The following is a 106912-nucleotide window of genomic DNA, read 5'->3' as shown; positions in this document are numbered from 1 at the left end:
CCAGAACAACAACCAGAACAACAACCAGAACAACAACCAGAACAACAACCAGAACAACAACCAGAACAACAACCAGAGCAACAACCAGAACAACAACCAGAACAACAACCGTCCTAAGCCTTCCCAAGCGGCCGAAACTCCGGCTTCGCGAACCGGTCCGGAATCTTCCGAATAATTCAGAGTACCAGACAAAAGCAAAACCCTCTGTTCCACCTTATTTAGGCATAAGGTGGAACAGAGGGTTTTTATGTGTGTGCCCTTTTCGCAGAGAGCTTGACTGGAAAAATCAGTTTGCTTTGTTCGCTTTTTGTGCCAGGCGGACCAGCATGTGAGCGAGCATATGACGCTCTTCGTCACGGCCTACATTCCAGAGCTCTCTCAGCAGATTTTCCTCCGCATTGCGGGGCTCTTCGTGGGCGGCCAGGTAGCCTGCTACTTTCTCGGCCGTTTTGGCGAGCTGCTCTTCACCCAGACCGAGGCTTTCACCCAGGTGGACGCGGCTTCCGAGGTAAGATTTGAACTCCTCGAAGTTTTTCAGAATCTGATCTTTCTCACCCGAATCCATGCGATTCATGACATCATTTACTTTCCCTGTATCCAAAGTTCCGTTTTTGTCGACCATGTGATTTTGTTCTGTCATCGTTAACGCCTCCTTGTATAAGGTTCGTATAATGTTACAAGACATCCTTACCCTCAGGTTTTCAGGTTGAATCGGTTCGAACATTTTTTCCGGGCGCATATCGCATTGGCTTACCGTTGGGCATTCTTGTGGTTAAGAACAGCGGTATCAATCATCGCCCCAGGTATATACCCGGCTTTGAGCATTCTCCTTGCTTTTTTATATAGTTCTCGTAAATGCCGGTTTATGAAAAAGCGAAGGATGAGCATGGTATTCTTCGTCTTTTTTTATTACCCATAAAAAGAAGATCAAGATCACTGAAGAAATCAAACCTTTAATCTCGTGTCCCTTCGCTATAACCGCCTCACGCTCATCGGCCTCCTCGAAATGATCCATGCCGCTGCCAGTAACGCAAGAGCAACTAAAATCCCTGATTCTCCCGTCCAGAGGAGGACATTCTCGCCTTTGGAGAATAAATCGAAGACATTTTGGATCACGGCATTCCAGGAGGCGTGCAGGAAGAACGCAGGCCATATACTGCCCGTTGTTAGCCGCAGACGCCCGATAATGTAACCGAAGGAGGTGACCGAAATCATAAATAAAAAAGCGGAGAGAGCAAGGTAGGGACCGGAATAATAATTCCCGGCAATCATCAAGGGCAGATGCCATAATCCCCAGATGATCCCGCTGGTCAGCATCGGGTAGGGAACGCGGGCGTCGATCAGCCTAGTGAGCATATAGCCCCGCCAGCCAAGCTCCTCACCGACACTGCCGATGAGGCCGGCGATTGTGCCGACAACCATATGCGCGAGCAACATTCCCAGAAATATAACGATAGGTGGAGCTTTTATGTACGTATCGGGTGTGACGAATTGGACCAGTCCCGTAATCCAGGCAGTTCCGTACGCAAACAGGCCAATGACTACAGGAAACAGCAGTATAGAAGGCAAAGTCTTCCATGTCTTCCGTCCTCCGACCCGCAGGGAAATATCCGCTATGCCTTCACGCAGCAGCAAACGGGTGAAAATGGAGGACAAGCCCGGCGTCCACATCAGGAACAGGACAAAGATCGGGGATTTCATAGTCAACACATAGCCTAGCATGGAAAGAGGGATGAGCATGGCGAAGAAAACAAGAAGTCCCTTCCTGGCAAAACGAATACGTTCCTTCTCCCCATCTGATCCTCTGACGGACGTGCTGCCAAAGCTAGTTTTCATGATTGCAGCCCCCTTTTCAAGGTATGTATAACCATTTAGAAGTATAGCAATCACTCCGCCTTGATCATAACGAGCTCAAGTCCAGTTTTTTCCTAGGCTGCAGCCTAGTACGAATGAGAGTACAGCTTGGACGGCTCACGTTAACGTAATCAACCATTTTGCCGAGCGGCGGAGAGATTCGAGAATACCCGGATGGAGTGATACGTCCATGCTGCAGCTCCTTTGCCGGCTCCTTAGGCGAGGCCGGCCGGAGCGACACAATAGCACAAAAAAACGGGACGTTCCGGCAGCGTAAACTTGCCGGGAACGTCCCGTTCGCTATTTGCGGGAGCCGATCTGGGGCACCCGGGAAAAACATTATTGAAATTCGTGGCCGATGAACGCTTCGCGGACCCGGTTCCAGAACGGGAACGGGCGGTAGCGGGCGAATTTCACCTTCAGGTTCGGGCTCACCCGGCACCGGATCGATTCCACATCGCTGCGCTGCACATATTGATAATCGAACGCCAGGTAAACCGGATGCTTCGATTTGGGGTAAATGTCGCAGTGGTGATGCATCGGAAGCAGCATCGGCGAGCCGAGCGTCCGGTAGACGCGGTTGTTGATAGACGCAATCTCGGCAATCTGGATCGCGGCCAGAGACGGATGCACGATGGCGCCGCCCAGACTTTTGTTGTAAGCGGTGCTGCCGGAAGGGGTGGACACGCAAATGCCGTCACCGCGGAACATCTCGAACATTTCATCGTTGATGTCGACTTGGGCGACAAGGGTGTTCTCGATTCCTTTTAACGTGAATTCATTTAAAGCCAGACGCTGCTCTACACCTTGGGAAGAATGAATTTCAATTTCCAGAATAGGGTATTGAACAATGCGCATGTCCTGATTGATTTCTCCGTTATGCATAAGCTCTACCAGGTAATCGAGTTGGTCGGGTTTCCAGTCGGCAAAGAAACCGAGATGCCCGGTATGAATGCCCACAAAAGAAATACGGTCCAGTTTATCCGCAAATTGGTGGAAGGCGATCAGCATAGTGCCGTCCCCGCCTATGGATACAACAACCTCGGGTTCCTGCTCGTCGAGCTCCATGCCGTATTGTCCGGCCAATTCGTGAAAACGGCGGGCCAGACCGGCGGATACATCATCCTGACGCTGCACTAAGAAATATTTCAACACGGTTCCTCCTAAGAAGATGTTTGTTCGCAATAGGTATCAATGAGATTCAATGACGAAAGGGGAACGTCATGAAATTCAATGCCGACGCGATAAGAATCGCTGCTGAAGGGCGTGCTGCTCCGAACTTCGCCTGTCAGGAGAAGCGGAGCTTCAACTTCAGGCAAATGGAAAGATAATTCCAACATTAGGGATTCGATCATTCTGTGCGAAGTGATCATAGAAGTGCCGCTTCGGCTGATTTCCAGTAGCTGCCCTATAAAGGCGGGCGTGTCCTCGGCGGAATTCTGCCGGGTTCCGATCACACGACAAGTGGCGTTCGTGTGCGGAGGCAGAGGCTTCCTGATGTGTCTGCGGTTTTGATAGGAGTACAGCTCCTGCGGAGAGACGAGCTTCAGCACGCAAGAGGAGACTTCCGGGTCAAGCTGTACAAGATCGACAAAAGAATAATAATTGATCCCCTGATCCTGGAAGGAGAATTCGATAAAAGAAATCTGCTCCAGCTTATCAAGCGGATTGGCGGAATCAAAATATACATGCACCGAAAAAAAGTCCAAACCGGCTTCGCGCAAAAACACGCGGGTTTCCAAGCAAAAGGGCTGACCATCGGCGTTTTCTCCGACAATGATCAGCTTGCACTCCGTATTCGGTACGAGAATATGTTGGGTCAGCGCATACGTCCAATTCATCATTATCACCATGGTTCCATGCGGCGGCATCCAGATTAGGTACACTCATTCATAACGAACCTTCTTTTCTCATAATAATCAATTACGGCGGATAACACAATGCTTAGACTCTGTAAAGCTTTACAGGAAAGAGCAGGGGCGGGGAAGCTTGTTTGCCCGGATGCCCAGTCTTCGCCGTTTCCGAGTCGAAGGCTGGGGGTTCTTACGATGCGGCAAGGCTTCCGGAGCCGCGGCTGACGGTTCACTTTTTGTATGGCCGCTTCATAAGATGAATTGACAGAATATTCTTTCAAACGGTTCGTTTCAGGAAGGAGTGAAGAAGATAAAGCGAGAATAAAATAAACAGGGAACCGGCGAAGACAACGAACGCGAGCGGGAAAAGCGTCAGCCATCCGCTACCGCCGTCCGTTCCGAATTTTCCGGCAGGCAGGGCGTTCTCCAGAAGAACTCCGATGGGCCTCATCGGTTTCCACAGCACAAACACAAGCAGCGAAGCGAGTAAACTATGCAGAATGCGGGCCGTCAAAAATGGCGCATAACGCATGTTCGTCTGGCTCAGGACGCTCACGATCTGGGCATGAACGGATAGCCCTCCCCAGGAAAGAATAAAGGCGGCCGCGGCTGTCTTGAATACGAGCAGGGTCGAATCGTCCATGCCGCCTGCCGCTTTGGCGCCGAGTGTAACTTCGAACGTGCCTCCGATCAGCGCATCCGAGAGGGCCGGAGGGAGCTGAAGCAAGTTCAGGAACATGCGCAGCAGGCCGGAGAGCATGTGAATGACACCGCTCATGGTCAGCATTTCAAGCACAACGGAGAAAAAGACCACGAGGCTGCCCAGCAGAAAAATCAGGTTCAGCGAATTCCGAACCCCTTGGGCCAGCAAAGTGCCGAAAGGCCGTCCGTCTTCCAGCCGTGCCTTGTGCATCGCTTTGAAGGCGCGGGCCCAGACGGACGAACGATTGCCTGCGGCAGCACGCGGAGCGGGCGATGAAGGAGCTCCTCTTCCATGAAACCTCATCAGAAAGCCGACAAGCAGGGCGCCCCCGTAATGGGCGGCCGCGAGTACGGCGGCGAGGGACGCGTCATGGAAGAAACCGACGCAGACGGCTCCGATGAGGAAGATGGGATCGGAGCTTGTCGTGAAGGCGACAAGGCGCTCGCCTTCCTCCCGGTTGACGAGCCTGTCCTTCCAGAGCTGCGAAGTCAGCTTCGCTCCGACCGGATACCCGGAGGCGAAGCCCATGGCCACCACGAATCCGCCGATTCCGGGTATACGAAAAACGGGACGCATCATCGGATCGAAGATCATGCCGAAAAAGTGGACGATTCCGAATCCGAGAAGCACCTCGGAAATAACGAAGAAAGGGAATAAGGCCGGAAAGAGCACGCCCCACCAGATGGCGACGCCGTGAACCGCGGCCGCGAGACTTTCGCGGGGATAGGCGACCATAAGCGCAGCGATGCCGATGATCAGTACACACAAAGGAATAAGGGCAAAGACGGAACGCCTTGACATGGGGTTTGTACACCTCCTCCCTAACGTATATGTGCGGAGGGAGAGAAACATGCTTTCTGTAAGCGTATACTTAGTTTTTCGAAAACACTGGAAGTTGAACTTAAGTATGGTACAATGGTACTAAACCTGGTTTTTCATCCTGTAACCGTGGGAGTGAAACTTATGGCTGGAGTAATTTCTGGACTGCTGGTATGCTTTTTTGTTTACGTGATAAGGGAAGCCCTTATAAATGCGGCGGAAGACGATCTGGAAGGATATTGAGCCGAGCAGTCAGGTCTGTTTAGCGCCGGTGTCCTCAGGTTGTTCCGTGCCGACGATTTTAGTTGCCAAAGGATGACCTCAGCATGAATATCGATGATTCAACGACAACGCTGTACGAGCGCATGGGCGGGGAGCCTGTCCTTCGCAGGCTGGTGGAAGCCTTCTATCCGAAGGTACAGGAGAATCCGCTGCTCGGTCCTCTATTCCCGGAGGATATCCGTCCGGTGATGGAGAAACAGATTCAGTTTCTCACCCAATTTTTCGGAGGGCCCATGCTTTATACGATGGAGCACGGACATCCGATGATGCGGGCGCGCCATATGCCTTTTCCCGTTACGAGAGAAAGGGCGGATGCCTGGCTGTCCTGCATGCGCGAGGCTGCCCGGGAAATCGGTCTTCCCGATGATTTGGCGGGGATTCTGCTTGCAAGATTGCAGGCGCCGGCTTATCATTTCGTGAATCAGGAGTAAGGGGAAGAACACGTCCGGCAGGAATGCTTCTCTAGTCCCCTAAAATTTCAAAACGCTTATTGAAACACGCATGCTGTCTTTCGCATGGTACTTCAATAAGCGTTTTGTTGTTCCAGGAGCGCAGGGTCCGGAGATTCGCTGCACAGGGTAATCCTGTTTTTACCCGTATTTTTGGAGATATACAGGGCACGGTCCGCTTCATCGATCAGCAGCTGCAGATCCGCAGCGGCATCCGCGGCGGCAGAAATGCCGATCGAAACGGTGACGGGCGTCGTTTCCGTATGCTCGAACGGATGAGCCGCAACGGCAAGCCGGATTTTCTCGGCATATTCCCGCAGCTTGACGGGATCGGTCTCCGTGCTCATCAGGATGAATTCTTCGCCCCCGTAACGGGCGATATAATCGTGCTCCGCGACCGCATTCTTGAGCAGGCGTCCCGTTTCCCGGAGAAGCTGATCCCCGTGAAGGTGGCCCCAGCAGTCGTTATACTGCTTGAAATTGTCGATGTCGATCATAAAAATGGAAACCGCACGAAAGCCGAGCGTACGACCCGCTATTTCAAAAAAGCTCCTCAGATTCGGGAGCCCCGTTAGCAGATCCTGGCTTGCCTTCATTTCGAGCTTGCGCTGGTTCAGCCACTTGGCGTTTTCGTCGTTGCTCATCCCGATTAGGAGGCAGACGGAGACAGCCGACACGGCGGACATAAACAGCAGCGGGTACGATTCGCTCAGCGCGTGTCCTCCCGTATGCACGGCCGCGTAAATGACGACCTGGGTGAGAAACAGGAGCACGCTGATTTTCAAACCGGCCCGGATCGGAATCGGCTTGCTGCCGGTTCTGAATTCCGAACGATGAAAGCCCGAACTGAGAACAGCCGGGATAATCAAGCTTTGCAATGTCTGCATCATCCACATGGAATCTTCCGCCGTCACAAAGGAATAGATCGTGGGGAGCAGGGTGGAGAAGAGGGCGTTGCCGAGCCCGTAGCGGAGCCCCGCCATGACGACGGGAAGGTAGCGCAGGTCTACGGCGCCCGTATCCAGCGAGAGCGGCTGCTGCATGAGCAGAATGCAGGCCAGGCCCGTCAGTACGGGTGAAGCTATTTTTTCGTAATTTTCAAAAAAATGCATGCGCTGAATTTTAAGCGCCAGATAGCTGAGGGTGACCAGGGTACAAGCAATGGTGAGGGCAACCAGATATTCACTCAAGCGGAACCACTCCTCGTTATTGCAATGGATGGCTCGTCTTACCGTTTTCTGAAAGGCCGGTCCGCAAGCAAATAATCCGTGTCCGTGTCCACCAGCGTCACTTTCTCACGGCAGCAGGGAAACACGAGAAGTCTTTTCTTGCCTTCATGGATCGGAAGTAAGTCTTTAGTCCTTAAAGGCAGGAGAACGTTAGATTGGCTGCAGAACGGGCATTCGGCTACATAAATATCTTTCAAAACGGTTTCATAAGGCCATGTATGACTAAAAGGAAGCATCATTTTACTTCGTTTCACTTTCGGAATCCGGCGCCGGATCCTTATCGGGCTTGGACGAAGCGAGCTCGGCCAGCTTTTGCAGCAGGATATGCTGGGGCATGTGCATCAGGTGCTCGAGCGGTACGCCCAGGTGCTTGGCAAGCTTCACCGCCGTGTCCGGAGAAATGTTCAAGGGTTTCATTAGACCTATCCTTTCTTCGGGAAAAATGGTTCTTTTTATCTATTGATAGCATATTTCTTAGGAAGAAGCAATTGCGTGAATAAACGGTCCCTCCTCCATACTGTATCCTATTGAGTGACCTCTCACAACAAGGCGGAAGACCCTTCTTTTGTTTGCAGGAAGTTTATGGTTTAATGTTACCGTAGGTCAATTTAGTCTTTACCCTCTAATCGGAAAGGTGGATTACACATGCATACACCGTTGAATCAGACCTGGGATCTGGACGTATTTTTCCCGGGCGGAAGCGAATCTCCCCAGTTTGCCTCGTTTCTGAACGACCTGGACGGCGATATCGCCGCATTCCGCGCCAGTCTCGAGAAAGCGTCGTCTCCTCAATCCGCCGGCGATTCGGCTGGCTTTAAGGCTCTAATAGATCAGTATCAGGGCATCTTAAAACGAATTCGTGAAGCGGATTCATTCGTAGGCTGCCTCGCGGCCGATAATCAGAAGGATAAGAAAGCCGTCCAGCTCGGCGGTAAAGTGAAAACGCTCTATGCCGATTTCCTGGCATCCCTGACCCGTCTGGACCCCGTTATCACGGGAACGCCGGATGACGTCTGGAGCGCTCTGCTTGAGCAGGAAGGACTCCGCGAGATCGCGTTTTCCCTGAACGAGCGCAGAACGCAGGCGAAAGAGAAGCTTCCGCCGGAGCAGGAAGCGCTGATCAGCGATTTGGCCGTTGACGGTTATCACGGCTGGAACGACCTGTACAATACGACGGTGAGCCAGTTCCGCATGGTGGTGGAAGAGAACGGCGAGCGCCAGGAGCTGTCCGCTGGCCAGGCTTTTAACCGCCTGCATACGCCGGAGCTTGCGAAGCGCACCGAGCTTTTCAGCCGGTGGGAGGAAGCATGGGCCGAGAAAGCCGACTTTGCGGCGGAAGCTCTTAACCATATCGCCGGCTTCAGGCTGCAGGTTTACAAACAGCGCGGCTGGGATTCCGTACATAAAGAACCGCTTGAAATCAACCGCATGAGCAAGCGGACGCTGGATGTGATGTGGGACGTCATTACCCGCAATAAGGGCGTGCTCGTCGATTATCTGAACCGCAAAGCACAGCTGCTGGGCCTTGAAAAGCTGGCGTGGGCGGATGTGGATGCGCCTCTGGAAGGCGGAACGAAGACAGTCGGCTACGACGAAGGCGCCAAGCTGATCGTCGACCAGTTCCGCGACTTCAGCCCGCGTCTGGCGGACTATGCCGCGCAGGCGTTCGAGAACCGCTGGATCGAAGCGGAAGACCGCGCAGGCAAGCGCCCGGGAGGTTTCTGTACGTCCTTCCCGCTGGCGAAGCAGACGCGCATTTTCATGACCTACAGCGGAACGCTGAACAACCTGTCCACGCTCGCTCACGAGCTCGGCCACGGCTTCCATCAGTATCTGATGGATGATATGCCGGCGCTGGCCCAGGAATACGCCATGAACGTGGCCGAGACGGCTTCCACATTCGCGGAGCTGATCGTCTCCGACGCGGCTGTAAAAGCGGCCGTCAGCGACGACGAGCGTATCGTCCTGCTGGAAGACAAAATTCAGCGCGCGGTCGCGTTCTTCATGAACATTCACGCCCGCTTTATTTTCGAGACCAATTTCTACGACGAGCGCCGCAAAGGCCTCGTAAGCGCAGACCGCCTCAGCGAGCTGATGGTCCAGGCGCAGAAAGAAGCGTTCAACGATTCGCTCAGCGCTTATCACCCTCATTTCTGGGCGGCGAAACTGCACTTCTACGCGACGGATGTGCCGTTCTACAACTTCCCGTATACGTTCGGTTTCCTGTTCAGCGCGGGCATTTATGCGCGTGCGCTCGAAGAAGGAACCGCGTTCGAGGACAAATACGCGGCGCTTCTCCGGGATACCGGCAGCATGACGGTCGAAGAGCTGGCTCATAAGCATCTCGGCGTCGATCTGACCCAGCCGGATTTCTGGCAGAGCGCGGTCGATACCGTTATCGAAGACGTGAACGAATTCATGCGCCTGACGGAAGGCAAAGTGAAGTAAAACCGTTTCTTGCAGCCAAAAGAACCTTCAAATCCACCATTCGTGGATTGAAGGTTCTTTTTACATGAACACCCGGCGGACCGGAAGTAAACGTTCTCAAAATTTAAAAATTTGAATTGTCTGCTCCAACTGTTTAACGGAACGCGTCATTTGCTCGCACCGGCTCACCATTTCGAGAACGCCGCTGATCTGCTCGTTCATCGAAGCGGACACTTCCTCCGTTCCCGCAGCGGACTGCTCGGTAATTGCGGAGATGTTCTCCATCGTTGCGGAAATTTGACGTGCGCCTGCCAGCATACTGTCACTCTCTCCGGCAAATTCTCCGATCCGGTCGGAAATAAAACGGACGGCGTTAAAAATATCGGAGAAAACGGCTTCGGTATCCTGGATCAGCTCCGTCTGTCTGCCGACGGCTTCCTCATTTACTTCGATATGAGACAGTGCCTGGCGAATGCCGGATTCGATGGCCGTGACCAGCCCGAACACTTCCCTCGTCTGGGTGGTCGCTTCTTCGGCCAGCTTCCTCACCTCCTGCGCAACTACGGCAAATCCCCGCCCTTGTTCCCCCGCTCTTGCCGCTTCTATGGACGCGTTCAGCGACAAGAGATTGGTTTGTTCGGCAATCTCCGAGATCGCCTTGGTGATTTTGGAGATTCCTGCCGTTTGTTCCGCAAGGGTGCGGATTGTGTCGGAAACGCGCGCGGTAGCTTCGACATTTCTTTTCATGCCCTGCCCCTGTATTTCGACAGCTTCACGGCCTTTGTCGACGAGCGACAGCATTTGCTCGGAACGGGCATTCATCGTTTGGGTCGACCCCGCAAAGTTCGAAACCTTCTGCTCGATATCTTTCGTAGATACGGAGATGGTGGAGACTTCTTCCGAAATCTGTCCGGCTCCCGAGGCGAGTTCCTGGGCGGAAACTGTCACCTGCTGAAGAACGTCCTTGAGCTGCAGGTTCTGGGAATAGATGCTTTGGCTCGTATCGGCAACTTGTCTCGTGATGGCGCCGGTTTCGCCCAAAATGCCGCGCAGCTTGTCGATCATGCTGTTGAAGGAACGTCCGAGATCGCCCAAGGCATCGTCTGTTGTCGCATCCACCTTGCGGGAGAAATCGCCTTTGGAGATGTTGAGAGCCGCGCGGGTAAGGTCCTCGACAGGTTCCGTAAGCGCTCTCTCAAACCAGCGGACGAAAGGGAAACTTGCCGCCAGCATAACCGCGAGAAAAATAAAGCCGATCCAGCGGTTGGAACCGGGAAGCAGGAGAAGGAGAAGCAGCGCCGCGGAATAAACGGCGATCAAGCCGTAACAGCCGGCCAGCAGCTTGCTTTTAAAGGAGAGAGACGACCAGTTCTTCATACATAACGCTCCTATAGACAGAATAAATTCAAAATGTAACATATTTCCTGCGGCCATTATATCATCGGGTTTTATAAGGGTCTATAGTTTTATTTGGTGTAAAATAAGTGAGTGAAAAGACCTAAAAAAGAAATAGGGACATAGGTCCAAAAATAAATTTCCGATTAATTTTTTGCAGGAAAGATCATATGAAATGTGACTTTTAGGCGGATTTTAGCGAGAAAAAAATTGAAAAAAATAAAAGTAATGTAAAATTATGTTGTATTAGATCTAAAGACACATTATACTGTGGCTACATGCCTAGAATATACAAATTCATACAATTTTCAGAGGGACATTAGGGGGAAAATCATGATTATTGAACCGATTTCATTGGTACGTCAAGTTGAAATTGTATTTACCGAGCTTCGGGAGGAATTGAGCGAGTTAAACTCGGGAACGGTCTTTTTGCAGATCCGCAACAATGCGGTCGGAAAGTTCGGCGTCCGGCATAATCCTCTCGAAGGAAGGGACGGGGTTGTGCAGAAGAGCGGGACGGGTCTGACGGAATCCCAGTGGCAGGCTTTCCGGAAGCTTGCGCTGGATTCTTTGAGGTACAAAGTGAATTGGACCCACGGGGAAATTACGTTTGATTTCACGGTAAAGAAAGAAACGCTGTATGCCAGCGTCATGTTCGAATCGAACTATAACATGTCCAGCCTCATCCGCGGATAAAGACGTTCAAAACAAGAAAAAAGGTGGCTGTTTCGGCCACCTTTTTTGGTCGTGCTTAAGTATGTTTGAATCAGACGATTAACGTCCCAATTTGCCTGCCAGCTGCTGCTCGGCGATTTGAACCAGTCTGCGAGTGATGTGTCCACCGATCGCGCCTGTGTCGCGAGTAGCCATGTAACCGTAGTAGCCGTCTTGAGGGATTTGAATACCAAGCTCTTGAGCGACTTCGTATTTCAGTTGGTCCAAAGCTTGGTTAGCTTGTGGAACAACCAGTGTGTTGCTGCTGCGGGATTGTCCTGTACCCATTTCATATCACCTCCTTCGGTAATGGGTAGTATGAACCGTTTTGTTAAAAATACTCATGCTGAAAAAAATATTTTACTTGTCGAGCATTGTCTGGATAGAGGTGTATAAATAGGTAGAAAAAGTCGAATGCGTCGAAAAAGTAAAAGAAAAGAGGTCTTTCCAAAGGGCGGCAGGGGGGCTTTATGAAGGGGCGGAACCCCGGCGTTTTGTGATAAACTATAGGCCGGGGATCGGACAAACATTCGCAAGCTTGTCCGGAACGTCCCCTTTGTATGGAAAGGAAGGGAAGTATGGCCGAGAAAAAGTTTTATGTGGTATGGGTGGGCAGAACCCCGGGAATTTATTCGACTTGGGCCCAGTGCAAGGAGCAGACCGATGCGTTCCCGCAGGCCAAATACAAGTCGTATCCCACGGAAGCCGAGGCGCGGGCCGCTTTCGAACGCGGCTGGCAGAAGTCGCTCGATTTCGGAGCGAAGAAAAAGTCCGCGGGAGCGGGAAGTTCCGGGAAATCCGAGGCGCCTCCCGAAGTGGACTATGACAGCATTTCCGTCGATGTGGGCTGTTCCGGTAATCCCGGAATCGTGGAATACAAAGGCGTGGATACGAAGACGGGCGAAGTGATTTTTTACAGGGGGCCGATTTCCAAAGGGACGAACAATATGGGGGAGTTTCTCGCCATTGTTCATGCTCTCGCCTATCTGAAAAAGCAGGGTAGCAGCAAAACCATTTATACGGATTCGATGACCGCCCTCAGCTGGCTCCGCAAAAAAGAGGTCGCTTCCAATCTGGTCAGGGATGCTTCGACGAAAGAAATATGGACCTTGGTAGACCGCGCGCTTGAGTGGATACGCACCAACACATACACCAATAAAATCGTGAAATGGGACACTAAGAAGTGGGGAGAAATCAAGGCCGATTTCGGCCGTAAATAAGTCAGGCTCTTAGTCCGGAATGTTTTCCGGGCTGAGAGCTTTTTTAGTTCGCGCGCAAGAAGGACGCCTCGGAGCCTGCGCAAGTGCGCCTAAAATTTTCGTTGACGAAAAGAAGGACGTACAGTATGATATGCCTTAATCCAACTGGAATACTTGGATTAAAGAGAACTTTTACACAGAAAATGAACAACGGGGGAGAGGGAACTATGAAAGGGATACGCAAAGTTGTCCATGTTTTCACTATGATGATTCTGATCGTCGGTCTGGTGGCGGCATGCGGCAAAGCAAACACGGAGACAACTACGGGATCGGCTGCGCAGACACCTGGCGCTTCGCCGGCTGGCGGTGATAAAGCTAATGCCTTGGCAGGCAAGAAAGTCGCGCTGATTATGCGTCAGAATCTGGGCACCTTCTCGGCTCAATACGTGGAAGGCGTGAAGGAGCAGGTTACCAAGCTTGGCGGTACGGTAACGGTGATTCCCGCGGACGGCGATCTGACGAAAATGGCTTCCAACCTCGATGCGGCCGTCAACCAGAAATTCGATGGTATTCTGCTCGACCACGGAACACCGGATGCCCTTCAGAACGGCATCAATAAAGCCGTGGAGAAGAAGATTCCGATCGTCGCATTTGATTCCAACGTCAAAGGACCCGGCATCGTGGCACTGGAGCAGAACGACCAGAAGCTGGCCGAACTGACGCTGGAGCAGCTCGGTAAAGATGCCGGCGGCAAGGGCAACATCGTCAAGGTGTGGGTGGCAGGTTTCCCCCCGATGGAGAGCCGCCAGATTGCCTACAAAGCTTTTATGGATAAGAACAAAGATATTAAAGAGATCTCGACGTTCGGCAACGCGCAGAACCCGGCTTTGGATACGCAGGCGCAAATGGAAGCGATCTTGAAAAAGTATCCGAACAAAGGCGATATTACGGCCGTATGGGCGGCTTGGGACGAGTTCGCCAAAGGCGCAACGCGCGCCATTCAGCAGGCGGGCCGCACGGAAATTAAAGTATACGGCATCGACATGAGCGACGAGGATCTTCAGCTCATTCAGGATGCGAACAGCTCCTGGGTAGCTTCGGCCGCTGTCGATCCGAAAGATATCGGACGCATTCAGGTCCGCTACCTGTATCAGAAGCTTCACGGGGATCAGACTCCGGAGAAAGTGGTCCTGGAGCCGGTATTCGTCTCCCGCGACCAACTGCCGAAAGACAAGAAAGTTACGACGGCGGAACTCAGCCAGTATGTGCAAGGCTGGGGCAACAGCCAGCAAGGTTACACCGATTGGCTTAAGGAAGCCGAGAAACAGTCGGGCAAATAAGAAGAACACGCGAAATCCCATCGGGTTGTTGACGATGGGATTTTGAAAGTTCGGGGAGGAGTACGGTTCATCATGACGACGACTTCACTATCCGTGCTGCGGATGAACGGCATAACGAAAACATTTCCGGGCGTAAAAGCGTTGTCGGAAGTGGATTTTGAAGTGAAAGGCGGCGAAATTCACGGACTTCTGGGGGCCAACGGGGCGGGAAAAAGCACGCTCATGAAGATCCTGTCCGGCGCGTATACCGCGGACGGGGGAACGATCGAAATCGACGGAAAGCCCGTGCCGATTTCTTCGCCCAAGGATGCGATGCGGCAGGGGATCTTCTGCGTGTATCAGGAAGTCGACACCGCGCTCGTCCCGGAGCTAACGGTGGCGGAGAACGTGCTGCTGGACAGCGTTGCGCACGGGAGCGCCTGGCTTCGCTGGAGCACACTGAACCGGGAAGCGGGGAGAATCCTCGATTCGATAGGCTCGGACATCCCGGTGAAGCTGAAGGTATCGCAGCTGACCATCGCGCAGAAGCAGCTCGTGCTGATCGCACGGGCGGTGGCTCATGCGGCGAAGTGCGTCATTTTCGACGAGCCGACGGCTCCCCTCAGCCTCGAAGAATCGGAGCAGCTATTCGCGATTATGGAACGGCTGAAGGCCAACGGCGTCGGATGCGTATTTATTTCGCACCGGCTTGCGGAAGTGACCCGGCTGTGCGACCGGATCACGGTCATGCGGGACGGAAGCCGCGTGCTGACGAAGGCCGCCCAGAGTACCAGCCACGGCGAAATCATTGAAACGATGCTCGGCAAGACGTTCGCCGAGGAGTTTCCCAAGCTGCCGGCGGACCTGGGCGGGACGGTGCTGGAGGTCCGGGGGCTGCGCCGCGGGACGAAGGTGCGCGGGGTCGATTTCACGCTTCGCGAGGGCGAAATCCTCGGCATCGTGGGCCTGGTCGGCGCCGGCAAAACCGAGCTGAGCCGGCTGCTCTTCGGAGCCGACCGCGCCGACGGCGGCGATGTCCTGCTGCGCGGCAAACGGCTGCGGCTCCATGAGCCGGAGGATGCCGTACGCGCAGGCGTGGTGCTTGTGCCGGAGGAGCGGCGCAAGCAGGGCGTGCTTGTGGAGGAATCGGTCCAGCGCAACTTGTCGCTGCCGATTCTCCGGAGACTGAGCGCCGGCGGATTCATCCGCAGGCGCGAGGAGCGAGGCCACGCCGAGCGGCTGATCGGCCGGCTCGGGGTGAAGCCGCCGCAGCCGGAGCGGCCTGTGAAGCACCTGAGCGGCGGCAACCAGCAGAAGGTGGCCGTAGGCAAGTGGCTGCCGACGGACGCTTCGGTGTACATGTTCGACGAGCCGACGAAGGGCGTGGATGTCGGCGCGAAGAGCGACATTTTCCGGCTGATCGGACAGTTGGCGCAGGAAGGCAAGGGCGTTATCTACCTGTCCTGCGAAATCGCCGAAATTCTGGGGATCGCCGACCGGATTCTCGTGATGAGCTACGGCCGGATCACAGGCGAACTCAGCCGCGAGGAAGCCACGGCGGAAGCCATTTTATCTTATGCCAGCGCAGGGGAGGCCGAACACGTTGAAAGATAAAGCACTGGACGTTTCGTTCCGCTACGGGACACTTGTCGTCATCGCCGCGGTTTTTGTCTTTTTTTCCATTACGAACCCGAACTTCTTAAGTTATGATAATATTTTTGATATTTTGCGTTCCATTTCTATCGTTACGTTTGTGGCGATCGGCGTCACGCTGTCGCAGATTGTCGACGGATTCGACTTGTCTGTCGGCTCTACCGTTTCCATTACGACCGTCGTGGCCGCTTCGCTGATGGTCTGGTACGAGCAGCCCCTGATTGTGGTTTTGCTGGTGCCCCTGGCGATCGGCATCGGAATCGGCCTGCTCAACGCCTTCCTTATTGTGAAGGTGCGCATTCCCGACTTGCTTGCCACACTGACGGTGATGTATATCATCGCAGGGGTGCACAAGACGTACACCAAAGGGTTTTCGGTCTACAACAACATGCCGATGCCCGACGGAACGACGGCAAAGGGTATAGTGACGGAAAGCTTTAAATGGCTGGGCCAGGGAAAAATTATCGGCCTGCCGGTTCCCGTCGTCCTGATGATTATCGCGGTAGCGGCCGTCCATATTTTCCTCACGTACACGCGCTGGGGCCGTCAGCTCTATATTACGGGAGGCAACCGCGAAGCCGCCCGGTTGTCCGGAATCGGCGTAAACCGGGTGCGGACGGCCGCCTACGTGCTCTCGGGTCTTTTCGCCGCGATAGGGGGAATCCTGTATGCGGCCCGGATCGGTTCGGGCCAGATCGACGCGGGGGCTCCGCTGCTTATGGAAGCGGTGGCGGCCGTGTTCGTGGGGTATTCCGTCCTGGGCGCGGGCAAGCCCAATGTAATCGGCACTTTCTTCGGAGCGGTGCTGATCGGCATCCTGCTCAACGGCCTGACGATGCTGAACGTGCCGTACTACTCGTTCGATATCATCAAGGGGGGCGTGCTTCTTGCGGCGCTTGCCGTTACGTTCGTTCACTTGAATCGCCGGCGTCAATAGGGCCGGCACGAACAAGAGACCTTGAAGGAAATCCTTCAAGGTCTTTTTTTGAAAATAAAGCGGCTCTTCCGAACCCCATCGTCAGGAAGATTTTAGTTGACGGTGGACAGATTGAGCGTATAATTTTTTCTTGTATCGACATTCAGGAAAGCCGGAGTTACTTTAACGAAAAAAGTAGTCCCGGACGCGCCGCCGTTCAGCGTAACCGATCCGTTGCCGCTTGCGGAGGACTGGTAAACAGGCACACCCAGCGGGGACAGTGTATATAACGTAATGAGGTAAGGATAGCCGGAAGGAGACGTTAGCGTGACTTTGTGTACGCTGCCGGCCGGAACTTGGTCGGACCACCAGTCTCTGTCGAGCGATCCGCTCAGTTTGCCGTAGTTGTCTCCTTGGGACAAAACATTGGCGGTTGTGTAAGTATCGTTAGGCTCGGTTTCGGTGTTAGCGTAAGCGGAAGAGGCTCCTAAGGTCAGCAGGAAAAGAAGCGTGAGGACGATAATTTTTTTCATGAACGACACCTCCAGGTTATAATAAATGATAGGTTGGCCAACCTATCTTAAAAAATAACATATATAGGCAAAAATGTAAATTTAGTATTTGTAAAATACCCGTTTCTCATTGCCTCGAGGTTAAGCTCTACAAGCATAAAAAAACAGCCAGTCCCGTTTATCAAAAGGGAGGCTGCTTTTACAACTTTCGGATTCTATCAAACTTTCACTTCCCGGAGGTTTAGAAAAACCGATTGTTAGACAGGATGTATAAAGAGAGAACGTCATACCCGTTTTCCGTTCGTCGCGGTGCAAACAAGCCGACTAGAGCCTCATGTACAGCAGCCAACTCAAACTTCCGGCAACCGCGCCTGTCGCCACAGCGATCCAGAACCAGCCGTTGTGCAGCATTTGCCGCACAAATGCAGGAAGTTTCCGCATAAAACCGCCTCCTTTTTCATACTTTTTATCATAATCGCAAGGGCAGGACCGTGCGGTCCACAAATTTTGCTGAAAATTATGAAATACCGGAACCATCCCCCCGTCTTTTCGTTATATAGTAGAGAGAGTTAGAGCGGGCGGAAAGGCCCCCGAGTTTTGAGAGGATAGGAGCACACCATATGTTTACCAAACAATATTTTCAAAGCAAAGGTTTCCGGAGAATTTTGATCTTCGCCCTGCTTGCCCTTATTCTTTATGCTATGCAGAGCATGATCAATCTCATTCTGCTTACGTTCATCTTCGCTTTTCTGATGGACCGTATGCAGTCGTTCGTTTCATCCAGGCTGAACCGGTATATGAGAGTGGACCGGCGCTGGATCGTTGCGATTCTGTACGTGGTTATTCTGGCGCTGCTGGGGATCGGGATGTACAGGTATTTGCCTGTCGTGGCCGTCCAGGTATCGCAGGTCGTCAGGCAGTTGTATGAATTTTATACGCAGCCGCAGGACAATGAAGTGCTCAGCTATATCATCAACCTGATTAAACCTTACATTGAACAGACCGAGCTCTCGAAGTATATGAATCAGGGATTCGGCTTTGTGTTCAAATCGGTGACCGACATCAGCAAAGTGCTTGTGCAGGTGTTCATCGCCCTGCTCCTCAGCCTGTTTTTCCTGCTCGAGAAGCCGAGAATCATCCGTTTTACCGCGAAGTTCAAAGACAGCAAAATCTCGGCGTTTTACGAAGAAGTGGCCTATTTCGGCAGCCGTTTTGTCCACTCTTTCGGTAAAGTGCTGGAAGCTCAGTTCCTCATCGCGCTCGTAAACGGCGTTTTGTCCGTCATCGCGCTGTGGATTCTCGGTTTTCCTCAGCTGTTCGGCCTCGGCCTGATGATTTTCCTGCTGGGCCTCGTCCCCGTGGCGGGCGTCATCATATCCCTGATTCCGCTCTGTACGATTGCTTACAGCATAGACGGGATCATGATGGTGGTATATGTGCTTGTTCTGGTCGCGGTTCTCCACGCCCTGGAAGCTTATATGCTGAATCCGAAGCTGATGTCCGCCAAAACGAACCTGCCCGTGTTTTACACCTTCATCGTCCTCATCTTCTCCGAGCATTTTATGGGCGTATGGGGACTGATTATCGGGATTCCGATCTTTATGTTCCTGCTGGACGTACTGGATGTGACCCGGGAAAAAGAACCCGTTGCTTAAACCCAAAAGAGCAAGCGTCCCTTAAAGGGATGTCTTGCTCTTTTGAATTATGCTGCCGCCAACCGGTCAGCCGTCAAACTCGATGTGATTCCTAAGCTCCGTCGGGCCCATTCGTTCCGGTTTATTCGACCCCCGAATCGGATCCGCCTGATCGTGTTTTGAACCGGAGGAGCGCAGCTGACGAAAACGGGTGTTGAAAAAGTGAGTCGTCTATGATATAATATGTAATTGTATTGTTAAACCCTCTTTTTTAGTTCCTCTTTTATGAATAACATTCCTCCACCGAATCAAATTCCAACAACCCTAAGAATTTGTTTACCGTGTTACTTGATTCACACTGGCGCGGTCATCGGAGCCGCAAGGATGAAAGAGAGGCAGGGCTTTCATTGTTTTAGGAACACTAATTGGTCATTTCTTTATTCAGAGATCATTAGGAACTAGAAAACAAGGCCGTTTCTTCGAGCCTTCTATACGAGCATACTCACGACATTTTCTATAGAAACGGCAATGGGTTTCTTTCCGCCATAGTAGCCATGGCACAAGGAAGAAGCAGATGGACACATAACCGCTACAGGCAGTAAAACGAACATACGAAAAACCCGTCAGCATGGCTGGCGGGTTTTTTCGGTTTCCGGTTGTTTTTGCGGTGCTCTTTTTTATCTCAGCAGTCGCTCTCAAATGAATTTGAAACGGCGTTTCAACAGGAAACGAAGAACGAAGTAAACGATCGCTCCGCCAAGAAGGAAAGCAAGGCCATAGGCATATAAGGACGCGCCGTTTTGCTGGTATTGATAATAGGGGGCCGTGAAATCTTTGCCGACCATCCCGGCAAAGCAAGCTCCGCAAATTACGGCTCCCCACAAAAAGTAAGGTTCCAGAAAGGGAAAAAGAATCGCTTTGCCGTTGTTTTCCGGTTTGTTTTTCGAATAAGCGTACAGCCCGGCTCCGAGGAAAATCAAGATGTAAAACGTGCATATCACGAACAGATAAAGCGAAGTCGGTGAATAACTGCCGTCCGTAACGAGAACCTGAGGGCTTAAATAATGCCAATAGTATCTAATAACCGGGTTTAATAGCTCTCTGTATCCGGGCCAATAAACGGATAAGAAAGAACTTAACATGCTCTTTAGGCCCATCGGAAGTACGCCGGCAACCAGGGACAGAAGAATTTGAGCCAAAGCCCCGCCCGTGAACGTTCCTGCAAACAGGACAAGGGTATACCAAGCGGTTAATATAAGGGTCGAACGAAAAACTTCACTCACGTGGACGGACAGAGTGAAATAGTCATGGTAAGGCGACAAGAGAATCACGCTTACATCCAGTGCGTTCGTAAACAGAACCGATCCGAGGATAAAAAGGACGCCCAGCAGCCATTTGTTTAAGTAAATTTGAGTGCGTTTGAACGGGAGCGAGAAGGTGAAATCCTGGTGAAGGCCGCGCCGCTCCATGCCGATAAGCAGGACTGCGACTCCCAGCGCCAGAACGGCAAGCGCAATCCGGTAGTGGGTAAATTCAGAACCAAAAAAATATATCGAGGCGGTATCCGAGCCCTTATTGTTAAATAGCAGCTTCCATTTAATGTTCCCTGGATTAAAAATCAATTCGTTCATCCGGTTGAAAACCTGAAACAGAAACCCCGCCGCAGGCATAAGCCACAGGAGCAGCTTGGCTTGCTTGTAGTCTTTTTTCCACAGCGCTTTAGACAGCATGTTCGTCATCCTCTCCCAGACGGTACTCAAATACATCCTCCAATTGGATGGAAAGCCGGTCGACCAGCAGAGGGTTCAGGTGTTGGAGGTGTCGGAGAGTTTGCCCGGAATCATCCTGGAGCAGGAGGAGCGTATAAACGCGGCCCACATGGCTCACGACTCTCACCTGAGGCAGATTCAGGAAATCCCCGGGAGGCTCTCCATTGAATACGACCTGCAGCTTATGCAGGGCTCCTTTGGTTTCCTCCAAAGAGGAGGCGGACTCGAGCTTTCCTTCCCGGATCATGATGACCGTGTCCGCGATTCGCTCCAGTTCCAGAAGCTGATGGGATGAAATGAGAACGGACGTGTTCCCGCTCGCGACTTCTTCGACCAGGAAGGAAAGAACTTGCTTGCGGACGATTGAATCCAAGCCGTTCATGGGTTCATCGAGGAGAATAAGGCTGGCTTTCGATGAAAAAGCGAGAAGCAGGCCTATAAGCGCCTTCATGCCTTTGGAGAAGGTGCGGATTTTTTTGTGCTCCGGAAGCTGAAATCTGCGAAGCTGGTCCGCAAAATAAGCCGGATCGAAGTCGGGATAGGCGAGACGATAAAGATCCGCGCATTCCTTGGCCGTGTAGCCTCCCAGCATATCAAGGGAATCCGGGACATATACGATATTCCGTTTGGCATCGGGATGCTCGTGAATCGAACGGCCTTCCCAATGGACTTCTCCGTGGTCCGGGTCCAGAATACCGGCAAGGGTTCGGAGCAAGGTGGTTTTGCCGGCCCCGTTGCGGCCGACTAGCGCGGCGATGGAGCCTTGGCCGAGCCGGAATCGAACATCTTCGAGGACCGGACGTCCGTCGATGCGTTTGCTGAGTGCTTCCACGTTTAGCATAAGGGATACTCCTTTACTCCTTGATTTCTTTGTAAAATTGTTCGGTCCAGTCTTTAACCTGATCGGCCCTGATTCCCAGATAAGCGGCTTCGACAAGAAGCTGGCGGAAAGTGGAGCGGAACTTCTCAAGACGCTCTTTTTCCATGCCCGGTGAAGACGGCTTGGCGACAAAGGTGCCTTTACCGCGCAGCGTTTCGATGATGCCCTGGCGTTCCAGTTCCTGGTAAGCCTTGCCGACCGTATTCGGATTGACGAGGACCGCGGCGGAGAGTTCCCGGACAGAGGGCAGACGGTCTCCCTGCTGCAGCGCCCCTTTGAGTATGAGTTCTTTCATTCCTTGTATGATTTGTTCGTATATGGGAAGTTCGCTTCGCTCGTTGATTTTGATCATCGAAGGAGGCACCCCTTTCTTGGCGGTAAGTAGGATGAAGAACGCGTGATGTCGTTAAGCAAGGTAAATTCTAAAGTGTACTATTTATCATAGTACACTTAGTACAATAAAGAAAATGAAGAGGTTTTGTCAACCCGGATTTTTCCGGAGCTTTAACGGTGCTGAAGAAGAAAAATTGGCGTTTTTGGCCTTCCGGCCGGAGACATGTTAAGATCATGTACAAACGAAACCGGAGAAAGGAAAAGGAAACACGATGGACCTTAATCCGAAGATGACTCGCAGAGCCTTTCTGGCAAAAGGCAAATTTCTGATAGGCGCTTTGTTGGCAGCCCCTTTTGTTTCCTACGGATATGCACGGTTTGCCGAACCGCACTGGATCCGCACCAAGCATGTCCGGTTGGAGCTGGAACGGCTGCCGCAGGCGTTCGATGGCGTACGTGTCGTCCAGTTCAGCGATGTTCACGTCGGACCCTATCTGGCGCCCGGAGATCTGCCGCAGCTTGTGGACATGATCAACGCGCTGAAGCCGGATTTGCTGTGCTTCACCGGCGATTTGTATGATTACCGCGTGTACGACGGTTCCTTAGTCAGTCAGGCATTGACGGCACTCAAGGCTCCGCTGGGTAAATTCGCGGTGCTCGGCAATCACGATTATTACGGATCGCCGGTGGAGACGGAGAAGGTGCTGAAGCCGGGAGGCTTCGAGCTGCTCACGAACCGTTCCGTCGCGGTTAGCAAAGATAAGGCGCTGATCCGGGTGGCCGGCGTCGATGACATGTGGGAAGGGCGCCCCGATCTGGACCGGGCGCTGAAAGGCGTACGCCGAGACGACTTCGTACTCCTGTTGTCCCACGCCCCGGATTTCGCGGATATCGCGCTGGAAGCGCCGGTTGATATGCAGCTGTCCGGGCACAGCCACGGGGGGCAGGTGCGCCTGCCGTTCTACGGCGCGATTACGACACCAATGTATGGGCGCAAGTATGTCGATGGCTTGTACAAACTCGGCGGAGGCAAGCTGCACGTGTACACGAACCGGGGCATCGGCATGACGATGCACCCCGTCAGGTTCTGGTGCCGGCCTGAGCTGACGGTGTTCACGTTAAAGAAACGCTTGTAACTCCGTAGAGTTCGCCGCAGCAGGCTTCAGCGGAGTATCGCTCAATTTGACCGAATACGGGCTGATATCCACTCCATTTTAGCGGAATCACATATAGTGTACGGTAAGACAATAACTCACCGAGAGGGGATACGAAAGATGGGTTATGTTGGAGGAGTAGGTGGAGTAGGCGGAGTTGGCGGAGTAGGAGGATGCGGATACGGTGGCATAGGTACGAGCGTAGGTGCGATTCTGGTTCTGTTCATTCTGCTGGTTATCATCTCCCGCACGTTCCTGTACTAATTTTCGTATAAGTTCCGGCGGTCCGGGTTACCGGCCGAAGGCGTTCCTGAACAAACCCCAGGCTGCTTGCAGCGGGGGTTTGTTCTTTTTTATGCGTTTTTTCCTTCTAAAACGTTTAATTAAAGTGGAGGTCTTCTGCGAGATTCGCATTCCAAAATCAAGGAGGTACTGCCATGTATAAGGATTTGGAAGGAAAAACGGTCGTCATCACGGGAGCGTCCACGGGAATAGGAAGAGCGGCTGCGGTTCGTTTCGGCCAAGAGAAAGCGAATGTCCTGATCAATTACTTGAGCCATGAAGAAAACATTCCCGCCTTGATCGCTGAAGTGGAAGCCGCGGGGGGCAGAGCGCTGGCGCTCCGGGGAGACGTGACCAAAGAAGAGGACGTGAAGAAGCTGGTCGAAACCGCCCACGAGCATTTCGGTTCTCTGGACGTAATGATCAACAACGCGGGAATCGAGAATGAAGTCCCTTCTCAGGAGTTGTCCGCCGACGATTGGCGGAAAGTGCTGGACGTGAATCTAACCGGGGCGTTTCTCGGCAGCAGAGAAGCCATTTCCTATATGCTGGAGCATGAAATCAGAGGAGCCGTTATCAACGTTTCAAGTGTGCACGAAATGATCCCTTGGCCGCATTTCGTTCATTATGCGGCGAGCAAAGGCGGGATCAAAATGATGACCGAGACGCTGGCGCTGGAGTTTGCGCCCAAAGGAATCCGGGTGAACAATATCGGCCCGGGAGCGATCAACACGCCCATCAACGAGATAAAATTCGCCGACGAGCAGGCACGCGCCGGCGTGGAAGCCCTTATTCCGATGGGATATATCGGCAAACCGGAAGAGATTGCGGCCGTAGCCGCCTGGCTGGCTTCGTCGGAGTCCAGCTACGTCACCGGCATCACGCTGTTTGCGGATGGTGGGATGACCAAATATCCGTCGTTCCAAGGAGGAAGAGGCTGAGAGAGGAGAGAACTCACATGAACAAAACATGGTGGAAAGAAAGCGTCGTGTACCAGATTTATCCGTCCAGCTTCAAGGATTCGGACGGGGATGGCCGAGGGGACCTGCGCGGGATCATTTCCAAGCTGGATTATCTTGCGGAGCTTGGCGTCAACGTCATCTGGCTGTGTCCGATCTACCTCTCGCCGGGCGCCGACAACGGCTACGATATCAGCGATTATTACGCGATCGATCCGCAGTACGGTACGATGGAGGATTTTGACGAGCTGCTTCTGGAAGCGCGCAAGCGCGGGCTGAAGATCATGATGGATCTTGTGCTGAACCATACTTCGGACCAGCATGCCTGGTTTAAAGAATCGCGTTCTTCCAGGGACAATCCCAAGCGGGATTATTATATTTGGAGGAAGGGAAAAGAGGGTCTTTTCCCTAACAACTGGGAGTCTTATTTCAGCGGCAGCGTCTGGGAACACGACACGGAGACGGACGAGTATTACATGCATCTGTATTCGAAACATCAGCCCGATCTCAATTGGGAGAACGAGGAGATGGTCGAAGAACTCTTCCGGATGGTGCATTGGTGGCTCGGCAAGGGAGTGGACGGTTTCCGTTTCGATGCGATCGCGCATATCGTAAAAGCGCAGGGGCTGCCCGACGCCGATAATCCGAAGCATTTGCCCGTTGTGCAGGCTTACCAGCTTTTTTCGAACCTGGAAAAGGTACATACGCTGCTGCACAAGCTCAATGATCGGGTGCTGTTTAATTACGACATCATGACGGTCGGCGAAACATCCGGACTGGGCCCGGAGCAGGCGCTGGATTACGTGGGGGACGAGCGTCATGAGCTGAACATGGTTTTCCAGTTCGAGCATATGAATCTGGATGCGGCTTCTCCGGGTACGGGGAAGTGGGTATCCAAGCCTTGGACCCTGCTGGAGCTTAAAAATGTGATGAGCCGCTGGCAGACGGTTCTACACGATAAAGGCTGGAACGCCAACTATCTGGGCAATCACGACCAGCCGCGTCCCGTGTCCAGATTCGGAAACGACGGCCCCTACCGCGTGGAATCCGCCAAAATGCTCGCCACGTTTTTGCTGACGCTGGAGGGGACGCCGTATATTTTTCAGGGGGAAGAAATCGGCATGACCAACGTCGCGTTCGATCTCATCGACGATTACCGCGATGTGGAAACGATCAACTATTACAAGCAGGCTAAGCTGCTCGGCAAGCCCCAAGACGAAGTGATGAAGGCGATTTGGAAAAAAAGCCGGGACAACGCCCGCACCCCCATGCAGTGGGACGACACGGCGAACGCCGGATTTACGACGGGGGAACCGTGGATCAAAGTCAATCCGAATCATCCGGAGATCAATGCGGTTGCAGCGACAGCCGATCCGCGGTCCATCTTCCACTACTACCGCAGCCTAATCGCGCTTCGTAAAAAGCATCCCGTCATCGTTTACGGCGAGTACAAGCTTCTGCTTCCGCTAGACACGGAAATTTATGCATACACGCGGACGCTGAACGGGGAGAAGCTGCTGGTGATTCTGAACTTTTTCGACGGAACGCCGGAGTTTACATGGCCGGAAGAGCTGGGAGAAGGGAAGGACGCGGAGCTTCTCCTTTCCAATTACGATCCCGTCTCCGGCGAAAATACCGGCGTTCTCAAACTGCGCCCTTATGAAGCCAGAGTTTATCTGCTCGGTTGAGTGGAGCGTTTTATCGGCATAGACAAGTTCTTTGACCGGATGGTATGATGAACAGAACACAATCGAATATGGTAAAAACAGGTGCGGAGCCCATTCGAACGGATCAGACAGTCCATAAGAACCGGGTTCGGCTTAAAACGGGAAGTTCGGTGAAAGACCGACGCGGACCCGCCACTGTAAGGAGCCCCCTGCAACCGCAGGGGAAAATTTTTTCGGCAACAACGTCACTGGATAATCCGGGAAGGCGCCGAAAAAAGCTTCGAGCCAGGAGACCTGCCTGTTTAAAATAACACTAGATAACCTACGAGGATTTAGGGAGGTGTTGAGAACGGCTGAATCGCTGCCAACGGCGGTTTGCCGGAACGTGGGCGTACAAGTTTGCCCGGTGCCGGCGACTGTGCGGGTTGGAAGCATATGCGGGATATTCCCGCTTAATGGCTCGAAAGTTCGAAGCATTTCTATCCGAATAGGATAGAAATGCTTTTTTTATTGTCCGGACGGGATGAAGAGCAAACGGCAAGCCGCCGGAAGGCACACCGCCGTGCATATATAAGGCCACCTGTACGAAAACGGACAGGGAAGGCCGGACGGCTCGATAACGGTTGTTCAGCGGAAGTGCCGGAGTTTTTTTACAGGGAAGAGGAGGAATGGGAATGGCCGGTAAACTGCTTATCATCGGATTTGGCCCCGGAGACGAAGCCCATATTACAAAACGCGCGCGCGAGGCGATTTCGGAAAGCGAAGTCATTATTGGCTATAACACTTACGTGGATCTGATCCGCAGCCTGATCGACGGCAAACAGGTCGTGCGTACGGGCATGACCGAGGAAGTGAGCCGTGCGCAGGAAGCCGTCAGACAAGCGGAGGCCGGGCGCAAGGTGGCCGTTATATCCAGCGGCGATGCGGGTGTCTACGGCATGGCGGGTCTCGTGTACGAGGTGCTGATCGAGAAAGGATGGAAGCCGAGCGAGGGCGTGGAAGTCGAAATCGTGCCCGGCATCTCGGCGATCAACTCATGCGCTTCGCTGCTGGGAGCGCCCGTGATGCACGATGCGTGCACGATCAGCCTCAGCGATCACCTGACGCCGTGGGATCTCATCCGGCGCAGAGTCGAGGCGGCCGCATCCGCCGATTTCGTCATCGCGTTGTACAACCCGCGGAGCGGCAGAAGAACGCGCCAGATCGTGGAGACGCAGCAGATTTTGCTGAAACACCGCTCTCCCGATACGCCGGTGGGGATCGTGAAAAGCGCCTACCGCGACAGGGAGCATGTCGTGCTGACGACGCTTGCGGAGATGCTGGAGCATGATATCGGCATGCTCACGACGGTGATTATCGGCAACTCTGCGACCCGCAACTACGAGGGACTCATGATTACGCCAAGGGGCTATCAGCGTAAGTATACGCTGGACAGCGATATCCAGCCCCTGCGCCCTCATGAGCGTCTCCGACGGGAAGCCGAGCCGTGGGCTCTGGAGCAGGAAGAGGAAACCGGCGCGGAAGCAGCACCCGCCTTGGGGGAACAGTCCGATGCCGTTTTGCGGTCAGCGGAAGAGCGGGAAGCCGGCGGCGCCGTCCTGCCGTCCTTCTTCGACGAGGACGAATACGGGGATGACGGTTACGGCGAATACAGCCCCGAAGCCGAAGGGACCGGCACAACCGACGATTACGACCGCGAAGATTCGACGGTTCGCATACAAGCGGAGGGGACGCGGTCCGCGTACGATACGCCCGCGTCTTCGGGAGCCGGGGAGTACGGTGACTCGGCGGTTGCGGTCGCCGTACGTCCGCCTGCCGCACTTGCACAGGCTGTCGCTTCGGTTCCGACCGCTTTTGAGCTTGCGGAGGAAGCGCTTCGTCTCGTAACGGGCGAACCCGGCGGTTCGGCAGCTTCCGCTTCCCCGGGCGGATTTTTCCGCCAGCAGGCTATTCTCGAATTCGCGGTCAGCCCCGGACTTGCGAACAAAAATCTCACTGCCAAACAGCTGATGGTCCTCGCGGACGCTGTCGGCGATACGGGAACGATGGAGTATACCCCCCATCATCAACTGCTCGTCAAGCTGCGGACCGACGATCCCGATTCCGTAACGAAACGGCTTCGCGGAGAAGGGCTTCTGCTGGCTCCGGTCGGCGATGTGGTCCAGATCAAAGCCTGCGACTTCTGCAATATGGACAAAGGCGACGCCGTGCCGTATGCGGAGGAGCTTCACGATCTTCTGGGTGGAGCGGCCGTGCCCAAAGAGATGAAGATCGGTTTCAACGGCTGCGGCATGGCCTGCTACGGCGCGGTGAAGGAAGATATCGGCATCGTTTACCGCCGGGAGAAGTTTGATCTGTTCCTCGGGGGAAAAACAGTCGGCCGCAATGCCCACGCGGCGCAGCCCGTTGCGGAAGGCATCGAGCCGGACAAGCTGGTCGAGACCATTGAGCGGATCGTCGCCCGGTACCGGAACGAAGGGCATCCGAACGAACGGTTCCATAAGTTTTTTGCCCGCGTAAAAGAGCTGGAGGGCTACCGGCACCGGGAAGTCCCGGCTTTTCAAATCGAAAACGCTTTGTGCGGAGATTAACGAACCCGAAAACTATAGGATTTCTTTTCGTTTTCTTTTCAATATTGGGATACAAAAAAAGGAGGCAGAGCCGATGGATGCGGTACTGTTTGTAGGTCACGGAAGCCGTGACGCGGAAGGGAACAGCGAGGTCCGGGCGTTTGTAAGCCGGCTCGCCGAAACGATGGAACAGGCCATTATCGAAACCTGTTTTTTGGAGCTTGAAAAACCGACGATTTCGCAAGGGATACAGACTTGCGTCAACAGAGGGGCCACACGAATTGCCGTGGTGCCGATCATTTTATTTTCCGCCGGTCATGCCAAAATTCATATTCCGGGTGCCATTGACGAAGCGAAAGAGCGTTACCCGGGCGTACAGTTCATTTACGGACGTCCTATCGGCGTACATGAAGGTGTAGTCGACATCATGACGGCAAGACTGGGCGGGGCGGACCGGTTCCGTGAGGAAACGCCGGGAGATACCGCCGTGCTGGTTGTCGGACGCGGAAGCAGCGATCCCGATGCGAACAGCGAGCTGTTCAAAATTTCCCGCCTGCTCTGGGAAAAGCTCCAGATTCCCTGGGTTGAAACGGCATTTATCGGCGTAACGGCGCCGCTTCTGGAGAACGGCATCGAGCGCTGCCTGAGATTGGGCGCGAAGAAAGTGATCGTGCTGCCTTATTTTCTTTTTACGGGGATTCTGATCAAACGGATGGAAGGCATGCTGCTCGACTTCTCCCTGCGCTATCCCGATTGTACGTTTGAGATGACCGATTATTTCGGCCTTGATCCGATTCTTGGCGGCATTCTCCGCGACCGCGCGGGCGAGGCGCTTCAGGACGAGGTGAAAATGAACTGTGATATGTGCTCTTTCCGTCTGGAAGCGATGAAACATATCGATCACCACCATCATCACGATCACGACCATGATCACCACCATGAACACGATCATCACCATGGGCATCACCATGGGCACCACCATCATGACCACGACCACGAACATCGTCACGACCACGTTCACGGACATGCGCACGATCATGATCACGACCATGCGCACGGAGAGGAACATCACGGTCACGACCATGCGCTCGGAGAGGAGCCGCACACTCATGGTCATGCGCATGACCATGGTGAGCATGAGGCGCTCGGGCATAACCGTGCGGACGACCGCCGAGCCGGAGACGAGACCGGTGCCTCCGGCGGCGAAGCGTCCCAGCGGGCGACGTCTGCGCCGGGCCCTGTAGCCGCAGGCGCGGACGGCAGGGAGGGAGGACGATGATCCTCCTCCTGGCCGGTACAAGCGACGCCCGCGAGCTTGCGGTGCTGCTGGCGCAGGCCGGGCACCGCGTGCTGGCGACGGTCGTCACCGACAGCGCCGCCAAGAGCCTGGCCGACGCGGGCATCGCCGCAGCCGTCGGTCGCCTCGACGCCGAAGCTCTGGCGGCGCTCATCCGGCGCGAAGAGGTCGCGCTCGTCGTAGACGCGAGCCATCCCTTCGCGGAGGAAGCTTCGCGCAACGCCATGGCGGCGTCGAAAGCGGCGGCTGTGCCGTACGTCCGCTACGAACGCGAAGGGTCGGACCTGCAGGTCCGGCCCGGCATCGTGTTTGCGGACGATTACGCGCACGCCGCCGAGCTGGCGGCCGTTCGCGGCGGTGTCGTCATGCTGACGACGGGCAGCAAGACGCTGCACGTTTTTGCCCGGCGCCTTGGCGGGCTGCCGGACGTGAGGCTCGTCGCCCGCATGCTCCCGCGTCTTGACAATATGGAGAAGTGCGAGGAGCTCGGAATCGAGCAGCGCAATATCGTGGCGATGCAGGGTCCTTTTTCCAAGGAATTGAACAAGGCGCTCTATGCGCATTACGGCGTGACGCTGATGATTACCAAAGAAAGCGGAAAAATCGGTGCCGTGGACGAGAAGCTGGAAGCGGCTCTGGAGATGGGGATCGAAACGATCGTGATCGGCCGTCCGGGCCTGGAATACGGCATTCATTTTTCCGATTATGAAGGCGTGCTGAAAGCGGCCGCCGATCTTTTGCAGGAGGTATCTTCCTAATGGACTTTCGTACCGAATTTAAACCGCTGACGGTTCAGCCGCAGGAAATCGAAGCGAAAAGCTTCGAGATGATTACGGAGGAGCTGGGTCCTCATGAATTTACCGAGGAGCAGTATCCGGTTGTACAGCGGGTCATTCACGCATCGGCCGATTTCGAGCTGGGCCGAAGCCTTGTTTTTCACCCCCGTGCCATAGAAGCCGGAATTGAAGCGATCCGGGCGGGCCGCACGGTCGTGGCGGACGTTCAGATGGTGCAGGTGGGGATCAGCAAGCCCCGCCTCGAGAAATTCGGCGGCAAGGTCAACGTGTACATCTCCGATCCGGACGTGATGGAAGAGGCCAAAAGGTTGAACACGACGCGCGCGATCATTTCGGTCCGCAAGGCGATCCGTGAAGCCGAGGGCGGGATTTTCGCTATCGGGAATGCTCCTACGGCTTTGCTGGAGCTGATTCGTCTGGTCAAGGAAGGGGAAGCGCGCCCGGGCCTTATCGTAGGCGTTCCGGTCGGTTTCGTTTCCGCGGCGGAGTCCAAAGAAGAGCTGCTGCAGCTCGACGTGCCGTTCATTACGAATATCGGCCGCAAAGGAGGCAGCCCGGTCGCGGTGGCGGCGGTCAATGCGCTGTCTCTGATGGCAGAGAAGCGGGGGTAAGCTTACGCCTATGGAAGAGCAGGGAGCCAAACCGCTCCGCCACGGCTACACGACAGGCTCCTGTGCCGCCGCAACGGCCAAGGCGGCTCTGACCGCGCTGATCGAGCAAGAGCTGCAAAGCGAAGCGACGATCCGGCTGCCGATCGGGGAGGTCGTCACGTTCACGATGACGGCCTGCTCGGTCGGAGAGGAATCGGCTTCTGCCGAGACGGTCAAAGACGGGGGAGACGACCCCGATGCGACTCACGGCGCCCGGATTATTACCGAGGTGAAGTGGCGATCGGAACCCGGGATCGTCATCGACGGGGGAATCGGAGTAGGCCGGGTCACGAAACCGGGTTTGCCCGTTCCGGTCGGCGAGGCAGCGATCAACCCCGTTCCGCGCAAAATGATCCGGGAAGCGGTAGAAGACGTCCTGAACGTGTACGGTTCCGATCGCGGCGTTCAAGTAGTCGTTTCCGTTCCGGACGGCGAGGAAATCGCGAAGAAAACATTGAACGGCCGTCTGGGGATCATCGGCGGCATTTCTATTCTGGGAACGCGGGGAACCGTCGTCCCTTTTTCCACGTCGGCCTACAAAGCGAGCGTGGCCCAGGCGATTCGGGTCGCCGTACGCTGCGGCTGCGAGCACATCGTGCTCTCGACCGGAGGACGTTCGGAGAAGTTCGGCATCGACCTGTATCCCGGGCTGCCGGAAGAAGCTTTTGTCGAGATGGGCGACTTTGTCGGCTTCGCTTTGAAGCAGTGCCGGGGCCAAGGCGTGAAGAAGATTACGCTCGTCGGCATGATGGGCAAGTTCTCCAAGCTGGCGCAGGGCGTCATGATGGTCCATTCAAAAAGCGCCCCGGTGGATTTCGGGTTTCTGGCCGAGCTCGCGGAAGCGGCCGGCGCGGATGCGGCGCTCACCCGTGAGGTGCTCTCGGCCAACACGGCCTCCCAGGTAGGGGACCGGATGCAGGAGCTGGGCCTGACGGCTTTCTTCGAGGAAATGAGCAGCCGCTGCTGCCGGGAAAGCTTGAAGGAAATGGGAATGGAGCAGGCGGCGGGGGAGAATGACGGAGCTGTCACGATTGAAACGTACCTGATCTCCATGAAAGCCCAGCTTCTGGGTCAGGCTGCTTTATACGGAAAGGGGAAAGACAAGTGAACAAACCCATTAAAGTGATCGGGATAGGGGACAACGGGGCGGATAGCCTGCTCCCGGCGTACCGGCAGTGGATCGAGGAAAGCGAGGTGCTGGTCGGAGGAGAGCGGCATCTGGCTTTTTTTCCGGATTACCGGGGGGAGAAGAAGGTGCTGAAAGGCAGCCTGTCGGCAATGACGGATGGGCTTGCGGCAGAGGAGCGGACGGTTGTCGTGCTGGCGTCGGGCGACCCTCTGTTCTACGGAATCGGCTCCCTGCTCGCGCGTAAGCTCCCGGTGGAGCTGTATCCGAATCTGAGCTCGCTCCAGCTTGCTTTCGCCCGGATGGGCGAGAGCTGGCAGGACGCGTACGTCGTATCGCTGCACGGCCGCAGCATCAAGGGCCTTGCCCAGCGAATCGACGGCAGGCCGAAGGTAGCGCTGCTTACGGACGAGCATAATACGCCGGCCGCTATCGCCGCTTATCTGCTCGAGTACGGCATGACCGAATACCGCGCTTTCGTAGCCGAGAATGCCGGAGGCGCCGCCGAGCGCACGGGCTGGTACGAGCTGGAGCAGCTTGCACGTACGGAGTGCGCTCCGCTTAACCTGGTCGTGCTGAAGCGCACGGGTCCTTCACCGGTCTGGCCGCTCGGCATTCCCGATGAGCAGTTCGTCCAGCGCAAACCGGACAAAGGGCTTATCACCAAACGCGAGGTGCGCGTGCTGAGTCTTGCCCAGCTTGCTCTCCGGCCGGACAGCGTGGTGTGGGACATCGGAACCTGTACCGGCTCCGTTGCCATCGAGGCGGGAAGGATCGCCCGCGAGGGGGCGGTTTTTGCCATCGAAAAAAACGAGGGAGATCTGGCCAACTGCCATGAAAACGCGCGGCGTTTCCGGGTCGATCTGACGGCCGTGCACGGAAGGGCGCCGGAAGGACTGGAGGCGTTCCCCGATCCCGATGCGATTTTCATCGGCGGTACCGGCGGAGAGATGAGGGAACTCCTGCGCATTTGCGCTTCGCGGCTGAAGCAAGGGGGCCGCATTGTGCTCAACGCCGTCACCATCGAGAATTTAAGCGATGCGATGCGAGCTTTTGCCGAAGAAGGGATGCGGACGGACATCCAGCTCGTCCAGATTTCGAGGAGCAAGCCGATTTTGCAGCTGACGCGTTTTGACGCGCTGAATCCGGTTTATATCTTGACTGCCGCGCACCCTGCTGAAGAGAATACGGATACATTCGACACATCTGTAGAAAAAGGAGACACAGCCACATGAGCGAATATGCAGCAAGCGGCACCCGTTCGGGTGGTGCCGGACAACCCGCGAATCGCGCGGAATCAAGCGCAGCAGGGACCCTGTACGGGCTTGGAGTCGGTCCGGGGGACCCGGAGCTTTTGACCGTTAAAGCGTTCCGCATTCTCAAGCAGTCCCCGGTAATCGCGTACCCGCGCAAAAAAAGCGGTGCCCAGAGCTACGCACTGAAAATTGCGGAGACTTACGTCGATACGACGGCGAAGGAAATGCTGGGGCTGACTTTCCCGATGACGAAAGACCGGGAAGCCCTCGAAAAAAGCTGGAACAAGACGGTGGATGCCGTATGGGAACATCTGGCCGCGGGCCGGGATGTCGCGTTTCTTACGGAGGGCGATCCCATGCTTTACAGCACGTTTATCCATATGATGCGTTTTCTGAAGCAGCGCCATCCCGAAGCGAAAACCGTATCGGTTCCGGGCATTTCTTCCGTCAACGCTTCCGCATCCCGGCTCGGCATCCCGCTGGCCGACGGAGACGAGCGGATCGCTATCGTTCCGGCAACGGACGATTACGGGGCGGTCCGGGAAGCGATCGAAGAGCACGACTGCGTCGTGTTTATCAAGGTGGCGAAAGTGATCGATCTTATGCTGCAGGTGCTCGGGGATCTCGGTCTTACGGACAAAGCGGCCGTACTCACGAAAGTGACGTCCGCCGAAGAATCCGTCTGGCTGGATGTGCGGGAACTCCAGGGCCGGCAGCTTGAATATCTGACTTTGATGGTGGTGAGAAAATGAGCCGTGTCGTTATTATCGGCGCGGGGCCCGGAGACCCCGATCTGATCACGGTAAAAGGACTTCGTCTGCTGCAGGAGGCCGATGTCGTCCTGTATACGGATTCACTTGTTAATGACGACCTGATCGCCCGGGCCAAGCCCGAAGCCGAGGTGCTCAAAAGCGCGGGCATGGAGCTGGACGAAATGGTCGCCCTAATGATCAAACGGGTGGAGGAAGGCAAGCTGGTCGCGCGTGTTCATACGGGCGATCCTGCCGTGTACGGAGCGATTATGGAACAGATGACTCTGCTCAAAAAAGCGGGCGTTCCCGTAGAAATCATTCCGGGCGTAAGCTCGGTATTCGGCGCCGCCGCAGCGCTTCAAGCGGAACTAACGATCCCGGATCTCACCCAGACGCTCATTCTGACGCGGGCGGAGGGCAGGACGCCTGTACCGGAAGCCGAGCAGCTCCGTGAGCTGGCCAAGCATCACTGTACCCTGGCTTTGTATTTAAGCGCAACTCTGGTCAAAAAGGTCGTCGGAGACCTGCTGGAAGCGGGCTGGAGCAAGGATACGCCGGTAGCCGTCGTTCAGAAAGCAACCTGGCCCGACGAGCTGATCGTCCGCACGACGGTGGAGAATCTGGAAGCGGATATGCGGAGCAACGGGATTCGCTCCCATGCGATGATTCTTGCGGGATGGGCGCTGGACCCTCATATCCACGATAAGGAATACCGCTCCAAGCTGTATGACAAATCGTTTACGCACCGCTACCGCCGCGGGGTGAAGCCATGATTTCCCTTCAGGAAGGAATTGTGCCGGAAATCCGGGTACGCTCCGATTATGCGGTTATCGCCATCACGAAGCACGGGGTAGAACTTGCCCGGAGCTTGCTCCGGTCTTTCGGCGGCGTGGACGTGTATTACATGAGCAAGTTCGCGCGCGGGGATGAGGACGTTGTCTTTAACGATGGCGCGGAGGGCTTGACGTCCGCAAGTACGGCCGCTTCCGGGACCGCATCAGGTGAAGCGGCTGCTCCCAATACGGCAAGCAGTCCTTACGGGAGCATCCAATTGTTCGAAGGAAGCGTCAGGATGCTGTTTCCCGCGTTATTTCCCGCTTACAAAGGGATTATCTGCATAATCTCGCTCGGAGCCGTAGTACGCATGATCGCGCCGCTGCTGCAGGACAAGAAAAAAGACCCGGGTATCGTCGTCATCGACGACAAAGGGGAACATGTCATCAGCGTGCTGTCCGGTCATTTGGGCGGCGCGAACGAGCTGGCCCGTGAAGTCGCCGCCGCGATGGGGGCCCGTGCGGTCATCACGACCGCTTCGGATGTTCAGAAAACGATCGCCGTTGATTTATTCGGCAGACGGTTCGGTTGGGAGTGGGAATCCGCCGAGAAACTGACTCCGGTCAGCGCTTCGGTAGTCAACGAAGAGCCGGTCGCCGTCGTCATCGAATCCGGGGAGCCGGGCTGGTGGACTCTGGACACCCCCGTTCCGCCGAATATCCGCAGCTACGGCAGTGTGCAAGAGGCGCTGGAAGCGGCGCCGCATGCGGCGCTCGTCGTCACGCACCGGCTGCTGTCACCGGCCGAGCAAGCGATTCTGAGCAACGGCGTCCTTTACCGGCCGAAGGTGATCGTACTCGGTATCGGCTGCAACCGGGGAACTCCCGCGGAAGAGATCGAGGAAGTGATCGCCTCCACGCTGGCCGAACTGGATTTTTCGATCCGCAGCGTAAAGACGGTGTGTACCATCAACCTGAAGGCGGATGAGGAAGGGCTTTTGGCCGTTTGCGGCAAGTATGGCTGGCCCTTGGTCACCTATACGCCGGAAGAGCTGAACGAAATGCCGATGGAACAGCCGTCTCCTACCGTGTTCAAATATACGGGCGCGTACGGGGTCAGCGAGCCTGCTGTTCAGCGATACATCGGCGGCTCCGTCCCCCTGGCCCTTGTGAAGAAAAAGTCTGGAAACGTAACGATTTCAGTGGGCATTCAGCCGTTCACCGAAGAGCTTCCCCAGTAAATAACGGCACACGGAAAGAGAGGGACAGAGATGGCTGCTGAGCAGGAAAAAGAACCGGAAACCCTTTCCGGAACGGCGGAAACGTCTGCCGTAGATTTTGTCCCGGAAGCGGGCGGCCCGATCGTCAGCCGGGCTAAGCGGCTCCTCATCGCGGGAACGGGCAGCGGCGTCGGCAAGACAACGGTTACGATTGGCGTTATGGCCGCTTTGAAGGCGAGAGGCTTGTCCGTACAAGGCTTCAAGTGCGGTCCGGATTATATCGATCCGACCTATCACACCGCGGTTACGGGCCGCCTGTCCCGCAATCTGGACAGCTGGATGCTTCCGGCGGACACCGTACGCGAGATTTACTGTCGGGCGTCCCGGGACGCCGACATCGCCGTCATCGAAGGCGTAATGGGTTTTTATGACGGCAAAAACCCGAAAACGAATGAAGGCAGCTCCGCCGAAATCAGCCTGCTGCTTCAATGCCCGGTCATTCTGGTCGTGAACTGCAAAAGCATGGCGCGCAGCGCGGCCGCCATCGTGAAAGGCTTCCAGCTTCTGGACCCGCGCGTCAGGATCGCCGGGGTTTTCGCCAATCTGGTCGGCAGCGAGGGGCATTACCGGATCGTGCGGGACGCTATCGAGCAGGAGTGCGGGGTCCCGGTAATCGGCTACATGCTGCGGGACGAGAATCTGGCGATGCCGGAGCGTCATCTGGGGCTGGTCCCGTCCATCGGGCGGGGCGAGCTGTCGCCTTTCTTCTCGCAGCTGGCGGAGCGCATTACCGCTCACACGGATTTGGAGCGGCTCTTGCAGGTAGCCGATACGGAGCCGCTGGAAGCGCCTGCCCGGATCTTCCGGCCGCTGGAAGGGGATGGAGGCGGCACAGGATCGGAGGCGCCTCGCAGCCTGCTGATAGGCGCGGGCACGCACGCGGATGCGGCACCCGGGACGGTCCGCCCGCCGGAACCCCGGGTGCGTATCGCGGTCGCCAAGGACGCGGCTTTCCATTTCTACTACCCGGAAAATCTGGAGCTGCTTCAAGCTTACGGGGCGGTGCTTGTCTATTTCTCCCCGCTTGCCGATGAGAAGCTGCCCGCCGGTGTTGACGGGCTCTACCTGGGAGGAGGCTTCCCGGAGGAGTTTGCCGAGCGCCTGGCGGAGCTTCAGGAGATGAAGCAGTCCATTGCCGAGGGCATCGTGTCGGGGCTGCCGACCTTGGCGGAGTGCGGCGGGTATATGTTCCTGACCGACGCGATCGTGGACACCTCCGGCAGACAGTATCCGATGCTCGGCCTCGTTCCGGGCAAGGTGACTATGCAGACTAAGCTTGCGGCATTAGGCTACAGGGAAGCGACGGGTACGGAAGGGAATTTCTTGCTCGGTCCGGGCGATACGGCGAGAGGGCACGAATTCCATTATTCCGTATTCGAGCCCGCGGCGTCTGCGACGCTCCCGCCCGCGTACAAAACGAAGGGAATGCGCGGATCGAAGGAAGAGGGGGCGCTTAAAGACAGCCTCGTATCGGGCTATACCCATCTTCATTTCGCTTCCAATCCCGACATGCCGCGCAGATGGATCGAGAAATGTCTTCTTTTCCGGAAGATGCGGGCGGGCCTTGTTTAACAGCCCGGCCCAGATTTCCGCATGACCTTTTTGCCTTGTGCGAAAAGAGACGATCTCGGCTTGTTGTTTTAAGCTATACCAAACGATTTTTTAAGGAACTACGGACATTCCGAAGTTATACCTAAACTTTTTCGGAGGTGCATCATACATGACTACAGCCGCAGCATCTATTCTGGACCTGCTGAACAAAAGGCGTGCCGTGCGCGGGTACACGGAGCAGCCGGTTGAGGAGCGGGATATCCGCACGCTTTTGCAAGCGGCGGTTACAGCACCCAATGACAGGCTGAGGGAACCCTGGCATTTTTACGTCATCCAAGGAGAAGCCAAGACACGCTATGAGGCTGCCGCCGAAGCTTTCCTGACGGAAAGATTTCCGACCAAGCCGCATCTCGTGGAAGAGACGATGAAGGCCGTCAAAGGCGTGCCGCTTGTCATCGTCGTGACTGCGGACGTCATTCCCGGCGACGAATCTTCCAGCCGCGATAACGAATATGCGGCCGCCTGCGCGATATACGGCATGTGGCTTACGGCCGAAGAGATGGGCCTGGGGCTTGTTTGGCGAACCCGGGGAGTGGGGCTGGTCCATGACGGGCGCATGCACGGGTTTATCGGTTCCCCCGAGAACCGGAAGGTCGTCGGGACTCTTTTTATCGGTCACCCGGCAGAGCCCGCGAAACCTACGTCAAGAACCCCGTATGAAGAGAAAACGACCTGGCTGTAGTTTCCGCTGTCGTTGACATTAAGAGCAAACGGGGTATAATAAATAAAAATCGATGCAATCAACGCGAAGACGGGAACAAGTAAGCGGTATTCGTTCCGAACAGAGAGCCGGTGGGTGGTGTGAACCGGCGGAACATGCAGGCCGAATGGATCCCCGAGCTTAAAGTGGAACGGAAAGCGGACCGACGATGACGGTTCACGGAACCTGCTGCTTTTTTAAGCCGCATGGGGCCTTCCCAGTATACGGAAACGGCTTCTCCCCGTTATCGGAGACGAAGGTTTGTTCTTTTTGCGGTGCACGGATTTAGGGTCCGGTACTTGCGGCAGGCAAACGAATAAGGGTGGCACCGCGGTCTCTCGTCCCTTCGACGAGAGGCCTTTTTTGCGTTTATTTTTTCAAATCCAAACCAATCCAATTCAGATTCACACAGGAGGTTTTGTCATGAAACGCGTACTTTCGGGCATTCAGCCAAGCGGTCAATTAACGCTCGGCAACTATATCGGGGCCCTTCGTAACTTTGTTAAACTCCAGAACGAGCATCAATGCTATTTCATGATCGTGGATCTTCATGCCGTCACGGTTCCTCAGGAACCGGCCGCATTGAAAGAACAGACGGAATCGGTAGCGGCGCTTTATCTGGCCTGCGGAATCGACCCTGCGAAAGCTAGCGTCTTCCTGCAGTCCACGGTTAAGGAGCACGCCGAGCTGGGATGGCTCCTGACGACGCTGACTTACATCGGCGAACTGGAACGGATGACCCAGTTCAAAGACAAATCGGCCGGTAAGGAATCCGTCGGTGCCGGGCTGTTCACATACCCTTCGCTGATGGCGGCGGACATCCTGCTGTACAACGCGGACCTCGTCCCGGTAGGCGAGGATCAGAAGCAGCACCTGGAGCTTACGCGCGACCTGGCGGCCCGGTTTAACCACCGCTACGGGGATACGTTCACGATACCGGAGCCGTTTATTCCGGAAGTGGGTGCGCGTATCATGTCGCTGGACGACGCATCCAAAAAAATGAGCAAGAGCAATCCGAACCCCGGCAGCTTCATCGCCATGCTGGACGAGCCTTCGGTCATCCGCAAAAAGCTCAGCCGCGCCGTGACGGACTCGGGCCGCGAAGTGAAGTTCGATCCTAAGAACAAGCCGGAAGTCAGCAACCTCATGGGCATTTATTCCCAATGTGCCGATATGACGGTAGCCGAGGTGGAAGCAAGATATGAAGGCCAAGGTTATGGCGCCTTCAAGAAAGATCTCGCCGAAGTCGTCGTGGCGGCGCTGGAGCCGATTCAGAAGCGTTACCGCGAGATCCGCGAGTCCGGAGAGCTGTACGATGTGCTCCGCAAAGGGGCGGCCGAAGCGTCGGAGCTTGCGGGAGAAACGATCAAGCAGGTTAAAGAACGGATGGGTTTTGTTCTTCTATAAGCATCCTCTTCGGAACAATCACAAATAAGCATGCGTAAAAAAAAGCGCCGCAGCGGCGCTTCGGGTTATTGTTTACCCGAGGCTTCCCGCTTGCGGCGCATTTTTGCTTTTGTAGCGAATCCGAATCCCATAAAACCGATGGACAAGACGATAAACAGCACGACCAGCAGCGGCTCCCTCACGGCGATGGCGAAGCTGATGCCTGCCAGAAGTAGAGTGCCGATCACGGCAAAAAGTAGTGCGAGTCCGCGACTCATTGAAAATCCCCTGCTTTCAAAGTTTTTTGTTTGAGATGCGTATAGAATTTTTCAGCCGTCACATACTATCTTTGCAAGCTTGCAAATACATCAAGAATCTTAACTGACCGAAAGGAGTCTGATCCCAATGGGAACTGGACAATCTCGCAGCAGCAACGTACTGGTAGTACCTCAAGCTAACCAAGCTCTGGAACAATTGAAATACGAAGTAGCTCAAGAACTCGGCATTCAAATTCCTCAAGATGGTTACTACGGTTACATGGCTACTCGTGACACTGGCGCGATCGGTGGACACATCACTCGTCGTCTGGTGCAAATCGCCGAGCAGCAGCTGGCAGGTCAAGGCCGCTAATCTTGCGGAAACTGTAATACTCAGTCTTTATATGAGCCCGAGGGACGACTTGTCCTTCGGGCTTTGCCTTGTGATCCCGCCGATGCGGACACGGCAAAACCGCGCCTGTATTTGGCGCGGATTAACCTCGTTTCGTCATGCCTAAGTTAATGGCCTAAGTTAATGCAGTGCCCCGCTCTAGTAGCTGTCCACACGGAGCCGCTTCTGAAGACGGTCGTCGCTGAGCCAGCCGATATAGGAATCGAGCGGCTTGTAGCTGTGGTCCATGAGCAGCACGGCAACGAACGGATATTGCTTGCGGTGCCGATACCTTACATCGCTCCATCTTACTTCATAACCCCAGGGCTTTTCAATCACCTGAGCGCACGCATGGCCCGAGAAATAAAGGAAAGCCTGGATGTCCTTGTGGCTTTTGGACGCTTCCGCCGCCGGATGGATGTCGCATTTGACCTGATCGATCCACCGGAGATTCCCTTTTCGCAAGTCTCCAAGGGTGTACAGGCCGTCCTCGCCCTGCTTGACCACATTCCACGCCGTTAAACTATAGGTGGGAATGGCCATATATTTATCCCCGGCTTTGTGTGCGGGATCTTGGATCGGCAGCTTCTTTTCCACCAGATAGTGGGCGAGTGTCCGCCATACGTAATAGAGAGCGATCAGCCCGTACAGCACAGGGAAAATCAACGTGGGTTCCGCGGCGTGAACGGCCCACATAAATATCGCGACAAGGTGAGCGGTAAAAATAAACGGATCGAAAATGTGGATAATGTTCCACGATATCCATTTCTGGTTAAAAGGCCGGAAGGCCTGCGTTCCGTACGTGTTGAACAAATCGGTAAAGACATGAAACGCCACGGCGATCAAAACCCACAATCCTAAATGCAGGACGGGCACACCCCGGAAAATAAGGGCGAGAATACCCGTGATAAGCAGAGTCCAAAGAGCGACGAACGGCAGCGAGTGCGAGATGCCGCGGTGATTGCGGATATAAACGGCATTGTTTTTGAACCTGAGCAGGGTATCGAAATCCGGAGCCTGCGACCCCAACACGGTCCCGATGAAAACAGCTGTCATGACCGAAGGATTGGAGGCTACTACCGGATCCACCATGGATAAGCCGGCGAGGCCGAAGCCGATGACTAAATGGGTTCCCGTATCCACTGGCTCTCCTCCTAAGCTGGAATTGTCTTTGACGGTATATTATAGTTTACCATGTTCGGTGTGAATTTAAATCAAGCGGAGGGGAAAAATGAGTAAAGTTTTTGTTGAATACGCCATACTGCCCGAATCGCGCGAGGTTTACCTGTCCTTTATGCGGGATAGACTCCGGGATAACGAAAAACTCTCCTTATTGGAGGGGACAGACCAGCCTAACTTGTTTGTCGAGATATGGACTCCCGTTTCCCCTGACGAATATACGTGTATGCGGGAAGTCCGTCTCGGCAGCGGAGATCCTATATGGGGGCGAATGTACCCGTGGATCAAAGGCGGCCGTGAAAAGCTGCACATTTGGCATTTCAGGTCCATCGGTCCGGATGAATAGAAGGGCATTCCGGCTACGCTTCATTAACCTCTAAAGACGGATTAGAACCTGAAAAAGCCTGCGGCTTAAGCAACATAAAGCTGCCGGGCAATAGGAAAGCCCCGGCTGTCTGCCGGGGCTTCATCTTGAATCCGTTACCGGGGCTGAACCGGCGTGTTGAAGTAGTTCAGCGGCTCGTCAAACGTCACGTAATCCAGATTGACCATCAACAGAAGATAGCGCACGCCCGTTTTGGGATCGCTGATGATGATGTGATCGCGCCCTGCCGCTTCGATAACGCCGCGGAAAATTTTCGCGTTCCATTCTTTGTTGTTCTCGTACGTCATGTAGAAGGTGCCGACTTTGCCCAGATTGAGCCGCAGAATGTTCTCGATGAACGATTCTTCCAGGGGAAGCTGGCTCACTCCGCCCGGGACGCCCGTGCCGCCCGATCCCGCTCCGGGAGGAGGATATTGGCCCGGATAGGACGGATAGCCGGGGAATTGCGAGCCCGGAAACGGCGTTCCGGGGAACTGAGAGCCCGGGGACGAAGGATAGCCGCCCGGCGCGGTGCCGGGGAAAGACGGGTAAGTCGTGTAGCTTGGGGCGGTCGTGCCGTACGTCTTGCTGCCTGGATTTGAACTGATCGTCATGGGAGTACAACCTCCTTGTAATGCCCACTAGGTTCGCTATTGCGCCGGCTTTTGCCGGATGGGCGCTTTTCCTTACTTAGCATATGGTCTGGGCGCTTGTCTCGTGACACAAAAAAAACCTTGCGCCGGTACAAAAGCCGTCGACAAGGTATTCATTAGGGTTATTCCGCGGCGAGAACGAATTTATATCCGACTCCCCACACGGTTTTGATGTATTTGGGATCTTTGGGATCGACCTCGATCTTCTTGCGCAAATTCGCGATATGTACGTCAATGGCCCGTTCCGTTACAAAAGAATCGATGCCCCTGATCCGGTTAAGCAGCTCCTCGCGGCTGAACACTTTTCCCTCATGGAGCCAAAGCAGTTTAATAAGTTCGAACTCGGAGAAAGTTGTTTCCACAGGTGTGTGGTTGACATATAAACAGCGCTTATCGGTATCCACATGAATGGACGGCGGAGCCTCCCGTGTCACGGGGGCGGATTTGGCCTTTACGATTTGAGACCGTCTGAGAAGAGCCTGAATCCTGGCGGAAAGTTCTCGCATGCTGAAAGGCTTACATAAATAATCGTCGGCGCCGATCAGCAGGGCTTTTACGCGGTCGGACACATCGTTCTTCGCAGAAACCATGAGGATAGGCAAGGAAGACAGACTGCGGATATCCGCGCACAGCTTCATCCCGTCGGAATCGGGGAGCATGATATCCAGGACGATCAGGTCGGGCTCGAATTCTTTGAAAAGGCGGAGCCCCGATTGACCGTCCGATGCGCGTTTTACCGTGTAGCCGTCTTCCATCAGGTAAATCGACATCATATCCCCAATGCTGTTATCGTCCTCAATGATCAGAATGCTCGACATTAAGGGGGACCCTCCTTGCATGAGGTTGATGAAAATTGTTAGGAAAATGTTTAGGAATCTAAATCTTTTCTAACTGCTTTCTTTAATTTTCCTAAAAGCATTAATTTAACTATACTAAATCCGTTTTGTGACGTCTAGGAAAGAATTCGTCGGGAACGTGGCGGGACTGTCTGTCCGAATTCGACAATATGATGACAACTCATGCCATTACATTGTCAAACGTTGCCCTGCTTGATATGATGAGTGGGTACGAAAGACAAGATGACTCGTTATGGTTTTGATGAATTTCTATGGAGGTTGAGATCCTTGGATAAACAATTAGGATACAAGGCTGCTCCCGATACGGCGCTTCACGCGGATCAAGCGGAAGTCGAATCGGCGGCGCAGACTGATGTTCCTTCGGAGCCGGCTACCTGGAAAGATTATTTTGCCCTGACCAAGCCGGGGATTATATTTTCTAATCTGATTACCGCTTTCGGCGGGTTTTGGATCGCATCGGCGGGAAACTTTACGATAGACTGGTTTTTCCTGATGATTTTCACCCTGGTCGGCACGGCGCTTGTCATGGCTTCGGGAACGGTGCTTAACAACTACCTGGACCGCGATATGGACGCCAAAATGGAACGAACGAAGAAGCGGGCTACCGTAAGCGGCAAAATCAAGCCGTCCGTGGTGCTCGGTTACGGGATTATTCTCGGCATCGCAGGTATCGCCCTGTTGTTTGTCGCCGTGAACCCGTTAAGTTCTCTTCTCGGTTTGACCGGTCTTTTCCTGTATGTGTGGGTTTACACGGCCATTTTCAAACGTACGTCCGTATGGAGCACGTTCGCGGGAAGCTTCTCCGGAGCGGTCCCGCCGGTGATCGGTTACTGCGCCGTATCAGGCAAGCTCGATATGACCGCGTTGATCTTGTTCCTCATCATGTTCCTGTGGCAGCCGCCGCACTTCTGGGCGCTTGGAATCCGCAGGAAGGAAGAATACCGTGCAGCCGGTTATCCGCTGCTGCCAGTCGTGAAGGGCAACTACGTCACTAAAGTAAGCATGATGCGTTACATCGTCCTGCTGGTGCCGGTTTCCCAGCTTCTCTTCTTCTACAGCGGAGACGCTCACGTTGGACCGCTGTATTTCTTCGCGGCAACGATCATGGGGCTGATCTGGGCCTTTATGGGTTACAAAGGATTTAAGGCGAAGGATGACGACAAATGGGCCAAAGGCATGTTCATCTATTCCGTGAACTACCTGACGCTGCTGTTTTTGATCATGGTGGTCGATTCGACCATTATGAATTTATAAGGTAGATTACCCAAACTTGAATCCAGATGAACAAGACATCCCATGGCAACATGGGATGTTTATTTAGAGGGGAGAATTGTATTTATGGCGGGTGGATTTTGGGCAAAAAACTGGTTTAAGGTAGGTATTACCGTCGTTCTGCTTGCGATCATCGCATCGTTTGCCTACAAATTATACGGTCAGGAGCAGGCCAGCGCTTATTTGAAGGATAAGCCGGTCGGCACCGCGGCGCCTTTTGAACTGACGGATACGGAAGGCAAGAAGGTTTCTTCTTCCGATTTCGACAACAAGGTTAAACTGGTGTATTTCTTCTTCGCAAGCTGTCCGGACGTATGTCCGATAACGACCAATTTTTTATCCAAAGTCCAGGATGAGATGAAGGCCCAGAAGGTATTTGCGGATAAAGCGGACATCGTATCGATCTCATTCGACCCGGCCAGAGACACGCCTGCGGCCCTTAAGGAGTATGCGATTCGCAACCGCGCCGATTTCACGGGATGGAAATTTCTGACCGGTACGGACGAACAGGCTATGGCACAGCTGGCCAAAAAGTACTCCATCGGAGTCACGAAGGACAACACGGGGAATTTCACCCATTCCAACGTCATCCTGCTGGTGGACAAAAAAGGCCAGATCCGTACGTACTACAATCCCGGCAGACCCGATCTAGATTACAAAACCATCGTGAAAGACATCAAGTCGTTAAGCAAGGAATAGACTTATAAGGCAGGAGCCGGGGGATACACAATGTATTCTTCGAGCCCTGCCTTTTCCAGTTGTTGGATTAAGTATTCCTCCGGTGTGCCCTCCACGCCAGCGTACCCGCGTCTCGTATAGATTTGCTCGCCGTCCGGGAAGAGGTCCCGGAGGCGGCCGCGGATTTTTTTGCCGGAGGAATCATTATCGGTAAACACATACACTTCACTCATCCCGACTTTTTTCTTCAGCTGTTCCAAAGCTTCGGTGCCGGGAGTCCCGTATGTACAGTATATATCCACTTCACTGCTGAGCAGACGCCTAAGCCTGCTGCGATCGTTTTTTCCCTCTACAATAATGGCGATAGACATATTCCCGGTTCCTCCGTTCAAGGTCGTTCCGTTGGTCTGTTCAAGGTGCAGATAAGTGTCGATATTTATTATAATGGACGAAACTCCGGCTCACAAATAGAGCAATCGGCAAAGAACGATGTGCATTTCCTGGGAAATGTCGAAACGACAAAAAGACGGCTTGAACGCTCAAGCCGTCTTTCACGCTTTTTGCGGGCGCTATATAGTTAGATGAAGGTGCGCGAAACGAATCAGGCAGCCGCGGGTTTGTGCCGCAGAATTCGGAACGGAAGCAGGGTCAGTGCGGCCATGAGGATCACGAAGGCAATGAAGTAGGGCGAGATGGAGTCGCGGAGCTTACCCGCCACCATCGGACCGATAAAAGCGCCGATCGAGTACGCGATGGAGAGGAGCGAGAACACTCTGCCGTAACGGTTGCTGCTCGTTATTCCGGCGAGCAGAGTTGCGAGTGACGGGAAAATAAGGCCTTTGGCCATCCCGATCATAAACAGGGTGACCGTCAAAGGAAGCGGCCAGTCCACCGCGAGGCCGAAAAAAAGCACCGCGAGGGCAAGGGCACCGGAAACGGTCCGGCGGGCGGGCGGTATCCGGTTCAGGAACAGCATACTGAGCGTTACGAGAGCGCCGAGACTGATCAGAGAGAAGAAAAGGCCGGAAGTAAGCAGCGAAGACTGGGCTGTTTTCATCAAGGGAAGCTCGAAGAACAAAATTCCCTGCGAACAGGAAATCGCTAGCGGAACGAAGTAAAACATCCACGGGATTTTGTCCGCGCCTTCTGCAAATCCACCGGAGTTGTCCGCTACCGGCGCATGAAGCTGTGCGGCCTTCCGTCCGTTGCCCTGCGAATCGAGTGACGGAGCGGCGGATTTCGTGCCGCCGTTTCCCGGTTTGCGGGACATGGCGACGGACAGGCTCTTCCCCGCGGAACCGGCCCCCGTGTGAAGCGGGGGAGCCGCGGCTTCCGGGCGCGTTTCTTTCAGCCACGGAATGGACAGCAGCCCCGTCACGATAAGCAGCCAGCCGAGGAGGGTGAAGGAGGCCGTGAAGCCGAATTGAGCGACGAGATAGGCGCCGGCGGCGGGCGAAACGACGGAAGCGAGCGTGTGGATCAGTCCGTTGCCGGCCATAAGCTTGCTCTGGTGCACGCTGTCTTTGGCGATTTTGGCCAGCATCGACAAGCAGGCGGGAGACAGGAAGGCGAGAACGAAACCGCTGATGGAACGGATCATCAGAAGCTGCCAGGGGTCTTTAACCTGCGATTGAAAGATAAGTACGATACCTGCTACAATCAGGCTGAACACGATGAAGAGCTTGCTTCCGTATTTATCGACTCCGTATCCGGCAAGAAGATTGCCGGGGAGATGGGTGAGGGAATACATGCCCATGATCAGACCGATAAAAGAAGGCGCCGCCCCTAGGGACAGGGCGAAGGGTGTCAGAATGGGATATTGGGCATGTAAGTCGAAGAATGCGACAAACATGAAGAAATAGAGCCATATTGCCGTTTTCATACGTAGCACACCGCCTCGTTATTTTTGCTGGCGAAACAACTTCTCGGTTCCGTTCGTCTTTTCTAGATGTACGCCCCTTGTCCCGTACTTATGCTACCGTTAGCGTTCAGGCACGTAATAGGAAAGGAAGAAGGTGGCCGTATGGACCGTTTCATCGTCGCTCTGCTGGCTGCGCTCGGCGCTTTGGCCGTTATCCGGTTTCTGAGAACGAGGCGCGGCGTGCGGCAGGAAACCGACCGCGAAGAACAGATTCGGCAGGAATTGAAGGAGCTCCGCAGGAAACGGGAAGAGGAATAAAGCCTTTCCGCCGGGCGGAGCCGGTAATTTATTTTACAAAGGGGGATATACAAGAAAATGGATGCCTGGATAGCGTTTTTTCAGGAGCGCTGGCTGCTGATTCTCGTGGCTGTCATCGTTCTGCTCGTCGTCGTCAGCCTTGTCAAAACCGTGGTCAAGTGGCTGCTGGTTATCGCCATTGTGGGGGCGCTGGTGGTTTACGGAGCCAACTATAAGGAAACGCTGCAAAGTATCGGAAACGCCGCATTAACCGAACTCAGCAGCCAAGCGGTTAAAGCCGTGCAGAACGAAGCGAAGGATGCCACCTACACAGCCAACCCGGACGGTACTTATACAGCCGCGACCAAAAATGTTAAAATTGTAGGGACACCCGGATCGTCCGAAGTGTCCGTCACGTTTATGAACCAGACTTTTAAGGTTAAAGCAGAAGAAGCGGTCCGCGCATTTGTCGAACAGGCGAAGAAGAACGCCGGCCAATAATACAAAGCGAAGTTATATCTGTGCAAAAGGAGGCCCGCTTGCCTATGTTTACCTCGTTGTTTTCCGGGGACACGACGATCAATTTCATCTCGGTTGCACTTATCCTCATCGTGATCGTTTCAGCCATTCAAGGCATCATACGCGGAGCCTCCGGTTCTGCCAAGCATCTGCTGCACATGGTCTTCGGAATCCTGATCACGATAGTGGCCATCTATCTGGCCTGGCAGACGGCGACCCTGGTTTCGGACCCTGTCCGCAATTGGCTGAGCAGCCTTGCCATTCAAATACCGGCGCAGGAAATGCCCGTCTGGAAGCAGACGTATTACACCGCGGTTACGGCTATCCGCGACTTTGAACTGTTCCGCTTCGGCGTCCTGTTCCTGCTGGCTTATCTGGTCATCCGCCAGGCTCTATACTGGTTCGTCGATCCCGTTCTGCTCAGATGGGCTCAAAACCGCTGGGACCGGGAGGCCAACCCTTCCGTCATCAGTGCGGCTACAGGCGGACTTATCGGGTCCGTAACGGGCGTTTGGCGGGCTCTGCTCGTCGTAGCCGTGCTCTTTGTTTTTGTGACGCTGTTCCCGCAGGCGAAGCCCGCAGGGTACATCCAGGCTTCGTCCCTGTACCAGAAAGGCGCGCAGGAAGTCATCCAGCCGTTTACGGGCGATTTTCTGCAAAAACAGGTCCCGGTCTTCACCAGGGCCGTGGAGCAGGAATTCAGCCAGATTCTGCAGCGCAAATACGAGGTTCTGGACGCGAACATCCCGAACAATATTTCCGCGGCCGCCCAGGAAGTCACGAAGGCCGGCAAGACGGACGAGGAGAAAGCGGAGCTGCTCTATAAATGGGTCGGCAGCCGGGTCGAATACGACTGGAACAAAGTCGACCTTTACGAGCAGCAGCGTATCTGGAAGGAACAGACGCCGGAGGATACGTTTGCGACGCGCAAAGGAGTATGCATCGACTATTCCCGTCTCTACGCCGTTATGGCCCGTTCCGTCGGTCTTGACGTTAAAGTGGTGACCGGCCTCGGGTACGACGGCCGCGGGGGCTACGGTCCGCATGCCTGGAACGAAGTATACCTGGCGGATTCCAAGCAATGGATTCCGCTCGATTCCACCTGGTTTTCCAGCGGAGGCAACTGGTTTAACCCGTCCAACTTCAATCAGACGCATATCCGTGAAGCTTAAAGGACCGCCCCCTTACGGGGGCGGTTTTCTTTTGCGGGAACGTAAAGGGATTGATTCTCCCATTCTCTTACATTTTTCTAGCGGTGCATGTCTATGGTAAACTGGTAGATAGAGCAAGGTATAGAAAAGGATACAAGGAAGGAAGCAAGATGCACAACGAAGATTTAGAAAAACCGGATTCCTCTAAACGCACGCGTTTCTCTGTTCGCATTAATTTGTTCTTTTTCACGACGTTTATTTTGTTTTCCGTTCTGATCGTACGTCTGGCCATCCTCCAGTTTGTCGAAGGAGACAGGCTCGCCGAAGAGGAGAACTCGGCCACCAACCGGGAAACTCCCATCCCGCCGATCCGGGGCAACATTTATGATTCCAACAGCTACCCCATTGCCTATACGATTCCGGTCCAGTCCGTCTTTTTCCGGATTGAATCGGGGCAGAACAATAAGGAAGAGGTAATCGGTCTCGCCCGCAAGCTTGCAGACGTTTTCCAGCAGTACGGGTCGAAGACCGCCAAACCTTTGACGCCCGAGGAAATCGTGGAGCTGATGGACGTAGGCTACGATATCAACCAGCAGCAGACGAAGGCGCCGAGCTATTACTCGATTCCGAGAAGGATCAAAGCCGATCTGACGAAGGAAGAGGTCTCCTATCTGATGGAGCACCGGGATGAATTCAAATGGATCGAAGTGATGGAAGAGAGCATCCGGACTTACGACCAGGATAAAATCGCGGTTCAACTGACCGGATACATGCGGCAATTTTCGACCGCGAGGGAATCCAAATACGGGCTCAGCTTTTATAAAAACAAAGATAACACGGCCGAATATCTCGATACGGAAGACGTCGGCTATGACGGGCTTGAGCTGATGTATCAGGAAGAGCTGCGCGGCAAGAACGGATATAAGAAATATCCCGTGAACTCCTCGCAGAAAATTATCGGGCCCGTGTCCGTCACGAAGCCGGAAAAAGGAAACAACCTGTACCTGACGATTCACAAGGACATCCAGAACCGCACGGAACAGAAAATTATGGATCATCTGGCATACCTGCGCCAGCCGAAATCGAGCTCCTACGGCTATTCGCCAAATGCCCGTTCGGGTTACGCCGTCGCCATGGAAGTCGATACGGGGCGTGTCGTCGCCATGGCGAGCATGCCGGATTACGATCCTAACTTATGGACCGGCGGAATTAAGGCGACGGAGTACAAAAAAATCCAGCCGTTCGTCAACAACGGGACGATTACGACGGCCTATCCGGATTATCCGGAGAACGAACTGAAAAAGCACGCCAATTCCATCGTGTACATGGGTTCGACGATTAAACCGCTGACCGTGCTTGTCGGTCTTAAAGAAGGCTTTTTCAGCGTGAACGATTATTATAACGACAGAGGCTCATATTCGTTCGGTAAAAAGGGATCGCAAAGCACGATCTGGAACTCCGGCCGCAAATCGTTCGGCCCGATCAATGCCGCCGATGCGATCAAGCACTCCTCCAACACGTTCATGTCCGCAATGGTCGGGGAACGGCTGTATTTCGACCGGGAAGACGGGCTCAAGGTGTGGGACGATTACTTGAAGCGGTTCGGTCTCGTCGTGTCGACGGAAAGCGGCCTTCCGAACGAGTACGCGGGCTCCAACGAGTCTCTCGCCAACGCGAAGCTCGACAGCAAGCAGTCCGCGCTCGTTTACGCTTCCTGGGGGCAGAACGAGAAGTCGACCACGCTGCAGCTCGCCCAGCATGCCGCCATGCTCGCCAGCCGGGGCAAACGGATGAAGCCGCTGTTCGTGGACCGCATCACGACGTACGAAGGCGAAACCATCAAGAAGTTCGATCCCGTTGTGCTCAGCGAGGAAACTTCGTTCAAACCCCAGTATTGGGACGCGATTTTCAAAGGCATGAAGGAAGTCAGCAAGCAGGGCTTTGACGGCGTCAACTACACGGTAGCCGCCAAAACGGGTACGTCCACGCAGCAGATCGGCTCCAAGGAAGTGGACAACGCCGTATTTATCGCGTTCGCTCCGGCCGATAAACCGAAGCTTGCCGTAGCGGTTGTCGTCCCGGAAGGGGGCTACGGCTCCTACGGCGCCGCTCCGATCGCGAGGGAAATGTTCGACGCGTACGACGAATATATCGGTCTGAACGGCACTCCGCGCGGACCGGCTAACGGCAAGACGGACGGCGCAGCGAAGCACTAGGCCGGGACACCGCTCCCGCCTCCTAAGCGGGGCTCTCCGTGTGACGGTAAACGCCCGACGTGGTGTGCGTTACGGCAATCATCCTCCGGGCATGCGGCCCCGCTAGTGGCCGGAGGAAGGGGGCGGACTCCTTCACGGACACGGAAAGCGCCGTGGGCTGTCTCTATCGGCTGCCGCCCACACGGGACGGCAGGGATAAGCGAGACCCGCCGGATGGCCTTCCGCCCCGATCATTCATCCAAACCGGGCGCCTGCTCATGTTTGTCACTTCTAACCGGGAGAGACATAGACTGAGAGCAGGGAACCCGGTTTTTTTTGCCTCAAAAGTTGCCTGATACCAACAATTATGTATAAAGGAAAAGGGGCGGTGGACATGAAAAAACGGAGGTTGGCTGCATCTGTTAAACGCCTTATGTGGGTTATTGCCTTTTTGTAAACGAGGGCTGCCCGCAGTCCCCGGAAAAAGGCGGAGACGCTTCTGTCCCAAGGGATACGAAGCGTCTTTGGCACGCTCAAAAAGCCGCGGTTAGAGGGGGCCGCGAGTTTTCATTTTCAGAAAGGCGACCGGGTGTGCTATACTAGTTTATCGAATAACAACAAGACTAGTTGTAGCTTTAGTGGAGGTGTGAATCACTCGTGTGTGGTATCACCGGTGTTATGTATTTTGAAGATAGAGAGCCATCCGTATCCATGCTTCAGCAGATGACGGACGTGATTCATCACCGCGGCCCGAACGACTCGGGCTTTTGGACGGAGAATCGGATCGGGCTCGGGTTCCGCCGACTGTCGATTATCGATATTGCGGAGGGTCATCAGCCGCTTTGCAACGAAGACGAATCCGTTTGGATCATTTTTAACGGGGAAATTTACAATTATAAATCTTTGCGGAGCATGCTGCAGGACCGCGGCCATGTGTTCCGGACGAACAGCGATACCGAAGTCATCGTCCACTTGTATGAAGAATTCGGCGATGAATGCGTGAAGCATCTTCGCGGCATGTTCGGTTTTGCCATCTGGGACCGCCGCAAGAAGCAGCTTTTCGCCGCCCGTGATCATTTCGGCATCAAACCTTTTTATTATCAGTACAACGACCGGCAGCTGCTGTTCGGTTCCGAAATCAAAAGCCTTGTCGCATCGGGAAGCGTAAGTCCGTCCATCCGGACCGAGAGCCTGATGAACTACTTGACGTTCCAATACGTTCCTGAACCGAACACGATGTTCGAGGGGATACAGAAACTGCCTCCGGCGCACTACATAAAAGCGTCCTTCGACGGCGAAATGTCGATTCACCGCTACTGGGATCCCATGTTCGAGCCGGTGGACCGTCCTTTCGGGGAATATGTGGAGCAGATCCGCGAAACACTCAAAGATTCCGTCATCCATCACATGGTCAGCGACGTGGAGCGCGGCTGCTTCTTGTCCAGCGGAATCGACTCGACCGCGATTGCGGCTCACATGCGCCAGATCGAGCCGATCCGGACGTTCTCCGTCGGTTTCGAAGGTCCGAACAACGAGACCCTGATCGCGGCCGAAACGGCCAAAGCGCTCGGGACGGAGCATTACTCCAAAATCATCACGCGCGAAGATTTCTTCAACACCTTGCCGAAAGCCGTCTGGCATCAGGACGAGCCGGTCGCCGATCCATCGGCCATCGCGCTCTACCACGTCGCCCAGCTGGCCCGTGAACACGTTACTGTGACGCTGTCGGGAGAAGGCGCGGACGAGCTGTTCGGAGGCTACCGGATCTACCGGGAGCCTCTGTCGCTGGCTCCGCTGGAAAGCCTGCCGCTTTCCGTACGCCGCATGCTGCACCGGCTGGTGAAAATGCTGCCCGCCGGCATGAAGGGCCGCAACTACCTGCTTCGCGGAACGACTCCGCTGGAGGAGCGCTTCCTCGGCAACGCGAAAATTTTCACCGAGGATATGAAGGCGGAAGTGCTGCGCGTGGACAGCGAAATGTTCAAGCGGTATCAGAATCCGTTCCAGATAGCCGCCCAATATTACGACAAAACGAAGCATCAGGATCCCGTAACGCGGATGCAGTACATCGACATGAATCTGTGGATGCCGGGCGATATTTTGATGAAAGCGGACAAAATGACGATGGCCCATTCCCTGGAGCTGCGCGTTCCCCTGCTCGACAAGGAACTGTTCGAGGTTGCCCGCCGCATCCCGACGAAGTACCGGATCGCCGAAGGAACCACGAAGCATATTTTCCGCAAGGCGATGGAAGGCATCGTGCCGGATTTCATCCTGAACCGTCCGAAGCTCGGATTCCCGGTTCCGCTGCGCGACTGGCTCAAAGGGCCGACGGGGTCCACTATGGTGGAGCAGATTAAAGCGAGCGGCATCGAAGACTATGTAAAAATCGACGCGATCGAAAGAATGGCCAAGCTCCATCAGAACGGACAGGGCGATTATGCACGCCGTCTCTGGACCATTTACATGTTCGCTCTCTGGCACGCGACCTACATGCAAGAAACCACGAAGAAAGCCGTAGCCGCGTTCTGACATAAAAGTTTCGTTTAGCTCCAGGTTCCCCTCCAGGGAGTCTGGGGCAATATTTACGAAGCGGCTTTCCTGAAGAAAGCTAGGAGGAGGAAACATTTTGAGTCAATATAAGCTGGTAGCACTGGATATGGACGGTACGCTGCTTAACGAAGAAAAGCAGGTTTCCCCGGCGAACCGGGAAGCGATTTACGCGGCTCTGGAAGTGGGAGTCACCGTTATTTTCTCAACCGGACGCGGCGTGCAAAGCGCCCTTCCTTACGCCGAAGAGCTCAAGCTGCAAACGCCGATTGTTTCCGTCAACGGAAGTGAAATCTGGAAAGCTCCGCACGACCTTCTGAAACGTACGCTGCTTGATTTGGATCTGGTCCGGCGGATGTACGACCTGGCGATTGAGCACGATACCTGGTATTGGGCTTATTCGGTCGAGGGCATGTACAACCGGGATAAATGGGCGGAAGATATCACCAAACCCGAGTGGCTCAAATTCGGTTTTTACACGGAAAACAAAGAAAGTCTGGAAATCATCCGCGGAGAGCTGGCCCGCTGGGGAGAGCTTGAGATCACGAACTCGCACCCGGACAATCTCGAACTGAACCCCAAAGGAATCAGCAAAGCGAGCGGCATCGAAGAAGTCTGCAAGCTTCTCGGAATCGAGATGTCGCAGGTCATCGCCATGGGCGACAGCGAGAACGATATCGCGATGATCCGCGCGGCGGGTCTCGGCGTAGCGATGGGCAACGCCCAGGACGGCGTGAAGCGTATCGCCGATCTTGTTACGGTTACCAATGACGAGGACGGGGTCGCTAAAATCATTCAGGAATACGTGCTGGACCCGTTATCTGCCCGCTAACAATACCCGCGGACTTTTTCGGGAAGAAAGGATGAGAAGACATGGCTATTTTGGGATGGATCCTCATTATTTTGCTGTTTGCCGTCGGGATGCTGGGTGCGATTTTTCCTATTCTTCCGGGCGCGCTCGCTATCTTCGGAGCCTTTTTCGTCTACGGGCTATTCTTCAGTTTTGAACCCTTCGGCTTCTGGTTCTGGCTGATTCAGTCGGCGATCGTTATCGCCATCACTATCGCCGACTATCTCGTAAGTGCGTTCGGCGTCAAGAAATTCGGCGGTTCCAAAGCGTCCGTATGGGGAAGCACGATCGGTCTGCTCGTCGGTCCGTTCGTCATTCCGGCTTTCGGGCTTATCCTGGGGCCTTTTATAGGCGCTGTGCTGGGCGAATTGATTCATGGCTCGAACCTTAAGCACTCCGCCCAGGTCGGGGTAGGATCGGTTCTCGGATTCTTCTCCAGCGTTGTCGTTAAAGTCGTTCTTCAACTGCTGATGATCATTCTGTTCATCATCTGGATTTAACTCGTTCAGGATACCCGTCAAAAAAGGCGGACTGCGGTAGCGCGGGAATACGCCTTATTTTCCCCATTGGAAAGGAAGACCGACATGATTAAAGTAACCGTGTGGAATGAAAACGTGCATGAGAAAACGAATGCCAAAGTAGCCGAAGTATACCCGGAAGGCATTCACGGAGCGATTGCGTCCGGGATTGCGGGAGACTCTTTCCAAATCCGTACCGCAACCCAGGAGCAGCCCGAGCACGGGCTTACGCAAGAGGTTCTGGATGACACCGACGTACTGATCTGGTGGGGACACAAAGCCCACGGCGAAGTCGCCGATGAAATCGTGAATCGCGTACACCAGCGCGTATTGGACGGCATGGGGCTTGTCGTGCTGCACTCCGGTCATTTCTCGAAAATTTTCAAAAAGCTGATGGGTACTTCCTGCGATTTGAAATGGCGCGAAGCCGGCGAGAAAGAACGCCTGTGGGTCGTGGATCCTTCCCATCCGATCGCCGAAGGCATCGGACAGTACTTCGAACTGGAGCGGGAAGAAATGTACGGGGAGCATTTTGATATTCCCGCGCCGGACGAGCTGGTCTTCGTCAGCTGGTTCGAAGGCGGAGAGGTATTCCGCAGCGGCTGCACCTATCACCGCGGGCAGGGCCGGATCTTCTATTTCCGTCCCGGTCATGAAACGTATCCGACCTATTACAACGAGAACGTTCTGAAAGTCATTGCAAACGGCGTGAAATGGGCGGCTCCGGTACGTACGGCCAAGCCGGTTTACGGGAACGCGCAGCCTTTGGAGAAGCTTCAGGCGAAGTAAAACGGCGTCAGCCGATCACGTCCGGAAAAGGATTTCCTTTTCCGGTCTTATTATGTATGGGGAGAAGGAACGACATTGTCTAAGGATTCGCTAGTCAAAGGCACTCTGATCTTGACGGTCGCGGCTTTGATTGCCCGCTTTCTCGGTGTATTTCAGCGGTTTCCGCTCGTTTATATGCTGGGGAACGAGGGAATGGCGAGTTATGCGATCGCTTTTAATCTCTACAGCAATCTGCTGGTTATCGCAACGGCGGGCATTCCGAGTGCCCTGAGCAAAATGATTTCCGAGCGCACCGCGCTCGGGCGGATGGACGAAGCGAACCGGATCTACAAAGCCGCGTTGATATTCGCGGTCTTGGCCGGCGTTGTCATGTGCGCGATCCTGTTCCTTCTGGCTCCGCATTATGCGCAGTCGTCCGGTGATCCTCACGCCACGCTGGCTACGCTGGCCATCGCTCCCGCGCTGCTGGTTTTCCCGCTGATTGCCATCATGCGCGGTTATTTCCAGGGCCGCCAAAGAATGATGCCCAACGGCATCTCGCAGGTGATCGAGCAGATCGTCCGACTCATTACGGCGGTAGGGCTGGCTTATCTGCTGCTGGGCGTCTCGCTCGATTGGGCCGTGGCGGGGGCTTCCTTCGGCGGTGTAACCGGCGGAATCGCGGCCTTGGCCGTCATGCTGTACTACGCGCATAAGCTGCGTAAGGAAGATAGGGGGACGCTGCCGGTTTCCGAACCCGTGTATACGGAAACCGGTCAAATCCGCCAATCGGGAGGAAAACTACGTTACGGGCAAATCTACGGCCAATTGCTCAGGTTGTCCATTCCGATCGTTATTTTTTCGATTACGGTTACGCTGATTTACAACATTGACTCTTCCACTATCATCCCGCTTCTGCGGGATCAGATCGGCGAGGCTAAAGCCAAGGATATCGTCGGTATCCTCGGCGGGCAGGCTCAATCGCTTGCGGGGCTGCCGATTGTGCTGGCGATCGCGCTCAGCCAGTCGGTCGTCCCCATTATCTCGGGAGCCTATTCGCGAAGGGACCTGGAGCTTGTCCGCAACCAGTCCTCCCGCGTCATGCAGCTCGCCATCCTATCCGGCCTACCCATGGTTCTGGCGATCTGTACGGCCGCACGTCCGCTTTCGGGCATGTTCGACTACGGCGGCACTCCGACAGGCTACGAGTACGGCCCTCCGATGATCGCCATGATGACCGCGGGAGCGATGTTCCAGATCATCATGCAGACGTCGGGCGCCGTTCTGATGGGCATGGGCAAGATGCGCGCGCTCGTGTCCAGTGTCGTCTTCGGCATAGCCGTAAAGCTGCTCGGCAACCTTATTCTATCGCCGTGGCTCGGCATTTACGGCATTCTGGCATCGACGATGCTCTGCTTTATCGTCATGTCCGCCTTTAACCTGGCCGTGATGCGTAACGTGGTTAGCTTCCGCATCATGGCTCCGCGCCGCTGGACCCGCCTTATCGTCACGACGGCCGTCGTCGTGGTGATCGGCGTGTACGCGGAGCGGCTGCTCTTTGAGCATCTCCACTTGTTCCCGTGGAGAGTCGTCAACGCAACCGTCAACGCCGTCCTGATCGGCGGGTTGGCTTGCGCGCTCTATGTCATCCTTCTGTTTGTCACGAAAGTGGTCACGAAGGATGACATCAAGACCTTCCCGGCGCCGCTGCAGAAGCTTTATGCCAAGGCGGGCCGCGTGCTCGGCCGCCGGGGATAAAGTTTCCGCTTGAAGGCAGTAAGGACCGGCGCCGCCGGCCCCGCCCATAAAAACGCCCGATGTGCCTCTGCTTAAGCAGAATGGACGTCGGGCGTTTTTTTAGTCCCCTTTCAACTGAGTGGACGCGAGGGCGGCCAGTTGAATTTTATGGAGGCCGAAGCAGCATTCGGCGCTCATCTCGAACAAAGCGGGGACGTCGATGTCCCCGAAGTAGCCCGCCACGCTCCCGGCATAGGCGGGAAACCAGTCCCCGGACTCGGGAGCCGTCAACGGGACGTCCTTCCACGTGCGTTCGAGCTCCGGACTGTAGATGCCCGCGGCTCCGGCCTTCAGCTCGCAGCCTTCCAGCTTCGGGCCCGCTGCGCCGATTCCGGGGGCGTCCTTGCGGATGCGGGAGAACAAATGCGGCCAGTAGTCTGCTCTTGAGCCGGTGTGCGGCTGTGCCGAAGCGAAAAGCACCACGCCTTGGTGAACGGCCGGAATGCCGAACAATATGGCGTACAGCGTTTTTCCGAATCCGATCCGTTCCTTGATATCCGTGAAGTCTTCCAATATTTCACCGGCCAAATTCAGGCGGTTTGCGGACTTGTGCATAGGATCTTTGTGCAGGGCGTAAGGAAAGAAGACCTGATTCAGCTGAAGGAGCGCTTGGGCTTGAAATTCCGCCGTTTTCAGGACATGTTCAATGAAATACGGCTGTTTGACCACACGGCTTTCTATAAAATGCTGTTCATTTACGATTAGAGAGACCGTGAGCAGCGCCGGATCGTGAACCGCCCAGAATTCCTCCCAAACGGGCCTCATAAAAACGGATACTCCGAAGGCCGGGAGCAGATGAAACAGAGGCTCGCCGGACCGCTTCGACTCCTCGTAGAGCAGAAGCTGGGGGTAAGCGTCCCCGAAGATGAGCGCATTCGCTCTCTCCAGAAAAGCGAAAAGGGCTTCGCGTCCCGGACGTTTCAGCAGGGCGGGAAGGAACTCCCCTTCCAGGTCCGTCATGTTCCAGCCGCCGTTGCGGGAGACCATATGGGCGAGAAGAGCCCAATGAAGCTCGGGATGCCGCTCATACAGGCTCCAGTAAGCCCGGGTGCGGGTTACGTTGTTCCGGTTTTTCCGCTGCGTATCGAGGCGGATGCGCTCCACGAGCTGCCGTCCCTGCGCGGACAAGGAGAGCTCCGGAGCCGGCGGGCTTGCCGGCAGTACCGCGAGGTCCTTCCATGTCCTGCGCAATCTTTTGACACTGTCTTTGCCCGGTACAAGTTTCTGGGCACTCTGGCCCAGGTGAAACGCGGACTGCAAAGAAGCCAGTTTGCCCGATGCAAGCTCGGCAATCGTATGCGGTACCCCCGCCAGCCAGTGCCCGACCGCTTTGAGCGGATTGTTCCCTTTGACCCCGTTGCCGTTCATTGTTGCAGCCTCTTTTCCCCGGAATACTTTGTGAAGCAGCCGTAACGTTTAGTAATAGGATGCCCGTTTTTTCCGATTTTTCATCTTCCTGCACGATATGCAAACAAATGGGCTGCGGTCCGGCTTTCCATGAAAATTTATCGGGAATGTGAGTCTTTTTGCTTACTTGTGCGTATATAAAAGAGTTAGCAATACTTGGGAGATGGAAAGGGGCCGGAGAAATGAAAGTGAATAACTGGAAGAAAGTTGTGTGCGGGGGTACGGGCGCGCTCATGATCGTCCTTACGGGTTGTGAATCCGTAGGAGGGCTTGATGTGAATAAGGCGCTGGTCAACCAGTACGCCGTCAAATCGGCGGAATCGCAGGAATCACTCAAGTTTGAACTTCTGACGGGAGATCTGGCCGGGCTGCCGCCTGAGGCGCAGAAACTGGTAGGCCTGTTTAAAGAAGTGACGATCAAGTTTACGGAGGAGAAGATCCAGGATTCCCGGAACGCATCGATGAAAGGCGAATTTACATACGGCAAGGGAAGCATCCCTTTTGAGCTGTCCCTTCAGAACGAAGATATTATTATCCGCATCGAAGGCGTAAGCAAGCCGATTTACATTCGCAACGCGCAGACAGGTCCGCTTAACGGAGGTTTGCTTGTACCGGGACAGAAGAGCATCCAGGATCTTCAGAAGGTGCTCGAAGACAAACTTCCGACGCTTGCGTCGTTCTTCATCGGCCATGCGCCGAATCCGAAGACGATCGGGGTTACGTCCGTTACGGAGAAAGTGAACGATGAGACGGTTTCCCTGCAGAAACTTCATGCCGAAATTAAAGGCAGCGAAGCGCTCGGTCTGGTCAAAACCTTCCTGCAGAACATCGCCGCAGATGAGAAAGGCTTGAAGGAATTCCTCGGCACCGTATTCGACGTATTCGGACCGATCGCCAAAGAAGCCGCCGAACAGTCGGGCGAGGAGAACAAACTGCTGGATGCTTATCTGTCCAACAAAACATTAGCGGTCGAAACGATGTATACCGCCGTACAAACCGGACTGAAGGATGTACTGGCAAGCTATGACGAGACGACCGACAAGCTGGTAAACGGACCCGGCAATGAGCCGATCCGCGACATCCTGAGCGACCGCTCATCCGTGAACGTGGACTTGTACGTGGACAGCTCCCAGCAGATCCGCAAAAGCAGCGCAGGAATTACCATTCCGCTGCCTGAAGCGGAAACGGGATTGAAAGGGATCAAGCTGAGCGTGACCGGAGAAAGATGGAATATTAATAAGCCGGTTACGATCAACCCCGTAAAAGCGGACGGAGATCGTTTCACCTTCGATGCGGCTGATCCGGACTCGGTTCCTTCTCTCGGAAGCTTTCTGAAATCGGTGGATAAGAATTCCTCGATTTACAAGCTGCTTAAAGAGGACCTCCAGATTACGAAGCGTTCCTTTACGCTTTCGCTGGACGATGAAGACATGAGTTCGTTCGGCTTTGGGGGCTACCGCAAAGGCGACGTTTCCATGGTGCCGGTGACGTATGTAGCGAATATGCTTGACGCGAAAGTGAAATGGGACGGGGAAACGAAACAAATTACGGTAACGGATGATCTCGGGGGCCATACGATCGTGTTTACGCTGGGCAGCGCCGAAGCGTTGGTCGACGGTAAGTCGGTTAAGCTGGAGCAGGCTGTCGAACTTCACGGGGATTACACGAACGTTCCTTTGAGATTCCTGGCCGAAACGCTGGGCGGGGAAGTGAAGTGGGACAGCGAGCAGGATGCTGTTATCATTACACGTCAATAAAACCTGCAGAAATTGAAGGCGGAAGTGAAATAGCATGAGCATGGAGGGAGCGGGCTGTATACAGCCCGCTCTTTTTTGCCCGCAATTGTTTCTAACTAAGATGGAAAAGAGGGGATAACATGGAAATCAGAAAATTTCAGGTATCCGATATTCGCCCCATCGTCTCGTTATTTTATGAAACCGTTCATTCCGTAAATCAGAAAGATTATACCCAAGAACAGCTTCATGCATGGGCTTCCAAAGAGGAAGAGGAACACAGATTGGAATCCTGGAAAGATTCGATGAGCCGCAATATCACGTATGTCGCTCTAATCGAAGGCAAAATTGTGGGCTTTTCGGATATGACCGTAAACGGATACGTGGACAGACTGTACGTGGATAAGGATTTTCAAGGACAGGGAGTTGCTTCGGCTTTAATGAACGTTCTCGAATACGAGGCAAAAAAACGGGGGGTAGCCGAACTGGAAACGGACGCGAGTATCACGGCGAAACCGTTTTTCAGTCATCGCGGGTTCCGGCTGGTCCAGGAGCAAAGCGTGGAACGCAGAGGGATTAAGCTGGTTAACTTTAAGATGAAGAAGGAATTAAGTTTAGATGCTTGAGAAAAAAGCAGCCGTGCAGCTAACGCACGGCTTTAAAATGAAGAGCCGATATCCTCAAGGGGAGTATCGGCTCTCTTGTTGTGGGGCGGGAGGCTTGTGTCGCTTCCCGCCTCAGTTCTCATTCTCCGATTCCACGTCCGGAGGCGGCGCCGGTGCGTGACCCGGCATTCTGCCTGCACGCACCAGCGCCTCCCGGAGCAGGAATTCGATGTGCCCGTTAACGCTGCGGAACTCGTCGGCTGCCCAGCGCTCCAAAGCTTGATGGAGCTTCGGATCGAGCCGCAGCGGAAAGTTCTTCTTAACAGCCATGCATCCGCTTAGTAAATGGAGCTGGAGTTGATGACAGGCTGGGCGGACCTGTCGGAGACAACCGCTACGAGCAGGTTGTTGATCATCGCGGCTTTGCGCTCTTCATCCAGCTCGACGACGCCTTCCGCCTGAAGGCGGGCGATTGCCATCTGCACCATGCTGACCGCGCCTTCCACAATTTTCTCGCGTGCGGATATGATGGCGGAGGCCTGCTGGCGCTGGAGCATGGCGCTTGCGATCTCGGTGGAGTAGGCCAGATGAGTCAGCCTGGACTCCAACACTTCAACGCCGGCTACGCTGAGGCGGCTTTGCAGCTCGAGGGTGAGTTCCTTGGCAACCTCTTCGCTGTTGGCGCGCAGAGAGTAGGCTTCTCCGTTATAGGAGTCGTACGGGTATTTGGAGGCGACATGACGGAGGGCGGTCTCGCTTTGAATTTCCACGAAGGCTTGGTAATTATCGACTTCGAACTTGGCTTTGGCCGTATCGACTACGCGAAAAACGACGACGGCCGCAATTTCAATGGGATTGCCGTCCACATCGTTGACCTTCAGCCGCGCGCTGTTGAAGTTGCGGACACGCAGCGATATTTTCTTGCGCTCGCTGAAAGGGATCGTTACCCAGAAGCCGCTATCGCGGACTGTGCCGCTGTAACGGCCGAAAAAATTGACGACCATCCCCTGGTTCGGCTGTACGACGGTAAACGAGCTGAGCACTATTCCTGCCAGCACAAACAGCAGTACGGCGGGGATAATCAGCTCCGCGGTCAGGGAGAAAATACCTGCTCCGATAAATACGACCATAGCAAGCAGGCCGACAAATCCGTTGATTTTCCATACATGACGTTCGGTCATTGTGTTCATCTCCTTTTGGAAACTCAGAAATTTAAAATATCGTTTTGATATTTATATGATATCACTTTTTACAATGTCTGTAAACGGTCGGATGTCCCGTATTTTTGCTGTTATTGACAGGCCCGAAGGAGCATGCTATAAGATAAACAAGTTTATCAGATTCCGATGAAGCCGGTCGGGAATGAAGGCCGGACGATTCTATTCGAGGTGATCCCCATGGAAAAAGTCCACAATGAACAAGATTTCCGTGCGGCGGTAGAGAAATCCGAAGTTACCGTTGCCGTTTTTAAAACAACCTGGTGTAAAGACTGCCATTATATCGAGCCTTTTATGCCGGATCTGGAGAAGGCGTATGCCGGACGCATCTCGTTCATCGAGCTGGACCGGGACGAGGTACCCGATCTCTGCGAGGAATTGAACATTCTGGGCATTCCGAGCTTTATCGCTTTCAGCCGCGGACAGGAGCTGATCCGTTTTGTCAGCAAGCTGCGCAAGACGCGTGAAGAGATCGAGCAGTTTCTGGACCGTGCGATCGAGGTGGGCAACGCGCTGGCCAAGTAATACGGGCACCCGGGAGACGCGTTCTCTTTTAAGTAAACGAAAACTAGCTGTTCCTTCGGGAACGGCTAGTTTTTTTGTATATCGCTGCCTGCCGCGTCTTTCTGCATAATTTGCGGTCGTTAGGGACTCCCTAATGATGGGCCGCGTGCCAGCCGCTTCTTTCAAGGCTTTGTAACATTTGCGAATGGAATTGGCCTCGAATAGTAGCTATAATGAATACAAGCGGCATTGCTGCCGTCTGGCGGCCAAATCTCTTGCATAAATAGCCTTATTGATTATAGAGAAGTAGGTGCATGGTATGTATAAATTAACGAAGCGTTTGTCCTTTCTGACCATGGTCGGCATGTTCCTGATCGTGATTATGGGCGCGCTCGTAACCAAAACCGATTCGGGTTTGGGCTGCGGTAACGAATGGCCGCTCTGTAACGGCAAGTTCGTCCCGGCCTATACGATCTCGTCCGTTATCGAATACAGTCACCGGGCGGTGACAGGCCTTGTGAGCCTGCTGCTGCTCGCCACATTCATTCTTGTTTTCAAAACGGTCAGCCGTAAAGACGCGAAATATTTCGTAGCGGGTGCAGGCTTCTTCACCGTGCTGCAGGCAATTATGGGCGCTCTGGCCGTTGTCTTTTCGCAGTCTTCCGCGGTTATGGCGCTTCATTTCGGCCTTTCGCTGCTTGCTTTCGCCATGACGCTGCTGCTCTGGCTGACGTTCACGAAATGGGGAGATTACACGGTTTCCGTCGCCAGCACGGCGGACGGCCGCAAATCGGCCCTGCCGAAGAATGCGGCTCCGATCGGCCGCGGTTTCCGCGCTTTCGTCTGGTTCGTCGGCGTTTACTGCTACATCGTCGTTTATGTGGGCGCATTTGTCCGGCATACGGAGTCTTCGGGAGGCTGCATCGGCTGGCCGCTTTGTAACGGACAGGTCGTTCCGGAACTGACGGGGGCCACCGGAATCGTATTTGCCCACCGCATCGCTGCCGTGCTTATGTTCATCTGCGGACTCGTTTTGTTCCTGGTCGCCCGCAAGAAGTACAGCCATCTTGAAAATGTGTACAAAGGCGCGGGCTGGGTGCTTGGCTTCCTGATCGCTCAAATTTTCAGCGGAGCCACCGTTACCTGGTCCTTGGGACACGATACCGCATTCTTGTTCACCGGCATGATCCACGCGGTTCTGATCTGCGCTTTGTTCGGGTGGATCAGCTACCTGTGCGTCGTGATGCTGAATGCCCGCGTACCGCTGGGTGCCGAGCATCCGCGCAGCAAGCAGGAAAATCCGCAGTCGGCAAAGGCTTCCGTTAACCGTAAGGAAGCCGTGACGGAGTGACTTTTTGCGGCCCTGGCTGTCTCCGGCCGGCGTCCCTTAGCCACGAGAATTTGCGGGTGATTCCACGCCGCATTCGATTAGAGGAAGGAAAACGTGCTGCTTTTCACGAATGTGAAGGGCAGCCGTTTTTCTTTTTGCCGCGAATAGTCGCTTGACGGAATTTCCCGCACAGCACGAAACTCCCAGCGTGCGGTGCTCGGCGTCACATGACGGTGGTCAACCGCCGGAGGGAGTCTGGATGCCCTGCCCGGTGCAGCGGCTAACGAGACGGATGCGGCCTTGGCCCGCTTTCCCGGAAGGACTGGAGTGAGCGGATCAACCGTTCAACCGAGATTTTCGGGCCCAACGCTGGCGATTTCCTTTTTCGAAAAAGGCTCATTTAGGGTAATCCAAAAGTAGACGCTCCGGAAGGAGCGGCCTCTTCATGGGAAGCTCCCGCCCGGCCGGACCTGAATGTATGGATCGCGGAGACGGAGCTCATACTGAAAAAAATAAGGAAATGAGTGAAAGCCATGCTAAGAACGATTTTCAACGAGACGAAACGCAGCGAGCGCTCCGACGAGCGATTGGAACAAGCTTTCACTTCGATCAAACGTTATTTGAACGTCCTTCAGCAAAGCCGCCATTCTTCGCCGTCCTACAGCCCCAAAAAGCTGCATAGACTCTATGTATGGTCGCAAGGGTTTCTCGATGCCTTGGATGAGCTGGAGGAAAGCAAATACTGCGCCGCTCGTTTTGCCGCGCGCGTCAAGAAATCTTATCTCGATGAAATGCAGCCCGAGGAGCTGGACGATTACAGGCGGTATGTTTATTTTTATAAAAACGCGCTTATCCGTCTTTTTTCGGTGCTGGATAAGCTTGGGTATTTTTTAAACGATTTATTCGACCTCAAGACGGAGACCCTCAAAACGCACTTTTCCTTTTTTACCGTATTGCGTAAAATGAGAGAGAGCGGGATTCATCCCGCCCTGCAGCAAAAACTGTACGAACTGAAAACAGAAGCCAAACAGCCGCTTCAGGTTCTTCGCAACCAGCGGAATATGGAAATTCACTACGTGAACGTAGAGATGCTGGATGATCTGATGCTGTCCCACTCCAATTTGGGCGACCGTATCCAAGTGGAGAATATCGCGGATAATCTGGCGCAGATGAACAGGGGATACGAGATGGTTTGCATCACGATGGATCTCGTGTTCCGGTATATATCCAGGGGCAGCACAGGGGAAAACGGGGAGGAGAATCATGGCGGAGGTACGCAGAACGGCTCTCATCACGGGCAGCGCGAAAGGGCTCGGCAAAATGGCGGCGTTAACGCTGGCCAACCAAGGGTATGATATCGTAATCAATTATGTACATAGTGAAGAGGAAGCGCACGACTTAGTCAGGCACATCCAGAATACGGGCGTCCGCGCCGCCGCGATTCAAGGCGACGTCTCCCGCGGCGAGGATATCGAGCGCATCGCGGAGACGGTGGGAGAGACGATGGGCGGCGTCGATGTGCTCGTCAACAACGCCGGCCCTTTCATCCGCGAACGGAGGCTGTTCGCGGATTATACGCGCGATGAGATTGATTATCTCATCCGCGGCAATCTGCTCGGCGTGATCCAGCTGGATCACGCGCTGCTGCCCCACATGCGGCGCAAGCGCTGGGGCCGCATTATCCACTTCGGCTTCGGTCATGCCGCCGAAGCGCGTGCTTGGCCCCACAGGGCCGTCTATGCGGCCGCCAAAGTGGGGCTGGTTTCGTTCACGAAGACACTGGCCGAAGAAGAAGCGGCCCACGGGATCACCGTGAACATGATCTGTCCGGGCGATATCCGCGGAGCCAACAAGGAAAAGCGGATCGAGGAAGTGGAGAACTGCACCGACGACGAAACGCCGCGGGGCAGACCCGGCACGGGCGAGGATGTAGCCCGGGTGCTGTCCTTCCTGTGCGACCCGAAGTCGGATTTCCTGACGGGGAACATCATGGAAGTGAACGGCGGCCTCGATCCGATCCAGACGCTGCCGATGCTGAAGCGGGGCAAGTAAGCGGCGCCGCTTCGCGCCCATATAAAAAACCGGCCCCTAGGGCCGGTTTTTTATTAGAATACTTGAACAACCTCGACAACGCCTTCTACTTCTTCGACAAGCGCACGCTCGATACCGGCTTTCAGCGTAATCGTGGAACTCGGGCAGCTTCCGCATGCACCCATCAGCTTCAGTTTTACGATACCGTCTTCCACGTCCACCAGTTCCACGTCACCGCCATCACGCTGCAGGAACGGGCGAAGCTTATCTAGAACCTCAAGTACTTCATCATACATGGTTGCACTTTGGGTATTTTCAGTCATTTCAATCGACTCCTTTCTTATTTTATTATAGTACATTTCGGGAAAAAAAAATATCCCCCGCATAGAAAGGGGCGGCCGGACGTTCGGGCCGGCCATTTATTTTTTTTCAAAAAAACACTTCTTATTCCTCGGCATATGTTATATAATACAAATCATATAAAACGGAAACTGTATTATAACATTTGAAACAGAGAGGATTGAGTCATGATGAACGAGATTAACGATTGCTTCCACTGTTATGGAGAAGGGGAAACGGAATGTCAAAGCTGTTCCGGTGAAGGAAGCCTGGGAGACCGGGGAATCTGCACGTCCTGCGGAGGAAGCGGGAAAACGGCCTGCGCGCGCTGCAGCGGAAGCGGTGTGGTGGCCGATGCGTTCGACGTTCAAGACTCGATCACCGACATTATGCGGAGCCTTTACGTCAGACCGGAGTACACCAGGGGCAGATAACGGCGTGCCGTCCGTCCGCGATCCTGTGAACTATGCTCAAATCTCCCCGGATGTGTTACAATACAGATAGTTTGTGAAACAGGTGGAGATCAAACATGAGACCTATCATTGAGTTTTGCGCGAGCAATATGCATCACGGTACGGACGCCGTCATGAAGAAGCTGGAGGACAATCCGGATTACGATGTCATCGAATACGGATGTCTGGGAAACTGCGGGGAATGTTACCTTTTTCCTTTCGCCATGGTTAACGGCGAAATCGTAGCGGCCGAGACAGCCGACAAGCTGTTTGACGAAATTTCCAAAAAAATAAAGGAAGTCGAAGAGATCTACGACATGTTCGGCGACTGAATAGCAAAAAGCCCGGTCTGCACAATAGCTGCAAACCGGGCTTTTTTTGCTTTTCTAGCCCCAGTGGTGTTTGGACATCCACAGGACTCCGTTTTTCAGGACACGCGGAACCATGCCTGTCATAACGGTTTTCTTGCCCATCAGGCCGAAGCCGGTCTTCTTGCCGAGGGAGCCGAGAACTCCTTTGAGCTTGATCTGGCCTAGCTTAGGCGTTTCGTTCTTCCAGAGCGCCTGCATAACCTCGACGATCTGTTTGCCCTGCGATTCGGCCGCCTGGGCGCTCGGAGAGAACGGCAGGCTGGCGCAGTCGCCGACGACGAACACGTTCGGGTGGGACGGGATCTGATGGTACTCGTTCAGCAGAACGCGTCCGGAAGGATCTTTGTCCACCGCGAGCTGTTCGACGATCGGACTCGGCTTGATGCCGGCCGTCCAGATCGTGGCGTCCGTGCGGATGATCTCTTCTTCGTTGTAGAGATCGCCGCCTTCCAGTCTTTTCAGAGAAACGTGGGAACGCATTTCGATGTCGTGGTCAAGCATCCAGTCGCGTACGAATTCTTTCGCCTTGGTAGGGAAGGAGGACAGAATGCTTGCGCCGCGGTCCAGGATGCGGATATTGACATCCTGCCGGCTTTCGCGAAGCTCCGCCGCCATTTCCACCCCGCTCAGGCCGCCGCCGACGATGGTAACTTGACCGTAAGGAACGACGTCATTGACACGCTGATACGTGATGCGGGTTTGCGAGAAGGTCTGAATGCCGTTGGAAAATTCCTGCGCGCCCGGGATACCGTGGAAATTGTCCACACAGCCGAGGCCGATCACGAGGTAATCGTAATCGAGCGGTTCTTTGTCGGCAAAGATCACCTGTTTCGTTTCCAGGTTCACTTCCGTAACCTCTCCGTATTTAAGCGATAATCTGGGATCGTTCGGATAGGCAACGCGAAGTTCCGTCTCGGCGGCCGTACCGGCAGCCAGCGCGTAGTATTCCGTCTTCAGCCCTTGAAAAGGCGAACGGTCGACCATCGTGACCGTCCAGTTGTCGGGTATTTCTTTTTCCAGAAGCTCCGTGGCTATGGTAATGCCGCCATAACCGCCTCCCAGAATAACAAACTTGTTCATGTTACATGAATCCCTTCTGCCATGGCTTTTGTTCGTTGCATCATCATCTGTCAAAGGCTTCTAAAGGTTCTTACCCCAATTAGTTGTAGGTTTGAACCACATTGTAGAAGGTATCCCGTTCAACCGGAACTCGTCCCGCTCCTTTAATCAGCCAGACCAGGTCTTCTTTCGTGACTCCGTCCGGCGATTGAGCGCCCGCGGCGTGGGAAATGCGTTCCTTCACAATGGTTCCGTGAGCGTCAGATGCGCCGAATTGGAACGCAAGCTGAGTCACTTTGATACCCATGTTGATAAAATAGGCTTTAATATGCGGGAAATTGTCGAGCATCAAACGGCTGATCGCAATCGTTTTGAGCTCGTCGACGGCAGGCACGCGGCGGCGGATACCCGCGCTCGCGCTGGCCGGCTGGATCGAATTCGGGATGAACACGAGGAATCCGTCGGTTTCATCCTGCAGATCGCGCAGCAGGGCCATATGCTCGATACGCTCTTCAAGCGTCTCGATCGAGCCGTAAAGCATTGTCGCATGAGTCTTCATGCCAAGCTCGTGAGCCGAACGATGGACATCCAGCCACTGGTTCGTGTCGGCTTTCTCGACTCTCATCTTCTTGCGGTAGCGTTCGGTCAAAATTTCGGCACCGCCGCCGGGCAGCGTATCGAGACCTACATCCATTAGGGTGCGGAGCACCTCTTTGTAGCTGAGCCCGCTGATCCGCGCGAAGAAGTCGATTTCGGCCGCCGTATGGGCTTTAATCGATACTTGCGGATAATGCTGTTTCAGGGTGCGCAGGGCGTCCACGTAATATTGGAACGGCACATGAGGATTGTGACCCTGGCTGATGTGGAACTCGCGAATATCCGGGTGGAAATTTTCGGAGATATACGTCAGCATCTCAGATGGCGTCAGCGTGTAGGAGCCCGCTTCGCCTTCATCTCTGCGGAAATGGCAAAACGCGCAGTGTTCTTCGCATACGTTTGTAAAATACAAACTCATGTTTTGCACGAAATACACGTTTTTGCCGTTCTTGCGCAGGTTGACCTTATTGGCTAATTGACCAATGGTCAACAAATCGTCCGATTGGTACAAAAACAGGCCGTCCTCCCGCGAAAGACGTTCTCCGTTCTCGACCTTTTCTGCAATTTCCGCCATGCGGCGGTCAGGACTGTCTATAATGACATTCACTAGTATACCCTCCCCGTCGGATCTTTTGAATCCATCCTGTGTAAATTTTTCACCGTACGTTCAAAAATTCAAGTGAACCTCTACAAAGAAGCATATCCCGTCAACCGTTTACGTCGGCTGCAGGATTCCATACTAAAAAAAGCGATAAAAGTCCGGTTTCATCCCTCCTATTATAAACCTGTCATCCCAAAGGGGCAATAAGGATAAAGCTTGCAGCTCTTCCAGGGGGGCCTGAATCGCCGCCTTTGTATCGGTTTGTCGGTAAATATATTCGCAGACCCGGACAAAAACTGGTAAAAAGGTCTTTATTATCCTTCGGGGTTTGATGTACACTGAAATGGTGATCTTTTTTTGGATAGGATGGTCGGTACATATGCAGCAATCGGAGGAGTGGGAATGTAGACAGAAGCTTGACGTCAGAATCGAGCAGCTGCGGTCCCAGATGGTAGAGAACGGGATGAAATACGGATTCCTGCACCCGAGTGTACAGCACGACAGCAGAAGACTCGACAAACTTATACTGCGGTACTACCAGTTGGAGCGGGGAGAGTCACCCCTTGAGACGAAGCTTGAATAGGAGTATACTATAGGAAGATAAGTGGATTACTAAAAGACTGCTTTCAGGAGTCAGGCGCTGGAGTTAAGGCCGCTCCGTACAAGGAGGTTTATTTATATGAGTCTGATCAAGATCAGTGAAGAGGCGACGGACAAAATCAAGGAAATGCTCGCGGCCGAGGAAACACCGGATCTTTTTCTGCGCGTCGGTGTCAAAGAAGGCGGCTGCAGCGGTTTTTCGTACGGCATGGGCTTCGACAACGACCAGAAGGAAGAAGATAAGGTTCTGGATTTCAGCGGCTTGAAAGTGGTCGTGGACCCGGAAAGCGCGAAATACTTGTATGGCGTCGAGATTGACTACAAGGATGCAGGCATGGGCGGAGGTTTCACGATCGACAATCCCAATGCGGTAGCATCTTGCGGCTGCGGCGCTTCCTTCAAGGTGAAAGGCGAAGAGGGCAAAGCGGAGAAGTGCGACGACTAAGCCGGTTAAGAGAGAACCCCAGGGTGGTTTATGTCCCTGCGGTTCTTTTTTTGTATATGGGACCATGAGGGCCCGGAAAAATAAAAACCTGCGAGATGCGCGCGAAGGCTGCCATCTAGCAGGTTTCTTTTGTGGAATTCAATAGGTTTAGAAGTGAAATGAACGCAGAGCGAACCCGCCCTATGATTGGGGCAGAGCTTCCGGTTCAAGCACCGAGGTGCAGCGAGGACAGCGGGTTGCCTTCGCGGCGATTTCCGAAATGCAGTAAGGGCACTCCTTCGTGGGCTCGGACTTGACTTCCTCTTGAGGTTCTTCTTTTCTGCGCAGCTTGTTCATCTGGCGGATCATCAGGAAAATGACGGCCGAAACGATGAGGAAATCGATGATGTTATTGATAAAGGCTCCGTAATTGATCGTGACGCCGCCTGACAGAGGAAGCTTTAAATTCTTGAAGTCCATCTTGCCGAGCAGCAGACCGATCGGGGGCATAAGGATATCGTTGACGAGCGAGGTCACGATTTTATTGAAAGCGGCCCCTATGATAACGCCGACCGCAAGGTCCACAACGTTGCCGCGCATAATAAACTTTTTGAATTCGCTGATGATTTGAATTTTTTTAGGTTGATTTTCCAAGTTCTATACAGCCTCCCTTTTACCCTCCTAGTCTATCAAAGGAGGCGGCAGGGAATCAATACACAATTAATAGAGAATGCGTTTGAGAACGCGCGTGTTCTCCCCGTACTTCATCTTCATCTGCTTGGACTGTTCCAGCATGTACGCATACAGTTCCTTCAAACGGAGCTTCTGCGGCCGGATGGTCTCTTTGACTTCTCCGTTGACTACGATGTCGTAGACGATCATGACTCACTTCTCCTTTCGCTTACTGAACCCAGTATAAACGGCCAGTATTAAATCTACGTTAAATGAGATCGTCCATCCTGTGAAATTTACAGGTCCCAAAAGGGAGTAGGGACGACAACTATGTTCAATATATGCGAAAGGAGTCGGATTATTCCCGTTATATGGGAAATCGGTGCTGAGATTTGAATAAATCCGCAAATGAAGCTTTATGAATTCTGTTGATGGAGGGACAAGTTCTGATTATTTGTTTTTATCACAGTAAAGTGCAAAAAGTTGTGTATAACTTTGTCCACATCATCCACCTACAAAACTCGCCAATATTAGCCTTTATTCACAAATTACCCACAAGATATGCACATGAGATTGTGGATAACAGAACGATTGTTCTAATTTTTGGCACATGGTAATATAATGACAAGTTAAGCAGGAAAGGTGGTTGGTATGAGACAGATTAGCGACGAGACCCTCGTTGAATCGTATTTCAAAGCCCTTGACCTTGAACTGGAATCGGAATTTGTCGATTTACTACTAGGCGAAATTAACCGGAGACATATTGTGCTGGAACCTTATCATAGCGATGAAGCTGCGCTTGCGTAGCTTCTTTTTTTGTCCGCCGGTCAATATAGAAGATTGCAAATCAAATGCAGCTCTCGGAAACGGCCAGCACGGAGCTTGCGCCGCATGCCTCGCAATAAAGCATATGCAGACATTCGCTCCGCGTGACATCGGGGTATCCGTTGGTCATGGAGATCTCCTCGATCGGGCGGTAAGGAGAATAGGGGCCGAAATAATCGTTAACCCGTCCGCAGTCGGACGCGCTGCCGCTTCCGCAGTGCGGACAGACTGCGCTAAGCACGTCCATTCCGTTGCAAACGGTGCAGAAAGTAGACAAAAGGCATTCCTCCTCAATCGGCTCGCGGGTTCGCGGCGTCAAAATTAGAATGCCCTTCGTGTTTTATTTTCATTTGTAAGAGTCGAGCTGCGGCTCCTGCATCAGAACTTCATGTTGCTGCTGTGTCCCGGTGAGAGTTTGGCGGACGGGTCCAGATAAACTTTCGCGTTGTTGACGGCGGTAGGCGCTTCCCCGAAGCCCACGGCAATGAGCTTCAGCTTGCCGGGGTACGTGGTGATGTCTCCTGCCGCGAAGATGCCGGGTACGTTCGTCTCCATCCGCGAATCGACCACGATGGAGCCGTTCTCGATCTGAAGTCCCCACTCCGCGATCGGACCCAATGAAGAAACGAAACCGAAATTAACGATGACGGCATCTACGTCAAGCACCGTCTCTTCGCCCGTCTTGACGTGCTTCAGGGTGACTTTGCGGATGGCGTCGTCGCCCTCCAAATTGATGATTTCGGTCGGCGTGACGACGTTGACGCGGGAATTCATCAGTTTCTCCACGCTGTGCTCATGGGCTCGGAATTTATCCCGGCGGTGAATGAGCGTAACCTGCTCGGCGATCGGCTCCAGCATGAGCGACCAGTCGACGGCGGAATCTCCTCCTCCGCTGATAAGAACCTTCTGGCCGGCGAACGAGTTCAGATCGCTGACGAAATAGTGCAGATTCGTTTTCTCGTACCTGGCAGCCTCCGGCAGTTCCAGCCGGCGCGGTTCGAAGGCGCCGACGCCTCCGGTAATGATGACCGCTTTGCCCAAATGGGATTCCTTATCGGTGATAACCTCGAACAAGCGCTCCTCTTTCTTGACCACCTGCAGAACTTTCTCTTCCAGACAAACGTGAATCGGAAAGTGATTCATCTGAACGGCCAGGCTGTTCACAAGTTCCTGCGCGGTCACTTTCGGAAATCCCGCTACATCGTATATATGCTTCTCCGGATACAAAGCGGCAAGCTGCCCGCCCAATTGAGGCATACTTTCGATTAACGTAACGGAAGCCTGGCGCATTCCCCCGTAAAACGCGGCAAACATACCGGCCGGTCCGCCCCCGATGATTATCAGATCTTTCACTTGGTCGTGCTGAATTTCGGTTTCACTCACTACTCGGACACCTCCACTTTCTGCACATTGCTTTCTGCTCCATTATAAACCTCGGGATTGCGGAAATAAACCAAATAGATGTATAAAGCCGAGTAAACCGGTTGACAATCCTTCTGAAAGGCTCTTCCAGAGGCGCTAATTTGGGACTAACTTCCCTTTTAATGCGTGGAAATTACTGGGTGAAAAACCTTCGTTTTTGAGGAAATTGACCCTTGCTATTTAACAGGGCACATTATATGATTGCATGAGATTGGTGCTGCATTTCCGTGAAAAATGGCGAATTTGCCTGGCTCTAAGGATAGAGAGAGAAACATTTTCACGGACATATCCGTTAGGAGATATGTGTTAATTTTCACAATGCAAGCCCTTAAAAAAGTATGGAAGTGAGAGAGAACCAATGAGTAGAGTCCCAAGGATAGTCATATTGGGCGCTGGCTACGGTGGTGTTGTAACATCTTTACGTCTTCAGAAACTGTTAAATTATAACGAAGCGGACGTAACGCTGGTGAACAAGCATGATTATCATTATATTACGACCCATCTGCATATGCCCGCAGCCGGAACGGATAAACCTGATAATGCACGCGTCAATATTTCCTCTCTGATCGATGAATTCAAAGTGGACTTCGTTAAATCGACCGTTGTTCAAATCCGTCCGGGTGAGAAGAAAGTCATCCTCGAAGACGGTACCCTGTCCTACGATTATCTGGTTATCGGTCTCGGCGGCGAGCCGGAAACGTTCGGAATCCCGGGTTTAAAAGAATATGCGATGACGATCCGCAGCATTAACAGCGTACGTCATATCCGCGAACATATCGAATACCAGTTCGCCAGATTCAAGCAGGAACCGGACCGCAAGGAGCTGCTCACTTTCGTCGTAGGCGGCGCGGGCTTCTCCGGCATTGAATTCGTCGGAGAACTGGCGGACCGTATCCCCGAGCTGTGCAAAGAGTTCGACGTGGACCCGGCACTTGTCCATATTTATAATATCGAAGCGGCCCCGACGGCTTTGCCCGGCTTCGATCCGGAGCTGGTGGAGTACGCGATGCGCCTGCTTACCGATAAAGGCGTCACGTTCAAAATCGCCACGGCGATCAAGGAATGCACGCCGGAAGGCGTCCTCATCGCCGGAGACGAATTCATCAAAGCGGGAACCGTCATTTGGACGGGAGGAATCCGCGGGAACCATCTCCTGGAGGATGCGGGCTTCGAAACGATGCGCGGCCGCATCAAGGTCGATGAATTCCTGCGCGCGCCGGGTTACGACAATATTTTCGTAACGGGCGACTGCTCCCTGGTGATGAATCCCGAAGGCAGACCTTACCCGCCGACAGCTCAAATCGCGACCCAGCAGGGGGAGAACTGCGCGTTCAACCTCGTGGCTTCCATCCGCGGGAACGCATTGAAAGAATTCGCGTTCGTCAACCGCGGCACGGTAGCTTCCCTGGGCAAAGGCGAAGCCATCGGTATTGTCGGAACGAAGAAAATGAAGGGCAGTACGGCGGCTCTAATGAAGAAAGTCATCGATATGCGCTACCTGTATACGATTGGCGGTCTTCCGCTCGTAGTCCGCAAAGGAAAGCTGCGCTAACCGGTTTTCCGGACAGGATGATCCAGAACGAAGCCGCTACCGGCAATCGTCCGCAGAAGGGCGCGCCGGGGCGGCTTTTTTGCTGAAACGGACAAGACAGCCAGGGGAGGTGTACATACGAAATGAGACACTGCAGTGTACAGGTACGCGGGCTCTTGACCCGCAGCGAGCTGGACCGCTACAATGCGCTGATCGAAGTCGGCCACTATCTGGAGAATCAGAAGGAATACGGTCACGTGGCCGTCGTTCAGAAAGAGATCGACATTCTTATCCTTCCGGCGATAGAACGGCTCAAGGAGAAGAGCCGCCAGCGCGACCGCGACACGGAGGACTATCTGCGCCGCAAGGCTGAGATGGAAGCCGAAATGAAGCGGATCGCGGAAGAAGACGACGAGGATTAGGGAGCCGTTTCGCGCCGTTCGGGTTCCTGCGGAAGGGGACATAACGGCCGCCGTCTTCGCGAGGTTTGTCGGCACGCAGCGAAAACGCCAAATCGTGTGTTACGCGGGGCTTAACTCGTGCAGCACAGCGCCCACGGCATGCGTACGAAAGCAAGGCGGCTGCACGGAACGCAGCGGCTGCACTGTACGTGAGGCTCGCCCGCAAGCGTCCGCTGTGGCACGGTTCGTCGGTCGCGAGGAAGCGCCCGCCGCGGCCTCTCCCGCCGGGCGCAAAAAAGCCTGAATGTTCCCATAAGGGAAACATTCAGGCTTTTTGCTTGCCGCGGGGCGGCTTATACGTCTAGCAGACGGCCGAGGCGGTCGTTGTCGAGCAGGTTGCCGACATAGAAATCGCCGAACTCGCCGTAGCGTGCGCTCACTTCATCGAAGCGCATCTCGTACACGAGCTTCTTGAACTGCAGTGCGTCGTCGGCGAACAGCGTGACGCCCCATTCCCACAGATCGAAACCGACGGAGCCGGTGATGATCTGTTTGACTTTGCCGGCGTAGCTGCGGCCGATCATGCCGTGGCTGCGCATCATGGCTTTGCGCGAGTCGAGGTCGAGCATGTACCAGTTGTCGCCGCCTTGGCGGCGTTTGTTCATCGGATAGAAGCAGATGTGCTTCGCTTTAGGCAGCGTCGGCTTCAAGCGCGCGACCACTTCCGGATTTTCCATAGGATCGGAGCCCGGCTTGGCCATGTAGCTGCTCAGTTCGACGACCGATACATAGGAGTAGACCGGGATTGTGTATTTGGCGAACGCCGCTTTGTTGAAGGCGGTCTCCAGATCGTTCAGCTCTTCGAGCGTTTCGCGGAGCTGCATGAACAGAATATCGGCCTTCTGGCCTACGATGCTGTACAGCGCCGTGCTTCCTTCTTTATTATCTTCAATTGTTGCCCACTCGCCGATAAACGAACGAAGCTCGTCCTCCGCGCGCTTGCGCTCTTCCGGAGACGCTTCTTTCCAAGCATTCCAGTCCATGCGGCGGAAATCGTGCAGGGCGTACCAACCTTCTAATGTTTCGATGGCTTCACTCATAAGAAACGGAAACCCTCCTTTAATCTAGAGAAATTCGGGTCTTACCAATCTTTCTCATTGTATCGGCTCCGCTTTCAAAAGGCAAATGAACAAACGGTGTCGAGGGCGCAATGTTCATGATGTGGACACTTTACCTGACCGTGGAAATTGCTTTACAATAGAGAGAAGACTGCGTAAAAGGAGTGGACCGATTTTGATTCAGTTGGTCATCGTCATCGTCCTGATGTTCGTGCTGTTTTTTGGACTCGGGTTTATTCTAAATATGCTGATGAAAACGACCTGGTTTCCGGTCTATGCGTTTGTGGCGCTGATCATCGGGCTGAGCTTCTATTACAGCGACAAAATGACATCGATTACAGCGGTGGACATCGCGCCGGTCATCGGCGGGCTCATTGGAGCCGTCGTGAGCGGGACAACCATCCGCACGCTGAGAATCAAAGGATTCAAAATGTTCTAGAACGCGCTGTATAGACAGCCAGAAAAAGCCCGGAGCAGCAGCTCCGGGCTTTCTTAATTAGACGGGATATCCTTTTGTGGACTTCCGCAGCCGATTAGTACGAATGGTACGAATCGTGATAGCCGTAGCCTCCATAAGGCTCTTTGGGAATGAACAGGGAAGCGATGATGTAAATCAGGGTGAAGGTGCCGAAGCTGAACACGGCTCCGATTACGGCGATCAGGCGGACGATCGTAGCGTCCACATTCAGGTACTGGGCAAGTCCCCCGCAAAGTCCTGTAAGTTTACGGTCTGTTCTGGAACGGAAAAGTTTATTCATTATTAATTCTCTCCTTTGGAATGGTCGATTGTGGGGGCCGGAACCCGTCCGGCCCGTTTGTCTTGCGCCGTTTTTCGTATTTCATGTCTTTATCTTACCGGATTGGAAGGAGAGCCAAAACGGCCCTAAGGCGGTTTTGGAGTTAGACTTTAGTCGGGGCGGCCCCTCGTCATTAAGGCCAGGTAACATTTTTCATTCCCTTCCATGTCGAGATTTGTGGTAAAATGATGTTCAGACCTTTTAAGGTACGGATGGAGTTTGATGCTATGCGATTGACCAATTTGCTGCATTTTACAGAGAATCACCGGTTCTGCGTCTACCGGGATTTCGCGTTAAGCAGTCTTGATTATAAAATGTTGTCTTCGATCTATCAGCCGATGATCGGGGGCTATGCCGTCAGCTTGTACCATACGCTCTACCAGCAGGTTCCGTCGGATAAAACGGGCTATGCCGGGCTGGAGCAGCAGCGCAAGCTTTTTTTATCGCTGGAATTGGACCCGGGCGAGCGCAGCCGCAAGCTGTTCATCGAGCAGTCCTCGAAGCTGGAGGCCGTCGGGCTGCTTCAGACGTCTCGCATTTACATGCAGGACGAGGATGATTACATTTACGAGTACACGCTGTTCTGCCCGCTTTCACCGAACGAATTTTTCCGCAATCAGCATCTGACTCTGCTCCTCCGGGATAAAATCGGCAAGTTTCTGCTGCTGTCGCTGCGTGACGAGCTTACGATGCCGGAGCCCGCGGAGCTGGCGGGAGCGGACAGCGAGAATTTGTCGGTGCCTTTCTACGAGCTGTTCCGCTTGAACACCCAGGTGATCGACTACGAGCTGGAGCAGGCTCTGTACGAAGCGTCGGCCGGCAAACAAGCCGCGCAGGCGCTTGACGTGACGACCAAAGGCTACGCCTACGCGGATCTTATCACCCGGTATCCCCGGGAGTCGTTTAACCGCATCTATGTCGAGAATTTGAAGTACAAGCCCGAAACGATGATCTCCATTAACATGGTCGCGAGGAAATACAGCCTGACTCTGCAGGAAACGGTCCGTCTGCTGGATGAGGACGGAATGTTCGACGAGGACGGCGAGCTTCAGATCGATTCCCTGCAGTACAAGGCGAATCTGTATTTCCGCCAGGGAAAGAAGAGAGAGGAAGAACGCGAGCGTTTCCTTCACCGCGCAGAATCGGGTGACGCCGGGGGCAATTCGGCCGATTCCGAAGAAGGAGCCCGGTCGGTGGAAATGCAGTACTACCTGGAGGTTCCGGCTTTCCTGCAGGCATCGCACAACGAGCACCAGTACAATTCGCTGCTTAAGAACGAACCTTACACCCTGGTGCTGCAAAGCTTTTTTACCCAAGGTCCGGTTCCGAACGGCGTTCTGGATATTTTCGAGAAAATCGATCTCAATTATAAGCTTAAAGAAGAAGTCATTAATGTCCTGATCCATTATATCCATATCGACAAACGCTCGTGGGCCAAGTCGTCCATCGAAGCGGTCGCGTCGGACATGCTCGGCAAGCAGATCGCCTGCTTCGAGCAGGCCGTCGAATATGTGCGCCAGCGGCTGCAGTTCCGGCAGCAGGCGGCGGCCAAAGCGGCGGCGGCCAAAGCATCCGGCGGTTACGCCGGCAAGGGGAAAGCACGCACGGCCGGCAAGCAGATGAAGCCGCAGATTCCGATCGTCCAGAACAAGGGACAGACGTCCCGCGTGACGGAAGAAGAGCTGGAAGCGATGCTGCGCAAGGCGAAGAAGCTCGATGAAATGTTTAATTCCTGAGAGTTCTAGACAATGGCGGGAGGAGGAACCCCGATGGAATCCCTGTCTGATATGCTGAAACAAATGCCCAAGAGCAGTTGGATGCAGAGGGCGGAGGAACAGGCCAAACAGGTGCTGGAGGATCCGCTGATCCTGAAGCTTCGCGGGCAATATCCGCAGCTGGACGATCATACGCTCAAGATCAATATGAACCGTCTGTACCAGTATGCGAGAGAACATAAGAACTGTCTGAACTGCCCGGGACTGGAGCGGTGCCCGAACGATATGCAGGGGCATTATACAATGCTGAACGTCGAAGACAACGGCGGCCGGACTTATATTCACGAAGAAAAAACGGCCTGCCGCAAATTTATAGCGAAGCAGTCCCAAGATGCGATCCGCAGCCGAATCCGCACGTTTCATATCGACGAGCAGGCGCTCAGCCGGGAGCATACGTACGCGGATATTTTGCGGGCGGATATGGAGCGCGCCAAAGCTGTCGATTTCCTGAACGACTATGTGATGCGGACAACGGAAGAAGGGCTGCAGAAGAAAGGGCTTTACCTGCAGGGCTCCTTCGGTACGGGCAAAACGTTCCTGATGTGCTACATGCTTTATCAGCTGGCGAAAAAGGGCTTTACGGGAGCTATCGTATATATGCCGGATTTTGCGGAGGATCTCAAAGGGATGTTCGGAGAGCCGCAAAAGCTGAAGGAGACGATCGAGCTGCTGAAGGAGACGGACCTTCTGGTCTTCGACGATATCGGAGCGGAGAATCTCAATCCGTGGCTGCGCGACCATGTCTTGGGAGCGATTCTCAACTACCGGATGAACCGCAAGCCGACGTTCTTTACGTCCAATTACGATCTGGACGCCCTGGAGAAGCATTTCAGCTTTACGAACAAAGACGGTGACGAAGAGTACAAAGGCCAGCGGATTATGGACCGGGTGCGGCCTTATGTCGAAGTCGTGACCGTGGACGGATATAACAAACGGGGGGCCTAGGTGCCGCCCGTTTGTTCGTGTACGCCAAGAGCCGCCGCGGAATGCGATCCGCAGGCGGCTCTTGGTTGTTCCTGCTCCGCGATATGCCGCCGGCATGCCTTGGAGCAGGGAAGGTGAGGCCGGCAGCGAGGTTGCCCGGCTTATTTCTTTTTGAGGCGCTCCAGATCGTGCGCGACCTGCTCGACCATCTGGACGAATGAGCTGAGCTCCTGGGAGCTTGCGGCTTGCGTGCGCGCGTAGATGGACGTCTGCTCGGACTCGCCGTGTACGGTGCCGAGAATCGTGCGGATCGCGGTCAGCTTGTCCTCAATCAGCTCCAGCGATTCCCGGGAACGGGAGGCGAGCTTGCGCACTTCGTTGGCGACGACTTCGAAGCCGCGTCCGGCATCGCCCGCGCGGGCCGCTTCGATGGCCGCATTGAGGCCGAGAAGGTGAGTCTGCTCCGACACTTCCTTCATGAGGGCGCCCATCGCGTGGATGTGGCCGACTTCTTCCTCCAGGTCTTTTAAATATTGATGCGACTTGTCCTGGGATTCCGCGGTTTGTACGGCCGTCTCGGCCACGATCTGACTGCTGCTGCTCAGCTCGACCATCATGGAGGCGAGGTCCTGAACGGCTTTGGAAATACCGGAGAGCATGATGGCCTGATCATCGGCCAACTGTTGTATTTTAGCTTTCTCGTCATGCTCGTACGCTTCCAGAACGAGCTGCGAGTCAAGATTGAACATTTTCGTCAGGGCATGGACCACTTCAAGCCAGGCTCCGTCCGGAAGGACACGCTTGAAATGACGGAGGGACAGATCGAGATACAGCATGTAGGTTCCGAGGTACCATTCCGTTGTCAGACCGATCCGGGAATGCACCCTGCCTACGACCAGCCGGTTCTGGATATACTGTTCGTTCAGTACGCCCGAAGTCATGGACAGGAAGTAAGCCGCTTGCGTCTGCTTCAAGCGCTCCAGCGTGCTGTGCCGCGAGATCAGGTCTCTGAGTTCGGGTTCGGCGGCGATTTGCTCGTAGAGCTGCTCCACCACCTCATCCACGATTTCTTTGAAAGCGGGTTCATTTGTTTTTAGCAGCTGCAGGTCATTCTCGGTTATACCGGTAAAACGGACCTGCTTCATCCGGTCATCAGACAATTGAATCAAAAAGGGCACCCCATTTTCTCTAGTTTCATCTGTTATTAGCAAGGGCGGAAATGGCCCTTTACCAGAATTCTCCGTTTTGAGACCAAAGTCCTGCTTGATTGCTGCCAAAAGGTATTTTTCTCCCGATAAACGCAGGAAAACAAGAAAAAAACCTGTCCGCATATGCAGCAGGTTTCTTTCAGGCGGTCCGGATTATCCGATCACCAGTTTAATAATGACCCCAATGATGAAAATGATCATCAAAACGGCGAAGAATCCGCCAAAACCGAGGGCAACATCCATAAAATCGTTGCGGGGCTCTTCATTCAAATGAAGTTCCGGATGTTTAGGATCGCTCATGCCTGTTCCTCCTCACTTGTCTGCCCGAAAATAAGCAGACGTAGGCTTATTGCCAGTATACCCATTTTTCGCGAAACTTGTAAAGATGCCCGGAGATTCAAAGCATGACAAAGTTGGCACAACCCGTAGACTGCCAGATTTTAGGGCTTGCCCTGTTCGGTTGAAAAACCGACACATTGTGGTATACTTTACATGTTGACAATATCCGGATCCGCTGAGGATTTCGATGAACTTTTAGATAAATGAGGAGGAAGAAATCATGGCGATCGTAAACGTAACAGACCAGTCCTTTAAAGGCGAAGTAGAAGGAGAAGGCACGGTTCTCGTTGATTTCTGGGCACCATGGTGCGGACCTTGCAAGATGATCGCACCGGTTCTGGAAGAATTGGCTAAAGAAGAAGAAAGCTTGAAAATCGCGAAAGTGAACGTGGATGACAATCCGGAATCCGCTTCCCGCTTCGGCGTTATGAGCATCCCGACCCTGATCGTATTCAAAAACGGTCAACCGGTCGACAAAGTCGTCGGTTTCCAATCGAAGGACGCGCTCAAGAACGTTCTTTCCCGTCACCAATAATTGCCTCGCGCAAACAAACGATGAGAAAAAGCTCTTTTTCTGCTATGCTGAAAAGGAGCTTTTTTTGTCATTTATCCGATAAAGACAGAACCATTTTGGATACAGGAAGCCTAAGGAGGGAGAGGCAGTGACGGAAGAACGGGGGGGAGAACCTCTCCACAGAATGACCCGCGAGGAGAGCGAGGACCATATTCGCAACAAGCTGGCCTTGCTGCCGGATAAGCCGGGCTGTTACCTGATGAAGAACGCGGAAGGCACGATTATTTACGTGGGAAAAGCCAAAGTGCTCAAAAACCGCGTGCGTTCTTATTTTACCGGAAGCCATGACGGGAAGACACAGCGGCTTGTGTCGGAAATCCGTGATTTTGAATATATCGTGACCTCAAGCAACATCGAGGCGCTTATCTTGGAATGCAATCTGATTAAACAGCACTACCCGCGCTATAATGTGCTGCTTAAAGACGACAAGTCGTTTCCTTATATCAAAATTACCCATGAAGAGCATCCGCGTCTGGAAGTGACGCGCAAGATCGTCAAAGACAAAGGGAAGTATTTCGGGCCTTATCCGAACGCTTTTGCCGCGCAGGAGACGAAAAAGCTGCTTGACCGGCTGTATCCGCTGCGGAAGTGCAAAACGATTCCGGACCGCGTCTGCCTGTATTATCATCTGGGCCAGTGCCTGGCTCCGTGCGAGCATGACATCACGCAGCAGCAGAATGACGAGATGGTGCAGGGGATTGTGCGCTTCCTCAACGGCGGTCACGAACAGGTCAAGCAGGAACTGACCTCGAAGATGCACGCCGCGGCAGAGGATTTGAACTTCGAGCGGGCGAAGGAGCTCCGCGATCTGATCGTGAACATCGACGCGGTGATGGAGAAGCAGAAGATTACGACCACGGATGTGGTGGACCGCGATATTTTCGGCTACGTAGCCGATAAAGGCTGGATGTGCGTGCAGATTCTGTACATGCGCCAGGGCAAGCTGATCGAACGTCATGTGACCATGTTCCCGTACTATGGAGACGAGTACGAGGACTTTATCACTTACGTGATGCAGGTATACAGCGAGAACCCGGCGCTGCCGAAGGAAATCTTCCTGCCCGGCCGCAGCCAGCAGGAAATGCCGGCGGGAAGCCTGAGCGCCGGTATGGAGGCAGCGGCGGGAGCGGCTGTCCCCCAGGCCGGAGAAGACGGCGGATCGCCGGAGAGTCTGCGGGAAGCCCCGGAGGAGGCGGCCGCGCCGTCGCAGCTCGCGGCGGAAGCCGAGGAGCACGCCGGTTCCGATTCGCGCGGCATGCCGACGACTGCGGAGCAGAAAGACGTGAAGGAAGCGCTGGAGAGCTGGCTGAAGGTGAAAGTGCATTTTCCGCAGCGCGGGCTCAAAAAGCAGATGGTCGACATGGCCAGGGACAACGCGCGCGTCGGCCTGGAGGAGAAGTTCCGCCTCATCGAGCGGGATGCGCAGCGTACGGTGCTGGCAGTGGAGAACCTAGGCAGTTGGCTCGGTACGGGGCCGGTCACGCGGATCGAGGCGTTCGACAACTCGAACATTCAGGGCTCCGACCCGGTGGCCGCGATGGTCGTCTTCACGGACGGCAAGCCGGACCGGAAGGAGTACCGCAAGTACAAGATCAAGACCGTGAAGGGACCGGATGACTACGAGTCCATGAGGGAAGTCATCCGCCGCCGTTACGAGCGGGTGCTGAAGGAGAATATGGCGCTGCCCGATCTGATCATCGTGGACGGCGGCAAAGGTCAGATGTCGGTCGCTATCGACGTGCTGGAGAACGAGCTGGGGCTGTTCGTTCCGGTGTGCGGCTTGTCCAAGGACGCGAAGCACAAAACCGCGATGCTGCTGGCCGGCGATCCCGCCGAAGTCGTCCCCATTCCGCGCGACAGCCAGGAATTTTACCTGCTGCAGCGGATCCAGGATGAAGTCCACCGCTTCGCGATTACGTTCCACCGGGAAAGGCGGGCGAAGTCGATGGTCGTTTCGCAGCTCGATGCGATTCCCGGTATCGGGGAGAAACGCCGGAAGCTGCTGCTGAAGCATTTCGGGTCCGTTAAAAAAATCAAAGAGGCCGCGGTTGAAGATTTTCGGCCTCTGGGAATCGGCGAGAAGCTCGCCGCACAAATATTGACCGCTCTGCGGGGAGAACAAGAACAAGAGGAACCGTCCATTTGAGACGGTTCCTCTTTTTTGTGCGTTTAATGCGGCCACAAGTCGCCGGTGATTGCACTTCCGCTGGCTTCCGGGACTTGCCGCAGCCAACCACCGGTTATGCCGTCCGCGCCGCGGGGCTCCATCAGGGTCTTAGCGGCGATGTGCCGCATGACCGTGTCCATCGTACTGCCGCCGTGTCCGGGCTGCTGCCATGTCCAAGAGTCCGGGGCGGCTTGCTGCCGGCAAGGGGGCCATTGGCCTCGCGTGCAGACAAAGCCGGTGACTTTCTAGACGGGCCGCCGGTTCTGCCTGCTTCCGCTCATAAACCTCAGTTTGTGAAGCCCGGATACCGCGAGGGCGACGGCGGCCGGCAGCGCCATATAGAGCAGGCCTAGCGCAGGCGTGCTGGCTGCCAGCCCTTCGCCCGTGAGAAGGGACAGGCCCATGAGGATGCTGTCCATAGCCGTATGGGCGAACAGGGCGGTCAGGAACCCGTACCGCAGGAAGGCGTAGCCGAAGACGAGGCCGAGCACCGTTACCTCGATCAGCCTGGTGTACACCGGGTAGATCGGATAGGCGGTGTGACCCGCCGCCCAGATGAGGCTGGGCAGAAGCACGGCCAGCCATTTGAACCGGAGCAGCCTGCTGAACAGGGCGATGCCGAGCAGCCGGAAGGTGGCCTCCTCGGAAATGCCGGCCGCCCAAGCCATCAGCGGAAGCAAAGCGGGCTGCAGCATGTTGCGGGGAGACGACATCGGATCGTTCACCGACCAGACACCGAAGCCTTTCTCCGCCACAAGGAACAGCACCTGCTGGAGGCCGAGCAGGAACAGGCAGAGCAGATAGCCCTGCACCATGCTGCGGGTTATGTGCGCGCCGAAGTCGGCGTCGCGCCAGCGGGGCATGACGGACTTTCCTTCACGTCTCCACAAGGCTTCGCCGGCCGTGAAAGAGAAGTAGACGGCTGCGGCCATCAGCAGCGTAACGAAGTTGATCAGCACGATCGAAAGGATCGCTTCCTGGCCGCTGCTCGTCGGCGTACTGCCGGCTTTATAGGCCGGATACATGTTGATGTTGTTCATGACGTAGATCACGACATATACCGCCGTTAGCAGAACGCCACGGGAAAAATCGACCGTCCTCCGTTTAAGGACGGTATAACCGAGGGCGATCAGGGCCATCAGGCCGTTGCCCCACAAGCTGATGCGGGTCCACATGGAGGCGGTATCCTCCTGATGCTTCAGCCAGGACGTGAAAGCGGCGGGGAGCCGGAACGATTGGGTGAATGAGGAAACGGAGGTTCCATCCAGCTTCACGCCGATCGTCAGCTTTGCGTCCCCGACAGGCTCTTTCTCCCGCTCGAACAGCAGCATGCCGGACATGGCGGCCGGAGGACTGATCCGCTTGAACTCCGCCTCTTCGTAGCCCTGCCGTACGATCGCTTCCCTGGCGGCCTTCTCCGCATCCGACGCGGACACGGCCGCCAGGGATTCGCCGCCGATGCGGGACCAGCCGATTACGGCTTTCGTGGTCATATGGATATCGATGACCCACTTCCGGACCGAAGGGGAAGCCTCGGCGACTTCTACCCGATAGTAATCGACGGGCACCCGGCTGGCGTAGCTCTTGTCATACAACGTTTGAAGCTTCTCTTTGGTCAGATAACCGCTGAGTTCCTTCTCCGATTGATAGCTGACGAATGTGCCGGGAGACCCTCCGACCGTAACGGCGCCGGAGCCGTTATCGGCATCGGCGCCCTGCCTTTGCCGCAGCCATGCGACCGCAGCCTCCGCGGCTTGTTCTTTCGTAATGGAGGCTGACGTTTCGTAAGGATCGGAACCGGCGGGAGCGGCCCCGGTATTATAGATGAAAACCACGGCTGCATATAGAAGGAATCCGGTCAAGGCGAGCAGCAGCAGCGGGTTATCCGGACCGTATTTTTTCATGGTCAGCTCCTTCTCCGATCGTTTTTTTAACCGTATCACAGTTTGCGTAAGGATGCCAATTCGTGACTCCCAGTTAGCTGCAGGAAGATTGTCTAGGTTTCCCCCCGTAAAATCCGGTTAAAAGGGCTTTGTGCTTGTTTAATAACAGATATATAATGCGGATGATTCATTTCTTCGCACAACTTCATACGCCGAATTTCCGTTGGAAAACGGGGGAACCATACTTTGGGGTGAATTTTACCGCTTGTGCCTGAATCGGGCAGGGTAAATAGGGTGGCCTGTACATCCGAATCCGTCAGCTAACCTCGTAGGCGACCAGCAGGAACCATAACCGAAAGGGCAGTGGGACTCCAGTGTCTTTTTTGTGCTTCATATAGGAGGAAATTATGTGTTAAAAAAGTCGAGATTTACGCCGCCGCAGATCCTTGTGCTCGGATTTGCCCTCATTATTTTCATCGGCTCGGGCTTATTGATGCTGCCGGTCTCGTCAACGGACGGGCTGCCGCTTCCGTTCATCGACGCTCTCTTCACGGCCACCTCGGCTACCTGTGTAACAGGTTTGGTCGTGGTAGACACCGGAACGCATTTTACGACGTTCGGACAAATGGTCATCATTTCGCTGATTCAAATCGGCGGCCTCGGATTCATGAGTATGGCGACGCTTTTTGCTTTCATCCTGCGCAAGAAGATATCGCTCCGCGAAAGGCTGCTGCTTCAGGAAGCCTTGAACCAGGGCAGTATGGAAGGGATTGTCCGTCTTTTCCGGAAGGTACTGATCTACTCGCTGACGATCGAGGGAATCGCGGCCGTCCTGTTTACCGCCCGCTGGTCGGTGGATCTCGGATTTCCGAAGGGGCTGTACTACGGCATCTGGCATGCCGTTTCCTTTTTCAACAATGCCGGGTTCGACTTGTTCGGTCCGATTACGGGCCCCTTCACCTCGCTGACCGCTTACGCCGGCGATTTTATTACCAATGTAGTGACGATGGCGCTCATCGTTCTGGGCGGAATCGGTTTTATCGTGATGTCCGATGTGATGGATTACCGGAAAACGAAGAAGCTGACCCTTCACTCCAAGGTGGTGCTGAGCGCCACAAGCATTCTGATCGTGACCGGGGCGCTTGTTATTTTTATCTTCGAGTATTCCAATTCGAAAACGCTGGGTTCGCTGGACTTCGGCGGCAAGATTCTCGCTTCGTTTTTTCAATCGGTCACACCGCGTACGGCGGGGGCGAATACGCTTGATCTCGCTTCTCTCCGCCAAGCGTCCCAATTTTTCATGATCATCCTGATGTTTATCGGGGCTTCTCCGGGATCGACCGGGGGCGGGATCAAGACGACTACGTTTACGATGCTCGTAGGGGCTATCGTCGCGATGGTGCGGGGAAAAGAAGATATCGTCTTCTTCCGCAACCGTCTCGGCAAGGAACGCATCCTGAAGGCGATCACTTTGACGATGTTTGCACTCTTTCTTGTTATTTTCGTTACCATGCTTCTGTCTACGACGGAAGATCACGAGTTTCTTATGATTTTGTATGAAGTGACCTCGGCATTCGGGACCGTAGGACTCACCCTGGGGCTGACCACGAAGCTTACCGTGTTCGGCAAGGTTATGATCGCCCTGACGATGTTCGCGGGACGTCTCGGGCCTTTGACACTTGCGTACGCGCTGCAGCCTAAAGCCGAGAAAGAACTGTACCGTTATCCCGAAGGAAAAATCACGATAGGTTAAGGAGAAACAAAACAATGGCTTTCATTCAATATGCAGTTATCGGACTCGGACGCTTCGGTTCCAGCTTGTCCCAAGAATTGACTCAGCTCGGGCACGAGGTGCTGGGCATCGACAGAGATGAAGAGAAAGTGGACGAGATGAGCGACAAGCTCACCCATACCGTGGTTGCGGACGCAACGGACGAAGAGGTTCTCCGCTCGCTCGGCGTCCGGAATTTCGATTGCGCAGTCGTGGCTATCGGAGATAATATCCAGGCGAGTATCATGGCGGCGATTCTGCTTAAGGAGCTTGGCGTTAAAACGGTCGTCGCGAAGGCGTTGACCGATCAGCACGCCAAGGTGCTTGAGAAAATCGGCGTGGACCGGATTATTTTTCCCGAGCGTGATATGGGCGTGCGCGTGGCTCACCAGCTCGTGTCGCCGAACCTTCTCGATTATATCGAATTGTCCAAAAACTACACGATCGCGGAACTCGTCGTTTCCCGGCGTATTTCCGGCCTTACTCTAAAGGAACTCGATCCGAGGGCCAAGTACGGCTGCAGCATCGTCGCCATCAACAAAACGGACGACGTGATTATCGCGCCTACCGCCGAAGATGTCCTGCACGAGAGAGACGTGATGGTCGTTATCGGCACGAAAGAGCAGATCGACACGTTTGAGAGCCGCGCGATCCGCTAAGAAGCCGGAAAGGGGCGTATGCGCATGGAGAATGCTTTGACACAGCTCATTGACTATGAGCTGTATTTATTTATCCTGATTGTGGTTCTGGGCATGCTGTTCGGTAAACTGGCGGGATGGCTGCCCCTGCCCGATGTGGCGCTTTTTCTGATCGCGGGGATGATTTTCGGACAAGCGTTTCACTGGATCGCCGAACCGAGCAGTTCTCTGACCAATCAGTTCATCCTGGTCATAGGCTCCACGCTCATTCTGTTTGACGGAGGGCGCAATATCCGGCTGAGCGGGCTGAAGCATGTCTGGATCTCCGTCACGCTGCTGAGCATACCGGGTGTCATCCTTACGTGCGGGGCGGTCGCCGCCGCTTCCCACTGGTTTCTCGGCTTGCCTTGGCTGCATGCGCTCCTGCTCGGGGCTATCATTTCTTCCACCGATCCGGCTACGCTCATTCCCGTGTTCAAGCAGGTGAGAATCCGGGCCAAGGTACGCGAGACGGTAGAGAGCGAATCGGCATTCAATGACGCCACGGGCTCCATTCTTACCTTCTCGCTGATTGCTATTCTTCTGGGAACGGAGCACGTATCCGTCGCTTCAGGCGCATGGCAGTTCGTGAAAACCGCGCTGGGCGGGCTGGCGGTCGGCGCGATAATCGGATATGCGGGAGCCTTCCTGACCGCACACGTGAAAATCGGCTTTCTGCGCGATTACGCGACGATTCTGATGCTGGCGGCGGCTCTCGGCTCTTATCTGGCGGGTGAAGATCTGGGGGTCAGCGGTTTTATGGCGACGTTCACGGCCGGGCTGATCTGGGGCAATTCCGACGTCTTCAAGCTGCATATGGAGGATAAAAAGCAGGAAATGACGCATTTCTCGGAAAATGTGACCGTTCTGATGCGGATGCTGATCTTTATCCTGCTCGGCAGCCAGGTTAATTTTCCGCTACTGCTCAAATATTTGTGGCCGAGTCTCGGCATCATTTTCGTGTTCATGTTCATCGCCCGTCCGCTGGTCGTGCTTGTCTGCACGCTGCCGGACCGCAAAGCGAAATGGACTTGGAGAGAGATTGTCTTCATGTTCTGGGTGAGGGAGACCGGCGTGATTCCTGCCGCGCTTTCCGGCATGGTGGCGGGGCTGGGCATCGCTCATGCGGATCTGATCGCTTCCGTTACGTTTATGGCGGTGTTGATCACGATCCTGTTCCAGGCGAGCACCACGGCCTTTGTGGCGCGTAAGCTGGGCCTTGAAGAGGACAGCGGCGGCGGAGGCGCGCATGGCGTACCGTCCGCGAAGCCGGGAACTCAATAATTAGAAGAAACTTTTCTTTAGGATGATAGAAAATGGAAACCGCCTATGCTTGCATAGGCGGTTTTTTGGCGAAGGCTCTGTTAGCCTTGAGTGTTGATTTTTGTCCAAAAGAAAAACTGCCCAATTCGGCGGTTCATTCTTCTTTGGCTTTTAAATTTTTCCCCTCATGATAATCTTTCCATAACGGGCTGATGTATTTTTCCATTGTTTTTACGACAACATCTCTTCGGTTCTCTTCGACATTTACAGTGTCATTTGAAATGTCATTTCTAATTCGTATGAGCACAAATAAAGGGGGCAATGCAGCCTCACGGAGAGCCTTAATCATGATTTCTTCCTGTGAAGTAATATCCATAACTTATCTTTTTTCCTTTCTAGTAGGTTATACAACTATCCTAAGCCCTGACACCAGTGTCAGGCTCAAGCGGAAATAATCAATTCCACTATGCTCCCGATTGCTTCAATAAAAATCAACAACAAGTGTAACAGAGCTCTAGCGAAAAAAAAGAACCTCGCCGGGCCGTGCAGGCAGGGAGGTTCTTTGCAGCCGGAAGCGTGGGTGCTGCCGTAGCCTTTGGGGGCATCAGGCGGGGTATGACGGGTTGGCCCTCCCGGGCCGTCATAGCCGTCATGCGGACATAACCGCATAACGGTCCCAAGCGCTGGCGCGGCAGCGGCCTCTGCCAGGGCCCGGCTTACTGGCTTAAGCCCGCAAAATGCGCTTTGGCCTTGCGGATAAAATGCGCGACCGCCTCGTTCTGGTGAGTCTCCTTCACGAAAATGAGCGAGGTGGTCCGCGGCGTATTCATAAGTTCCGGCAGCTCACGGACGCAGAGCCCGTCATGATCGGACGAATGGTCGTGCAGGTACGATCTCGGCAGCAGCGTAGCCGCCTGGCACGTAACGACGAGACGCATGATCGCCTCGAACGAGTCGATTTCCATTTTGACGTCCGGAAAAATGAAAAAGCGGTGAAACAGCTCGTCGGTAAGCACCCGGTACCAGGTGCCTTTAGAGAAGAGGATCATCGAGAGGCCGTTCAGATCGGCGATGGACAGCTCCTCGCGGTCCAGGTAAGGATGACCCTGCGGCAGCACCAGACAGAGATGATCGTCGAAAAGAGGCTCGCAGGCGAGTCCCGGCTGGTCGATGGAGGAGGCGACGAGGCCGATGTCGACTTTCTTCTCCTTGACCATCATGACGATCTCGTGAGTTTTGCCGGTCAGAGCTTTCATGTCCGTAGACGGATATTCCGCCAGGTACATCGTCACAAGCTCGGGAAGCGTGGTCTGCAGCGTCGTCAGACTGGCTCCGATGGTGAGGCTCATATGGCGCCCGGCGGTCTTATATTCGTACAAGGTCTGCAGGAAGCGGCGTTCGGCCTGTCTCTGCTCCAGCGCATATTCGTATGCGATTTCGCCGGCCCGCGTTAAATCAAGGCGCTTCCCCTTGCGGGAAAAGAGCTGGACGCCGAGCTGCTCCTCCAGCTTCATGATCTTGCGCGATAAGGCAGGCTGCGACAAATTTAGCACCTGCGACGCTTTATTCAAGCTGGCCTGTTCGACAACGACAGCAAAAACGTCGAGATGTTCCATAATTCGTGCCTCCCTGGGGTTTAAATTCTTCTTATTATGCAAAAATATTATAATGAATATAAAAAAACAGCAATTCCATTATAAGCGATAAAGAGGTACGATGTATATGTCACCAGTTGTTCACAAAAAATTCGGCCCATTGTCGCTAATCCGAGGCAGGAAAAAGCGATGAGTGTGCCTTTTTTGGCGGTTGACGGTCCCCGGACAGGGGAGTACAATGGAATTTGGTTTTGTCTGGAATTGTCGAGACGTATCATGTCGAGGCGAAAATTTGAGGGGGGAAGCATCACTAATGGGCAAGAACTCGTATTTTAACCGCAAGCTGCATTCCTTGCTTGGCGTTATTCCGGTTGGTTTCTTCTTGATCGAGCATTTGCTTACCAACTTTGAAGCAACTAAGGGACCCGAAGCGTTTGTGGATCAAATCAACTGGCTGAACAGCCTGCCGCTCGTGCTTGTGCTCGAGATCGTCGGGATCTGGATTCCGCTCCTGTACCATGCCGTTTACGGCCTGTACGTAGCGTTTACGGCCCGCAACAACGTAAGCCGTTACGGCTATTTCCGCAACCAGATGTTTTTATGGCAGCGGATCACGGGGGTTCTTACCTTCCTGTTCGTGGCATGGCATTTCTTTGAAACGCGTTTTCAAGTGGCAATCGGCAACGTAGAGCATGAACGCTTAGGACAGACGATGCATGACATCGTATCTCAGCCTCTTTTGCTGACCATATACGTAATCGGCGTTATCGCCGCGTCTTTCCATTTTACAAACGGCATGTGGTCGTTCCTTGTCAGCTGGGGCATCACGGTGGGCCCACGCGCCCAACGCGTGTCTTCCTATATTTGGATCGGCTTGTTCGTTATCATGTCCGTCATGTTCATCGCTTCTCTCGTGGCATTTAAAGACCCGCAATTTCAGGAGCTTCCTGTCGTTAGCGGAATGATCGGAGGGGTGACCAGCAATGGCTAATTCAAAAGTAATTGTCGTCGGCGGCGGTCTGGCCGGCCTGATGGCAACCATTAAGGCAGCGGAAGCGGGTGTGCCCGTACAGCTTTTCTCCCTGGTTCCTGTAAAACGTTCCCACTCCGTGTGTGCTCAAGGCGGCATCAACGGTGCGGTTAATACGAAAGGTGAAGGCGACTCCACTTGGGAGCACTTTGACGATACGGTATACGGCGGCGACTTCCTCGCCAATCAACCGCCGGTTAAGGCGATGTGCGACGCGGCTCCCGGCATCATCCACTTGATGGACCGGATGGGCGTTATGTTCAACCGGACACCGGAAGGTCTTCTGGATTTCCGTCGTTTCGGCGGCACGAAATACCACCGTACGGCATTTGCCGGCGCTACGACAGGCCAGCAGCTGCTGTATGCGCTCGACGAGCAGGTCCGCCGTTTCGAAACAGCGGGACTCGTAACGAAGTTCGAGCACTGGGAATTCCTCGGCGCGGTTATCGACGACGACGGCGTTTGCCGCGGGATTGCCGCCCAAGATCTGCGCAACATGGAAGTGCAGACGTTCTCTTCCGATGCCGTCATCATGGCGACCGGCGGTCCCGGCATCATTTTCGGTAAAACAACGAACTCCGTTATTAACACCGGTACGGCGGCAAGTGCCGTGTACCAGCAGGGCGTTTACTACGCGAACGGCGAGTTCATCCAGATTCACCCGACCGCGATTCCGGGCGACGACAAGCTTCGCTTGATGTCCGAATCCGCGCGTGGTGAAGGCGGACGCGTATGGACGTATAAAGACGGCAAGCCTTGGTACTTCCTCGAAGAGAAATACCCGGCTTACGGAAACCTGGTGCCGCGTGATATCGCGACCCGTGAAATTTTCCACGTTTGTAACGACCTGAAGCTCGGCATCAACGGCGAGAACATGGTTTACCTGGATCTGTCTCACAAAGATCCGAAAGAGCTTGACGTTAAGCTGGGCGGTATCATCGAAATTTACGAGAAATTCACAGGCGACGACCCGCGGAAGCTTCCGATGAAGATTTTCCCTGCGGTTCACTATTCGATGGGCGGCATCTGGGTCGATTACAACCAAATGACGAACATTCCGGGCCTCTTCGCGGCAGGCGAGTGCGATTACTCCGTTCACGGAGCGAACCGTCTCGGAGCGAACTCCCTCGTATCCGCTATTTTCGGCGGTATGGTGGCAGGTCCTAAAGCAATCGAATATATCCAAGGTCTCGACAAGCACGTGGAAGATATGTCCACCGCTATGTTTGACCGCGAGAAGCAGAAGCACACCGATCGTTACGAAAGCCTGCTTAAAATGGACGGCAAAGAAAATGCTTACGTCATCCACAAAGAGCTCGGCGAGCTGATGACTTCGAACATGACTGTCGTGCGTTACAACAAGAATCTTGAAGAAACGATCGTCAAGATTAAAGAATATAAAGAACGTTTCCAGAATATCAACATGACGGATACGGCTCGCTGGAACAACCAGGGTGTCGCCTTCACGAGACAACTCTGGAACATGCTCGAACTTTCCGAAGCGATGACGCTGGGCGCTCTTCTGCGTAATGAGAGCCGCGGCGCTCACTACAAGCCGGAGTTCCCGGAACGCGATGACGATAACTTCCTGAAAACCACTAAAGCGAAGTGGACCCCTGAAGGTCCGGTTATCGAATACGAGGACGTAGACGTATCGCTTATCGCACCGCGTAAACGCGATTACACTACGGACAAGAAGAAGAAAGAGAAAGAGGGAGGGCATTGATCATGGCCGAAGCGCAAACTGCAGTACCAAGCAAAACGGTCAAGTTTATCGTCACCCGTCAAGACAGCCCGGAATCGGCTCCTTACAAAGAGGAGTTTGAAATCCCCTACCGTCCGAATATGAACGTGATCAGCGCTTTGATGGAAGTCCAGCGCAATCCGAAAACGGCGGACGGCGGCGAAACGACTCCGGTTTGCTGGGAGTCCAACTGTCTCGAGGAAGTATGCGGCGCCTGCTCCATGATCATCAACGGCAAAGCGCGTCAAGCCTGCGCTGCCTTGATCGACAAGCTGGAACAGCCGATCCGCGTAGAACCGATGCGTACGTTCCCGGTCGTAAGAGACCTGGTTATCGACCGCACCCGGATGTTCAACGCCCTCAAGAAAGTAAAAGCGTGGATTCCGATCGACGGTACGTACGATCTGGGTCCCGGACCGCGTATGGCGGAATCCAAGCGTCAGTGGGCTTACGAGCTTTCCAAGTGCATGACGTGCGGCGTATGTCTGGAAGTTTGCCCGAACGTAAACGAGAAGACAAGCTTCATCGGTCCTGCCGCGGTTTCGCAAGTCCGACTGTTCAACTCTCACCCTACAGGTGAAATGAACAAGGATGAGCGTCTCGATACGCTGATGGAAGACGGAGGCATCGAGGGCTGCGGTAACTCGCAGAACTGCGTGCGTTCCTGTCCGAAAGGCATTCCGCTCACGACTTCCATCGCGGAAATGAACAAGGACACCACGAAACGTCTGTTCAAAAAATGGTTGGGCATGTAAGCACACCGACCTGGCATATTATGAAATATATGGCACTTCCGCGCAGCACTTCCGCGCGGAAGTGCTTTTGTTATGAAAAGAAAACCTGCGGCATGCTAATGAAATAAAGCGATCCACGCCGTTTTAGTTTGGATAGAGAGAAGGGAAGCCCATCATGTGGAAAGCGATTATTCTAGTATTCCTGGGAGCATGCAGTTATGGAATGCTCTCTACGTTCGTTAAATTCGCGTATGAAGCGGGTTTCGAACCGGGTGAGGTGGTAGGCGCCCAAAACTTGTTCGGCACGCTGATCTCGCTCGTACTCGTTCTGACGCTCTCCCGCCATAAAATGAAGCCGGGACAATGGGTGCGGCTGCTTATGGTAGGCCTGACAACCGGTTCGACCGGCATTTTATATTACAATTCCCTGCAGACGGTTCCGGCCTCCATCGCCATTGTGCTGCTGTTCCAGTTCACCTGGATCGGCGTCATTCTGGAAGCGGTGCTGGAACGCAAAAGACCGAGCCGCGCGAAGGCGGTCTCCCTCGTGCTGCTCCTGATCGGAACGGGGCTGGCATCCGGCGTGGCCGATCTCGGCTCCATCGATTTACCCGTTGTCGGGGTAGTCCTTGGCCTGCTGTCCGCCGTGACGTACACCGGTTTTATTTATTTCAGCGGCAAGGTAAGTACGGAAGTTCCGGCTATCAACCGGACCTTGATGATGAATATGGGAGGCCTTCTTCTCGTATTCGTTTATCATACGCCGAGTTTTATATGGAACGGCGCGCTTGTAGAGGGACTATGGAAATATGCGCTGCTTGTCGGAGTATTCGGGATCGTGATTCCGACCGTATGCTTTAACTACGGCATGCCGAAACTGGGTACGGGTCTGGGTTCCATTCTCGGAGCGGCCGAGCTGCCTGTAGCTGTCGTGCTTTCGGCAGTAGTACTTCAGGAAAGCGTGTCTTTGGTGCAGTGGGCGGGTGTCCTGCTCATCCTTTTCGGAATCGCATATCCTCACCTGCGGAGAGGAAAAGCGGGGGAGCTTAAGCCGGTTTGATCGGGCTGCAGCCAACTCGGCTCTCGCTAACCCAAACATATAAAGAGCCGGAACGCATAAGCGTTTCGGCTCTTTGCTGTGCAAAAGGATGAACGTCACCTTTATGAGAGGAAGGTTTGCGGTTCGTTCGCGGGGAGGAGAAAATTGTTTTCGCCGCATTGCCGCAGCAGCTCCATTCGCTGTATCTGGCGCCTGCTGCCCGCGGCCTCGGCCTGCAACCGCGGGCACGTCCTTACAGGTCGTTCGTCAACACGACCTTGCCGATCGCGCTGCCCGACTCCAGGCGGCGGTGAGCCCCCGCCGCATCCCGGAACGTATACCGCTGTTCGTCCAGCAGCGGGCGCAGGTGGCCTTCGTCGGCCAGTCTCGCCAGACGCTCCAGCGTCTCGCCCTGGTGCTTGCGGCCGACGCCGGTCAGAAGGGGCAGCACGGTGAACACCACGTGCAGCGTCAACCCCTTCGCATGAAGCGGGCTGAGATCATGCGTGGAGCGGGCGGCGATGGCGACGACATGGCCGCCTGTGCGCGCGGCGGCGAAGGAACGGTCGAGGTTGTCTTTCCCGACCGTGTCGAACACGACGCCGAAGCCTTGGCCGCCATCGGAGCATCTGCGGACGTAATCTTCTACCGGTTCCGTCCGGTAGTTGATGACGCCGTCCGCGCCCAGTCGCGAAGCGATGTCCAGCTTCGCGCCGGAGGATGCCGTCGCGAAGACGTCGGCGCCGCCCCATTTGGCGAGCTGGATCGCAATGTGGCCGACGCCGCCTGCGGCGGCATGCACGAGAACCTGCTGGCCGGGCTGAAGCCGCGCCCGGTCGAACAGGCCCTGCCAGGCGGTGAGCGCCACGACGGGCAGGGCCGGCGGCTCGGCCCCCTGTCGCGGGGGGGGCGGGGGGGGGGGGGGGGGCCCCCCCGCGGCGCGGGAGCCCGGGGGGGCAGCCACGAGACCCGCCGGCCGGGGCGCAGCCCGCCCCGGGCCGACGGGGCCCGGCCGGGGGGTGACCCCCCCGCGGGGCGGGCCCGCCGCCTCGCTCATCGAGAGCGAGGCGGGCTTGCGGGCGATGAGCTCCGCATCGGCCAGCATGTATTCGGCGAGTGCGCCGCCGAAGCCCTTGAAGCCGCCGGCAAGGCCGTACACTTCGTCGCCGGGCCGGAACTTCGTCACGCCTTCGCCCACGGCCTCGACGGTGCCCGCTACATCGCCGTGCAGGACCACGGGAGCAGGCGGGGCGAGATTCGGCATCAGGCCTTGGCGGATCCGCGCGTCGATCGGATTCACGCTGCTGGCGGCGACACGGATAAGCACGTGTCCGGGCCGGACGGCCGGGGTCGGAATTTCTCCGATGGAGAACGATTCCGGCGCGCCGAATGTTTCGAGAAGAACTGCTTTCATGGGGAGCACCTCCGATAGGTTGACTGGTATGGGTACATTAGTTCCATTATAAAACACCCGGCACGAGAATGGTACAAGCCCTGATAAAGCGAAAAACACCGGACCCCTTGCAGGGGATTCCGGTGTTTGCGCGCCAATTCGACTCACGTCATGGCTTGTTTCTGAACGGGAATCAGAGCATCTTCCTGATGCTTCTCTTCCCGGTGTTTGAGAAATTCCCGGCCGTATTCGCCGTGAGGATGAATGCCCGCATGCTCCATCTGAATGGTGGAATGCGTAATGCCGTATTTTTCCTTCAGCGTTTCGTTAATGGCGAGGATGATACAGAACGGCTGGATTTTGTCGTCGATAAAAACGTGCGCCGTCAGAGAGTAATGATCCGTCGAGATCGCCCAAAGGTGCATTTCATGCACATCTTCGACTCCTTCGACACTGCCGATATCGCGGCGGATTTCCTCCAGATTGAACTTGGCGGGAACGGATTCCATCAGAATGAGGTAAGATTCCTTAATGATCCGGCTGCCTCCGATGAAAATAATGCAGCTGATTACGATACTGATCAAAGGATCGAACCACAGCATTCCCGTAAAATAAATGATAATCGCCGAAATAATGACCCCTACGGAACTGAGCAGGTCTCCGATAAAATGCCACAAAGCACTCTGGACATTGAGATTCTCCTCTTCTTCCATACTGCGGTGCAGGACCAGTGTAAGCACCAGGTTGACCACGAACCCGATGGAGGAGATGATGAGCATAAGTTTGAAATCAATGTTCTGCGGCTCGTAAAACCGCTTGATTCCCTCGATAAGGATTCCGATGGCGATCACAGCCAAGGCAAGTCCGTTAAGGAAAGAGGCAATGATTTCGAACCGCAGAAAGCCGAATGTATAGCGGCTGTTAGGTTTTCGGGAGGCGAGGTAAATGGCGGTCATGCTGAGTCCGAGTGCAATGACGTCTGAGATCATATGCGCGGAATCCGAGAGCAGGGCGAGGGAGTTCGACATAATCCCCCCGACAACTTCAACAACGGTGAAAAATAAGGTGAGGAGAAGGGTAATCCACAGCGTACGCTTGGACGTGGATTGTTCTTTCACATGGTCAAGATGGTGAAAATCGGTCATGGCTTGTACCTGCTTTCCGGCTTTTTTATATGGATGAACGGACAATAGTAGACGCTTCACTAGGTTGTTCTGTTGGAATTATACGTCACGTCCCGGAATCCTGCAACGGCTGATCTATGAAAAAACAAAAGCGGATTTTTCATAGGCGAATGCTGACGAAAACGGGGAAGCTGCCGTCGAATTTTAGAGAACGCTTTCAATTTTGTTACATAAATGAAATATTTCTGTTACGTTCCTATAATGTAAGGGAGGTATTATAATAACCAAGACCCCCTTTTTAATATACAACGTTTCAGGCTTACCCCGTTGGTAAGCCTGCTTTTTTTGTCTGGAGACTTGCTGCCTACGCCGCAATGTATCCGGAAGCCGCAGTATGAGCACGCTGTACCCTGTTTGGAATCGTATCTCATCTTGCAGGCGATTTTTTTCCCGTATGATCTCCGGTGGGACGGGGAAGCTATTCCAGGCAGTCCGTGAAGGCGCCCAAAATCGTTTACCGGAGGGATTTACACGATGTATAACAACTACAACCAACAGCTGCAGCAATGCCAGCAGACGGTTCAACAGCTTATCCAGCAAACCCAGCAGGCAAGCGCGGTTTATCAGCAGCTTCTTCAGCAGGAGCAGCAAAACGCGCAGCAGCTGGAACAGCTCGCCCAAAGAGAGCGTCAAGCCAGCCAGATTATCCAAACCGCTCTCCAAGGACACAGCCGCGCCGTTCAACAAATGCAGCATGTGTCCCAAATTTGCGGACAGCTGGAGCAATCTTTCAACAATACCGCTATTTACTCCCAGCAAAATAACAGTTCCGTCAACTACCGCTTCCAGTAAAAGAAGCGGCGATCCTTCCTAAAATCCTTGGCCGGCGGCTAATAGCACCGAGGTATTGGGAAGACGTGTTATCAGATAACGGGATGAGGCGTGCAGGGAACTGTCGGCTTTATGGATCTGCTTCCTACGCATCATTCGGAATCACAGCTCACGCAATTAAACAAAACCGGCCGATTGACGGCCGGTTTTGTTATGTCTTTTTATGAAATGCGACGGGTATTACAGGGTGACGAGAACTCGCTCTTTATTGCGGAAGAAGCACCATTCTTTATACCCGATTTCTTTCAGCCGCTTGCTTACGAGTTCGAAGTCGTCGCCTACACGCTGGGGAACATGAGCGTCTGAGCCGAAAGTGACTTTAACCCCGTAATGGAGGGCGCGTTCCAGAATAAGATCGGACGGATACCATCCGCCAACGGTTTTGGTTTTGCCGGAAGTGTTGATTTCGATCGCCACATCCTCATCCGCGATGACTTTCAAGGTTTCGTCCACTTTGGGAGTCGGGATGTCCGAGAAAGCGGGATAGAATCCTTTCATCGCGTCGATATGACCCAGTATCTGAAACAATCCGGCTCTTGCCGATTGCTGGATCAGATCGTAGTAGGTCTCTTTGTGGACGATATGCTGAGCGTCGTCAAGCCCTTTCCACCGGTTCTTGTTAAAAATGCTGACGCCTCCGGACAGGTGGACTGAACCTATAATATAGTCGAAGGGATATTTCTCATACATGGAACGGTAAAGGTCCAGATGCTCCGGGAAAAAGTCGGATTCGACGCCGAGCAGCACTTCGATTTTACTCTCATATTCCTTCTTCAGGCCGAGCACTTCTTCCACATAGGCGGCGAAGGCGCTTTTGGCCATGGCGATTCCCGGGAACAGCTGGTCCTGCTCGCTGTAAAAATAAGGGGAATGATCGGAGATGCCGATCACGGACAAGCCTGCCTCTACCGCCGCGTCTACGTAGTGACGGATGGTTCCCGTTGCGTGCCCGCATCTTTCATTGTGCGTATGAAGATCGAATTTCATAAGTAGCCCTCCTATTCGGAACCGAGAAATTGGGTTTCCGGCATTCCTTTCAAATCCTGCAGGAATTGGTGCATCGCGGAGTTGAGGTAGCGGCCGGATTTGTATACAACGCCGACGGGATGAGTGATATCTAACTCGTCTACTTTCACCATTTTCAGCGTACCGTGGTCGAGATCGTTGACGACAGACAACTTCGAGATGATAGCGGCGCCGAGATTCAGCTCGACCATCCGTTTTACTTCCTCGCTGCTCGACAGCTCCATCACGATTTGGGGGTTGATATCGTACGTTTTGAACACCTGATCGACGAATCGGCGCCCCGCCGTTTCCGGGGATAGCATAATAAAGGGCAGATTGCGCAGCTTCTCGATGGAAATATGAGCGTACCGGCTTAACGGGTGACTGGTGGATACGATGAGCTCGAACGTGTCGTAATACAGGACGGAAGCCTCCAGAGACGGATACTTTTCGTAGAGATACGAAATTCCGATATCTACGCTGCCGTTATCGACACTGGCCATAATTTGCGAAGAGGTCATGGAATGAATGGTGGTTTTGATTAAAGGGAACTGGTCCTGAAAATAAAACAGCACCCGCGGTAAAATTTGCATGGCAATGGACGTGGTCGTCCCGATGTGGATATGGCCTTGGGGAGTCTGGCTCAGATCGGCCAGCCGTTGTTTCAAATCCTCGACAGTGCGGAGGATTCTTTCGGCGTGCTCCAGGAACAGCTTGCCGCTGTCCGTCAGCGTCACAGGCTGGTTGCGGTCGATCAGAATCGTCCCGAACTCCTCTTCCAAGCTTCTAATCTGCGCAGATACGGCCGGCTGCGTCAGGTTAAGAAGTTCGCCTGCCTTACGGAAACTCATCGTCTTGGAAATCGTGATGAGCGTCTCCAATTGATTGAGATTCATGGGCAGCCCTCCGATTATAAGTAAAATTTATCGAAACATATAACGAGATAACTTAATTTTCTTTTTATTATAAAGGAAGGCCGAGGAGAGTTCAAATGAACGGATGTAAATAAATGACAACCGGGTTTTGCGGGATCCTTTTAATTCCGATTGCAAAAAGAGGGGAGAAACGGGCCTCTTCGTTTAGGCGAGGTTCCCATTTCTCTGTAGGAATGAGAGCTGTCCGATTCCCAGCTTTCGGGCCGGGCTATTTCATAAGACTGTTCCAAAAATGAGGCAGGTCGCGGCAAATCAGATCCGGCTCGTTCCCGGACTTCGAAATGTGCTCCCGGACATTCGCCTCCGTGGCAAGGCCTGTCAGCACGAGAGCCGTCCGGCAGCCGGCCGCTATCCCGCCGCCGATGTCCGTTGCGGTATTGTCGCCGATCACCCACGTGTCTTTCGCCTGCAGCTCCAGACGGGCCAGGGCATAGTTCATAATGACCGGCGACGGCTTGCCGATGACGACCGGATTGGCGCCGGAAGCGGTCCGGATGAGGGCGCCGATGGAGCCGGCTCCGGGAATCAGGCCGCTGTCGGACGGAAGCAGGTGATCCGGGTTCGTCAGGATATACCGGGCGCCGCCCAGCAGGTGCTTGACCGCCGACGCCAGCTTGTCGTAGGTCAACTGCCGGTCGATACCTTGAACGACATAATCCGGCTCTTTGTCGGTGAGCTCGAACCCGGCTTCCAGCAGAGCGCTCTGCAGTCCTTCTTCGCCGATGCAGTAGACGCGATTGCCGCTTCCGTGTTCGAGCAAATACTGAACTGAAGCCATTGCCGTCGTGTACACGCGTTCGGGTCCGACTTCTATGCCCATCCCGTTTAAATGGCCGGCTACGTGTTCTGGGGAGCGGGACGAATTATTGGTCACAAGGAGGTAAGGGAGGCCGTTCTTATTGAGCAGCTCCACAAACTCCTTCGCGCCCGGTATGGCTTCGTTCCCTTTGTAGAGGGTGCCATCCAAATCAATCAGAAATCCGTGCATGCTTTTGTTCACCTCACCATTTATCGTACCAAACGGAATGCTTCCTCACAAGCGCGGTCATTTATGACGTGCAAAGAGGCCCGGAGGCGTCTAATCCGGTAAAAGACGGATTGGCTTGGCTCTAATCCCCGCGGTGTCCGGAAAATCTCAAAAGGGGAACTAGGACCGCGCTCTTCCTGCTCGACACCGCTTTATAGGTCCAATGATAATAAAGACTCAAAACCGACATAGACAAAATGGGACAAAGTAGGACAAAAGAAGTATACGGACAGCGAATTTTACTATATAATGTAGAAAAATGTGTAAGTTTGGTTCGAAAAAAATCCGACATGAGTGCCTAAACCGGAGAAACGGTTTTAACGCCTTGTGAAATAATTTTGTTCCTATATGTTGGTAAAGGGGTTAAAGAGCACATGAAAGCGGAGTACATCAATCCTTTTCTGGAATCCGCGCGGATTGTCATCGAACAAGTCGCGAACGTGCGTCCGACTACCGGTAAATTATCTGTCAAAGATATTTACTTTATCGAACGTTATGTATGGATACAAATCGGTATGACCGGTCAAATGCAGGGAAACATACGCTTCGGTTTTGAAGAGTCGACGGCGCTGCGTATGGTTTCCGCTATGATGGGCGGATTTATTTTGACCGAGCTGGACGAAATGGGACACAGTGCGATTTCCGAACTCGGAAACATGATCAGCGGCAACGCCAGCACGATTTTGTACAATCAGGGCATCAAGGTTGACATTACGCCTCCCAAGGTCGTTACGGGAGACATCCATGAGGTGGACGCACTGAAAGCGCTGACGGTTCCTCTGCTTATGGACGGAATCGGAGAATTGGATATTCAGGTTCTTCTCGCTTAGCTAAGCCGGGCTGAGAGCCGGAGGACCGGCAAAAGGACTGTTTCTTTTGAAGCAGTCTTTTTTTGAGTTTAAGCGATATTCGGGTGTAAAGGGAGCTCTGGAAAAACGCCTGCCTCCGCCTGGTGAAGAGCAGCCGCGTAAGGTATACTAAGCCTACAAGCTTCATTGGAAGGGGAAGAAGCACATCCATGAATATAGCAGGCAAAGTAGTCGTCGTCACCGGAGCCTCCAGCGGAATAGGCGCGCAGACCGCACGGGCGTTGGCGCAGCGTGGAGCGGTACCCGTTCTGATGGCCCGCTCGAGGGACAAGCTGGAGCGGCTGGCGGCGGAGATCGGCGGATGTGGCGTGTACCGGCTCGATGTGCAGGATACGGCCGAAGTGAACCGGGTTTTCGCCGAAGTGTACGCCGAGTACGGGCGAATCGACGTTCTCGTCAATAACGCGGGGTTCGGAGTATTCGAACGGTTTCTGGACGCTCCGCTGGAGCAGTTCGAAGAGATGATGGACGTGAATTACTTGGGCATCGTCCGCTGCACGAAAGCGGTTCTTCCGGCTATGGTCAAATCGGGCTCGGGCCACATCGTCAATATCGCTTCGATGGCCGGCAAAATCGGATCGGCGAAGTCCTCCGGATACTCCGCGACGAAACACGCCGTTCTCGGCCTGACAAACTCGCTCCGCCAGGAGCTGGCGGGAACCGGTGTCCGGCTCAGCGCCGTTAATCCGGGCCCGATCGACACCCCGTTCTTCGAACGGGCGGACCCTACGGGGAATTACGTCAAGAACATCAGCTGGTTCATGCTGAAGCCGGAGCGGGTGGCCGAAGCGATCATTCGTGCGGTCGAGAAAGAGAAGGCGGAGATTGACCTGCCTTTTATAGCGGGAATCGGCACGAAGCTGTACTCGCTGTTTCCCCGTCTGCTGGATAAATCCGCACAGCGCATGCTGAACAAGAAATAACCTAGAAAAAAAGCGGCTCTCCTGCAGGAGAATCGCTTTTTTTCTAGGTTCCATGGGGAACATGCGGAAAAACGTGCGGTGAGAAAACCGGGAACTGTTGACGGTGATCAGAAGCTCTGGTTTTGCCCGGTCGTTCTGCCGACTTCCTGGACGATTTCTTCGTCCGTTAAGCCGTGAGCGTTGATGACGGAAGCGGAGGTGGTGGCATCCGCGAAGCCCATCACGTTCTGGTCCAGCCCGGAAATGACCACGCAGGACGCTCCGTCCGCCTGATTCAACGAGGTAACTTCGTAGCCGCTGCTCTGCAGGGCCTGCTTCACACTGGATAAGCTGTCTTCGACTGCGATTTTAGACATATGCCTTCGCTCCTTTATAAGGGATCTCAGGCTTATTGTGGCTGCGTGGACGACTTCTTATTCAGGTTTGCCCCGGTTTGCCTTCTGCCGCTCGTTGAGATCGCGGATTTCTTCGAAAATGGCCCGGACTTGCGCTTTGGCGTCGGGGTGCGAGCCGTTCCAGTGATTCGTAAGTGCGGGCATCGCTTTATGTAAGTGTTGATAGACGGCCCAGATTTTTATTTTCTCGCTCATTTCGGAGGAACCGTCCCCGGTCAACAGCTCGGCCGCTTTGGATACGAGGGCGTTAAACTCGTTTTCGAAATCTTGACTCATAAGATCATTCCTTCCGTATGAAAATAAGATACTTCCAGTCTATCGGAAGCCATGGGGACTGTAAAGTTTCCTTCACGAAAGGTCCCGGGTCGGTCCGCAACTGCATTCAGGACATAGACATACAAGGAGGCTGAACAAGCATGTCGGAATCCATTCAATCGGGGAAAAAAATCAGCACCCTCTCGCCGGTCACCTTGTCGCCTGTCGTACGCGCGGCCGGTAACGAAGCGGGAAGCCTTAAAGACGGCCGGCTCCTGAAGAAGGAGCTGCTGTCCCGGCACGCGAGAAATGTCTCGCTGTACGTCGTAACGTACGCGGCCCAGGGACTTCGCGTCAAAGGCTATCTCGCCGTGCCGGATCATGCGGAACCGCTGCCTGCCGTCGTCTACTGCCGGGGAGGCATCCGGCGCGTCGGCATGGTGCGGATCCGCCGGATCGTTTCGATGGCGCGGCGGGGGTATGTCGTTTTCGCGCCCTTCTACCGCGGGAACGAAGGAGGAGAAGGACGCGAGGACTTTGCCGGAGAGGACCGGTACGATGTGTATCACGGGCTGCTGATGCTGAGGGATCTGCCCGAAGTCGCCTCCGTACCGATCTCGATGATCGGCTTCTCTCGCGGCGCGCTTATGGCGCTGCTGGCCGCCAGAGACTGCGAGGAGGTGGGCCCCGTCGTCGTATGGGGCGGCGTCAGCGACCTTCACGACACGTACGAGGAGCGGGTCGACTTGCGGCGCATGCTCAAACGGGTCGTCGGCCATCCCCTCAAGCAGGCGGATGAGTATATCCGCAGGTCGCCGGCCAGATGGGCCGACCTTATCGAGTCTCCCGTGTTGATCGTACACGGAACCGCCGACCCGCAGGTCAACATTTCCCACGCCTACAAGCTGGCCGCCGCGCTTGAACATGCGGGTAAAGACCACACCCTGCTCATTTACGAAGGGCTGGAACACCGTTTTCC

General features: G+C 54.4%; 110 protein-coding genes and 2 riboswitches (1 of these 112 only partly in view). Of the genes, 66 read left to right on the top strand and 44 right to left on the bottom strand.

The window, feature by feature from the left end; all coding sequences use genetic code 11:
• Positions 1-286 precede the first annotated feature (286 nt).
• The 5 genes from KVT34_RS10285 to ylbJ form a co-directional block, all read right to left on the bottom strand.
• A complete protein-coding gene (locus KVT34_RS10285; RefSeq protein ID WP_217558468.1) occupies positions 287-640 on the bottom strand; it encodes a DUF3243 domain-containing protein in 354 nt (117 codons plus the stop codon).
• A 332-nt stretch (positions 641-972) separates the two neighbouring features.
• Complete coding sequence (locus KVT34_RS10280) at positions 973-1836, bottom strand: CPBP family intramembrane glutamic endopeptidase (protein ID WP_217558467.1); 864 nt, start codon at positions 1834-1836, stop codon at positions 973-975.
• Between the two features lie 357 nt (positions 1837-2193).
• Positions 2194-3006, bottom strand: a complete 813-nt coding sequence (locus KVT34_RS10275; protein ID WP_042233573.1) for an NAD kinase — start codon at positions 3004-3006, stop codon at positions 2194-2196.
• A gap of 11 nt (positions 3007-3017) precedes the next feature.
• Positions 3018-3698, bottom strand: coding sequence for a PilZ domain-containing protein (locus KVT34_RS10270; protein WP_254634672.1), 681 nt, complete (start codon positions 3696-3698; stop codon positions 3018-3020).
• 286 nt (positions 3699-3984) lie between these two features.
• Positions 3985-5211 (bottom strand): sporulation integral membrane protein YlbJ, encoded by a 1227-nt coding sequence (gene ylbJ / locus KVT34_RS10265; protein WP_217558466.1) that lies wholly within the window; start codon positions 5209-5211, stop codon positions 3985-3987.
• A gap of 344 nt (positions 5212-5555) precedes the next feature.
• Here ylbJ and KVT34_RS10260 point away from each other — a divergent pair, with 344 nt between their 5' ends.
• Positions 5556-5942: a globin domain-containing protein gene (locus tag KVT34_RS10260; RefSeq protein ID WP_042233566.1), complete on the top strand. Its 387-nt coding sequence runs from the start codon at positions 5556-5558 to the stop codon at positions 5940-5942.
• A gap of 92 nt (positions 5943-6034) precedes the next feature.
• On the opposite strand, the gene KVT34_RS10255 is transcribed toward KVT34_RS10260, so the two are convergent.
• The 3 genes from KVT34_RS10255 to KVT34_RS10250 are packed head-to-tail and all read right to left on the bottom strand — an operon-like array spanning position 6035 to position 7606.
• Complete coding sequence (locus tag KVT34_RS10255; RefSeq protein ID WP_217558465.1) at positions 6035-7150, bottom strand: GGDEF domain-containing protein; 1116 nt, start codon at positions 7148-7150, stop codon at positions 6035-6037.
• 38 nt (positions 7151-7188) lie between these two features.
• Positions 7189-7425: a hypothetical protein gene (locus KVT34_RS31770; RefSeq protein ID WP_231392066.1), complete on the bottom strand. Its 237-nt coding sequence runs from the start codon at positions 7423-7425 to the stop codon at positions 7189-7191.
• Between the two features lie 4 nt (positions 7426-7429).
• Positions 7430-7606, bottom strand: a complete 177-nt coding sequence (locus KVT34_RS10250; RefSeq protein ID WP_084706668.1) for a YycC family protein — start codon at positions 7604-7606, stop codon at positions 7430-7432.
• A gap of 228 nt (positions 7607-7834) precedes the next feature.
• Here KVT34_RS10250 and KVT34_RS10245 point away from each other — a divergent pair, with 228 nt between their 5' ends.
• Positions 7835-9637 (top strand): M3 family oligoendopeptidase, encoded by a 1803-nt coding sequence (locus KVT34_RS10245; protein WP_217558464.1) that lies wholly within the window; start codon positions 7835-7837, stop codon positions 9635-9637.
• 96 nt (positions 9638-9733) lie between these two features.
• On the opposite strand, the gene KVT34_RS10240 is transcribed toward KVT34_RS10245, so the two are convergent.
• Positions 9734-10993 (bottom strand): methyl-accepting chemotaxis protein, encoded by a 1260-nt coding sequence (locus tag KVT34_RS10240; RefSeq protein WP_217558463.1) that lies wholly within the window; start codon positions 10991-10993, stop codon positions 9734-9736.
• 351 nt (positions 10994-11344) lie between these two features.
• Here KVT34_RS10240 and KVT34_RS10235 point away from each other — a divergent pair, with 351 nt between their 5' ends.
• Positions 11345-11707: an O-methyltransferase gene (locus tag KVT34_RS10235; RefSeq protein WP_217558462.1), complete on the top strand. Its 363-nt coding sequence runs from the start codon at positions 11345-11347 to the stop codon at positions 11705-11707.
• A 78-nt stretch (positions 11708-11785) separates the two neighbouring features.
• Here KVT34_RS10235 and KVT34_RS10230 read toward each other — a convergent pair whose 3' ends face one another.
• A complete protein-coding gene (locus KVT34_RS10230) occupies positions 11786-12013 on the bottom strand; it encodes an alpha/beta-type small acid-soluble spore protein (protein WP_217558461.1) in 228 nt (75 codons plus the stop codon).
• A 290-nt stretch (positions 12014-12303) separates the two neighbouring features.
• On the opposite strand from KVT34_RS10230, the gene rnhA reads away from it, so the two are divergent.
• From rnhA to KVT34_RS10210, 4 genes are all read left to right on the top strand, one after another.
• Positions 12304-12945, top strand: coding sequence for a ribonuclease H (gene rnhA / locus KVT34_RS10225; RefSeq protein WP_217558459.1), 642 nt, complete (start codon positions 12304-12306; stop codon positions 12943-12945).
• 206 nt (positions 12946-13151) lie between these two features.
• Positions 13152-14264, top strand: coding sequence for a sugar ABC transporter substrate-binding protein (locus tag KVT34_RS10220; protein WP_217558458.1), 1113 nt, complete (start codon positions 13152-13154; stop codon positions 14262-14264).
• Between the two features lie 72 nt (positions 14265-14336).
• The gene (locus KVT34_RS10215; RefSeq protein ID WP_217558457.1) at positions 14337-15857 is read left to right on the top strand and encodes a sugar ABC transporter ATP-binding protein; all 1521 of its coding nucleotides are present in this window, start codon (positions 14337-14339) and stop codon (positions 15855-15857) included.
• Positions 15847-16833, top strand: a complete 987-nt coding sequence (locus KVT34_RS10210; RefSeq protein WP_217558456.1) for an ABC transporter permease — start codon at positions 15847-15849, stop codon at positions 16831-16833. Before KVT34_RS10215 ends, KVT34_RS10210 begins: the two co-directional genes overlap by 11 nt.
• 92 nt (positions 16834-16925) lie before the next feature.
• On the opposite strand, the gene KVT34_RS10205 is transcribed toward KVT34_RS10210, so the two are convergent.
• The gene (locus tag KVT34_RS10205) at positions 16926-17345 is read right to left on the bottom strand and encodes a hypothetical protein (RefSeq protein ID WP_217558455.1); all 420 of its coding nucleotides are present in this window, start codon (positions 17343-17345) and stop codon (positions 16926-16928) included.
• A gap of 599 nt (positions 17346-17944) precedes the next feature.
• On the opposite strand from KVT34_RS10205, the gene KVT34_RS10200 reads away from it, so the two are divergent.
• A complete protein-coding gene (locus KVT34_RS10200; RefSeq protein WP_217558454.1) occupies positions 17945-18979 on the top strand; it encodes an AI-2E family transporter in 1035 nt (344 codons plus the stop codon).
• A 674-nt stretch (positions 18980-19653) separates the two neighbouring features.
• Here KVT34_RS10200 and KVT34_RS10195 read toward each other — a convergent pair.
• Genes KVT34_RS10195 through KVT34_RS10185 form a run of 3 tightly spaced genes read right to left on the bottom strand, consistent with a single transcriptional unit; the run spans position 19654 to position 21959 of the window.
• Complete coding sequence (locus KVT34_RS10195) at positions 19654-20718, bottom strand: hypothetical protein (RefSeq protein WP_254634671.1); 1065 nt, start codon at positions 20716-20718, stop codon at positions 19654-19656.
• Positions 20678-21568 (bottom strand): ABC transporter ATP-binding protein, encoded by an 891-nt coding sequence (locus tag KVT34_RS10190; RefSeq protein ID WP_217558453.1) that lies wholly within the window; start codon positions 21566-21568, stop codon positions 20678-20680. Before KVT34_RS10190 ends, KVT34_RS10195 begins: the two co-directional genes overlap by 41 nt.
• A gap of 13 nt (positions 21569-21581) precedes the next feature.
• Complete coding sequence (locus KVT34_RS10185) at positions 21582-21959, bottom strand: GntR family transcriptional regulator (protein WP_217558452.1); 378 nt, start codon at positions 21957-21959, stop codon at positions 21582-21584.
• 253 nt (positions 21960-22212) lie between these two features.
• On the opposite strand from KVT34_RS10185, the gene KVT34_RS10180 reads away from it, so the two are divergent.
• The 16 genes from KVT34_RS10180 to trpS all read left to right on the top strand — a co-directional run bounded on the left by KVT34_RS10180 (position 22213) and on the right by trpS (position 40221).
• The gene (locus KVT34_RS10180) at positions 22213-23076 is read left to right on the top strand and encodes a metallophosphoesterase (RefSeq protein ID WP_217558450.1); all 864 of its coding nucleotides are present in this window, start codon (positions 22213-22215) and stop codon (positions 23074-23076) included.
• Between the two features lie 138 nt (positions 23077-23214).
• Entirely contained in the window at positions 23215-23358 is a 144-nt protein-coding gene (locus KVT34_RS10175; protein ID WP_217558448.1) for a hypothetical protein, read from the top strand.
• A 173-nt stretch (positions 23359-23531) separates the two neighbouring features.
• The gene (locus KVT34_RS10170) at positions 23532-24317 is read left to right on the top strand and encodes a glucose-1-dehydrogenase (protein WP_217558446.1); all 786 of its coding nucleotides are present in this window, start codon (positions 23532-23534) and stop codon (positions 24315-24317) included.
• A 17-nt stretch (positions 24318-24334) separates the two neighbouring features.
• Positions 24335-26023 (top strand): glycoside hydrolase family 13 protein, encoded by a 1689-nt coding sequence (locus KVT34_RS10165; RefSeq protein ID WP_217558444.1) that lies wholly within the window; start codon positions 24335-24337, stop codon positions 26021-26023.
• 106 nt (positions 26024-26129) lie between these two features.
• Positions 26130-26318, top strand: a riboswitch (cobalamin riboswitch).
• A gap of 358 nt (positions 26319-26676) precedes the next feature.
• On the top strand, positions 26677-28593 hold the full coding sequence (gene cobJ, locus KVT34_RS10160; protein ID WP_217558442.1) for a precorrin-3B C(17)-methyltransferase: 1917 nt from the start codon (positions 26677-26679) through the stop codon (positions 28591-28593).
• Positions 28594-28666: 73 nt separating this feature from the next.
• A complete protein-coding gene (locus KVT34_RS10155; protein WP_217558441.1) occupies positions 28667-29851 on the top strand; it encodes a sirohydrochlorin chelatase in 1185 nt (394 codons plus the stop codon).
• The gene (gene cobK, locus KVT34_RS10150) at positions 29848-30627 is read left to right on the top strand and encodes a precorrin-6A reductase (protein WP_217558440.1); all 780 of its coding nucleotides are present in this window, start codon (positions 29848-29850) and stop codon (positions 30625-30627) included. The genes KVT34_RS10155 and cobK overlap by 4 nt, the downstream gene beginning before the upstream one ends.
• Positions 30627-31277 carry a precorrin-8X methylmutase gene (locus KVT34_RS10145; RefSeq protein ID WP_217558439.1) on the top strand — a complete coding sequence of 217 codons (651 nt, stop codon included), beginning with the start codon at positions 30627-30629 and terminating at the stop codon, positions 31275-31277. Before cobK ends, KVT34_RS10145 begins: the two co-directional genes overlap by 1 nt.
• A gap of 10 nt (positions 31278-31287) precedes the next feature.
• Entirely contained in the window at positions 31288-32424 is a 1137-nt protein-coding gene (locus tag KVT34_RS10140; protein WP_217558438.1) for a cobalt-precorrin-5B (C(1))-methyltransferase, read from the top strand.
• Entirely contained in the window at positions 32421-33677 is a 1257-nt protein-coding gene (cbiE, locus tag KVT34_RS10135) for a precorrin-6y C5,15-methyltransferase (decarboxylating) subunit CbiE (RefSeq protein WP_217558437.1), read from the top strand. The genes KVT34_RS10140 and cbiE overlap by 4 nt, the downstream gene beginning before the upstream one ends.
• Positions 33674-34450, top strand: a complete 777-nt coding sequence (gene cobI / locus KVT34_RS10130) for a precorrin-2 C(20)-methyltransferase (RefSeq protein ID WP_254634670.1) — start codon at positions 33674-33676, stop codon at positions 34448-34450. The genes cbiE and cobI overlap by 4 nt, the downstream gene beginning before the upstream one ends.
• Positions 34447-35223 (top strand): precorrin-4 C(11)-methyltransferase, encoded by a 777-nt coding sequence (gene cobM, locus KVT34_RS10125; protein WP_009673080.1) that lies wholly within the window; start codon positions 34447-34449, stop codon positions 35221-35223. The genes cobI and cobM overlap by 4 nt, the downstream gene beginning before the upstream one ends.
• Complete coding sequence (locus KVT34_RS10120; RefSeq protein WP_217558436.1) at positions 35220-36464, top strand: cobalt-precorrin 5A hydrolase; 1245 nt, start codon at positions 35220-35222, stop codon at positions 36462-36464. The genes cobM and KVT34_RS10120 overlap by 4 nt, the downstream gene beginning before the upstream one ends.
• A gap of 30 nt (positions 36465-36494) precedes the next feature.
• The gene (locus KVT34_RS10115) at positions 36495-38075 is read left to right on the top strand and encodes a cobyrinic acid a,c-diamide synthase CobB (protein WP_254634669.1); all 1581 of its coding nucleotides are present in this window, start codon (positions 36495-36497) and stop codon (positions 38073-38075) included.
• Positions 38076-38223: 148 nt separating this feature from the next.
• On the top strand, positions 38224-38796 hold the full coding sequence (locus tag KVT34_RS10110; RefSeq protein ID WP_217558435.1) for a nitroreductase family protein: 573 nt from the start codon (positions 38224-38226) through the stop codon (positions 38794-38796).
• A 441-nt stretch (positions 38797-39237) separates the two neighbouring features.
• Positions 39238-40221 (top strand): tryptophan--tRNA ligase, encoded by a 984-nt coding sequence (trpS, locus tag KVT34_RS10105; protein ID WP_217558433.1) that lies wholly within the window; start codon positions 39238-39240, stop codon positions 40219-40221.
• Between the two features lie 65 nt (positions 40222-40286).
• Here trpS and KVT34_RS10100 read toward each other — a convergent pair whose 3' ends face one another.
• Positions 40287-40478: a DUF5325 family protein gene (locus tag KVT34_RS10100; RefSeq protein ID WP_217558432.1), complete on the bottom strand. Its 192-nt coding sequence runs from the start codon at positions 40476-40478 to the stop codon at positions 40287-40289.
• Positions 40479-40605: 127 nt separating this feature from the next.
• Between KVT34_RS10100 and KVT34_RS10095 the strand changes: the two genes are divergently transcribed.
• Positions 40606-40830 carry an alpha/beta-type small acid-soluble spore protein gene (locus KVT34_RS10095; RefSeq protein ID WP_042233503.1) on the top strand — a complete coding sequence of 75 codons (225 nt, stop codon included), beginning with the start codon at positions 40606-40608 and terminating at the stop codon, positions 40828-40830.
• A gap of 177 nt (positions 40831-41007) precedes the next feature.
• On the opposite strand, the gene KVT34_RS10090 is transcribed toward KVT34_RS10095, so the two are convergent.
• Positions 41008-41991, bottom strand: coding sequence for a metal-dependent hydrolase (locus KVT34_RS10090; protein WP_217558431.1), 984 nt, complete (start codon positions 41989-41991; stop codon positions 41008-41010).
• Between the two features lie 88 nt (positions 41992-42079).
• Here KVT34_RS10090 and KVT34_RS10085 point away from each other — a divergent pair, with 88 nt between their 5' ends.
• Positions 42080-42373 carry a hypothetical protein gene (locus KVT34_RS10085; RefSeq protein ID WP_217558430.1) on the top strand — a complete coding sequence of 98 codons (294 nt, stop codon included), beginning with the start codon at positions 42080-42082 and terminating at the stop codon, positions 42371-42373.
• Between the two features lie 134 nt (positions 42374-42507).
• Here KVT34_RS10085 and gerQ read toward each other — a convergent pair whose 3' ends face one another.
• Together gerQ and KVT34_RS10075 are read right to left on the bottom strand one after the other, a co-directional pair.
• Positions 42508-43005, bottom strand: coding sequence for a spore coat protein GerQ (gerQ, locus tag KVT34_RS10080; protein WP_217558429.1), 498 nt, complete (start codon positions 43003-43005; stop codon positions 42508-42510).
• A gap of 161 nt (positions 43006-43166) precedes the next feature.
• Entirely contained in the window at positions 43167-43862 is a 696-nt protein-coding gene (locus tag KVT34_RS10075; protein WP_042233494.1) for a response regulator transcription factor, read from the bottom strand.
• A 306-nt stretch (positions 43863-44168) separates the two neighbouring features.
• On the opposite strand from KVT34_RS10075, the gene cyoE reads away from it, so the two are divergent.
• Both cyoE and KVT34_RS10065 read left to right on the top strand, forming a co-directional pair.
• The gene (cyoE, locus tag KVT34_RS10070) at positions 44169-45155 is read left to right on the top strand and encodes a heme o synthase (protein ID WP_217558428.1); all 987 of its coding nucleotides are present in this window, start codon (positions 44169-44171) and stop codon (positions 45153-45155) included.
• 84 nt (positions 45156-45239) lie between these two features.
• Entirely contained in the window at positions 45240-45872 is a 633-nt protein-coding gene (locus KVT34_RS10065; RefSeq protein WP_217558427.1) for an SCO family protein, read from the top strand.
• 2 nt (positions 45873-45874) lie between these two features.
• Here KVT34_RS10065 and KVT34_RS10060 read toward each other — a convergent pair whose 3' ends face one another.
• Together KVT34_RS10060 and KVT34_RS10055 are read right to left on the bottom strand one after the other, a co-directional pair.
• Positions 45875-46222 carry a toprim domain-containing protein gene (locus tag KVT34_RS10060; protein ID WP_217558425.1) on the bottom strand — a complete coding sequence of 116 codons (348 nt, stop codon included), beginning with the start codon at positions 46220-46222 and terminating at the stop codon, positions 45875-45877.
• A gap of 230 nt (positions 46223-46452) precedes the next feature.
• Positions 46453-47733, bottom strand: a complete 1281-nt coding sequence (locus KVT34_RS10055) for an MFS transporter (protein ID WP_217558423.1) — start codon at positions 47731-47733, stop codon at positions 46453-46455.
• Positions 47734-47874: 141 nt separating this feature from the next.
• On the opposite strand from KVT34_RS10055, the gene KVT34_RS10050 reads away from it, so the two are divergent.
• The 9 genes from KVT34_RS10050 (at position 47875) to KVT34_RS10010 (ending at position 58318) form a co-directional block, all read left to right on the top strand.
• Positions 47875-48030, top strand: a complete 156-nt coding sequence (locus tag KVT34_RS10050) for a hypothetical protein (protein ID WP_217558422.1) — start codon at positions 47875-47877, stop codon at positions 48028-48030.
• A gap of 57 nt (positions 48031-48087) precedes the next feature.
• A complete protein-coding gene (locus KVT34_RS10045; protein ID WP_217558421.1) occupies positions 48088-48510 on the top strand; it encodes a hypothetical protein in 423 nt (140 codons plus the stop codon).
• A gap of 44 nt (positions 48511-48554) precedes the next feature.
• A complete protein-coding gene (locus KVT34_RS10040; protein ID WP_217558420.1) occupies positions 48555-49700 on the top strand; it encodes a transglutaminase domain-containing protein in 1146 nt (381 codons plus the stop codon).
• A gap of 149 nt (positions 49701-49849) precedes the next feature.
• The gene (locus KVT34_RS10035) at positions 49850-51895 is read left to right on the top strand and encodes a peptidoglycan D,D-transpeptidase FtsI family protein (RefSeq protein ID WP_217558419.1); all 2046 of its coding nucleotides are present in this window, start codon (positions 49850-49852) and stop codon (positions 51893-51895) included.
• Positions 51896-52531: 636 nt separating this feature from the next.
• Positions 52532-54406 (top strand): asparagine synthase (glutamine-hydrolyzing), encoded by a 1875-nt coding sequence (asnB, locus tag KVT34_RS10030; RefSeq protein ID WP_217558418.1) that lies wholly within the window; start codon positions 52532-52534, stop codon positions 54404-54406.
• Positions 54407-54503: 97 nt separating this feature from the next.
• On the top strand, positions 54504-55256 hold the full coding sequence (locus KVT34_RS10025) for a Cof-type HAD-IIB family hydrolase (RefSeq protein WP_217558417.1): 753 nt from the start codon (positions 54504-54506) through the stop codon (positions 55254-55256).
• 41 nt (positions 55257-55297) lie between these two features.
• Positions 55298-55774 (top strand): DUF456 domain-containing protein, encoded by a 477-nt coding sequence (locus KVT34_RS10020; RefSeq protein ID WP_217558415.1) that lies wholly within the window; start codon positions 55298-55300, stop codon positions 55772-55774.
• Positions 55775-55858: 84 nt separating this feature from the next.
• Positions 55859-56581 (top strand): ThuA domain-containing protein, encoded by a 723-nt coding sequence (locus tag KVT34_RS10015; protein ID WP_217558414.1) that lies wholly within the window; start codon positions 55859-55861, stop codon positions 56579-56581.
• 75 nt (positions 56582-56656) lie between these two features.
• Complete coding sequence (locus KVT34_RS10010) at positions 56657-58318, top strand: putative polysaccharide biosynthesis protein (protein ID WP_217558413.1); 1662 nt, start codon at positions 56657-56659, stop codon at positions 58316-58318.
• A 99-nt stretch (positions 58319-58417) separates the two neighbouring features.
• On the opposite strand, the gene KVT34_RS10005 is transcribed toward KVT34_RS10010, so the two are convergent.
• Entirely contained in the window at positions 58418-59725 is a 1308-nt protein-coding gene (locus tag KVT34_RS10005; RefSeq protein ID WP_217558412.1) for a DUF2515 family protein, read from the bottom strand.
• Positions 59726-59946: 221 nt separating this feature from the next.
• Here KVT34_RS10005 and KVT34_RS10000 point away from each other — a divergent pair, with 221 nt between their 5' ends.
• Positions 59947-61521, top strand: a complete 1575-nt coding sequence (locus KVT34_RS10000) for a copper amine oxidase N-terminal domain-containing protein (RefSeq protein ID WP_217558411.1) — start codon at positions 59947-59949, stop codon at positions 61519-61521.
• 119 nt (positions 61522-61640) lie between these two features.
• Complete coding sequence (locus KVT34_RS09995; protein ID WP_217558410.1) at positions 61641-62123, top strand: GNAT family N-acetyltransferase; 483 nt, start codon at positions 61641-61643, stop codon at positions 62121-62123.
• A 111-nt stretch (positions 62124-62234) separates the two neighbouring features.
• Here the strand turns inward: KVT34_RS09995 and KVT34_RS09990 are convergent, their stop codons facing one another.
• Both KVT34_RS09990 and KVT34_RS09985 read right to left on the bottom strand, forming a co-directional pair.
• A complete protein-coding gene (locus KVT34_RS09990; RefSeq protein ID WP_217558409.1) occupies positions 62235-62432 on the bottom strand; it encodes a type II toxin-antitoxin system antitoxin in 198 nt (65 codons plus the stop codon).
• A gap of 8 nt (positions 62433-62440) precedes the next feature.
• Positions 62441-63283: an SPFH domain-containing protein gene (locus tag KVT34_RS09985; RefSeq protein WP_217558408.1), complete on the bottom strand. Its 843-nt coding sequence runs from the start codon at positions 63281-63283 to the stop codon at positions 62441-62443.
• A 216-nt stretch (positions 63284-63499) separates the two neighbouring features.
• Between KVT34_RS09985 and KVT34_RS09980 the strand changes: the two genes are divergently transcribed.
• From KVT34_RS09980 to KVT34_RS09965, 4 genes are all read left to right on the top strand, one after another.
• Positions 63500-63844, top strand: a complete 345-nt coding sequence (locus KVT34_RS09980; RefSeq protein ID WP_217558406.1) for a thioredoxin family protein — start codon at positions 63500-63502, stop codon at positions 63842-63844.
• 298 nt (positions 63845-64142) lie between these two features.
• Entirely contained in the window at positions 64143-65174 is a 1032-nt protein-coding gene (locus KVT34_RS09975) for a COX15/CtaA family protein (RefSeq protein WP_217558405.1), read from the top strand.
• Between the two features lie 512 nt (positions 65175-65686).
• Complete coding sequence (locus KVT34_RS09970; protein ID WP_217558404.1) at positions 65687-66508, top strand: Cthe_2314 family HEPN domain-containing protein; 822 nt, start codon at positions 65687-65689, stop codon at positions 66506-66508.
• Positions 66417-67205, top strand: a complete 789-nt coding sequence (locus KVT34_RS09965) for an SDR family oxidoreductase (protein ID WP_042233450.1) — start codon at positions 66417-66419, stop codon at positions 67203-67205. Before KVT34_RS09970 ends, KVT34_RS09965 begins: the two co-directional genes overlap by 92 nt.
• Positions 67206-67258: 53 nt before the next feature.
• Here KVT34_RS09965 and KVT34_RS09960 read toward each other — a convergent pair whose 3' ends face one another.
• Positions 67259-67507, bottom strand: coding sequence for a NifU family protein (locus KVT34_RS09960; RefSeq protein ID WP_009673094.1), 249 nt, complete (start codon positions 67505-67507; stop codon positions 67259-67261).
• 204 nt (positions 67508-67711) lie between these two features.
• Here KVT34_RS09960 and KVT34_RS09955 point away from each other — a divergent pair, with 204 nt between their 5' ends.
• Positions 67712-67957 carry a hypothetical protein gene (locus KVT34_RS09955; protein WP_254634668.1) on the top strand — a complete coding sequence of 82 codons (246 nt, stop codon included), beginning with the start codon at positions 67712-67714 and terminating at the stop codon, positions 67955-67957.
• A 95-nt stretch (positions 67958-68052) separates the two neighbouring features.
• Positions 68053-68307, top strand: a complete 255-nt coding sequence (locus tag KVT34_RS09950) for a YuzB family protein (RefSeq protein WP_042233448.1) — start codon at positions 68053-68055, stop codon at positions 68305-68307.
• Positions 68308-68361: 54 nt separating this feature from the next.
• Here KVT34_RS09950 and KVT34_RS09945 read toward each other — a convergent pair whose 3' ends face one another.
• Both KVT34_RS09945 and mqnE read right to left on the bottom strand, forming a co-directional pair.
• The gene (locus KVT34_RS09945) at positions 68362-69426 is read right to left on the bottom strand and encodes an NAD(P)/FAD-dependent oxidoreductase (RefSeq protein ID WP_217558403.1); all 1065 of its coding nucleotides are present in this window, start codon (positions 69424-69426) and stop codon (positions 68362-68364) included.
• Between the two features lie 79 nt (positions 69427-69505).
• Positions 69506-70609 (bottom strand): aminofutalosine synthase MqnE, encoded by a 1104-nt coding sequence (gene mqnE, locus KVT34_RS09940; protein WP_009673165.1) that lies wholly within the window; start codon positions 70607-70609, stop codon positions 69506-69508.
• A 373-nt stretch (positions 70610-70982) separates the two neighbouring features.
• Between mqnE and KVT34_RS09935 the strand changes: the two genes are divergently transcribed.
• Positions 70983-71186, top strand: a complete 204-nt coding sequence (locus KVT34_RS09935) for an aspartyl-phosphate phosphatase Spo0E family protein (RefSeq protein WP_016423556.1) — start codon at positions 70983-70985, stop codon at positions 71184-71186.
• Positions 71187-71288: 102 nt separating this feature from the next.
• A complete protein-coding gene (erpA, locus tag KVT34_RS09930; RefSeq protein ID WP_170318715.1) occupies positions 71289-71648 on the top strand; it encodes an iron-sulfur cluster insertion protein ErpA in 360 nt (119 codons plus the stop codon).
• Between the two features lie 180 nt (positions 71649-71828).
• On the opposite strand, the gene mscL is transcribed toward erpA, so the two are convergent.
• Together mscL and KVT34_RS09920 are read right to left on the bottom strand one after the other, a co-directional pair.
• On the bottom strand, positions 71829-72254 hold the full coding sequence (gene mscL / locus KVT34_RS09925) for a large-conductance mechanosensitive channel protein MscL (protein WP_217558559.1): 426 nt from the start codon (positions 72252-72254) through the stop codon (positions 71829-71831).
• A gap of 93 nt (positions 72255-72347) precedes the next feature.
• Complete coding sequence (locus tag KVT34_RS09920; RefSeq protein ID WP_009676280.1) at positions 72348-72509, bottom strand: hypothetical protein; 162 nt, start codon at positions 72507-72509, stop codon at positions 72348-72350.
• A 441-nt stretch (positions 72510-72950) separates the two neighbouring features.
• On the opposite strand from KVT34_RS09920, the gene sda reads away from it, so the two are divergent.
• The gene (gene sda / locus KVT34_RS09915; protein WP_217558402.1) at positions 72951-73106 is read left to right on the top strand and encodes a sporulation histidine kinase inhibitor Sda; all 156 of its coding nucleotides are present in this window, start codon (positions 72951-72953) and stop codon (positions 73104-73106) included.
• 40 nt (positions 73107-73146) lie between these two features.
• On the opposite strand, the gene KVT34_RS09910 is transcribed toward sda, so the two are convergent.
• On the bottom strand, positions 73147-73401 hold the full coding sequence (locus tag KVT34_RS09910; protein WP_217558401.1) for a hypothetical protein: 255 nt from the start codon (positions 73399-73401) through the stop codon (positions 73147-73149).
• A gap of 101 nt (positions 73402-73502) precedes the next feature.
• Positions 73503-74507: an NAD(P)/FAD-dependent oxidoreductase gene (locus KVT34_RS09905; RefSeq protein ID WP_309244075.1), complete on the bottom strand. Its 1005-nt coding sequence runs from the start codon at positions 74505-74507 to the stop codon at positions 73503-73505.
• A 397-nt stretch (positions 74508-74904) separates the two neighbouring features.
• On the opposite strand from KVT34_RS09905, the gene KVT34_RS09900 reads away from it, so the two are divergent.
• Positions 74905-76098, top strand: coding sequence for an NAD(P)/FAD-dependent oxidoreductase (locus KVT34_RS09900; RefSeq protein WP_217558400.1), 1194 nt, complete (start codon positions 74905-74907; stop codon positions 76096-76098).
• 122 nt (positions 76099-76220) lie between these two features.
• Positions 76221-76499, top strand: coding sequence for a hypothetical protein (locus tag KVT34_RS09895; protein ID WP_009676256.1), 279 nt, complete (start codon positions 76221-76223; stop codon positions 76497-76499).
• A gap of 332 nt (positions 76500-76831) precedes the next feature.
• On the opposite strand, the gene hemQ is transcribed toward KVT34_RS09895, so the two are convergent.
• Positions 76832-77578 (bottom strand): hydrogen peroxide-dependent heme synthase, encoded by a 747-nt coding sequence (gene hemQ / locus KVT34_RS09890; protein ID WP_217558399.1) that lies wholly within the window; start codon positions 77576-77578, stop codon positions 76832-76834.
• A 193-nt stretch (positions 77579-77771) separates the two neighbouring features.
• Here hemQ and KVT34_RS09885 point away from each other — a divergent pair, with 193 nt between their 5' ends.
• The gene (locus KVT34_RS09885) at positions 77772-78035 is read left to right on the top strand and encodes a YuiB family protein (RefSeq protein WP_009676274.1); all 264 of its coding nucleotides are present in this window, start codon (positions 77772-77774) and stop codon (positions 78033-78035) included.
• Positions 78036-78129: 94 nt separating this feature from the next.
• On the opposite strand, the gene KVT34_RS09880 is transcribed toward KVT34_RS09885, so the two are convergent.
• Positions 78130-78354: a PspC domain-containing protein gene (locus KVT34_RS09880; RefSeq protein WP_217558397.1), complete on the bottom strand. Its 225-nt coding sequence runs from the start codon at positions 78352-78354 to the stop codon at positions 78130-78132.
• 266 nt (positions 78355-78620) lie between these two features.
• On the opposite strand from KVT34_RS09880, the gene KVT34_RS09875 reads away from it, so the two are divergent.
• Both KVT34_RS09875 and dnaI read left to right on the top strand, forming a co-directional pair.
• Complete coding sequence (locus KVT34_RS09875) at positions 78621-80129, top strand: replication initiation and membrane attachment family protein (RefSeq protein ID WP_217558395.1); 1509 nt, start codon at positions 78621-78623, stop codon at positions 80127-80129.
• A gap of 33 nt (positions 80130-80162) precedes the next feature.
• Positions 80163-81113, top strand: a complete 951-nt coding sequence (dnaI, locus tag KVT34_RS09870; protein ID WP_217558394.1) for a primosomal protein DnaI — start codon at positions 80163-80165, stop codon at positions 81111-81113.
• Positions 81114-81253: 140 nt separating this feature from the next.
• Here dnaI and KVT34_RS09865 read toward each other — a convergent pair whose 3' ends face one another.
• Positions 81254-82261 (bottom strand): globin-coupled sensor protein, encoded by a 1008-nt coding sequence (locus KVT34_RS09865; protein ID WP_217558393.1) that lies wholly within the window; start codon positions 82259-82261, stop codon positions 81254-81256.
• 192 nt (positions 82262-82453) lie between these two features.
• Positions 82454-82600 (bottom strand): YqzM family protein, encoded by a 147-nt coding sequence (locus KVT34_RS09860; protein WP_103995858.1) that lies wholly within the window; start codon positions 82598-82600, stop codon positions 82454-82456.
• 259 nt (positions 82601-82859) lie between these two features.
• On the opposite strand from KVT34_RS09860, the gene trxA reads away from it, so the two are divergent.
• Both trxA and uvrC read left to right on the top strand, forming a co-directional pair.
• Complete coding sequence (gene trxA / locus KVT34_RS09855) at positions 82860-83174, top strand: thioredoxin (RefSeq protein ID WP_009676258.1); 315 nt, start codon at positions 82860-82862, stop codon at positions 83172-83174.
• A 163-nt stretch (positions 83175-83337) separates the two neighbouring features.
• Positions 83338-85359 (top strand): excinuclease ABC subunit UvrC, encoded by a 2022-nt coding sequence (uvrC, locus tag KVT34_RS09850; protein WP_217558556.1) that lies wholly within the window; start codon positions 83338-83340, stop codon positions 85357-85359.
• Between the two features lie 266 nt (positions 85360-85625).
• Here uvrC and KVT34_RS09845 read toward each other — a convergent pair whose 3' ends face one another.
• The gene (locus tag KVT34_RS09845; protein ID WP_217558392.1) at positions 85626-87284 is read right to left on the bottom strand and encodes a CPBP family intramembrane glutamic endopeptidase; all 1659 of its coding nucleotides are present in this window, start codon (positions 87282-87284) and stop codon (positions 85626-85628) included.
• A 179-nt stretch (positions 87285-87463) separates the two neighbouring features.
• Positions 87464-87613, top strand: a riboswitch (cyclic di-AMP (ydaO/yuaA leader).
• A gap of 59 nt (positions 87614-87672) precedes the next feature.
• Between KVT34_RS09845 and KVT34_RS09840 the strand changes: the two genes are divergently transcribed.
• From KVT34_RS09840 to KVT34_RS09830, 3 genes are read left to right on the top strand one after another with little or no spacing between them, the layout of a single operon-like run.
• Entirely contained in the window at positions 87673-89016 is a 1344-nt protein-coding gene (locus KVT34_RS09840) for a TrkH family potassium uptake protein (RefSeq protein WP_217558391.1), read from the top strand.
• Positions 89017-89030: 14 nt separating this feature from the next.
• Entirely contained in the window at positions 89031-89693 is a 663-nt protein-coding gene (locus tag KVT34_RS09835) for a potassium channel family protein (RefSeq protein ID WP_217558390.1), read from the top strand.
• Positions 89694-89717: 24 nt separating this feature from the next.
• Positions 89718-90995 (top strand): cation:proton antiporter, encoded by a 1278-nt coding sequence (locus KVT34_RS09830; protein ID WP_217558389.1) that lies wholly within the window; start codon positions 89718-89720, stop codon positions 90993-90995.
• A gap of 133 nt (positions 90996-91128) precedes the next feature.
• Here the strand turns inward: KVT34_RS09830 and KVT34_RS09825 are convergent, their stop codons facing one another.
• Positions 91129-91350, bottom strand: a complete 222-nt coding sequence (locus tag KVT34_RS09825) for a hypothetical protein (RefSeq protein WP_217558388.1) — start codon at positions 91348-91350, stop codon at positions 91129-91131.
• Between the two features lie 340 nt (positions 91351-91690).
• The gene (locus KVT34_RS09820; protein ID WP_217558387.1) at positions 91691-92590 is read right to left on the bottom strand and encodes a LysR family transcriptional regulator; all 900 of its coding nucleotides are present in this window, start codon (positions 92588-92590) and stop codon (positions 91691-91693) included.
• Positions 92591-92882: 292 nt separating this feature from the next.
• On the opposite strand from KVT34_RS09820, the gene KVT34_RS09815 reads away from it, so the two are divergent.
• The 4 genes from KVT34_RS09815 (at position 92883) to KVT34_RS09800 (ending at position 97137) form a co-directional block, all read left to right on the top strand.
• Positions 92883-93560, top strand: coding sequence for a succinate dehydrogenase cytochrome b558 subunit (locus KVT34_RS09815; protein WP_217558385.1), 678 nt, complete (start codon positions 92883-92885; stop codon positions 93558-93560).
• Complete coding sequence (gene sdhA, locus KVT34_RS09810) at positions 93553-95325, top strand: succinate dehydrogenase flavoprotein subunit (RefSeq protein ID WP_217558384.1); 1773 nt, start codon at positions 93553-93555, stop codon at positions 95323-95325. The genes KVT34_RS09815 and sdhA overlap by 8 nt, the downstream gene beginning before the upstream one ends.
• A 2-nt stretch (positions 95326-95327) precedes the next feature.
• The gene (gene sdhB / locus KVT34_RS09805) at positions 95328-96098 is read left to right on the top strand and encodes a succinate dehydrogenase iron-sulfur subunit (RefSeq protein WP_042233411.1); all 771 of its coding nucleotides are present in this window, start codon (positions 95328-95330) and stop codon (positions 96096-96098) included.
• Positions 96099-96252: 154 nt separating this feature from the next.
• Entirely contained in the window at positions 96253-97137 is an 885-nt protein-coding gene (locus tag KVT34_RS09800) for an EamA family transporter (RefSeq protein ID WP_217558383.1), read from the top strand.
• Between the two features lie 232 nt (positions 97138-97369).
• Here KVT34_RS09800 and KVT34_RS31765 read toward each other — a convergent pair whose 3' ends face one another.
• Complete coding sequence (locus tag KVT34_RS31765; protein WP_254634667.1) at positions 97370-98530, bottom strand: zinc-dependent alcohol dehydrogenase family protein; 1161 nt, start codon at positions 98528-98530, stop codon at positions 97370-97372.
• 143 nt (positions 98531-98673) lie between these two features.
• Positions 98674-99654: a cation diffusion facilitator family transporter gene (locus KVT34_RS09785; RefSeq protein ID WP_217558382.1), complete on the bottom strand. Its 981-nt coding sequence runs from the start codon at positions 99652-99654 to the stop codon at positions 98674-98676.
• A gap of 513 nt (positions 99655-100167) precedes the next feature.
• Here KVT34_RS09785 and KVT34_RS09780 point away from each other — a divergent pair.
• Positions 100168-100485: a hypothetical protein gene (locus KVT34_RS09780; protein WP_254634666.1), complete on the top strand. Its 318-nt coding sequence runs from the start codon at positions 100168-100170 to the stop codon at positions 100483-100485.
• 219 nt (positions 100486-100704) lie between these two features.
• On the opposite strand, the gene KVT34_RS09775 is transcribed toward KVT34_RS09780, so the two are convergent.
• From KVT34_RS09775 to KVT34_RS09765, 3 genes are all read right to left on the bottom strand, one after another.
• Positions 100705-101511 (bottom strand): histidinol-phosphatase, encoded by an 807-nt coding sequence (locus KVT34_RS09775; RefSeq protein ID WP_217558381.1) that lies wholly within the window; start codon positions 101509-101511, stop codon positions 100705-100707.
• A gap of 11 nt (positions 101512-101522) precedes the next feature.
• Entirely contained in the window at positions 101523-102425 is a 903-nt protein-coding gene (locus KVT34_RS09770; protein ID WP_103995844.1) for a LysR family transcriptional regulator, read from the bottom strand.
• A 247-nt stretch (positions 102426-102672) separates the two neighbouring features.
• Positions 102673-103452: a TIGR01457 family HAD-type hydrolase gene (locus tag KVT34_RS09765; RefSeq protein WP_217558380.1), complete on the bottom strand. Its 780-nt coding sequence runs from the start codon at positions 103450-103452 to the stop codon at positions 102673-102675.
• Between the two features lie 413 nt (positions 103453-103865).
• Between KVT34_RS09765 and KVT34_RS09760 the strand changes: the two genes are divergently transcribed.
• A complete protein-coding gene (locus tag KVT34_RS09760; RefSeq protein ID WP_042233396.1) occupies positions 103866-104321 on the top strand; it encodes a chemotaxis protein CheX in 456 nt (151 codons plus the stop codon).
• A 188-nt stretch (positions 104322-104509) separates the two neighbouring features.
• Positions 104510-105283, top strand: coding sequence for an SDR family NAD(P)-dependent oxidoreductase (locus KVT34_RS09755; RefSeq protein WP_217558379.1), 774 nt, complete (start codon positions 104510-104512; stop codon positions 105281-105283).
• A gap of 107 nt (positions 105284-105390) precedes the next feature.
• On the opposite strand, the gene KVT34_RS09750 is transcribed toward KVT34_RS09755, so the two are convergent.
• Positions 105391-105639, bottom strand: a complete 249-nt coding sequence (locus tag KVT34_RS09750; RefSeq protein ID WP_217558378.1) for a YkuS family protein — start codon at positions 105637-105639, stop codon at positions 105391-105393.
• Positions 105640-105696: 57 nt separating this feature from the next.
• Complete coding sequence (locus KVT34_RS09745; RefSeq protein WP_217558376.1) at positions 105697-105954, bottom strand: DUF2573 family protein; 258 nt, start codon at positions 105952-105954, stop codon at positions 105697-105699.
• Positions 105955-106094: 140 nt separating this feature from the next.
• Between KVT34_RS09745 and KVT34_RS09740 the strand changes: the two genes are divergently transcribed.
• Positions 106095-106912, top strand: partial view of an alpha/beta hydrolase family protein gene (locus KVT34_RS09740; protein ID WP_217558374.1) — the 5' portion only. The gene runs 91 nt beyond the window's last position; the window shows 818 of its 909 coding nt (coding positions 1-818); it begins with the start codon at positions 106095-106097; the stop codon falls past the right edge of the window.

Source organism: Paenibacillus sp. GbtcB18, from assembly GCF_019091125.1.
Taxonomy (GTDB): domain Bacteria; phylum Bacillota; class Bacilli; order Paenibacillales; family NBRC-103111; genus Paenibacillus_F; species Paenibacillus_F chitinolyticus.
The sequence above is the reverse complement of the archived record's forward strand: the minus strand, read 5'-3'. Positions and strand labels throughout refer to the sequence as shown.

Bases quoted from the DNA above. Each gene is read 5' to 3' on its own strand.
- KVT34_RS09820 (WP_217558387.1), bottom strand. From the start codon at position 92,590: ATGGAACATCTCGACGTTTTTGCTGTCGTTGTCGAACAGGCCAGCTTG.
- KVT34_RS09765 (WP_217558380.1), bottom strand. From the start codon at position 103,452: ATGCACGGATTTCTGATTGATTTGGATGGCACCCTCTACAAAGGGAAC.
- KVT34_RS10045 (WP_217558421.1), top strand. From the start codon at position 48,088: ATGGATGCCTGGATAGCGTTTTTTCAGGAGCGCTGGCTGCTGATTCTC.
- KVT34_RS10220 (WP_217558458.1), top strand. From the start codon at position 13,152: ATGAAAGGGATACGCAAAGTTGTCCATGTTTTCACTATGATGATTCTG.
- KVT34_RS09770 (WP_103995844.1), bottom strand. From the start codon at position 102,425: ATGAATCTCAATCAATTGGAGACGCTCATCACGATTTCCAAGACGATG.
- KVT34_RS10020 (WP_217558415.1), top strand. From the start codon at position 55,298: ATGGCTATTTTGGGATGGATCCTCATTATTTTGCTGTTTGCCGTCGGG.
- KVT34_RS09775 (WP_217558381.1), bottom strand. From the start codon at position 101,511: ATGAAATTCGATCTTCATACGCACAATGAAAGATGCGGGCACGCAACG.
- hemQ (WP_217558399.1), bottom strand. From the start codon at position 77,578: ATGAGTGAAGCCATCGAAACATTAGAAGGTTGGTACGCCCTGCACGAT.
- KVT34_RS10015 (WP_217558414.1), top strand. From the start codon at position 55,859: ATGATTAAAGTAACCGTGTGGAATGAAAACGTGCATGAGAAAACGAAT.
- KVT34_RS09965 (WP_042233450.1), top strand. From the start codon at position 66,417: ATGGCGGAGGTACGCAGAACGGCTCTCATCACGGGCAGCGCGAAAGGG.
- KVT34_RS10270 (WP_254634672.1), bottom strand. From the start codon at position 3,698: ATGATGAATTGGACGTATGCGCTGACCCAACATATTCTCGTACCGAAT.
- KVT34_RS10065 (WP_217558427.1), top strand. From the start codon at position 45,240: ATGGCGGGTGGATTTTGGGCAAAAAACTGGTTTAAGGTAGGTATTACC.
- KVT34_RS10120 (WP_217558436.1), top strand. From the start codon at position 35,220: ATGATTTCCCTTCAGGAAGGAATTGTGCCGGAAATCCGGGTACGCTCC.
- KVT34_RS10260 (WP_042233566.1), top strand. From the start codon at position 5,556: ATGAATATCGATGATTCAACGACAACGCTGTACGAGCGCATGGGCGGG.
- rnhA (WP_217558459.1), top strand. From the start codon at position 12,304: ATGGCCGAGAAAAAGTTTTATGTGGTATGGGTGGGCAGAACCCCGGGA.
- KVT34_RS09960 (WP_009673094.1), bottom strand. From the start codon at position 67,507: ATGACTGAAAATACCCAAAGTGCAACCATGTATGATGAAGTACTTGAG.
- dnaI (WP_217558394.1), top strand. From the start codon at position 80,163: ATGGAATCCCTGTCTGATATGCTGAAACAAATGCCCAAGAGCAGTTGG.
- KVT34_RS10050 (WP_217558422.1), top strand. From the start codon at position 47,875: ATGGACCGTTTCATCGTCGCTCTGCTGGCTGCGCTCGGCGCTTTGGCC.
- KVT34_RS10175 (WP_217558448.1), top strand. From the start codon at position 23,215: ATGGGTTATGTTGGAGGAGTAGGTGGAGTAGGCGGAGTTGGCGGAGTA.
- KVT34_RS10100 (WP_217558432.1), bottom strand. From the start codon at position 40,478: ATGAGTCGCGGACTCGCACTACTTTTTGCCGTGATCGGCACTCTACTT.
- KVT34_RS09990 (WP_217558409.1), bottom strand. From the start codon at position 62,432: ATGGCTGTTAAGAAGAACTTTCCGCTGCGGCTCGATCCGAAGCTCCAT.
- KVT34_RS10060 (WP_217558425.1), bottom strand. From the start codon at position 46,222: ATGTCTATCGCCATTATTGTAGAGGGAAAAAACGATCGCAGCAGGCTT.
- KVT34_RS10165 (WP_217558444.1), top strand. From the start codon at position 24,335: ATGAACAAAACATGGTGGAAAGAAAGCGTCGTGTACCAGATTTATCCG.
- KVT34_RS10230 (WP_217558461.1), bottom strand. From the start codon at position 12,013: ATGGGTACAGGACAATCCCGCAGCAGCAACACACTGGTTGTTCCACAA.
- KVT34_RS10085 (WP_217558430.1), top strand. From the start codon at position 42,080: ATGAGTAAAGTTTTTGTTGAATACGCCATACTGCCCGAATCGCGCGAG.
- cobK (WP_217558440.1), top strand. From the start codon at position 29,848: ATGATCCTCCTCCTGGCCGGTACAAGCGACGCCCGCGAGCTTGCGGTG.
- KVT34_RS10115 (WP_254634669.1), top strand. From the start codon at position 36,495: ATGGCTGCTGAGCAGGAAAAAGAACCGGAAACCCTTTCCGGAACGGCG.
- KVT34_RS10000 (WP_217558411.1), top strand. From the start codon at position 59,947: ATGAAAGTGAATAACTGGAAGAAAGTTGTGTGCGGGGGTACGGGCGCG.
- KVT34_RS10215 (WP_217558457.1), top strand. From the start codon at position 14,337: ATGACGACGACTTCACTATCCGTGCTGCGGATGAACGGCATAACGAAA.
- ylbJ (WP_217558466.1), bottom strand. From the start codon at position 5,211: ATGTCAAGGCGTTCCGTCTTTGCCCTTATTCCTTTGTGTGTACTGATC.
- KVT34_RS09830 (WP_217558389.1), top strand. From the start codon at position 89,718: ATGGAGAATGCTTTGACACAGCTCATTGACTATGAGCTGTATTTATTT.
- KVT34_RS09995 (WP_217558410.1), top strand. From the start codon at position 61,641: ATGGAAATCAGAAAATTTCAGGTATCCGATATTCGCCCCATCGTCTCG.
- KVT34_RS10140 (WP_217558438.1), top strand. From the start codon at position 31,288: ATGGAAGAGCAGGGAGCCAAACCGCTCCGCCACGGCTACACGACAGGC.
- sdhB (WP_042233411.1), top strand. From the start codon at position 95,328: ATGGCCGAAGCGCAAACTGCAGTACCAAGCAAAACGGTCAAGTTTATC.
- KVT34_RS09935 (WP_016423556.1), top strand. From the start codon at position 70,983: ATGCAGCAATCGGAGGAGTGGGAATGTAGACAGAAGCTTGACGTCAGA.
- KVT34_RS10280 (WP_217558467.1), bottom strand. From the start codon at position 1,836: ATGAAAACTAGCTTTGGCAGCACGTCCGTCAGAGGATCAGATGGGGAG.
- KVT34_RS09825 (WP_217558388.1), bottom strand. From the start codon at position 91,350: ATGGATATTACTTCACAGGAAGAAATCATGATTAAGGCTCTCCGTGAG.
- KVT34_RS10155 (WP_217558441.1), top strand. From the start codon at position 28,667: ATGGATGCGGTACTGTTTGTAGGTCACGGAAGCCGTGACGCGGAAGGG.
- KVT34_RS09900 (WP_217558400.1), top strand. From the start codon at position 74,905: ATGAGTAGAGTCCCAAGGATAGTCATATTGGGCGCTGGCTACGGTGGT.
- cobI (WP_254634670.1), top strand. From the start codon at position 33,674: ATGAGCGAATATGCAGCAAGCGGCACCCGTTCGGGTGGTGCCGGACAA.
- KVT34_RS09975 (WP_217558405.1), top strand. From the start codon at position 64,143: ATGTATAAATTAACGAAGCGTTTGTCCTTTCTGACCATGGTCGGCATG.
- KVT34_RS09875 (WP_217558395.1), top strand. From the start codon at position 78,621: ATGCGATTGACCAATTTGCTGCATTTTACAGAGAATCACCGGTTCTGC.
- KVT34_RS09950 (WP_042233448.1), top strand. From the start codon at position 68,053: ATGAGACCTATCATTGAGTTTTGCGCGAGCAATATGCATCACGGTACG.
- KVT34_RS10170 (WP_217558446.1), top strand. From the start codon at position 23,532: ATGTATAAGGATTTGGAAGGAAAAACGGTCGTCATCACGGGAGCGTCC.
- KVT34_RS09880 (WP_217558397.1), bottom strand. From the start codon at position 78,354: ATGAATAAACTTTTCCGTTCCAGAACAGACCGTAAACTTACAGGACTT.
- KVT34_RS09945 (WP_217558403.1), bottom strand. From the start codon at position 69,426: ATGAACAAGTTTGTTATTCTGGGAGGCGGTTATGGCGGCATTACCATA.
- KVT34_RS31770 (WP_231392066.1), bottom strand. From the start codon at position 7,425: ATGCTTCCTTTTAGTCATACATGGCCTTATGAAACCGTTTTGAAAGAT.
- trpS (WP_217558433.1), top strand. From the start codon at position 39,238: ATGAAACGCGTACTTTCGGGCATTCAGCCAAGCGGTCAATTAACGCTC.
- sdhA (WP_217558384.1), top strand. From the start codon at position 93,553: ATGGCTAATTCAAAAGTAATTGTCGTCGGCGGCGGTCTGGCCGGCCTG.
- KVT34_RS09920 (WP_009676280.1), bottom strand. From the start codon at position 72,509: ATGATCGTCTACGACATCGTAGTCAACGGAGAAGTCAAAGAGACCATC.
- KVT34_RS10200 (WP_217558454.1), top strand. From the start codon at position 17,945: ATGTTTACCAAACAATATTTTCAAAGCAAAGGTTTCCGGAGAATTTTG.
- KVT34_RS09895 (WP_009676256.1), top strand. From the start codon at position 76,221: ATGAGACACTGCAGTGTACAGGTACGCGGGCTCTTGACCCGCAGCGAG.
- KVT34_RS10235 (WP_217558462.1), top strand. From the start codon at position 11,345: ATGATTATTGAACCGATTTCATTGGTACGTCAAGTTGAAATTGTATTT.
- uvrC (WP_217558556.1), top strand. From the start codon at position 83,338: ATGACCCGCGAGGAGAGCGAGGACCATATTCGCAACAAGCTGGCCTTG.
- KVT34_RS09750 (WP_217558378.1), bottom strand. From the start codon at position 105,639: ATGTCTAAAATCGCAGTCGAAGACAGCTTATCCAGTGTGAAGCAGGCC.
- KVT34_RS09835 (WP_217558390.1), top strand. From the start codon at position 89,031: ATGGCTTTCATTCAATATGCAGTTATCGGACTCGGACGCTTCGGTTCC.
- KVT34_RS09760 (WP_042233396.1), top strand. From the start codon at position 103,866: ATGAAAGCGGAGTACATCAATCCTTTTCTGGAATCCGCGCGGATTGTC.
- KVT34_RS10285 (WP_217558468.1), bottom strand. From the start codon at position 640: ATGACAGAACAAAATCACATGGTCGACAAAAACGGAACTTTGGATACA.
- KVT34_RS31765 (WP_254634667.1), bottom strand. From the start codon at position 98,530: ATGAAAGCAGTTCTTCTCGAAACATTCGGCGCGCCGGAATCGTTCTCC.
- KVT34_RS09845 (WP_217558392.1), bottom strand. From the start codon at position 87,284: ATGAAAAAATACGGTCCGGATAACCCGCTGCTGCTGCTCGCCTTGACC.
- KVT34_RS10005 (WP_217558412.1), bottom strand. From the start codon at position 59,725: ATGAACGGCAACGGGGTCAAAGGGAACAATCCGCTCAAAGCGGTCGGG.
- KVT34_RS10055 (WP_217558423.1), bottom strand. From the start codon at position 47,733: ATGAAAACGGCAATATGGCTCTATTTCTTCATGTTTGTCGCATTCTTC.
- KVT34_RS10250 (WP_084706668.1), bottom strand. From the start codon at position 7,606: ATGAAACCCTTGAACATTTCTCCGGACACGGCGGTGAAGCTTGCCAAG.
- KVT34_RS10110 (WP_217558435.1), top strand. From the start codon at position 38,224: ATGACTACAGCCGCAGCATCTATTCTGGACCTGCTGAACAAAAGGCGT.
- KVT34_RS09955 (WP_254634668.1), top strand. From the start codon at position 67,712: ATGATGAACGAGATTAACGATTGCTTCCACTGTTATGGAGAAGGGGAA.
- cobM (WP_009673080.1), top strand. From the start codon at position 34,447: ATGAGCCGTGTCGTTATTATCGGCGCGGGGCCCGGAGACCCCGATCTG.
- KVT34_RS10145 (WP_217558439.1), top strand. From the start codon at position 30,627: ATGGACTTTCGTACCGAATTTAAACCGCTGACGGTTCAGCCGCAGGAA.
- KVT34_RS09985 (WP_217558408.1), bottom strand. From the start codon at position 63,283: ATGACCGAACGTCATGTATGGAAAATCAACGGATTTGTCGGCCTGCTT.
- KVT34_RS10095 (WP_042233503.1), top strand. From the start codon at position 40,606: ATGGGAACTGGACAATCTCGCAGCAGCAACGTACTGGTAGTACCTCAA.
- KVT34_RS10190 (WP_217558453.1), bottom strand. From the start codon at position 21,568: ATGCTAAACGTGGAAGCACTCAGCAAACGCATCGACGGACGTCCGGTC.
- KVT34_RS09815 (WP_217558385.1), top strand. From the start codon at position 92,883: ATGGGCAAGAACTCGTATTTTAACCGCAAGCTGCATTCCTTGCTTGGC.
- sda (WP_217558402.1), top strand. From the start codon at position 72,951: ATGAGACAGATTAGCGACGAGACCCTCGTTGAATCGTATTTCAAAGCC.
- KVT34_RS09970 (WP_217558404.1), top strand. From the start codon at position 65,687: ATGCTAAGAACGATTTTCAACGAGACGAAACGCAGCGAGCGCTCCGAC.
- KVT34_RS10185 (WP_217558452.1), bottom strand. From the start codon at position 21,959: ATGATCAAAATCAACGAGCGAAGCGAACTTCCCATATACGAACAAATC.
- KVT34_RS09860 (WP_103995858.1), bottom strand. From the start codon at position 82,600: ATGAGCGATCCTAAACATCCGGAACTTCATTTGAATGAAGAGCCCCGC.
- cobJ (WP_217558442.1), top strand. From the start codon at position 26,677: ATGGCCGGTAAACTGCTTATCATCGGATTTGGCCCCGGAGACGAAGCC.
- KVT34_RS09780 (WP_254634666.1), top strand. From the start codon at position 100,168: ATGTATAACAACTACAACCAACAGCTGCAGCAATGCCAGCAGACGGTT.
- KVT34_RS10035 (WP_217558419.1), top strand. From the start codon at position 49,850: ATGCACAACGAAGATTTAGAAAAACCGGATTCCTCTAAACGCACGCGT.
- KVT34_RS10240 (WP_217558463.1), bottom strand. From the start codon at position 10,993: ATGAAGAACTGGTCGTCTCTCTCCTTTAAAAGCAAGCTGCTGGCCGGC.
- KVT34_RS10075 (WP_042233494.1), bottom strand. From the start codon at position 43,862: ATGTCGAGCATTCTGATCATTGAGGACGATAACAGCATTGGGGATATG.
- KVT34_RS10180 (WP_217558450.1), top strand. From the start codon at position 22,213: ATGGACCTTAATCCGAAGATGACTCGCAGAGCCTTTCTGGCAAAAGGC.
- KVT34_RS09755 (WP_217558379.1), top strand. From the start codon at position 104,510: ATGAATATAGCAGGCAAAGTAGTCGTCGTCACCGGAGCCTCCAGCGGA.
- KVT34_RS09980 (WP_217558406.1), top strand. From the start codon at position 63,500: ATGGAAAAAGTCCACAATGAACAAGATTTCCGTGCGGCGGTAGAGAAA.
- KVT34_RS09785 (WP_217558382.1), bottom strand. From the start codon at position 99,654: ATGACCGATTTTCACCATCTTGACCATGTGAAAGAACAATCCACGTCC.
- KVT34_RS09745 (WP_217558376.1), bottom strand. From the start codon at position 105,954: ATGAGTCAAGATTTCGAAAACGAGTTTAACGCCCTCGTATCCAAAGCG.
- KVT34_RS09800 (WP_217558383.1), top strand. From the start codon at position 96,253: ATGTGGAAAGCGATTATTCTAGTATTCCTGGGAGCATGCAGTTATGGA.
- KVT34_RS10040 (WP_217558420.1), top strand. From the start codon at position 48,555: ATGTTTACCTCGTTGTTTTCCGGGGACACGACGATCAATTTCATCTCG.
- KVT34_RS10205 (WP_217558455.1), bottom strand. From the start codon at position 17,345: ATGAAAAAAATTATCGTCCTCACGCTTCTTTTCCTGCTGACCTTAGGA.
- trxA (WP_009676258.1), top strand. From the start codon at position 82,860: ATGGCGATCGTAAACGTAACAGACCAGTCCTTTAAAGGCGAAGTAGAA.
- gerQ (WP_217558429.1), bottom strand. From the start codon at position 43,005: ATGACGATCAGTTCAAATCCAGGCAGCAAGACGTACGGCACGACCGCC.
- KVT34_RS10245 (WP_217558464.1), top strand. From the start codon at position 7,835: ATGCATACACCGTTGAATCAGACCTGGGATCTGGACGTATTTTTCCCG.